Source organism: Robinsoniella peoriensis (genome assembly GCF_000797495.1).
GTDB lineage: Bacteria > Bacillota > Clostridia > Lachnospirales > Lachnospiraceae > Robinsoniella > Robinsoniella peoriensis.
Window position 1 is genome coordinate 1 of record NZ_JTGN01000017.1, and the last position, 115,343, is coordinate 115,343.

The window sequence follows — 115,343 nt, forward strand, 5'->3', positions numbered from 1 at the left end:
AGTAACTGGATGTAAGTACTATAACCATAAATATACTGTATTAGAATGAAGAATCTCACTACAGTGATAAGATGAAGCTGCTTTACGCCAATAGCGTCCAGCATGCCACAACCCCAGGGTCCCACAACGCTGAGAAAACCAGCTTTGTATCAACGAATGCTATCTCGGAAAGAGAAGGGGCGAGCCAGGACATTGATTTGGAAGGCGTATAGCAGAGCTGAGTATTTACTTACCTTCCCAGAGTGCTTTTTGGCGGATACGATTCGACTGTCTCACATCGGATTGTAAGCGGGCAGTGAGCTGCGAAATGCATCAGGATTTCGGAGTGAATGCCCGCGTGCCGCCAAAAAGGGCTCTGGGAAGGTTAGAAAATACCAGTTCTGCGGTAAGCCTTCCAAATCAATGTCCTGGCTCGCTCCTTCTCTTTCCGTACACTACCTATCATATACAAAGCGTCTTTCCTCAGCTACACCCAAATATAACTGCTCGCTGTAATACTAAAAACAAGGTTTTGACATTTTATGTAAAAGACGGTAGTATAGTATGCGAAAGCATTAAGATACAAGCACATCTGAAAAAGTTAAAATCATCAAAATGGAGGAAACACATGGCAAATTATTTAGAAACAAAAGATCCATCATTCAAAATACGGTTTGCAGAGAAAGAAGATGCACCTTTAATTCTAAATTTCATTAAGGCTTTGGCTGTATATGAAAAAATGGAGGACGAGGTGGTTGCTACAGAGGAGATTCTCTATGATTCCATATTTGTAAAAAATCAGGCAGAGGTTGTCTTTGGTGAACAAAACGGGCAGGCAGTAGCTTTTGCGGTATATTTTCACAGTTTCTCTACTTTCCAGGGGAAAGCCTGTATGTATCTGGAGGATGTATTTGTTCTGCCGGAAGCAAGAGGCAATGGATATGGCAAGCTGATGCTGGCATGCATTGCGAAAATCGCCACAGACCGTGGCTGCGGCCGTATGGACTGGTGCTGTCTGGATTGGAATACTTCATCAATTGCGTTCTATAAACGCATGGGCGCAATACCTATGGATGAGTGGACAATTTACCGTCTTACAGGTGATGCTTTACCGGCATTAGCAGGGGAACTGGCATAGAAAAATGCCAGCACCCGCTATCCGCGCCAGCTGCACGTCTGTGAATCTAGTCGTAGCCCGCTACGCCGTCGATTCACAGACGCACACCTGACACAGATATCAGGCACTATATATCGACGTATTTACGCCGGGAGGCACTAGTATTTAAAGACTCCGTCTAAAGAAATTGTATGGATTGAACATACCGGACACAGCCCCCGGGTCAATGAGGGAGAGCGGTTTGTGGAGGAACTTGTGAAAATAAAGGAAAAACAGTGAACACCCATGTTGGTGGAAAGTAAACTTAAATTTAAACAGTATTGGCGGATTTGAAATTATCAATAAATTTCAAATCCGTCTTTTTTAATATCTGTTTTTGTGTCATATGTATAATATTGACACATTATGAACAAAAAAACGGGTATAATGCCAGACTGCAAACAGATATAATGTACCTTGTAATCACAAAGAAAAGGAGGTTATCGTAAATGAAAAAGAAATGGATTTACAGTGGATTGGCAGTTTGTGTGGTGGGCGCCTGGCTTTCGGGATGTTCTTCTAAGGAAAGCGGCGGACAGACGGCTGCGTCGGACAAGGAAGTCCAGAAGGAAGGTGTAACGGAAATTACGTTTCAGACCTGGAATCCAGGGGAAGGAGAGGCAATTGAAACGCTGATTGCAGATTTTGAATCGAAGAATCCCGACATTAAAGTAAACTATGTTTATATGCCATATTCGGATCACGTGGAAAAGATGAAGATTGATATGGCGAGCGGTCAGGGACCGGATGTATTTGGAATGCAGACCGGAACAACGATTAAAGAATTTCAGGATTTTGAAATGAACCTGACAGAATTTGCTGAGATAGCCTGGGGAAAGGATTGGGAATCCGGGTTTCTGGACTATTGCAAAGACTTGCTGAAGGACAAACAGGACGGCAATTATTACGGGCTCCCGCTGGGGCTCACCTATGCAGGCTATGCCTGGGCAGATGTGAACATGCTAAAAGACTACAACCTGGATGTACCAAAATCATTGGATGACCTGAAAAACAATGCAGAAGTCCTGCGGGAAAAGGGGCAGTATCCACTGGCAATCGGTGCAAAAGACGCCTGGATTAATATTGACACCTGGATGAGTATAGCTAATGACATCAACTCTGAGAAGCTGTATGCAGCGATAGAGGGAGAGGTACCATTTACAGATGATGAATTGGTGGAATCCTTCGGGATCTGGCAGTCGCTGTTTACCGGGGGCATTTTTCAGGATGGTTCACTGGGTGTAAATATGTACAGTGATACGACAGACCTTTTCGAAAAAGAAGGAAGCATTCCGATGATACTAAACGGCTCATGGACGGGAGCTGCTTATCTGAATACGGCAGATCCCCAGATAAACAAAGTCTTTAACGGGGATGGAGCAGATCATGATATCTTTCTGATTGACTGGAATAATGATGGCAAGGTAAGTCCGGTAACTGCCGGTGTGGACGTGTGCCTGTGTATGAATAAAAATACCAAAAATCCGGAAGCGGCGTGGAAGTTTATTGATTATATGCTGCATGACGGGCAGGATATTCTGGTCAATCAATATTTCCAGTATTGTCCGTCCAGGTCAGACCTGAAGTTAGATGTGGGGAGAATGAGCGAGGATGGGTTGAAAAATATGGATTATATTCAAAAGCAGGCAGAGACCAATGTTGCCGGTTACCGGGAAATGTCTTATGCAGAATTGAAGCAGAGTATAACGGATACATTGATATCGCTGGCATTGAACGAAGTAACTCCGAAAGAGGCGGCAGAGACCATAGAAACTGCTTCAAAAGCCCAGCAAAGATAGTACGGGAGGGGAAAATGTGAAAGAAAAGCGGTTTCACCATGTGAAAGGCAAAAAATTAATCGGATATGTATTTATTCTGCCGCTGACAGCACTTTTTGGTATATTCATCGTGTATCCCATAATTTATAATTTCATAATTAGTTTTTACGATTGGAATGGAATTGATATCCAGAAGACATTTATTGGATTCAAGAATTATGCCACGATACTTACGGACCCTGTTATTCTGAAGATTGGGAAAAATTTTGTGATTTTTGCTCTGTGCACGATTATTTTTCAGGCATTCCTGGGCCTTGTTTTTGCATCGTTTTTTTCCAGAAAGATTCATTTCAGCGGTTTCTACCGGATTATTTTTTACTTACCGGTAGTGGCAACCCCGGCGATTGTGGGGAATATCTTTTCGAAAATCTTTGAAACAAACAGGGGGTTTTTGAATCTGTTTTTAAGAAGTGCAGGTTTGGAGAGCCTTTGTCAGCAATGGCTGGCAGATCCAAAGTGGGCGCTGGCGTGTATTGTGTTCGTTAATATCTGGCAGTGGACGGGATACAGTATGCTGATGTACTATGCCAATATGCTGAATATATCCGGTGATCTGTATGAAGCGGCAACAATTGACGGGGCGAACAAGGTACAGCAGTTTACGAAGATTACTTTCCCGCTGCTAAGAAGTACGCATTATACGTTATTTATCATGGGGATGCTGGGATCACTCAAATGTTTTGATTTGCCGTTTGTGCTGACAAAAGGCGGCCCTAATTATGCCACAGAATTTTTCTCAACATACATTTATAAAAAATCATTTGCACTTTTCAAGCAGGGAGAGGGGTCAGCGGTTGTTGTGATTATGTTTGTGATAGCCCTGGTAATTACATTGATTCAATTAAAAATGTACTACCACAATGATAAAGATAAGGAGTTGGCAGGTTGATGAGAAATTCGAAGATATACAGTTTATTAGGACAGATCGTATGCGTGATATTCACATTTTTGTTCCTATTTCCTTTAATTCTTATGTTAATCAGGTCTTTTGAAGGAAATGGGATCGGGAATTATACAAAAGTATTTGAAGAAGTCAATCTGCTTCCTAATTTTCTGACCAGTTTTATTGTAGTGTTCGGAACATTGCTGATTGTATCGGTGGTATCTGCAATGGGTGCATTTTCCTTTTCAAAATTGGAGTTCCCGGGAAAAAAGGTTTTGTATTACCTTTTATTAACAGGGATGATGATTCCTACTTCAGCGTTGATATTTCCATTATTCCAGATTGTGAAGGGTTTACATATTAATAACACGGCATTTTCCCTGATATTTCCATATGCAACACTGAACAGTTGTTTTAATCTGATGGTTTTAAAGAATTATTTTGACGGATTGCCAAATGAACTAATGGAAGCTGCACGAATTGATGGTGCGGGAGTATTTAAAACTTTTGTCAAGGTGATGATGCCCATCGCGGTACCGGGCATGGCATTTGTGCTGATACAGACTTTTCTTGGAGCCTGGAATGAATTACAGATGGCAATGATTTTTATAAATGATACTTCCGTTCAGCCTATATCCGTAGTTCCTCTGCGCTTTGTACAAACAGCAGGTTCCCAGAATTTCCCCATAGAAGTCATGTATGCATCTCTTGTGATCTGCCTGCTGCCAATCGCAATATTCTATATTTTTGGCTCTAAATTCCTTATTGCGGGGATGACTGCCGGGGCAGTGAAAGGGTGACTGCATCCGGAAAAGGGCAGGGAAATCAAGGGCAACCAAAAGTGCAGAGGAGAGCGGGCAGGCGTTTAAGCACACGTGTTACGGCGGTAAATACATTGATCAGCCTGATTGGATTTGTAATCATGGGTATCGTTTTGGGCGTAGTCAACTACAGGCAGTCGATAGCCGGTGAAGAACAGAAAATGGGTGTGTATCTTGCCAACTCATTGAGTTCTGCGGACAATAAATTAAAGGATATGGCGCGTGTATCCATGATGTGCTATTCTGATGAAAAGACGCAGGACATATTGAAAAATTATGGCATTGATACCTATGGGGAACAGCTGGCATCCGAAAAATACCTGAATGCGCTGTATACCTCCCTGATTACTATTCGGGAGGACATTGACGGCATATATATTTTCAATTCAGATTCTTTAATTATGGCAAATGACACTTTAAATCCTGCCCGGAAACTGGACTATGATATACAAAATTTTATCAGAAAAATGGAAATGTGGGAGGGACAGGAAGAACAGATCAACGGCTGTGTCATGCGTTTGGGAATACAGCCGGAATTCATGCGGTTCTATACGCCGCTGTTAAAAAACCCACTAAAGAATACTTGCCTGTATCTGGTAAGGGAAGTGAAGGGGTTTTCGCCAAACAAGCGGATCGGGCACATTGTTTTAACCGCCCAGGTGGAGGTGATGCAGGAGGTACTGGAGGAATATCTGGATGGTGATTCGGAATTTACCCTGATTACGGAAGAAGGGGATATTGTATGTGACAGTAGTCAGAACTATATTGGAAAAAATATCGATGAAATTCATTCTGACCGGTATCGTGTAAAGGAAACAGGAGTGGTTGCCAGGAATGGCATCTGCAAAAAGGGGCAGTATCTGGTTTCGTACCAGACTTCAGAATATAGCAGTATGACCCTGATTATACGAAAGCCCATGGAAATTATTACCGGAAATGCAATGTTGTTTATAAAGATATTAAGTATATTATTTTTTGCTTTGGTAGCAGTAACGGTTTTCTTTAATTACTTTTTTACAAAAAAGACTTTGCAGCCGCTGTTAACGCTTTCCCATTCCCTGGAAAACTTTGATCCGGACAAGCTAAATCTCAGGTTTGAAGTAGAGGTGGAGGATGAGGTTGGGCAGATGATTGCAGCATTTAATCAGATGATGGATAGAATCAATGAGTTAATCCAATCGGAGTATAAAGGAAAAGTAAGGCTAAAGGAGGCGCAGCTTTTACAGCAGAAAATGTCGCTGCTTTATTTGAAGAATCAGATCAATCCGCATTTTTTGTATAATACCCTGGATACAATCCGGCTGAAATCGGAACTGAACGGGGATATGGAAGTAGCCAATATGATCCTGATGCTGGTAGATTTTTTTCGGCTGAGTGTGAAAGTAGACAGCCAGATCGTCAGCATTGCCCATGAAGTGAAATTAGTACAGGCTTATCTGGGGCTGATGAGCTGCCGGTATCCCAACCTCCGGTGTGCCTATGAAATTGATCAGATGCTGGAACAGGCTGAAATTCCTAATTTTATTTTGCAGCCCATTGTAGAAAACAGTGTGATGCACGGTTTGCGCAATAAAGGGTATACGGGGATGATCAGCCTTTCGGTACAAGCGGACGAGACCCGCAGGGATTACGTCAAGATAACGGTATCCGATAATGGAGTTGGTATGGAAAAAGAAGCATGGGAAATGGTAGAGCAGCTTTTAAGCGAAGGGGATTGCGTTGTTACTGATGAAAGGGAAGACCGGCATATTGGTATCAAAAATGTGCAGAATAGGCTAATGATGTATTATCCCCGGGAGCGGGGACTGATTTATACGGAAAACCCACAAGGTGGGGTTACGGTAACTTTTTATATTAAAAATAGTAAAGGAGATACAGAATGAAATTAAATTTTGAACAGTATAAGGACAAAGTAATGGGATGTTGGGCAGGTAAAAATATCGGAGGAGTGTTAGGCGCACCTTTTGAGGGTTTGCGTCAGATAAATGAAATTGATTTTTATACACAGGATTTATCCATGGGACCGCCTCCCAATGACGATCTGGATCTGCAGATTGTATGGCTTGCTGCAGTGGAACGTTACGGCCGCAGCGTTGACGCATCTATACTGGGGGAATATTGGCTGTCATTCATTATTCCCAACTGGGTAGAGTATGGCATGGGGAAGGCAAATCTGCGTGCAGGACTGCAGCCGCCCCTTTCCGGTCAGGTAGACAATACCTATAAAGACAGCTGTGGATGCTATATACGCTCTGAGATCTGGGCATGTCTGGCGCCAGGACATCCGGAAATAGCGGCGCGTTATGCTTATGAAGATGCTATTGTTGACCATGCGGGTGAAGGCATGTATGGAGAAATCTTTTTTGCGGCACTTCAGAGTGCGGCATTTGTGGAATGCAGCACCAGGAAACTAATTGATATCGGGCTGTCCTATATTCCAGAGGAAAGCATTACCGCAAAAGCAATAAAAAAAGCAATAGCCTGTTACGACAATGGCATGAGCCTGAGGGAAGCAAGAAAAGAAATTCATAATACCGCACCGGGAACTTTTGGAATACAGGGAATGAAATTAAGTGAAATAAACACTCCGGATAATGAAGGGATGGAAGTTGGAGCTCCTGGATTTGATGCACCTGAAAATGTGGCATTTACTATCGCGGGCTGGCTCTATGGAAATGAAGATTTTGGTGACTGTCTGTGTAAGGCGGTTGCATTTGGAGAAGATACGGATTGTACCTGTGCTACGCTTGGGGCAATTCTGGGTATTATAAAAGGTGTTTCCAATCTTCCTGAAAAGTGGATGGATCCTCTGGATGATAAAATAGCAACCTTGTGCATTGACAAAACCAGTCATATGCTGTGGGTTCCACAGACTGCAACGGAACTGTCAAACCGTGTTATGAGGGTTATGCCTTCTTTCCTGGGGCAGGAGATTTGTGATATATTTGCAGAGGGCGGCATGGATATAAATTGCAAAGAGGGAGAGGACTTGTATTGCAGGAAAACAGATGAATACCTTCCTCTTATCAATGGTATTGGAGGCGGGAAAAATGAACTTCTGCCCATACAAAGCCTCTGTGCTCTCTCGCCATATGTGGTTCGCCAGTCCTTTCCGGCTTTTCATGTTATGGTGGACTATCAGGGATCTGTTCATTTTAAGCATGGGGAAAATAGAAGCATCAAAGTTATGGTAACAAATGTAAAGGCGATGTGCCAGCAGCAGTGGGCAAGGATTACCTTATATACCCCTTCCGGAGTGGAGATTCTGGGGGCAAAAAGCGCATTACTGCCCCTTAATAATCTACATGGATCAAATGCCGGTGTAGAATTTACGTTTAATCCGGACCAGTTTGAAGGCAGCAGACTGGAACTGATCGTTGACACCGCACTGGAGGGACGCCACTCCTATGGGGTTGTAAAAGTTACCCTGATGAGAGAAAAATAAATCATTACCAATTGATAATTCGATTAAAATATAATTTAATAAAGATGAAGTGAAAAGATGAAATGAAAAGATTAAATTGTAAGATGAAATTATAAGATGAAATAAGGGAGAAGATATGCGGAAGCTGAAAGTAATGCTTGTAGATGACGAAGTAATCATTTTGGAAGGATTTCGTAAATTATTCGATTGGGGTTTGTATGGCTGTGAGATTGTCTGTGAAGCAACCGATGGCATGATGGCGGTCAACTATGCGAAAACATATAAACCGGATATCGTCGTGATGGATATCAATATTCCAATTATCTCAGGTTTGGAAGCAATCCGCATTATACAGGAGCACAGACCGGATACCGCATACATTGTGGTATCCGGCTATGATGAATTCTCCTACTGCAGGGAAGCGCTGCGGCTGCAGGTGGCGGATTATATTTTAAAGCCGGTTAATTTCGCCGGTTTCGGAAAGGTAATTGAAGACTTAAAAGTAAAGCTTCTGCATGAAAAAATGGAAAAGGAGAAGCAAAAGCTAACGCCGGATTCTGACAACCGGTTCATATACCGAATGACGGAATATTTACAGGATCATCTGTCGGAAGACATCAGCCTTCAAATATTATCGGAAGAATTTTATTTAAATTCTGCTTACATCAGCCGGATTTTCAAAAATGAAACAGGTGTGAATTACCACGCTTATCTGACCAGACTGAGAATGGAGCGGGCTAAGAAATTATTGCTGACAACCGATGAAAGCATTGCGAAAATTGCGCTGCAGGTAGGTTTTCAGGATTACCGTACCTTTACAAAGGTATTTAAGAATGAGGTGGGAGAATTGCCGTCTGTATACCGCAATTCAGATTGCAGGGGGGTTTTGTTATAATAATGCTGATTTCCACACTTTGCTTTATTGTATTACAGGCTGCCATTCATGAAACAATTGAATTACATTTTGTACCAGATTACGGCTGATAAATATTTTACAGCCGTTTTTTAGCTGGATCTGTTTATCTTCAATTTTTTGGATCTTATTCCCCCTGTATTTATATACGTTTCAGGACGAAGAAAGCAACAATGAAAATAAAATAACAAATCAAATAACAAAATCAAACAGTAGATCCCCTGACAATCAGTTCAGTGGCATACTGGGCAAAAATGCAGGGTGCATCCGGATGATCGATTCGCTCAATAATCTGCCTGGCGGCAGCTATGCCGAGATATTCTTTGGGGGTGCTGATGGTGGTAAGCGCCGGGACAATCCGTTCGGAGGCGGGAATATTATCAAAACCCGTAACACTGACATCCCGGGGAACCTTATAACCCAAAAACTGCAGGGCATAAATAAGCTGGATTGCCAGCCAGTCGTTTCCACAGATGAAGACGTCAGGAAGACCGGACATCTGTTGGATTTTTTCAATTACTAACCCAAAATTGCGAAAGTCATCTGTTGTTTCGTGGAGCAGAGAACAGTTCTGGTCCAATTTTAAATTATGTTCTTTCAGACATTCGTTCAGGGCATCATATCTCTCCTGGAATCCCCGCCCTACATTTGATGTGTAAATATCACCAATAAATCCAAATCTCTTTGCTCCTTTTTTCAGGAGCTGTCTTGTAATATTAAAAATGTTTATCTTGTTTTCCATTGTAATAATATCAAATTTTCCAATCAGGTCGTGGTAGTTCTTTGGCATATCCACAGTTACAATGGGAAGGTGGAACTGCAAAAGCGCTTTACATACCGATTCATAACAAATCTCAACAATGATTATGCCTTTTATATTGGGATCGTAGATGGAACCCGGAAATTGAAGGGTTTTTAAATCGGTGTCAGACATAATTCCCAGAACAAGATGGTAGTTTGCCGCAGAGAGAATGGCTTCAATTCCTTTCAGTACGCTGCTCCAAAATTCGGAATCATTTGCATAAGTACGGGTTAAAAAGAGAATGGAACCTTTATTAGCAGGTTTTGCCGCGGATGGAGAAAACTCTGAGTGGTTAGTATAGTGCATTTCTTTTGCTTTTGCATGAACCAGTTCCTGGGTTTTGGGAGAAACTTCGCTGCTTCCTTTTAGGGCTTTCGCCACAGTATTTCTGGATAAATTCAGTTCTTTTGCGATATCTTTAATCGTGCATTTCATAGATACTCCTCCTGTTTAATACCCATTATAGCACAAAAAAATTAAAAATCAATCTAATATGCACGAAATGCACGGTAATAAACAATAAATATATAAATTATACACAAAATGCATAAAAAAATACTAGTAAATTGTAGAGAATATACAAAAAATGGGGCAAAAAGGTTGAAAATAATGAGGCATTATGATAATATTTAGTTACAAACAAAACAAAATGCACCAGTGCATAAATAGATTATGCACGAAAGGAGAGGCGATATGAAAAAGCTGTTTTACCAACCGGAAAATGCTTGGGTAGGTGATTTAATCCCTTATTATGAGAATGGAATTTATTATGGTTATTATCTTCATGATCCTCGTTTGAAAGAGAAAGAGTATGCAGAAGAAACTACCTGGCATCTGGTGACAACCCGGGATTTTGTAAATCTGGAATACAAAGGAGAAGCTATCGCAAGAGGAGGAGATGAGGAACCGAACAAAAATGCATACACCGGATCGGTAATGAAAGACCGGGAGGGGATATACCATGCATTTTATACGGCATATAATGCGGATATCAAAATAAATGGAAAAAGCGTGCAGACGGTAATGCAGGCATTGGGAGAGGATCCGGAACATCTGGTAACAAAAAAGGATTTCCTCTTTGCGGCGGATGGTGAGATATATGAAGAATTTGACTGGCGTGACCCATTTGTTTTCTGGAATGAAGAGGAAAGCTGTTATTACATGCTATTAGCTGCCAGGCTGAAAGACTCCGGAGATTTAAGAGGCGGTTGCATCGGTCTTTCAAAATCTTCAGATCTGGTGAACTGGTCTTATGCAGAACCTTTCTACAGCCCGAAAATGTATATTACAATGGAATGTCCGGAAGTTTTCCGGATGGGTGAGTACTGGTACCTGGTTTTTTCCACGTTTTCCGATCAGTTTACCACCCATTACCGTTATTCAAAAAGTTTGTCAGGACCCTGGCTGATTCCGGAGGATGATGTATTTGACACCAGAGCAAATTATGCTATTAAGACAGCTTCTGACGGGAAGAAACGTTATGCATTCGGCTGGATTGCAAGTAAGTTTGGAGCGGATGATTTTGGGCCCTGGGAATGGGGCGGTACCATGGCATTTCACGAGCTGATCCAGGATCCGGAATCCGGTTTGCTCCGTACTGTGCCTACGAAGGCTCTGAAAGATTTCTATCAAACAGCAGCAGAGCCGGTAAGCCCGGACTGCTATAATTGCAGTCTGTCACCGGAGGGAGATATTTCCAGTGAAACCTTAGGGGCAATTTTGTATGATATACCGGAAGATTGTTTTTCTGTGGAGTTGGAATTTGAGGCTGCGAATGCCCATGAATTCGGTATAGCCTTACATACGGATAAAGGACTGGAAACGGGGTATTTCCTGCGTATGAACAGGAGCCGCAATCAGGTGGCATGGGATATGTGGCCCAGATCCGAAAAGGGATTTTACCAATGGCAGATTAAAGGAGATGTTCCGTATCAGATCGAAACGGCAAGGAAGCTTCCACAGGGAAAACGGTTTAAATTATTTCTGATCCGGGAGGATGATATCTGTGTGGTATATATAAATGATGAGGTAGCGATGTCTACCAGGATGTATCGTTATAAGGGCGGAAAAGCCGGAATCTATGTGATTCAGGGCAGTGTGAAACTAATAAATTACTGTGTGAAAACTAATAAATTGTAAAAGGAATGAAAGGGGTATTCTTATGAAAAAGAAAACATTAGTTGTTTTGATGGCGATGGCAGCTGCAGCGGTACTCACAGTTGGATGTGGAGCCGGGAGTAATAAAGGTACGGAAGTGAAAACGGAAAAGAAGGCAGGAAGTGAGGCAGGAAGTGAGACTGCAGATAAAGCAGCACAGGATAGCGGGGAGGGGGTAACCAGTGTAAAGTGGTTAACTTCCAGGCCGGTAGACGGTGCTATTGACCAGACAATGAGGGAAATTGCAGAGCAGTACAGTAAGGAAAAGGGGGGAAACTGGCAGATTGAAATCGAGACAACAGCAGACCGCCCGTCTTATCTGCAAAAATTAAAGACTTTGATTGCTGGCGGAAATATGCCGGACATTATAGATATTGATGCGGATCCCTACTGTAAGGAACTGGTGGAAGCCGGAATGCTGGTAGATGTGAAGAAATTCCTGGAGGACAATGGAAAATACGATTCTTTTTATCCCACGGCGCTGAAATATCAGGAATTTACAGATGGTACGATGTATACGCTTCCCCTGGAATATCATGTGGAAATGACCTGGTATAACAAGGAGATTTTCCAGAAATACAACCTGCAGGTACCAGAGACTATGGACGAGTGGCTGGATGTATGCAAGACCTTAAAAGATAATGGAGTCACACCCATTTCCGTGGATGGCGTAGACCGTTGGCCTGTGCAGCGTTATCTGGCGATGATGCCTTTTCGGGAAAGCGGAAATGATTTTATTATCGGCCTGCGTGACGGGAAAGAGTCTATGAGCAGTGAAGTGGGAATGAAAGGCGTAAAATTCCTGCAGGATATCGGTCAGTATTTTAACGACGGCTTTGCGGCAACGGATTATGCCACCGCCCAGTCTATGTTCTTAGATGGGAAATCGGCAATGTATTATATCGGTGACTGGGAAATTGGAGCAATGCAGGAAGCATATGATGCGGAAAAAATTGATTATTTTTATCTGCCCGCCACAGAGGGGGCAAAGACCGGAGCAAATGAATTCTGTGTAAACTCCGGAATAGGAATGGCTTTTAACACGGAAACTTTTGATGAAAAAACAAAAGATTTTGTTCTGTATGTAATTGATAATTATGGTGCTCTTTATGCAGGAAGACAGCAGATGTCTCCCATTAAAACAGAATTGCCGGCGGAAGTCAGTTATTCGGACTTATATCTGAGAATACAAAAAGATATGCAGTCTACCGGAGAACATTTCCTAAAGCCCTGGGATACTTATCTGGATGCGGATACCAATACCACGATGCAGGACAACATGCTGTTATTAGCATCGGGAGATATGTCGGCAGAAGATTTCTGCAAACTGGTGGACGATTCTGTAGCGGCAAATGCAGGGAATTAATTTCTGACCCGGCATGAGATCCAGGGGGCGGCGCTCCCTGGACAACTTAATTTAAGGAGGAAGATATGGGAATTATACGCGATAAAAAGGCTTATGCCGTTTTTCTGCTCCCTGCATTATTGTTTTACATATTTGCGGTGTTTTACCCGATTGAGGAATCTATAAGGCTGAGCTTTATGAAGTGGAACGGGATTGGGAATAAAACCTTTGTAATGTTTGATAATTACATAGCCATGTTTAAGGATAAGGTATTTTACACAGCATTTGTAAACAATCTGGTTTACCTGCTGATTGTAGTGGTAATACAGTTATCGATTGGTTTGCTGTTTGCCATATTGCTGACCTATATGACGAAAAGAGTAACGCTGGTAAAGACGCTGTATTATGTTCCGTGTATTGTTACCACCGTGGCGGTAACCCAGCTATTCCGAAGCATTTACTCCACGGAGCCCATGGGACTTTTAAACCAAATACTGAATTCCGTGGGTCTTGGCGGACTTGCGACATCCTGGCTGGCGAATGTCAAAACGGTACTGGCTGCTGTCTCGGTACCGGAGGGCTGGAGGTTTACGGGTATGTACATGGTGATCTTTTATGCAGCCCTGGTATCTCTTGACCCTTCTGTCTACGAAGCAGCCAAGATGGATGGGGCATCAGAACTTCAGATTCTGTTTAAGATCAAAATTCCGCTGATCAAAGATATTCTGCTGCTTACCCTGACAATGTGCCTGACGGGGGCACTCAGAGGATTTGATATCCCGTTCTTACTGACCAGCGGCGGACCCGGAAATACCAGTGAGCTCATGTCGACTTATATGTATAAGAAGGCATTTTCCAGCAACCAATACGGCTATGGAAGTGCGCTTGCAGTGTTTATTATCATTGAAAGTGTATTAGTGGTATTTACACTCCGGAAACTGTTTACCAGCAAAGAGGATCGGGAAATGAAAGCGTTGGAAAAAGAAAGAAGAAAGCGAAGGAGGGCAAAGGGATGAAAAGAAAAGCCGGGAAAATTATTTTTATCATATTCATTCTGGGATTTCTGGTTATTCAGATTTATCCGGTGATCTGGCTATTTATCGCAAGTATTAAGCCTTCTGTGGAGCTTGCCAGCGCACCATTTGCACTGCCCAGTAAAGTTACTTTTGAAAATTTTATAAAGGTACTTTCAGACGGAAAAATCGGGGGTTATATGTGGAACAGTTTAAAAGTTACAGGAATATCCCTGATTTTAATTGTGGCATTAAGTGCGACTGCCGGTTTTGCTATTTCTAAATTTAATATAAGATTTAACCGGGGAGTTTATGCGTTTTTTACTTTTGGTATTATGGTTCCGGTTCAGATTACCCTGATTCCGCTCTTTATATTTTACAGCAAAATGGGGGTGTTAAATACCAGTTTTTCCATGATTCTGCCGCAGGTAGGATTTGCCCTTCCGCTGTCCGTTATGATGTTTGTCAGCTTCTACAGTTTTGTTCCCAACGAACTGATTGAGGCATCCATTGTAGACGGCTGTTCATCATACCGCATCTTTGGACAGATTGTTTTTCCTTTAGCCAGAAATACGGTCATCACCATTGCATCTATGTATAGCATATTAATCTGGAATGATTTTATTTTCGCCAATACTTTTATCAGCGATTCCAAGGCGAAAACCGTGGCTATGGGGTTAAAAGATTATGTAGGTGCGTTTGGAAATGTAGACTGGGGCTCTACCTTTGCGGCTATCGTAATATCAATTCTGCCGCCGCTGGTGATTTATTTCTTGTTAAATAAATGGGTAACATCAGGGATGACTATGGGCGCTACTAAGGGATAAAAATATCTGGAAATCAGGAAGGAAAAACTGATTGATGGGAAAAGACAAACAAGGTATGGAGAATGATGGTTACAGGAACCCATAAAAAAACCTAGAAAGTAAAGAAAGAATATAAGGGGTGATATAGATATGGAGAGATATGGAAGCATGCCGGGAGAATTAAGCGCAATTCCCTTTTTCCGGCGTGGAAAATCTAGGGCTGTGAATGCGGAAAATCCAACAGGGGAAAAGGGAAAGGGCGGTATGTCGGCAAGTCCCCTGGGGCCTTCCAGAAAAGGAAGTCCCTGTCTTAAAAATATTCCATCCGGCGAGACGATTGTTCTTGGAGACATTAAGGGGTGCGGCATCATCAGTCATATCTGGATTACGGTGGATAATAAAACATCACCGGGAGACTGCTTTGTACTTCGGGATCTGATACTGCGCATGTACTGGGACGGGGAAGAATATCCCTCTGTGCAGGTGCCCCTGGGGGATTTCTTCTGCTGTGGCTTTGGGAAGGAATGTATGGTAAATTCACTTCCGGTTGTGGTGGTGCCATTAAGGGGATTTAATTCATATTTTCAGATGCCGTTTCATAAGGGAGCACGCATTACCCTGGAGAACCAGCATGTGAATCCGATACCGGCTTTTTTCTATCAAATAGACTACTGTCTCTATGATTCACTGCCAAGTGAATGCAGCTATTTTCATGCCAGCTGGAGAAGACAGCCGGTTACGGAGACGGGAATGGACTATGTCATAGCAGATGAAATCAAAGGACAGGGACATTATATCGGGACCTATCTTGCACTATCCACTTTACAGCGGTATTGGTGGGGAGAAGGTGAGGTGAAATTCTACATAGACGGTGACAGGGAATATCCCACAATCTGCGGAACAGGGATGGAAGACTACTTTGGAGGGTCCTGGAGTTTTGCTACTCAAGTGAACCAGAAAACAGTAGAAACTACCTATTGTACGCCGTATCTGGGATACCCTTATTACTCCCGGCATGACGATTTGCTTTCCAATCCATATCATAATGATGACTGCCCTCCGATGAGAGGATTTTACCGGTGGCACATTCCTGATCCAGTCTTTTTCGAAGATGACCTGCGGGTGACAGTCCAGCAAATCGGAGTCTCTCACAATGGTTTATTTGAAAGGCAGGATGATCTCTCCAGTGTGGCATATTGGTATCAGTCAGAACCGCACCGGCCTCTTCCTGATTTGCCCTGCAGAGAAAAGCGCTGGCCCCGATAATCCCAATTTTACGTTACAGAATATCTTTGGGATATATTGTAAATCAAAATACCCTGTGATAAAATATAGGTATTAATTTACAAAGGGGATATATTTTGAAGAAAAAAATCACATATATAGGCGCAGCATTCCTTTCAATTTTAATGCTTAATGGCTGCGGAAATAAGGTTACGGTAATTGAACAGCCCCACTTTTCAGGCAGCGGCGAAACGGCTGTAGAATTTTCGGCAAAAGCTAAAGTGATGGAACAGGCAGATAACCGCTCAGCAGATCCAATGGAAAATCAATATAGCTTTACCATTAAATTAGGAAAACAGAAACTGACCTTTCCTATGAGTTATACAGATTTAACCGATCAGGGATTTGAAACAACGGATTCCCTGAGGCAGGAACTAAAACCGCTTGAGATATCAGAGGATAAGTTATTTTTTAAAGATGGAAAAGCAATATATGCCCAGTTTTTTAATGATACGTCAAAAAAACAGAAACTGGTGGATTGCAGCGTGTCAGGCATTATTATTGATACCTCTATGCTGACTGAGGATTCTGCCAGGGTGGTTTTGCCAAAAGGGGTAACGCTTGGAGTCACCAACCAGGCAGAGATTGAGTATTTATACGGCCCCCCCAATAATACATATGAATTGGAAGCAGATACCCAGCTTTCTTATGAATATGATTCTGGACAGAATATTTTATTAAATATAGACAATGGAACTAAGATATTGGACAGTATCGATATGCACTGTTACCGTCCAATTTACCGGGAACTGCAGATGGAAAGTATTACAGTAATGGGGGCATATCGTAAATTAGAAGAGCCTTACCGCTACAAACAGCCCATTGATCTGGGCGATGATATTTACAGTTCTATTGTAGAATATGATTATAAATTGTATGAACTGCCGGTACCGGTGAGAGAATTTTTGGACCATGGATGGACTTTGGAACAACTGGTATCCAATGTGAAGAATGACAATCAGGAAGTAGCTGGTATGTCTGATACCCAGATCATTTTAACGAAAACGGGTCAGTTTTTGCAGACCACGGTAAAGAATTATAGTTCCCGGCCGGAATCTATTGAAAATTGTTATCTTACGAGAGTTTCTGCAGGATCCAAAACTGCAGATGTTGAAATGATGATTCCAACAGGAATTACCAGAGGAATGTCTGGAAAGGAACTTCGGAAATTATTAAAGAAAGTAAAATATAAGAAAGAAGAAACACCAGAATCCACCGTTTATATCGTCCAGAAAGGAGAAGATTCTCCTGCTGTTACAGAAATTATACTTGATTCAGATAAAAATACGGTAGACAGTATCAGCGTAATTGACAGACGGGATACATTGGAGTAGTGATGTTTCAGAATATACGCAAAAGCCTGTACCGGAATGGCTGTTCACCAGAACGTGTTAAAAATTCGCTCTGGGAAGAACAGTCACTGCGGTGCAGGCTTATTTTAACTCTATTTTCGTAATCTCTGGAATATTATTGAAACGCAGCGGAACATTTTTCCCTTTGTAGGTACCAAGCCCTCTGGAAATCACCATGGGGATACCATTCATTACCTGATAGCCGGATACGAAGTTTGGAAGCCATACACCTCCCATGTGAGAAGAGTACAATGCACCGATAAATGGAAGCCGTATCTGTCCACCATGTTCATGTCCGGATAACACCAGATCGATCTGCCATCTTGCATCCTCTTCCTGATCCAAAAAGCTCTCGGGACGGTGGGTGAGCATAAGCTTAAAGATATCCGTCTCTTCGTAATCTTTCAAAAACAGATAACTGCTCTTTTGTCTGTATTGTTCTGAAGTAACTCCCGCATAATTATAAGCATAATCATATAAACCGCCAATGCGGATCTTCTGATTCTTTACCGTGATGTCCAGATAGGTCTGATCCAGGTATAAAGCGCCTGCCTGTTCGATATCCTGTTTGAGGTTAATGTATCTGTGATTATTGAACATACTTATTTCATGATTGCCCGGACTAAAATATACAGGAGCAATCCGCATCAGCTGTCTGATTAATGAAGTGATGTACGTATCCTCTTCGTCATAATAATTAATGGCATCTCCGACAATGCATATAATATCAGGTTTTTGTTTTTCCACTTCCCGGATCAGCCGTTTATTATTTTTCCCAAAGGAATGGCTATGTAAATCAGCTAAAGATATAATTGTAACCGGCTGGTCTATTTTATCTGATTCATAGCTGTATTGTTCCACGGTAATCTTATTTGCTGATAGTAAAAATGAAACACCGGTATAGATCATAACTGTAAGAACAAGGACAAGCAGCATGATTAGCTTCCTGTGTTTCTTCTTTGGTTTGCATTTTGTATTTTTGGTTTTATCCTGCTTTATTTCATTTTCTCTGCTTTTCAAGAAAATTCCTCCGATTTCAATGTGCTGTATAACTGATAGGAAATTAAGTGATTCCTATAATTATTTATTTTATCATAAAATGATATAAAAGAAAATACAATAAAAACCAATCAGTAAATTTCGTTTGTTCGACATCAGAAACATTGATCTTCCTCGAAAAGTGAAATTTCTGGAACGATACAAAAAGCCGGAAGTCCATACCAAAAAAGTGCTATCGAAGTAAATCATGAACTGATACACAGGAATCCTTCCCAAAGGGACAAGCTTTGGGAATCTAACGCAGGACGATATCAGACGGATGATGAATCACATTAGGGGTGGATTTTCCGGTTACAAAAGCGGCATCTGTTTTAAAAAACATGCTTTTCGAGTACAAAAGTGGCATTTCGTTTACAAAAATTCAATTGTTAATTACAAAGATGGCTTTTCACTTTACAAAGTGGCATCTCGTCTTACATGTGAGTAGATTAAGCAGAGTCATAGATGGGCTTATATGTGAGATGTGAGATATTTACAACAAAATGCAATATATAGTTGACATTATGTTTTGTATAGTATATATTATATAATATAAGGAGGGGATCATGAAGAATAAGCGAATGAAAATTGCAAGAATTGAATGTGATATGAACCAGGATGATTTGGCAAAAGCTGTTGGAGTCACCAGGCAAACGATTGGTCTTATTGAAGCAGGAGATTACAACCCTACACTTAACTTATGTATTGCAATATGCAAGGCACTTGGTAAAACATTAAATGATTTATTTTGGGAGGAAATTCTATGAAAAATCAAACACTGAAAGATGAGAGAGTTATAAATGGGAAGAGAAAAATTCAAAGTCATGGGTTTCAAATAGTCTGGCTTGTCCTATTGATTACTGTTTTAATTCAACAATATTTGTATAAAGCTCCGTTTACACAATATGCTGTTGAATTTTTAATAGTTATCGGTATGTCTATTTATGTAGTTATTGCTAATATCATAATTGGCAACGACATATTTAATTCTAAAAAAAGAGGGCAATTAATCATTGTTATTAATAGCTTAGTAACTGGAATATCTGTTTCCGTTATCAGTACTATTATTAACTATATAAACTACAGCGATAAAATCCAACACCCTACCCCTATTCATCTTGCACTGGTTTCAGGAATCACGTTTCTTAGTACTACAGCTCTTGCATTTATTGTTTTAGAGATTTTTTATTTTATAAACAATAAAAAACAAGAAGCTATTGATAAAAAATTAAATGAAGATGATATATCTGAATAAAATGGATATTTTATCAGACGTACAAATAAGCTCCAGTGGTATGCTGATATGACACAGGAGCTTTATCTCCGTTTGATCGTCTATACTTTTACTATTTTCTCTATTCTCTTGTACACATCCGGCTAACATTGCTAATAGCCTGTTTCTAACCAGATTCACCACTTATAGGGTCGTCACTTTGACCTGATGTAGCATCCATATTATGTTTACGCAATTGGATGCCCGAACGAGTATTGAAATAATCATAAAAAGTAATATAATGGTTTATGTAGGTTTGCCCTTGGAGGGGCGTTTTGGATAATGAATTTGAAACTCAAAGGCGTGAATTTATTTCAACATAGTAGCTTGCCAGACCGATTATGATAATTCTGTGTGACGAGATTCGTCAAGAAATACTTTTGACTAATAGAAATGGGTGGTCAAGGTGGAATTTAAGAAGAGAGAAAAGAGGATTTAGTAATGAGTGTTTATGTAATATATTTTAGTCCTACAAAAAGCACTGAAAATATTGTTAAAGAGATTGCAAAGAGTTTTGAAGATTATATAGAAATTGATTTAGCAAATAGAGAACTCAATTCTAATTTTATTTTTAATAAGAATGATATATGTATTATCGGTGTACCATCTTATGGAGGAAGAGTTCCCTCGGTAGCATTGGAAAGAATGAATGAATTTAAAGGAAATGGTGTAAGTGCTATATTAGTGGCTTCTTATGGAAATAGAGCTTATGAAGATACACTTAAAGAATTACAGGAATATTTAACTCAAAGAAATTTTAATTGTATTGCAGGAATTGCAGCCATCGCAGAACATTCTATCATGCATCAATTTGCAACAGGACGACCAGATGATGCAGACAAGAAAGAACTTGGCGATTTTTCAAAACGAATATTAGACAAGATTAATAAATCGTTAAAGTGTGAGCCATTAAAACTACCGGGAAATTATCCATATAGGGAATATAACGGAGTTCCATTAAAGCCAAAGGTCAGAAAAGGCTGCATGAATTGTGGATTATGTGCAAAAATGTGTCCAGTTGGAGCAATATCAATTACAGAACTTAAAAAGACTGACAATGCCTTGTGTATAACATGTATGAGATGCGTGGATCTTTGTCCTGCTAAGGCACGAACAGTTAGTAACTTAAAGCTAAAAATAGCTTCAATGAAGATGAAAAAAGTTTGTTCTCAACATAAGGGAAATCAGCTTTTTATCTAATATAAATGACCCTAATGTACAATGGTCATCATCTAATACGTCAATAGTCACTGTGGATAATCAGGGAAGGGTAAAGGCAATTCAAGAAGGAAGGGCTAATATCTTAGCTATGTCCGAAGGGTGCGCGCAAGGTTACTGTCTGGTAGAAGTGAAGAAGCCAAATGATCATTAAGATTGAGGAGTAGATAAGAAAAATGAAAAGAAAAAAACCAGAAATACAACAAGACCTGGAAGTCATAACAGATGATTTTCAGGATTACATAAAAAAGATACAGGAAGAAGAGGACTGTATCCGTCATAAACAGATACAGAATATAAACTTGGGCGGCGTCGATTTATCCCGTCTGGAATTCGCAGGGGTACTATTTCAAAACTGCCGGTTTCTCAATTGTAATATGGAAACTGCGAGCTTTGTGGACGTCCGCTTTGAAAATTGCGACTTATCTAACAGCCGTATAGAAAACGGATACTTTAGCCGGTGTGAGATGCGTTCCTGTAAGATGATGGGGACGGACTTTCGAAGCAGCACATGGAAGCATACAAAGTTTGCAGATTGTAATATGCGGTTTGTTAACTTGGATCATGCAAAAATGGATGTGGTTGTTATGGAGGATGCAGATGCAGAACATGCCAATATAACGGAATGTAAATTGACGTATATGGAATTGAATAACGTAAAAATGAACCAGGCATCTTTTTTCAGGACTCCATTAAAGGGAATCAATTTTACACAGAGCCAGATAGCAGGAATCACTGTATCTGATTCTTATCAGGAGCTGCAGGGAGCCGTTATTGATGCTTATCAGGCAGCAGATTTGATACGGCTTCTTGGTGTGGTCATAAAAGAATAAAATTAATTAAAATGGAAGCGCTCAATTTTCTGAGTGCTTCCATTTTGTTATTTTAAAATTTCACCTAATACGTGGAACAGGTGGTTGACATCGATTGGCTTCGGTACAAAGTGATTCATTCCGGCGGCATATGCCGCATCCATGTCTTCCTTGAAAGAATTGGCGGTCATGGCTATGATTGGGATATTTTTCCCGTCAGGATGTTCGCTTGCCCGGATTTCTCTGGCGGCATCCAGACCATTTTTAACAGGCATCTGAATATCCATAAGTATGCACTGGTAATATCCCGCTGGATTATTTTCAAACAGGTCTACGGCCTCCTGCCCGTTCTGGGCACGCTGCACAGCAGCACCCTGCATTTCCAAAAGCTCTGAAGCAATTTCAGCATTCAGATCATTGTCTTCTGCCAGAAGAACCCGAAAGGCTGTCAGGTCGGTCTGTGTAAGCGTTTCCGGCTCATCCGTCTGTTGCTGGGGCTTTACTGCACAGACCGGGAGCTCCAGGGTAAAAGAAAATTCAGATCCCTTTCCCGGAGTACTTTCTGCCGTTAAATTACCGCCCATTAATTCCACGATGGTCCGGCTGATGGGAAGACCTAATCCGGTACCGGAACTCTTAGAAACAGAAGTTCCCGCCTGTTCAAATGCTGAAAAAATCCGCTCTATTTCATCTTCCGGAATTCCGATCCCGGTATCCTGTACAGAAAAACGGACGCAGGCATTTGTTTCTGAATGTGACAGCTCCTGGGCATCCAGACGGATGCTGCCGCCCGGCGGGGTAAATTTCAGGGCATTGGACATGAGATTTGTCAGCACCTGTTTCAGACGGATCACATCACCGGTAAACCAATCATGGGCGAGTTGATATTGAAAGCAGCAATTCAGTCCCTTTTGCTCAGCCTGGGACTGAATCATGCTTTCCAGTTCATTCAGCATCATGGATAAAGAAAAATCCTCCGAAGATAGAACCATTTTTCCGTTTTCAATTTTTGACATATCCAGGATGTCATTGATCAGAGCCAGCAGGTAGTGGGACGAGGACTGTATTTTTTGAAGATAATTCGCTATTGCGGGAGTCACTTCATCGGACATACTGGCGAGGTTTGACAAACCGACAATGGCATTCATGGGTGTACGGATCTCATGTGACATTTTGGAGAGAAAACCGCTCTTAGCACGATTTGCTGCTTCCGCCTTCTGCAGTTCATTCCTCATCAGGGTATTTCTGACCCGGGAGCGGACAATAATCATTAAAATGGCTACCAGCAACAGCAGGAATACGGTGATTGTTAAAATAAACGCCAGCGGATTGGAGTATACCAGTGCGGACAATGTAATATTATTATACCCAAGAGAAACCATATTCCGGTTGGTAATTGTCGTTTTATCCTCAGTGGTTATATTGCTGATGGATTTATTCAATATTGTCAGCAATGTAGGTGAAATCGGTTTGGCAAGGGCAAAAGCTGCTTTTGTTTTCGTAGTGTTTGTCGTTAGTATAGTGATGTTTTGAAATCCGCCCGACTGCAGATCTCTTTCCATGCCTGCAGACAAACCGTATATAAAATCGGCATCTCCTTTGTTTACCGCTTTGATTCCCTCCAGCGTTGTAGGATAGATCTTAATCTTATCTGCATTAATGGAGGCGGGAAGCGTTCTCCCGTCTAAAACAGCGGCAGTTAAACCATCCGAGGGATAGCTTGCAAATTTATTCTTGATAATGATATTGCTCATAGAAGAATAGGAAGCAGTGAGTGCTAATCCTTTTTCTGATGCAGTTGAATCAGAATCCAGGAAACATCCAAGCATATCCGCTTTTTTGTCCTGGACCAGACGAATGGAGTCTTCGTAATTATCTGCAAAAACAAATTCAAAAGAGAGACCGGATTCTTCTTCGATTTTCTTGAGAAATTCGGGAACAACACCGTTATGATCGCTCTCATCCTCCAGACAGTATAAGGGATGCCACTGGGAAATAGCGGCAACCCGAATCGGTTCTGCCTGACGGATGTAATCTTCTTCTTCTGGTGTAAAGTTAAGTTTTGTATCAGCAATGCCGGTAAAGTTCGTTTCATAGAGATCCTGGGCAAAATTGGGATTCGCATTCAGAATATAACCCATTGCCTGATTGAGTTCATCCAGAATATCCTGTTTTCCATGGGTGGTAACAATATACATGGGCTGTGCCTGAAAGCTGGTCGCGACCCGGAATGTACCATCCGCTTCCAGATCATTGCCAAGAAGAAGATCTACTTTTCCCTCTGCCAGAAGGTAATGAAGCGAATCATTCTTCATATCTGCATTAGAATAATACCGCAGTTTACAGGTAATGCCATTGAGATCCAGATATCTTTGCAGTCTTTCTATTTTATCCGCTGCTTTCTCAAATACACCGATTGTTTTTCCGTTTAAGGTCTGAATATCATAACTTCGGATGCTGGTATCATCTTTCCTGGCAAAAAGTACGGCATGGTTATAACCAATGTTGTATTCAGGATAATCAAACCAATCCTCATAGCTTTCGTCATAGAACATACCGCCCATCAGATCAAGCTCGCCCGTTGTAATGCGGTTCATCAGATCAGAGCCGTCGCCCTCGACAAATTCATATTCCCAGTTGGTATATTTTGAAATTTCATTTAAGAAATCTGCTACCTGGCCTATACGGTTTCCCTTCACATCCGTTTCAGATAATCCCCTGGTCGTGGGGTATGCGACTTTTAGTACCCGGCGGGGTGCGGGGGCGCTGGAAGTGCTGCCGGCAGACACGTAAAGTGTTGGGGACACGGTGCAAAATAGCAGGATAAGTGCCAGGCTAAAGGCAAAGCATCTGGTATATGGTTTCATAAAGTTTTCCTTCCATACAATATATTTACGAGAATTTTGTCAAATTAGTACTAATGATATTATATTATTAAATAAATGGAATAACAAGCCTGAATATAGAAAAAACAAAATGCTGCGATTCTGGACGAATTTACAGTTTTTCGTACATACATCTCTATTATTATTGGAAAAAATCTTATATGATTAAAATATCAATAAAAAATAAGGAGGTATCGGGGAAATGAAACAATTGACATTTGCGCTGTATTTTGCCAACAGAGGGTTTTTCCCGGAGACATTAATTGCGGGAGCCAGAAAGGAAATGGCAGAGGCTGTTACAAATGCTGGATTTCAGTATCTGATCCCGGATGAAGAGATGACCAGATATGGAGCGGTTGAGACCAGGTCAGAAGGGAAACGCTATGCAGCCTGGCTTAAAAGCCATGAAGGGGAATATGATGGGGTGATTATGTGCCTGCCTAATTTTGGGGATGAAAATGGAGGAGTTGCAGCGATACAGGACGCGGGAGTTCCAATCCTGCTTCATGCATACCCCGATGAAATCGGAAAAATGGATTTTGAGCACAGAAGAGATTCCTATTGCGGGAAGTTCAGTTTTGCAGATGTGTTCCACCAATATGGAATCCCCTTCACCATGCTTGAGCCTCATGTAGTACATCCGCTGTCCAAAACATTTGCTGATAATCTGCGTGATTTTGCAGGAATCTGCCGGATTGTAAATGGCATGAAACGCTTTTCTATTGGTGCCATTGGAGCCAGGACAAGTAAATTTAAAACGGTACGTTTTGATGAGATCACACTTCAGAAATATGGGATAACAGTGGAAACCTTTGATCTGTCTGAACTTATTTTTAAAGTGCAGAATATGGATGAAAGCGACAGCCGGGTGACTGAGAAGGTGGAAAGCCTGGTTGCTTATACGGATTTCAGTTGTGTGCCGGCAGATAAAACCATGGTACTTGCAAAGGTGAGTATTGTAATAGATGAATATATTGCAGACTATGACCTGGACTGCATTGCCCTGCGCTGCTGGGACGAGATGCATGAAATCCTTGGTATTGCACCCTGTGTACTGCTGAGTGAATTAAATGACAGGGGAATTGTGGCATCCTGTGAAATAGATCTCTGCTCTGCGATTAATATGTATGCAATGCAGCTGGCATCCGGGAGGCCTACAACGGTGTTAGACTGGAACAATAATTACACAGACGATCCGGATAAGGTAATTCTGTTCCATTGCGGTCCCGTTGCACAGAGCCTGATGACGGAAAAAGGTACTGTGACCGACCACAAAATGTTTGCTAAAGGTAACCCGGGATGCGGGTGGGGCAGCAACGAAGGACGGATAAAAGCATTTCCGATGACTTATTCCAATTGTAAAACGGAGAACGGAAAACTAACCGTGTATGCCGGAGAAGGGAAGTTTACGGAAGACCCCATAGAAGATGGGTATTTTGGCTGCGGCGGGGTAGCGGTTATTGAAAATTTACAGCCTAAATTAATTCAATTGGGGCAAAATGGATACCGTCACCATACTGCTGTTGGAATGGGACACATGAAGAAGATTCTTAAGGAGGCATTTATCCGCTATCTGGGTTATGACTGGATGGAAATTTAGGATTGGAGGGATCATAATGGCAATTGGAGGGCTGGATATTGGAACAACAGGCTGTAAACTCACGGTTTATGATAATCAGGGAACATACCGGTATAAAGCATACCGGGATTATCCCTCCTCCAGAGGAGGGGAAGTACAGGAGATCCGTGCGGAATACATATGGAAGTCCGTTCGGGAGGTCATCCGGGAAGCAGCAGAACATTGCCCGGATATTCAGGGGGTCGGTGTCACCAGCTTTGGAGAGACCTTTGTGCTGTTAGATGAGAACGATACTCCGCTGGCACCTTGTATGCTTTATACGGATCCCAGGGGAGATACGGAGTGCAGGGAATTGACGGAGAAGCTGGGAGAGAAGTATATAGCGGATATTACCGGGCTGAAACCACATTGTATGTACAGTATTTCAAAACTGATGTGGGTGCGGAAACACCGGGCGGATATTTATAACCGGACTGCCAGGATTCTGCTTATGGAAGATTATATTATCTATATGTTAACAGGGAATCCTCAGATCGATTACTCGATTGCGTCCCGGACCATGGCATTTGATATCCGGAAATTATGCTGGAGCCGGGAAATATTAAAAGCAGCGCAGATTAAGGAAAAGCTGCTTTCTAAAACAGTTCCCACAGGAACCTGTGCAGGTACTGTAAAAACTGCGGTTGCAGGGGATTTGGGGCTTTCTGGGGAAACAATAATTGTGTCTGTCAGCCATGACCAGGTGGCTGCGGCAATCGGATCCCGTGTCTTCGGTGATGCTGCGGCAGTTGACGGGGCAGGCACCGTAGAGTGTATTACCCCTGTGTTTACCGGAATACCAAAAAACGATGTGCTTTATCAGGGAAGCTATGCCATTGTTCCTTATGTGTTTCCGGGAAAATATCTCTGTTATGCATTTTCTTTTACCGGAGGAGCACTGGTGAAATGGTATATTGATAATCTTGCAAAGTATGAAAAGACATTGGCTGACCGGGAAAAATCCTCTGTTTATGAAGTACTGGAAAGCAATATGCAAGATGGACCAACGGGAATTCTGGTACTTCCCCATTTTGCCGGAGCTGCCACCCCCTACATGGATTCCGGATCCAAAGGGGCAATTACAGGGCTGACTGCCGCACACAATGTATCGGACCTGTACCGGGCAATGCTGGAAGGAGTGGTCTATGAAATGAGGCTGAATATGGAGGAACTGGCAAAGGCGGGAATCGTCATAAAGAAACTGAAAGCTGTGGGCGGCGGTGCGAATTCAAGGGTCTGGATGCAGATGAAAGCGGACATTTTAGGAGTTCCTATCGTATCGCTGGGATCCAGCGAGGCAGGAGCAGCCGGAAGCGCAATGCTGACCGGGATTGCCTGCAATATATTTGGGGATCTGGAAGAGGCGGCTGAGGCGATGGTAAAGGAATTAGAGACATATTACCCCAGGCAGGAACAAAGGGAGGCATATGAACAGTATTATGAAAAATACAGACAGCTCTATCCGTCTGTCCGGCATTTAATGGGGCAGTAAAAGTAAGGTAAATATGATATTTCACCGGAACCGGGAAATTGTTATCCGGATGGAATAACATATGCGGTTAGAATATGTAATGAAAGTAAGCAGAACAAGTAGGAGGAATATTGTGTTAGTATCATTAAAGGAAATACTTAGGCTTGCCCAGGCGAGAAAATGTGCCATAGGTTCGTTTAATACACCGAACCTGGAGAGTATCATAGCTGTGATCAGAGGGGCAGAAGAACTGGACGTTCCGGTAATTATCATGCACGCGGAAATCCATGAGGAGATGATGCCTATTTCATTGATTGGACCAATCATGATCAGGTGTGCCACAGAAGCAAAGGTGCCGGTATGTGTACATTTAGACCACGGAACCAGTTTGAGCTATTTATATAAGGCGCTGGATATCGGCTTCACATCCATTATGTACGATGGATCTGCCTTAAGCTATGAGGAAAATGTTGCAAATACCTGTATTGCAGTAGAAATGGCAAAGCGGACAGGAGCCTCTGTTGAAGCAGAAATTGGTGTCCTTGGAAAACGGGAACTGGGTCTGGGACATGAATCCAATCACGATGACCAGGCAGAAGAAGTTTATACAGATCCGGAAGACGCAGGACGGTTTGTGAGGGAGACAAAGATAGATGCACTTGCATGTTCCTTTGGAACTGCTCATGGATTGTATTTGAAAAAGCCGAAGCTGGATATGAATGTACTGGACCGGGTCAGGGCAAGAGTTGATATTCCTCTTGTAATGCACGGCGGGTCCGGTGTCAGCGAAGAGGATTATAAGACGGTAATACAAAAAGGGATTCGGAAAGTGAACTACTATACCTATATGGCAAAAGCCGGAGGGGAGGAAGTAGAGGGACAATTTGGATTTAAAAAGATGCCCTTTGTAAATGGGGGTGTAAAATATAATCTCTATTATGCAACTGTGGAAGAAGGCCGGGAAAAGCCGGTGTATTACCATGAAATTGTGCAATGGGGAATCGATGCAATGAAGGGTAATGTGAAGTCAGCCTTGGAGGTTTTTAGCGGTAAAAAAAATTAGGTATTATCAATTGTGTACCGGAATGAATTTTCTCTGCAGTTTAATTCTTGCAGTTCTCTTGTTTATTTGGTACTATGAAATTAAGATTTTAAGGAAATAACCGATTACGTGAACGGATAACCCAGTGCGGGCCAGTAAATATGATCAAACAGAGGACAAGCCGATGAATCTTAATCTAGACAATAAAAAATTAAAAGAATTAATGAAAGATTTCTATACCTTAACCGAAATCAAAATGGTTCTGTTTGACAGTGATTACCATGAGATACTTTCCTATCCAAACGGGCATTGTGAGTTCTGTGCAATTATGCATGGAAATCCGGTAACCCGGAAGCATTGCATCGAATGTAATCAGAATTCTTTTGATTACTGCAGGCGTAACAGCGAGCTTATGGTGTATGAATGTCATGCCGGATTGATTGAGGCAGCGGCACCGCTAAAGGATAACGGTATTATCATCGGATACGTTATGTTCGGGCAGATTAGCGATATTAGCAGCAGAGAGGAACTTTTTACTAACCTACGTAATGTCTGTGAAAAATATCAGATTTATCAGCCCGGTTACGAAGAGGCATTTTCAAAAATAAAGTATAAGAGCCACGAACAGATTCTGGCAGCGGCTAAGATTCTGGAAGCTTGTACGTTTTATGTTTTATTGAAAGAAATGGTCTTTATGGAAAAGGAACAGTTCTTACATAAATTAAATCTCTATATAATGGGACATATTTCGGAAGATATCTCCGTAAGAGATTTGTGTAATGTGTTTAAAGTCAGCCGCAGCCGGTTGTATGAAGCTGCAAAGCAATATCTGGGAGTGGGAATTGCGGAGTACATTAAGCAGAAAAGGATTGAGGCGGCTAAAGATTATTTGAAGAACTCCGGCGATCCCATCACCGAGATATCTGAAAAAGCGGGATTCTCCGACTATAATTATTTTTGCAGGGTTTTTAAAAAGACGGTGGGTATGCCTGCAAAGAAATATCGAAAAATATATCAGCAGGATGTAACGGATTAAGCGAAAAAGGATCTTTCCATGGAGTCATGGAGAGATCCTTTTTTCGGGTGCGCGCCTGGCGGCACACGTTTATAATGGGGGATTTGTAAATGGCCTCAGAAATAGGGGGATATATCTAAGTTATCAGAGGGAAAGAGAAATTGAGAAAAGAGTTAGCAGATGAACACAGATGACAAAGAGATGAAGACGGCATTTATGTTAATAGCAAAACAAGTGACTTTTGATATACCAAAGCTGGAGATACTCAAACAGACATTAGATTTTTCAGAGCAATTTGAAAAAAAGAAGATTTGGCTATATGACAAAAAGTTTATCTACACCAAAAGAAAGGCTTACTCAAAAGTTGCTTTGATTATTGTGCTCATTGCTGCATTGGGTGCGACAAGTGTTACGGCCTATGCTGTTTATCAGATTTTCTTAAAAACAGTAAATGAGCAAGACACGGATCTAAACGCAGTGATGAAAGATTCGGATAAGGATACCATTGAAGAAATATATGTTATTAATGAAATACCGGCAAATTATAAACTGGTTGAACAGTCTATTAATGAAGACTCTGTATTTACTGTTTATTCAGAGGGTGGAAATTATCTGTACTTTAATCAGCAATTGATAGGTAGCTTAAATTCAAATGATAATGAAGAAACGACTGAAGAAGATGTAACTGTAAATGGAACAACGGCCATTTATCATTTAAAGCATGGACAGGCGACACTTACATTCTATTATGATGGTTATATATTTAAGATAAGTGCGTCTGATGGATTGTCAAAGGAAAAAATGATTGGAATGGCCGAAAATATTGTAGTGAAAAAATAGGAGAATGGACATATGAAGAAGAGATTAGCAATGATTTTAGTAGTTGTTTTAGTAACCATAGCATTTGTTATCCCGATTGAAGCCAGGGCGATGACATCCTTGGAAACGGTATCGGGAGAGCGGATGGTGATAGAGCCGAGAAATACAAATGTACATACAAGCAGTTTATCTTTAAGTTTTAGTGGGATGACGGCAAATTGCAGTGCGACATTGATTGCATATACGTCAAATACCACCTATGTTAAAGTAAAAATGACATTGGCAAAGTATACAAATGGGGGCTGGTCAACGGTTCAAAGCTGGAGTAATTCAGCAGACGGTGCATATGTATATCTTAGTAAATCGACAGTAGTTTCCAGAGGGAAGTATAGACTGACTTGTGTATATACGGCAAATAGTGAGGTAATTACAAAATCAGTTGAGAAGACGTTGTGATTTTGTTAGGTGGAGATAATGGAGAATACGGTTATATCATTAAGGACTACTAATTTCAGGCGATCTGAATAACAGGCAGGCCAAAGGTTAAGGTGATAGTTTTACAAAACGGGACAGAGAGGGGGAGGCTTATGTTTAGTAGGCGGATAAATAACATTGCTGTTGCTGTATATATTAATTGAGTACTGTTAGAATAATGGAGCTGTCCCACCAACTCTTTGGGAATAAATAGCTCCGGCAGCTGGATTTTGTGGAGGCAGTCGGCACATACGCTCACTGGCCCTAACACACAATAGTTTTCCAAAATAGGAACACTGACATAGGTAAGCAGGTTGTTAACTGTATATAACTTTGGATATTCCGATAATCCACAAAACGCAAGTGCTATTTCTCTGGAATCGGCAAAGTTGTCATGCAGATTGCCATGGACTGTATAAATATCCAAAAGATTTGCGTTTTTATCAAGAATTCTAACGTTGGTGTGTAATAACCCTGATAAATAGGTATATAAAACAGATTCGTTCATTATGATTCTCCTCTCTACAAGCAATTGTTCATTATCATACTCAGTGTAACATTAACAAAATGTTTAAACAATAACTTTTAAAAAAAGCTTGAATTATGCTATATTGGTTTGTTTTTTTATATAATTAGATGGAGACAAGAAATAGAATAAATATGAAAATACGAAAAATGCAATGAAATCGCAGAGAGGTGGTAATTATGAACAAAACAAGAAAAATTGCATCTGAAGAACCTGGTTCATTTCCAAGAGGAAAACAGGTATTCTGGGCACTGAGGTCACTTTCTACAATGATGTGTGCCATGGTAATAGGATATGTGTCATATTATGGGACGAATTTACTAGGAATTCCAGCCGGGACGATCGGTCTATTGATTTTGGCCAGCAAAATTATAGATGCAGTTTCAGATTTGGCAGGTGGCTATATTGTCGACAGAACAAAAACAAAGCTGGGTAAAGCGAGACCTTATGAGCTTTCGGTTATTGGCTTATGGTTGAGTACAGTGCTGATGTTTGCATGTCCGGAGCTTGGTATGACAGGGAAGTGCATTTGGATTTTTGCATGGTATACGATAGTAAATGATGTTTTCTTTACCTTACTAAATGCAGCAGAGCCAGTTTATATGATACGTGCTATCCCAAACCGTCAGGATATGGAAAAAACTGCTTCTCTAAATGGTATTACGAATATATTGGGAGCAATGATTGTCAGTGTGGTATATCCGATGTTGATGGGAGCCTTGGCGCAACAAAAGGAGGATGGACGCTAATGGCTTTGATTTTTGCAATACCAATGACACTTATCGGACTGCTTCGCTTTCTGCTGATTCCAGAAGTACGTGATGTACAGGAGGAAAAAAAGGAAAAACTGCCTTTTAAGGATATTAAAAAGGCAATGACCAGCAACAAATATATCTACCTATATGTCGTTATTATTTTAATTGTAAATCTGATGAGCGGACTTACTTCTTCAATGACTTATTATTTTGATTATATTGTTGGGAACGTGCAATTGATGAGTGTGGCAAGTATTCCTGGTATGTTGCTCCCGTTCCTATTGCTGTTTTTCCCATTTCTTTTAAAGAAGCATACTGTCGTTGGTGTTTCAAAGGTTTGCCTGGCTATAGGCATTATCGGAAATATTATTAAACACTTTGCTGGTGCAAATATGACGGTTATTATGCTGGGAACCATTATCTCCGGTATTGGCACCTTGCCCTTATCGGCATTTACGGTAATACTCCTAACTAATACTATAGACTATAATGAGTGGAAAACAAATAAACGCGTGGAAGGCATTTATTCATCTATGGGAAGTTTGGGTGCAAAATTAGGTATTGGTCTTGCTTCTGCGCTGAGCGGATTTCTTTTGCAGATATCAGGCTTCATCAGTGATAGCAGCGCAACACAATCAGACAGTGCGTTAGCGATGATCCGTGCTCAGTTTGGAATTATGCCCGCAATTATCCTGGCAATGCTATTCGTGGTCCTGTTGTTCTTCGATATTGAAAAAAAAATGCCACAGATTCACAAAGAACTGGAAGAAAGAAAAGCTCAAGTATAGAGAACTTTAATGGAGGTTGAGCATAATGAAAATAAAAGGTGTAAATATCGGCAACTGGCTTGTATTGGAAAAATGGATGAAGCCAGAATTGTTTGAAGGGTCAGACGCAGAGGACGAAACATTTTTTTGCAAGGGACTGCTGGATGAAGAAAAAAAGAAACGATACCAGGAACATAGGGACAGTTTTATTACCATACAGGACTTTAAAAATATTGCAGAGGCAGGAATAAATACAGTACGCATACCAGTACCATATTTTTTATTTGATGATATAGGTCCTTTTATCCACTGCTACGAATATCTGGATAAAGCGTTTGATTGGGCGGACAAATACGGTTTAAAAATCCTTGTTGATTTACATACGGTGCCCGGTGGGCAGAATGGAACAGATAATAGCGGCCTTAGTGGTATTTGTACATGGTCAACGAAAAAAGAGTACCTTGACATGACGCTCACTGTTCTTGAAAAAATTGCAAAACGCTATGGAACTAAAGATGCACTTTGGGGAATCGAAGCGATTAATGAACCAATGTGCAGTGATACGCCAATTGGTGCACAAATGAATATTCAGATGCTCATGAATATTTATCCCCCATCGGATGCGACTATGGCAAAAGACAACACCAATTACCCCCTTGATTATCTAAAAGACTTTTACCGCAACGCTTACAAGCGTATACGCAAGTATCTCCCGGAAGATAAAGCAGTTGTATTCTCCGACGCATTTTACCCGGAGGGATGGGAAGAATTCTTCAAAGAGAAACAGTTTAAAAATATAGTGTTAGATACTCACCAATATGTGAATATGGTAGAGTATGGCTTTGGTGAAAACAGGCCAATTGAGACCTATGAAGCTTACTTTGAAAAACTTGCTGTAATGCTGGAGAATACAGCCAGAAAGCTTCCTGTAATTGTCGGCGAATGGAGCCTAAGCAACAACATGACCGGCTATGAAAATATCAGCAAAGAAAAGACGTCTGAAATATTGCAGCGATTTAGCCACGCATACATAAAAGCAATAAGCGTCTGTGACGGATGGTTTTACTGGAGCTACAAAGTCCCAGCCTCTGACCTAGATTTATGGGATTTTAAAAAGTGCACGATAAATAAATGGATTCAGGTGGTATAAAGCAATAAAGATGCGTAAGTACTCAATCAAAATCAAAGGAACTCAGCCGGAATAGAGGCGTGGTAGCGGCAGCTGACGGACATGCAAGATTAGTATCCCGACAGCTGCCGCTGCCTCGGCTCAGATGCATCACCGCAAGCCAGGGTAGAATTAAGAGATATGTTATCTTCATAATTCTATTTGTTCTTGTTTTTCGCTCATAGGCAGTATTTCCACCTCAATTAATAGTCTGGAGAAAGAATAACATTATTTAGTAGAAACATCACTACGGAATCTTTTGATGCGCTTACAGTTGATATGAAGCTCCAGGATGTGATGGTTGTTTATAGAATTCATGTGATTCAGTCATGGACGAAGAATATTTTTGTGGGAAACAGCTAGAGGTAAGAAAGCAGGAATAGAGCATTTCTAGATAAGGAACATAAAGTAACATAAAAAACGGTCATTTCAGTATCGGATTTTTCGATACTTGGATGGCCGTTTTTATGTTTCATCTTGAATGATTTTATTATACTCCACTTCAAAATCATTAAAGAAATCCTGATATTCAAAACCTAAAATAAGCTTCAGAATAATGAAATCATCAAGGTTAATATTTCGATTACCTAATTCTATTTTGGAATAAGTATATACTTCGAAAATGGATATTTCTATATAAAGAATAATCAGGCGACTTTAATCTGGGCAGAGCATGGATATTTATTTGAACTAATGGGATACCCGGCGATAACTATTGAGGAAATGAAGGAACTCGCTGTATCTATAAAACAAGAGAAGAAGGAGTAGCTAAGATGAAGAAAAAAAGTGTAATGGCATGTTTGCTAGGTGGGATGATTGCCTTGTTGGCAGTGCACAGCAGTAATGTAAAGGCGGCAGAGATGCCTGTAACAGAAGAGGTGGGAATAGCTTCTGGTTCTACATATGAGTATTTGAATATCTATGAAGCCAGGCGAGAAATACATATATCAGATCAGCATCGGCCAGCTTATCGATTTCCGGTTCCACTGCTACAAGTACAGGTTCTTGCAGCAAATATGCGGCGGCAAGCGGAGATATAACGATTTATGTGCATCTTCAAAAACAATCAGGAAGTGCATTGACAACCGTTAGTAGTACGAGTGGTACGTATAGCGCAACATCAGGGGCAAAAGCATTAGCGGCTTCCATTAATAAAGGAACATATCGAACAAAGGCATCCTGTTGGGTGAGTGGGGAGAATATAGTTGTTTACAGCTTTTCAAAAAAGTATTAAGGTCCGGGCTTTGGCGGTTATAAAGAATATCGTTATCTTTTTAGCTGGATTTGTTTTAGGGATTGTCTTTCTTTTTTCGGTAGCAGTAATCTGGGGGCTGACAAAAGAGCGGTCACAGTTATCAAAATATAAGTTGGATGCAGCAGAGACGATGAATTTTGAAGCGGTTGAACTTTGCATAGAATGTGCCGATGCCGGAATTCTTTCAATTTATGAAAGTGGGCTTGGGATTATCAACTTGAATACAATTGAAGTGGTGAATTTAGAAAGTGATCAAACAGGAATGACAATGAGAAGGTGGGGAGAGAACGAGTCAAGTTTGTATATGATTAATTATGGGGATAGGGGCATCTGGGAGATTGATATTATGTTGGACAGTGATAGCAAGGTGGATGAACGGAGAATAAAAGAACATTATTGTTCAAAATGCAGTGAGAGGATATTAACAAATGTTTGATTTATTTGTAGTTAATACCAAAAAATGAAAAGAGAGGTGAAGTGTCATGATTATCGGATATATGAATATTTTTGCTTTTGTAGTGATGGCTTCATCTCAGCTATGGCATATTTTCTATGAATGTAATCAACTGTATAGAGTTCTTAAATTCGTAAAGGGGCGGGAGGTATTAGGTGGAGGTAAGAAAAAAATTGCGTGGAATATTATATCAAATATTTTGCTGATCGTAAGGGGTTTCAAATTAATTATTATTTACCTTGTGATTTGCTTTGGTTAAAGTAGTTCACTTTTTTGCTTTACGATAATCAGAAGGTGTCATTCCTGTTTCTTTCTGAAATGATTTATAGAAATAGGAATGATACTGATAGCCCAGAAAAATCATGATTTCATGAATGGACATATCGGTATTCACCAAAAGATTCTTTGCTTTATCCATTTTTAGAGTGTGAACATACTCGACATAGGTTAAGCCGGTATTCTTTTTAATCAGCCGGCTATAGTAATCGCTCTGATAATGGAATTTTTCACAGAGTTTTTCCAAACTTATATCAGCAATATTACTATTGATATATTTAGCAACAGCCTGGAATAATTTAGTTCCCTGTAATTGTTTTGAAAAGGTATAAACATCGGCAGGATCGGACTGCTTGAACATATTCAAAATCCGCAAGGTGTGTATTTGGGAAATTCGTCCATAACCAGGTCTGGTAAATTCCATTTCATAAAAGATTGCGGCAAGATTTTCTTCGATCTGCGTAACTGCTTTGGGGGTGGCATGCAGTTTTAAAAAGCTGACATCATTTTTGACATTACCTTTTACAAGAAAAAAATCACGTATTCTTTTATTTGTCAGGTGGTTTAAAAAATAAGAATCCAGTATTTTATTTGTAATGCAGCAGTAAAAAGCAATTCCCTCACTTCTTGAGCGAATGTCCAGATGAGCACATCTGGTATCAAAAATGCAGATATCATGTTCTTCTAAATAGATTGTCTGATTTTCAATCTGCGTGGTCCGGTTTCCCTTATATACATAGATCATTTCGTAATAATCATGTCTGTGGAAATGCTCATCTTCATTATTGTGTTCTAAAACATAAGTCTTTTGTGATATTGGCAGAGGGCATGGTGAATAGGTTGAAAGGAGATAGGCATCTTTCACGATCGGGTTACAGTATTCTACCGTCATAAAATATTCATAGGGAATCTGCAGAATGTTGTCTATATAGCCTTCTAAATTATAAGGGTGCCAGGTATTGGTTTTTTGGGTAAAATTCAGATGTTCGGTTGCGTAGGTCTTTAAATTTTTTTGGCGTTCACTTGTAAAAACCTGTTCAATATATTCCAAAACTTGTCTCATATGCGTTTCCTCCAATACCAGTAAAATGAAAATGATCATACATATTGTAACAAGTCTAATGGGAAAAAACAATCAAAAGTCGGATTAGAGTCATTATATTTTTACCATGTCGGATTTGGTGAATTGTGGAGGAGTGCAAAAAATTCTAAAATGAACTTACTATTAAAATTCATTTACATGAGAGGATAATTAGGATGAGTAAGCAAAGAACAGGTACATTACCGATGTGGAAGAAAATTGCATATGGACTGGGGAATGCAGGAGGAGGATTTACATGGGGAACAATCACAACATTTTTACTTCTTTACTGCACAAATGTTATTGGTGTTAGTGCCGCGATTATTGGAACCTTGCTAATGGTGGCAAAAGTATTTGATGGGATCACAGATGTTTTTATGGGTCGAATCATTGATCTCACCAAATCTAAAATGGGGAAGAGCAGATTATGGTATTTGATCAGTTGTATTCCGATGGGGATTTGTATGTTCATGCTTTTTAGTGTTCCGGGTTCACTGAGAGACAATGCTAAAAGTACATGGATCTTTATTTTTTATTTGTTGATCAGCGCCGTTTTTTATACGATGAACCAGGTTGCATATAATATGATGCTTGCCCGTGTCACGAAAGATCAGCATGATCATGTAACGATGAGTGGGGCAGCCATGTTAAGCGGCACCATCGGGAGTGTTATAGTGGCCTCCGTCACATCGGGTTTGGTTGAATCATTTGGCGGTGGACAGCCGGGATGGAGAATGGTTGCTTTGATTTATGCAGTTGTTGGAATTGCAATTTTATTGATTCCTTTCTTTTCCCTAAAAGAGTTACCGGAAACCGAATTTGAGGCAGGATCAGAAGCAGGAGCTTTGAGTAAAGAGAAGACTATTTCTTTTGGGCAGACAATTATGGAATTGCTGAAAAATAAATATTTTATCTTGATTCTGTTATTGTATTTTGTCGGATATGCGAATTCAGGCATTATGCAATCCAGTATGGCCTATTACGCAACGTATTCGATGGGGAATGCCGGACTTATGGGAATTTTGGGAATGTGTACGACCATTCCGCTGATCTTAGGCTTGCCGTTTATGCCGAAGCTAATGGATAAGCTGGGGATGCGAAAGGCCTGTGTTCTGGGATCAGCCGTATCAATTGCAGGATGCGCAGTCGCAGTTTTAGGTCAGTTTAGCGGAATGGTCATTCTGATTATCGGTCTGCTGATTAAAGCCTTTGGAACAGTACCGGGAGCGGCGACATATACGCCATTTTTAGTAAAAGCGGATGAGTACCATTATCAGAAAAAGGGACACCGTGTTACCGGATCTTTGTTTTCCTGTGCGACAGTTGGCACGAAGATAGGACAGGGGATTGGTACGGCTATTTGTGGCTGGATCCTCACATGGAGCGGATTTAACGGGGCGGCAGCGGTTCAAACTGGGACAGCTAATCAGGCGATCAACTTTTTATACTTGGGCTTTCCGCTCATTTTTTCAGTTATTACAACATTTATTTATGCAAATATGAAAGTAGAAGAGGAAATCAAATAAAGGAGAATGCTATGCTGGAATTAAAAAATTTAAAATGTATGCATCTGATACGACCGATCGGGATCGATGAAAATCCATACTTCTCATGGGTCCTGGAAAGTGATGAAGAAAATGTGATGCAGATATCTTATCAGCTTTTGGTGACAGATGAAGAAGGAAATGTTGTTTGGGATAGTATGAGATGTGCTTCTGAACAATCATTATATGTAGAGTATGAAGGGGAAGCTTTAAAAAGTAAAACCAAATATAAATGGAAAGTTCATATCGAGGATAATCATGGTAACAGGGCCGAGGCATCATCTGAATTTGAAACTGCATTTGGGAAGCGGGAGACGTGGCAGGCAAGCTGGGTAAAAGCACCGTTTCAGAGCATGGAACGGCAGGCGCATCTGGGTGAACAGCCGCCGGCGGTACTTTTTCGGCAGTGCATCAGGCTGGCGCAGGAAGTGAAGAAAGCAAGGCTCTATGCGACCTGTCATGGTGTTTATCAGCTGACGGTAAATGGGAACCATCCTGATGACCGGGAGTTTGCCCCGGAGTGTACGGTGTATCGAGACTATTTATGTTACCAGACGTATGATATTACGGAGTTTTTAAACAACGGTGAAAATGTCATCGGTATGCATGTAGGAGATGGCTGGTATCATGGTTATATGACAAAAGCCAAGGACGACGATTATGATCCGGCATTTGCGGTCTTAACACAGTTGGAAGTTACTTATTTGGATGGCACTACGGAATGTTTTGGCTCAGATGAAACCGTGAAAGTATGCGAAAGCGCTGTTCGCTGTTCAGACTTGTTTGCAGGAGAACGCTATGATGCAAATTATATTCCAGCTGGCTGGGAAAATCCTGATTTTGATGACAGCAAGTGGTCTGATGTTATCATAGCAGACTTTGGCTATGCGAACTTGCGGGCACAATACGGACAGCCGGTTCGACCGATTAAAGTATTGCCGGTGAACAAAATCCTTATATCACCAAAAGGTGAGCGGATTGTTGATCTTGGTCAGGTGATTGCGGGGCGTGTTCGCATGTATATCGATGTCCCCAAAGGGACGCAGGTGACGATCATTCATACTGAAGGGCTGGACGCGGAAGGGAATTTCTTCGATAATAACCCGACGGCTGATCAGCGGATTGAGTATATCTCAGATGGTATAGCCAGAGTGTATGAACCACATTTTACATTTCAGGGCTTTCGTTATGTGATGATCGACGGTGTGGAAGAGTTAAAGGAGGAGAATCTGTCAGCGGTGGTATTAAGCTCAGAGAAAGAGGATGTTGGTACATTTTCTTGCTCAAATGAGGCGATTAATAGATTGTATAAAAATATCCGCTGGTCACAGCATGCAAATATGCTTTCTATACCGACAGATTGCCCGCAGCGTGAAAAAGCCGGGTGGACAGGAGATATTCAAGTATACGCAAAAACGGCATTATTAAATGAGGACATCACACCATTTTTAACCCGATGGCTTGAGAATCTTGCCTGTGAACAGAAAGAAAATGGCTCAGTACCATTTGTAGTACCGTTAGCAGGAGCGTATCTTGGTCAGTATGAGATGTATGAAGAGCAGTTTCATACACCGGGGGCTGTGGCACCGGCAGGCTGGGGGGATGCTGCTGTATTGATTCCATACTATATGTATCACCTGACCGGAAATACCCGCATCCTGAAGCAGCAATATGAATCGATGAAAAAATGGTGTGAGTTTATCTTAAAGACCGCCAGAGAAAACCGGCCGCAGGAAAGTACGCTTCCGGATGAAGTTGAACAATATTTATGGAATACGGGGCATCATTATGGAGAGCATTTGATCCCCAGTTATTCGAAGGATGGTTATGGTGATAGTACTTTTGAGGCTATTCGGATCTCAACAAAATATGTAGCACCGATTTATGGATACTATTCTGTTGCAAGTATGGCTGAAATGGCCGAAATTCTCAAAAGGAAAGACGATGCCACATATTACGCAGAGATGGCTGAACACATAAAAACAGCAATTCAAAAGGGGGTTATGGATCAGGAGGGAAATATGCCTGCCGATCTGATGGGGGCATATGCAATGCCGCTTTACTATGGCTTAGTGCCAGAGAAACTTAAGCAAAAATTTACCGAAAATTTAGTCCGAAAGATAGAAGAGAATAAAGGGTGCCTGGACGTGGGGTTTTTGGGAATACCAATTCTGCAGGATGCTTTATGCCAGATTGGGCGCCGGGACTTAGCGTATAATTTGTTATTTAATGAAAATGCGCCGTCATGGTTATATGAAGTGAAGCATGGTGCGACTACTATCTGGGAGAGTTGGTTTGCCCTGGCAGAAGATGGTGCTCCCTTTATATCAGAAATTTATGGTATGGTATTTTGTATGAGCTTAAATCATTATGCGTTTGGATGCGTGGATGACTGGATATTCCGTAATGTAAACGGAATCAATTACGAAGAACCCGGATTCAAAAAGATTTTGATTCAGCCGCGGTTAGATGAACGTTTAGAATGGGCGAAACGAACCTTTACATCCGGATATGGTGAGATAGTGTCAGCGTGGGAGAAGAAGGAGGGGACTTTTGAACTTTATGTCGAGATACCATGTAATACAACTGCGGTGATTGTCTTGCCGGATGGACAGCGGCATGAAAAAGGCAGTGGAAAATATCACTTTCAAATGGATATGAACAAAGCTTAAAATGGAGGAAGAATATAATGGTAACAATAACAAATACATTAAAGGAAATCAGTGAACAGGCAGAATTCAGTGATTATGGAAGGGTGATCGTGCCATCAGAGGGGCCGATGTCAGAATTGTCATTGGCGCAGTTTGCCGGGATTTCCTGCTGGAATGCGCAGAGCATGGCCGATGGATACAACCGATTACTGGAAATTGCCGAAAAAAAACGAAAAATCTATTATCCGTTGTGGGATGAAACAATGGCAAGTGAAGATGCGTCTTTAAAAGAGCGTTATCTGGTTCATTTTTCGGTGGATAAGAAAGCACCTGTCGTCATTGTATGTGCTGGAGGGGGCTATCTGGGCTGCGCCTCAATGATAGAGGCATATCCAACATGCGTGCATTTAAATCAACTGGGTTATCATGCGTTTGCTTTGAACTATCGCTGCGGTGAACATGCAAAAGCTCCAAATCCATTAGATGATATGGCCGATGCGATTTCCTTCCTTCGGGAAAATGCTGAAGCATTAGGAATAGATATGTCAAATTATGGAATTGCAGGATTCTCAGCCGGAGGGCATCTTGCGGCTTGTTTTGGAACGGAAGCAGTTGGATGGAAGCATTATGGTTTGCCATGCCCATCGGTGGTGTTTTTAGCATATCCGGTAGTGACAATGGGAGAAAATTCGCATGATTCATCAAGGGAAATGTTTCTGGGAAAAGTAAATGTTAATAATGAACAGATGATCTGCCGGTATTCCGCAGAGAAGCAAATAAGTTCGGCATATCCGCCGGTTTTTGTATGGCAGTGCGAAAGAGATAATGCGGTATCAATTGAAAATACACAGATGCTAGTGAAGGCATTGGCAGAAAAAAATGTTCCGCATATTTATGAAACATTTGATAGCGATGCACATGGTTGGGGAGCAGGTGATAATACTTTGGCAGAGGGATGGGTAAAACGAGCAGTAGCGTTTTGGCAAAAAAAATAAATATAGTGTAGTTGCCTTTTATTGAATCATAGGATAATATATTTTGAAAGATCATTTATTATCACTTGAGGAGAAGATATATGAAAAACACTGGGCCAGACCTCTTTTTGCTGGAAAGACTCTACCGAAACAGCAAACTTCCTGTATATATCTATGAAAAAGGCAAAGAAGGGATTTCCATTCCAGCAATAGATAAGGTAAATCGATTGTATCAAAATGACAAAATGCTTTTGGATGAGCTTATTTCCTGTGCGGATAAAAAAACATTACCATGTATTTATATGGAGGAAATCAAAATATTCCATGGTGTTTTTACTGATGGGGACGGCAGATATTATATTTGGGGACCTGCTGCGCTGGAAGAGCTGACAAAAGTACATCTGGCATCCTATAAGCATAGACATAATGTTGGTGATTCACACTTTCAGATTCAGAAAAGCACATATGAGATTCTATCGAATATTATGTCCATTGCTTATCTCTATCTTTGTCAGAAGCAGGTGCAGGAGGAAGATATTCTGATCGATTGGGGAGAAGAAGAGGAAAGGTATGAAGCAAATCCAGGAGAGATGGAACGGTATCAGTTGGATAAATCAGAAATAAACCGTATCCACAACAGCATTGAGTATGAGAACCGATATGTGGCAGCAGTAGAACAAGGGGATGTCACAGTAATGAAAAAGCTGATGCAGATAAACTCACTGGATGTTGAAGGAATCGGTGTAGTCGCAGAAAATGCGCTAAAGCAGATGGAATATCTCTGTGTATCCTCTGTAATGCTGGTTTCGAGAGCAGCCATTCGCGGCGGGCTGAATCCAGAATATGCTCATGATTTATCCGATGTATATCTGCAGAAACTTGAGAAATGTCACATGAGTCATCAAGAGAGATGTTTCTCGGCAAAGAGAACTTTGATAACAAGCAAATGATCCGGCAGTATTCGGCAGAACAACAGGTCACAGCAGCGTATCCGCCAACATTTATATGGCAATGTCAGAGGGATAATGCCGTACCAATCGAAAACACGCAGATGCTGGTAAAATCATTGGAGAAAAACCATATTCCTCATTTGTACAAAACCTTTGACAGTGATGCCCATGGATGGGGAGCCGGTAATGCTACCCCGGCCGCAGACTGGGTGAAGAGAGCTGTTTCATTCTGGCAGGGTTTTATGAATGAACTAGATTGATAAGTACACTCGCTAATGTGAGGCAGGTGGCCGTAGATTGGAGATGATCTCGGCCATCTGTTTTTCTGTTTCGGGGCATCCGTCTTCCAGCCATTGCCGGATGATAGCGAAAAAACCAGCTTTCATAAAATTGAAATAATACGAACCGGTTCGTTCATCGAGGTTGTAATAGACAAAGATATGGCGGACAAAGTTTTTATTCAGAGCAATGATACTGTTCGATAAAACCGGGTTATTCACATCAGTTAACGACAGTATATAAAATCTGCGGTAAGCTTTAAAGTGTTCTAATAAAATCACGACATAATCATATTCTGTTTTAGTGTCTGGAGAAGCGGCGAGAGCGTCATAACGATCCAGCAGGATATGGTTCAACTCATCCCCGATCTGTTCCACAACATCGTAGATATCCTTAAAATGAGCATAAAAAGTGGAACGGTTGATGTTAGTCTCAGAGCAGAGCGTCTGAATCGTAAGCTGACTGAAAGTATGTTCTTTTATAATTCTGTACACATAATCTTTTATTTTCTTATGTGTCTTCTGATAACCGAGATTCTTTTCTTGATTCATGTTATTTCTCCTCGAAATCTTTTTTGTCTGCACTAAAAATCCAACATATGCCGGACTTTGTTCGTTGAAGTTCTATAGTTACTCCTATTATAATTAATTTATAAAAAAGATACAAGTGTCGGATTAATGGAGGAAAATTATGTTAACAGCACCGATTTTTAACAGCCGTATCAGAGCTGCGGATGTAACGGGAAAAGAAAAGGCATTAGGGTACTTTTTAGGACCCATCAGTGTGTCGGTTATGGCAAGCATTTTATCAAATTATTTGAACGTTTATTATACGGATGTAATTGATATTGCCGATATTGGCGGGGGCATGTTTTTAAGTTTATTTCCGTTTGTCTGTAAATTTATCGATGCCATCACTTTTGTCCTAATGGGCCGGATCGTAGACCGGACGATTTCTCCACAGGGGAAAGCAAGGCCATGGATTTTATTTTCGACACCGATCCTGCTGATCAGCATGGTATTGTTGTTTGCAGTTCCGAGGGGGAATAATTTACTGTGCGGAGCAATGATATTTATCAGCTATAACCTCTTCTACTCGGTCGGATATACAGCCTATAGCACGAGTCATACGCTGCTTGTGCCACTGTCAACAACTAAGGAAGAACAGCGCAGCAGTCTGTCGCTGATTAGCAATACATTGAATATGGTGTCCGGATTTTTCATCGCAATCCTGTTTCCGTGCATTCTTGTTCCATTTATGGGAGTGGACAGACGGCTCTGGATTCTTGTGATATCTATTATTGCAGTGATCTGTTGTCCGCTGTTATTGTTTGAATATTATTATACCGTAGAGAGGGTGACAATTGCAGAAAGAAAGCTGCCGGTTACAAGGGAGCATGTATCGCTGGTTACTCAACTCCGGTGCTGCCTGAAAAGCAGGTCGTGGATTGTATTTATGATTTATATGATTATATTGCAACTGTTCAATGCGTTGTCATCGACCAGTATATTCTATTATTGCAACTGGGTGCTGGGAGACTATAATGACGGAATAACCCAGGCTTTGTATTTCGGAATTGGTAATGCACCGATGGGGCTGGGAGCTTTTCTTTGTAAGCCGCTCTGTAAAAGATTTGGACGTAAAAAAGCAATGATGTATGGGTATCTGCTGGCTGTGTTGGGAAGTGGTATCTGCTGTTTCGCTCCATATTCATTACCTGTCGTATTGACCGGTCAGGCAGTCAAGGCTTTCGGGCTGATTCCTTCCTGCTTTATGTCATCAACACTATTGGCCGATGCACTGGATGATGTTGAAATGTGTGCCGGCAAACGCTGTGATGGATTCAGTTCATCCGTTTATAATATTATAACGACTTTTGCAGGTGGAATTGCCATTGGAATATTCAATTTCAGCCTGATAAGGATGGGGTATACTGCACCAATGGCGGGAACTTCTTTACCAGTACAGAATGGAGCAATCCGTGGTTTCTTTATCTTTTCCGCATTGGGCGGGCCAGGCATCTGTTATCTGGTGCTTGCGTTGCTATTACGTTAACAAATAAGCAATCAAAAAGAACCAAAAGCCAGCTGCCTCTGACAAAAGCCAAAGCTGCATTTATAAAGGAGTAATTAATGAGCTCTGTTTTTTTTGGAAACTTAATCGGTATTCGGAAGGTGTCATATGATATTCTGCCTGGAATTGTGCATAGAAATCATTTCGGTTGGAAATGCCGATATCGGCAAGAATATCAATAACGCTTTCATTGCTTATCAGTAAAATATCTGCCACTTGATGCAGTAGATATTTTCGAGAGTATTGCTTGATTGAGATACCATAATATTTTTTGAAAACCCGGTTCATATAATCAGGAGAATAGTTTAGCTCTTTGTTTAATTCTATCCGAGAAATCTTTCCGTTATATTTCTCAATCAGATACTGAATTTTAATACAGAGTGCTTCTTCAGCGGTTCCCTGGACGGTAAATGTGGTGCGGTCATATAATCTGGTATCATCTAAAGTAGAAAACAGTCGGGCAATCAGACCATGCAGTATCATACTGCTGCCTGCTTCCAGCAGAAGACTCTCCGTAGTCATAGCATTTAAAATCGCCATAACTTTGTCTGGAAATGTCCCTCTTTTTACAGATAGAAATTCTATATATTCTTTGACGTGAAAGCGGTTATTATGATTTTGCTCAATCAAAAAGTAAACAGAGTTGCTATTACATCGTGCTAATCCAATCGGGGCGATTCGTATATCAGAGTTAATGATTTTGGCTACCAGTTCATCGGAGACAGCCAGAAAAAGTACTTCAAAGTCTCTGGAAAAAACTTCTGAGTGACAGATATTTGTATTCATGACCACACAGTCGCCTGCTAAATAGACGGTACTTCTGTTTTCGAATAAGTGCTCTACCTCTCCCGATAAAACAAACAATATCTCATAAAAACTATGCCTGTGCAATGGTCTTTTTTCCACTTCGGCCAAATTATCGAAACAAATTTCTTCTTTTCGATATTGTCCCATAACCTGTTCAGTATATGTCAATGTATTGGTGGCAACCGAAAACCTTTCATGGATAAACATAAATGATTCCTGCATTTCAAAATACTCAGAGAGTGAACTACCGGGATTATGAATGACAGCTGAAGAATTTCGGGAGGACATCGATTCAAAAAGTTCCGCAAGCGCTTTATTTGATTTTGTTAAAAGAATAGTCTGATTTTGATACAAAAATCCACGCACCTTTCTGTTCTTGTTATTGTTATAAATGCCTGAAAACAATATATTAGATATAAGATATATATTAATTATAATGCATGGAATTGTTGTTTGCAATCTGGTTTTATGATAACGGAAAGGAGCAGAAGATATGATTAGACAGTCTTTTAACGAAGGATGGACGGTAGAGACAGCACAGCTGATGGAAATGACACCTGCATCTGACAAGAAAGAGGTAACATTGCCGCATGATAAAACGATTGAGCTTAGGAGGCGTGCGTGCCCAGAAGATGTTTCTGCTGATGTGAAGAAACAAGAAGCTCTATCTGGTGGTTGGCCGACAGGAACATATAAGTATCGAAAAGAGTTTGAGGTCCCATTGGAATGGATGGATAAATGGATTTATTTTGAGTTTGAGGGTGCATATCGTGATGCACATGTTCTGGTAGATGATGATTTTGTACTTCATCATAGTAATGGATATACGCCTTTTGTAGTAGAGGCTAAGCCATTTCTTCGTTTTGGAAAAACGAACAATATTTCAGTCATTCTAAAAAATGGAGCGGATTCCAGATGGTATGCAGGTGCCGGAATTTATCGCCCGGTACATATCCTGGTAGGTGAACTCATGCATATATCACCTGAGGGGGTCCGTCTTCATACGCTCAGTACAGATCAAAACAGTGCTGTCGTCGAAGCTGTTTTTAAGGTGAGGAATAAGAGTTATTTACGCAAAACATTAACTGTGGTCACTACGTTATATGATTCCAGAGGAAATGAAGCTGCAGTGAATAAGATGCCGGTTACAGTTTTTCCGGGCGAGGAAGAGCAGTTCGTTCAGAAGTTTCTGGTAGTCAATCCTCAGTTGTGGGATGCGGACCATCCAGTGCGCTATCAGTCAGTCACAATATTAAGTGATGGCGATAACGAAGTTGATCGCTGTGAGGAGTGGTTTGGCATTCGTACTATGCAGTTAGATGCTAAGAAAGGGCTTCGGATAAACGGAAATAATGTTCTGCTCAGGGGCGGCTGTATCCATGCAGATCATGGACCGCTTGGGATGGCGACATTTTATGTCTCGGAAGAAAGAAGAATTAAAAAACTGAAAGAAGCTGGTTTCAATGCAATTCGGATGGCTCACCATCCGGTCAGTCGGGCGTTGATGGAGGCTTGTGACCGGCTGGGAATGTATATTATGGATGAATTGACAGATATGTGGGGGCGGGGAAAAACGCCTGATGATTATGCTAATAGTTTTCAGTCCAGTTGGGAAACGGATGTTATGGCCATGGTTCATGATGCTTACAATCATCCTTCGGTTATCATGTATTCCATAGGAAATGAAATTGCGGATATCGATTATGGTTTTGGCGGACGTATGGGAAGAAAAATAGCTGGTCTCATAAAAGAACTGGATCCATATCGCTACACGACTAATAGTATCAATGGTCTGGTTGGTCTTGCAGCTATGAGTGATGAAATTTCACCGGAACAGGATATGATGCAAAAGCAACCGGCAGACGGAGACGGGCAGGGAAGTGATATCAATAATGCAATGACGGATTTAGTTCAGATGATGGAAACGATTATGCAGATGCCGGTTGTCGGAGACTCAACGGAAGAGAGTTATGCGGCAGTAGATATCGCAGGATATAACTATATGGAAGGCAGATATGATTTGGATGGTCAGCTTTATCCTAATCGGGTTATTGTGGGCAGTGAAACTTATCCACCTAAGATTGATTATAACTGGACTAAAGTAAAGAATTTTCCGTATTTGATTGGTGATTTTACCTGGGCTGCGTGGGATTATCTGGGAGAGGCCGGAATTGCCCACATCACTTATGGCGGACAGTCGGTATATAAGAATTATCCATATCGTGCCGCCAGCACCGGTGATTTGGACATTATCGGGACAAGAAATCCGGTTAGTTACTACCGGGAGATCGCTTTCGGGGTCAAAAGAGGACCATTTATCGCGGTGCAAAAGCCACAGTATTTTGGCGAGGTTCCTAATAAAACACCATGGTGCTGGAGTGATTCAAGAGCATGTTGGACATGGCCGGGTTATGAAGAAAAAAATGTTGTTGTGGAAGTATATGCAGATGCAGCAAAAGTGGTTCTGACTTGTAATGGCAAAGAAATCGGGCAGGGCATTTGTCAGGAAGAACAGAGGTATAAAATGGAGGTTCTGACTTCATATGAACCAGGTGAATTGATGGCGGTTGCTTATGACGAAACAGGTACTGAAATCGGCAGATATTCCCTTTATACGGCAAATGGTATGATGCAGCTTAATATTCAGCCGGAGGTTATGGAAGTTAATACTGGATATGCGAACCTGGTTTATTTCAACATTACGAGAACTGACAGAAATGGAAATTATGCCGATAGTGAAGTAAGGATTCAGGCAGAAGTAGAAGGTCCTGGTCAGCTCATCGGACTATCTAGCGGTGCTCCATTTACAAAGGACGAGTTTTTTGATTCCGAATGTGATACATGGAACAGCACGCTTTTGGCGATTGTACGACCAACTGGTGAAGGGCTGATTCGTTTGCGATTATCTTGTGAAGATGGAACTTATTACAGTGATATGGTAAAGGTTAATTAAGCGAACATGGACCGGAACAATACAGTAACGGCTGAAAGGAGAAAAAATGGAAAAAGTGAACAATATGAAATGGTGGCAGAAGTTAAGCTATGGATTGGGCGATTTTGGAGGTAATATTACTTATTCGTTGGTAACTTCTTTTGTACTAATTTATTGTACCAACGTATTGGGGTTGTCTGCCGGAGTTATTGGTACTATTATTCTAATTTCTAAAATGCTGGACGGTTTATCGGATCTGATTATGGGAATGATTATCGACCGCACCAGGAGTAAGATGGGTAAGGCACGTTTCTGGGTAATTGTCAGTGCGCTGCCGGTGGCAATTGCTACCTTTGCCCTATTTAATATTCCATCTTCTTTTAGTGAAAGTACAAAGTATATATGGTTTTTTATTTTTTATGTATTATTAAGTGCAGTGTTCTATACCATGAGCAATATTGCGTATGCTTCAATGATTGCACTAATCACAAAGGATCCCCAGGAGCAGGTCAGTCTATACTCTTTTCGAATGATTTTTGCGATGGTCGGTGTACTGGTCTTTAGTTTTGCAACCAATGCCGGAGTGGAAGCCTTTGGCGGTGGACAGAGTGGCTGGTTTGCAATGTCTTTAATCTTCAGTGTTATTGGTTTTATTACACTGTTGCTGCCGGCAGTCAATAAGGAACTTCCACAGGCGGCATTTATGGATAACAGAAAGGGAGAGGATTCAAAATTAAGTTACAGGGTTGGTTTTGGAGAGTCGGTGAAACTCCTGTTGACGCATAAGTATTTTATAATCATCTTTCTGATTTATGTATTCAATTATATGATTAGTGGGTTGAGCAGTGGCGGTGCAGTTTATTTTGCCGCCTATATTTTGGAGAATCCTAATATGATGGGGTTTTTATCTATGACAATGACGGTTCCGATTATTATTTTTCTGCCATTTGTCTCAAAATTGGTGGCAAAAATGAGCAGTATGCAGCAGTCGCTGATCATTGGCGGTTTTATTTCTATTGCAGGAAGTGTGGTGATACTGATTGGTGGTTGGATGGGGGTTACAGTTCTGATGATCGGTCTCATCGTACGGACAATTGGTACGTTACCCGGATCTGCAACATTTGGGCCGTTAACGGCAGCAGCGGATGAGAATCTGTATTTATGCTCCGGGCGCAGAGTTACTGGTATGTTCTTCTCCTGTACATCCGTTGGTATCAAGATCGGTTCCGGGCTTGGAAGCGCGCTATATGGGATTTTTCTGGACATGGGGGGGTTTGATGGTATGGCGGTAACGCAGACATCAGGTGCGTTAACTACCATTCGTATGATGTATATCCTGCCGCCGCTCATTGGTTCGGTTATTAATCTGATTTTATACTGTGTTCTGGATGTTGAAAAAGCCAATAAAAAATTGTCCCAGATGAAAGAGGTAGTCAATGCAGATATAGAAACTGAATAAAGTTTTACAAATATATTGCCAAAGGTGGACTTCTGAAAATATAAATTTATCAGATTCATTTAGTGATAGGGCAGATTAAATGAAGAGGAGATGTTTCTGACATCACTAATATGCTACAGATGGTCGTAGATTGAAGATGATATCGGCCATCTGTTTTTCTGTTCTGAGGTATCCGTCTTCCAAAGCAAACGTAAAGTGTGGGAAGAGTATGAAAAAGCATTTTTATGATACACAGGTGAGAAAAAAGTAACATAAGTGATAGAGATAAAACAAACAATCAATATACTGGAAACTAGAAATATAAGATATAAGCTGATGCAGCAGAAAGGAAAGTGAGGCAGTGATATGAAAATGGTTAAAGATAAAGAGATCCTGGTTGGTGCTGACTTTGCGGGATTTCCGCTAAAGGAGGAGATAGTCGCACATTTAAAGACAAAAGGGTGGAAGGTCACTGATATTGGTGTAAAAAGTGCAGATGAAGAAGAGCCGGAAATGTTTCATCGGATAGGTTTAAAGGTGGGGGCGAAAATTGCTGAGAAAGAATATGAACGGGCATTATTATTCTGTGGAACCGGAATGGGGATCCATATTGCAGCCAGTAAGTGTCCGGGAGTGTTTTCAGGAGTTGTGGAAAGTGTGCCGGCAGCATTGCGGGCAATTACAGGAAATGGTGTAAATGTGCTGGCAATGGGAGCCTTTTACGTAGCGCCGCAGATGGGAAAAGACATTGTTGATGCCTATTTATCTAATGATTTGGGATCGGGTTACGAGTGGTGGCCAAACTTTTATGAGTTTCACAAACTGGCTTGCGATGAGCTGAACGAATTTGATTATCAGGAGTTTAAGAAAAATAAGTTTGAGGTAAAGCGACTCGGAGATTACCCGCTTGAGCTAATAACAAAGCCGGAATAATTACTGCGCTTTACAATTAATAAATATAAAAGAAAATAAGTCTGTCTTAGATAATATGGAGGGTAAACAGAATGCAAATATATGATTTTAAAATTGAGTACAGAAAAAATCCGGTTGGAATTGATGCGAAAAAACCGCGATTCTCCTGGAAGATACAGTCATCAAAAGAAAACACCATGCAGGATTCGTATCGGCTTGTGGTGAAAAAGGGCGAGAAAAAAGTATGGGACTCCGGAGTGGTCAAGAATGAAGAATGCATCGGAATCCGATATCAGGGGGAGAAACTGGAGTCACAGTCTGTCTATGCGGTAAGCCTTGAAGTTACTGATAATCATGGCAAAACGGCACGGGCACAAGAATATTTTGAGACTGCGTTTATGACAGCTGCCGAGATCGAGGCAGAATGGATCACACACGGTTTTGAGGAAGAGCTGGAGCCTTGTGCAGTGTTTAAAAAAGAGTTTCAGGTGCGAGGAAAAGTCGTATCCGCCAGATTATACGCGAGTGCTCTGGGTATTTACGAGTTTACATTAAATGAAAAAGCAGTATCCGATGTATGCTTTGCACCGGGATGGACCAGCTATCAGTCCCAGATTCAGTATCAGACTTATGATATCACGGAAGCGGTGGAGCAGAACAATGTTATTGAGTTTACCGTCGGAAATGGCTGGTATAAAGGGATTCTTGGATTTTTCAATCAGGGGAATCATTATGGGAACCGGACGGCTTTGCTGGCGCAGATAGAACTTGTCTATGAGGACGGCATCAGGGATGTCATCATAACCGATGAAGGCTGGACGAGCACGACCGGAGTCCATCGTTACAGTGAATTATACCACGGTGAAGTTATTGACTATACCACTCCAAAACAGGAAGAAAGACCGGTTTCGCTCATGGAGCAGTCCAGAGAGTTATTGCTTGCCCAGCAGAACGAACCGGTGCGGATTACGGAACGGCTGGCGGCAAAGGAATTGCTCATTACACCAAAAGGAGAAGTGGTGATTGATTTTGGGCAGAATATCAACGGCGTAATAGAAGCCTGTATAAAGGCGGACAGAGGTACAAAAGTAGTACTTCGCCATGCCGAGAGCCTGGATGAAAACAATAATTTCTACACGACGAATCTACGTACTGCGAAAGCGACCGATACATTTATCTGCAGCGGAGCGGAAGATACCTTCCGACCTAAATTTACTTCTCATGGTTTTCGGTATATTGCTGTTGAAGGGCTGGGCGAAGATATTGATATCAGCCAATTCACAGCCTGTGTGATTCATACAGATTTAGCGAAAACAGGTGATTTTGAATGCAGTAATCCGTTGGTAAATAGATTGTACCAGAACATTGACTGGTCCTTGCGCGATAATTTTATGGATATTCCGACGGACTGTCCACAACGAGACGAACGACTCGGCTATACGGGAGATGCGCAGATATTTCTGCCGACTGCTGCGTGGTGCAGGAATGTGGAGCTGTTTTTTGAAAAATGGCTGCGGGATTTAACGTATGAGCAGTCACTCGGAGATGGGATTCCGACGACCGTTCCCAATATTCTCGGACCGGGTGGGGGAATCGCTATCTGGCATGATGCCGGAACGATTATCCCGTGGACGCTGTATGAGAATTATGGAGATAAGAGTGTACTGGAGAAACAGTTCGACAGCATGGTTTCCTGTGTGGAGTATTCCAGAGGAATGGCAGGAGAAGAAGGGCTGATCAAATCAGGGCAGCAGTTAGGCGACTGGGTTTCTATAGATGTGCCCCGCGGCCCGATGCTGAAGCGGACGGAAGAGATATGGAATTTAGAGCTGATTGAGAAGATGGGGGCAACAGATCCATATTACATCGCCAATGTCTACTTTCTCCATTCAATTTCACTCGTTGTAAAAGCGGCAAAAGAACTTGGCAGAGAGGTGGAAAGGGAACAATATGAAGCATTGTATGAGGAAGTACTCGGTAAAATTCGTGATGAGTACATAACGAAAAACGGACGTCTGATCAGTGAGACACAAACAGGATGTGCGATGGCATTGCACTTCAATATCGTGGAAGAGAAAGACCGGGAGAAGACACTGGATACTTTAATCAGCAATGTGAAACAGCATAAAAATCATCTCACCACCGGATTTGCCGGAACTCCATTCTTATGCCCGGTATTATCGGAGAATGGTGCTCATGATGTTGCCGGAAGTATCTTTTTAAAGGAAGATTGCCCATCGTGGTTATATAGTGTAAAACTCGGTGGTACGACGATGTGGGAACTGTGGGATGGAGTGAATCCGGATGGAAGCTTTAATAAGTTCGAGATGAATTCACTCAATCATTATAGTTATGGTTCTATTGGCAGTTGGATACTGCATGATTTACTGGGTATAAAAAGTGCGGCGCCGGGCTATAAGAAATCACAGATTTCGCCCCGGCTGATTAAAGGAATTCCTGATATGAAGGGATATATTGAGACTGCCTATGGCAGAATCACCTGTGATATTCGTTGTCTGGATCACAAATACATCATTGATATTGAGATTCCGGCGAATACAACGGCTGTTGTATCACTGCCGGAAAGGGAAGCAGAGGAACTCGGCTCAGGAAGCTATCATTTTGAATATGAGACTGAGAGCAGCTTTATAAAAGAACGTTATAACGTGGATACAAAATTTGGAGAACTTCTTGACCATCCGGTTGGTTATGAATTACTGAACCAGTATGCGAAGGACCTGGTAGGCAATGAGATGTTTCTGATGTTCGCGAAAGAGCAGCCGGTCATGGAGGTGCTGGGCATGCTTCCGGCAGAAGTGGTGCCGCTGATTGATATGGTTATCGCACAGTGTAATGCGAATCCGGCATCAGAAGGAGGAGAATAGATCCTTTCTATAATGGAGAGAAGCCATTGACTGTCACAACACACATTTAACAAGAGTTAAAACAATTCTTAGATTGCGGGCTCGAAGCACCACTTATTTGTGCTTGAAAGTTGTGACCTACACTGATTAGTGTACTGCTTTAAACTTAGGAAAAGTAATCTACGACTCTCCTCACCGTGCTTTGTAGTGTGGCTTCTCTTAAGGTAACTATAACAAAAGTGGTGGAAGACGCACACCCTTTTTCATAACTATTTGTGCCGCCAGCGTCAGCGGCGGAATGGGTGATTAGTGTGAAAAATCAGCTCGATAGCTGATTTTTCACACAGGATTTGTGCCGAAGCGTCACAAATCCTGTGATCGCAGATCAGAATCTGAAATTCTGGTCGCGGTCCTCAGCGATAAATCGCTTCGGAATGGAGAATAAAATGAAAGCGATAATGGTAATGTATGATACCCTGAACAGGCTGATGCTGGAGCCGTATGGATGTGACTGGATAAAAACCTCAAATTTTTGCCGGCTGGCTGAACACGCGGCTACCTTTGATGGCAATTACGTGGGAAGCCTTCCGTGTATGCCGGCGCGCCGGGAATTACATACGGGACGTTACAATTTCGAACACCGCAGTTGGGGACCAATCGAGCCATTTGATGATTCAATGCCGGAGATATTGAAGAATCATGGTATCTACACACATCTGTCGACTGATCACAATCATTACTGGCAGGATGGCGGTGCGACTTACCACACCCGTTATAATTCCTATTCCTTCAGCCGGGGACAGGAAGGGGATGAATGGAAAGTGAATAAGGAACTTCTGCACGCATTTCATGACAATAAGATGCCTGGTCCGGTGAATTATCATGATCTGGCCAATCGTGAATATATCGATTGTGAAGAGAAGATGCCGCAGGCAGTTACCTTTGCAGATGGTCTGGAATTCATTGATAAGCTGCATGATGCAGACAACTGGTTCTTACAGATAGAAACCTTTGATCCGCATGAACCATTCTTTACCCAGGCAGAATATCGGGAACTGTATCCGGATGGATATGAAGGATCATTGACTGACTGGCCGCCGTATTACATGGTCACAGAAGGTGAGGATGCAGTGATCCATATGCGTAATCAATACGCCGCCCTCGTTACAATGTGCGACCGTTATCTTGGCAAGGTGCTGGACCGGATGGACGAGTATAATCTGTGGGAGGACACCATGCTGATTGTCAATACCGATCATGGTTTTTTGCTTGGTGAGCATGGCTGGTGGGCGAAATCCGTGATGCCGCCCTACGAGGAAATCAGTCATACACCGATGTTCCTGTATGACCCGGGAAATAAAATTGCCGGAGAGCGGAGAAGTCAGCTGACACAGACCATTGATATCCCGGCAACTCTGTTAGAATTCTTTGGTGTAGAGATTCCGAAAGATATGCAGGGGAAACCGCTCAGGAAGGTAGTAGAGCAGAATGAGGTGATTCACGAGTACGCATTCTTCGGCTTTCATGAAGGTCATCTCAATGTTACTGATGGAGACTGGGTATATATGAAAGCTCCGGTTTCCAGAGAACCATATTATGAGTATACGTTGATGCCGACACATATGACGAACAGATTCCAGGTAAATGAGCTGCAGGATATAGAGCTGCAGGAACCCTTTTCCTTAACCAAAGGGTGTAAAACGATGAAGATTCAAAGAAAAGAGCATATTGTTAACAATGACCATGCGAATTATGGTACTAAACTATTCTATCTGCCTGATGATCCGAAACAGGAGCATAATCTGGTCGACCCGGAACAGGAGACTATCCTGATCAATGCATTGCTGGATATGATGCATCACGATGACTGCCCGACAGAGCGATATAAGCGCTATGGATTGCCGTCAGAAGGAAATGTGGAAGAGGAATATGCAGCACAGCTGAGAGAGCAGGAAGACAAAGAACGGATTCCGCAGTCGCTTGCTGATTTGTCGTGGAAAAAAGGAGCGGTAAATATATATCATACGATTGCGAAAATCATGCCAGAGGAAGCAATGATGGCAGCAGCTGATATCATTAAGCGAAATTGTGCCGGGAATGAAGTAAGTGTATCGGATATGTTCAAAGTAATTGATGTGATGATACCGGAAGAGAACAGACCGGTGATTCAATATTTTGCAGCACTGGCATCTCGCACATTCTAATGGCTTGCGGCTCCCTGTCAATAAAGTGATTGTACGAAATTCCGTTACAGCTTATAATATGTATAAGAGGAATGTAAGGTCAGGGGGCGGCTATGGAAAAAGAACTATTAAGGAAAATTAACAAAATCTGCGGTGTGCCGATTTCTGTATACATGGAACAGGAATTGTTATTTGAGTATCCGGAGTATACCAAGCTTGCGGTTGGCGGGCAGACAGAGATGTTCCGGTTTCTGGAAAAACATACGTGCGAAAAACGTGTACCAGTTATCATAACGGAAGATGTAAATATCCTGTTTGGTGCTATAAGAGACGATAAGAATCATCTGATTATTTTGGGACCGGTATCCAGAAAACCTGTCACTGAGGCGATGAGACTTGCGTATGCACATAAGCATCGGCTGGGGCGGGAGTTTTCTCTTAAACGCATGGAAATAAATGCTTTGGCAGAGACACTGTCGCTTCTGATGCAAATGGAAACCGGTGAGGAGATATCTACAGAGATGATTCAGATTGCTACTGTAAGTGAATCAATCACGCAGTGGAATACGATTGCAGAGGAGGAGCACTATAAACTGGAACAATCCGAAAGTGAGTGGGACCACAATAGCTTAGAGTATGAGAACCGTCTGACACAAATTGTGCGTGACGGAGATATAGAAGCGATGAATAAACTCATTCATGGTGTGGAGACTTTAGATTTCGAGCATGTCGGAAAGGTTGCAGAAAATGATGTAAAACAGGCGGAGTATCTGGTTGTTACCTTGTTTGTTATGATTTCCAGAGCGGCTGTTGAGGGTGGCATGAATCAGGAGAAGGCTTATGGTTTGGCGGACATTTATCTGCGGAAGTTGGAAAAGGCAAAAAGTGTAACGGATATGTATGCACTTGCATCACGCGCCGAGTATGAGTTCACGGAACTGGTGAAGAAGGCGAAGGAAGAAAAAAGCAATGTGCTCATTGTTGAACGGTGTAAGCAGTATATTGCAAAGAATTTAAGGAAACCAATTCAGGTTGGGGATATTGCACCAGTCATTGGAATCAACCGATGTTATCTTGCCAGAAGATTCTCACAGGTAGAAGGGATTACCATCCAGAAATATATTATGAGAGAACGCTGCGCGCATGCGGCGAATATGTTGAAATTCTCAGATTATACCATTGCTTTGATTGCTGAATATTTCTGCTTCTCATCGCAAAGCCATTTTGGTAAGAATTTTAAAGAGTTCTATGATATGACACCGAATGAGTACCGCAATATGCATAAGAAAAACGTTACATTCTAACCAAATAGTGATTACGTATCTGAAGAATGACGGAACAGGGAGGACGATATGCCAAGAAAAGAAGCAGAACTTAGTGTTAATACAGACGTTACCCGTCGTGCTGCCTTCTTTGTAATTGAACCGGAAACGGTAAGCTATGACGGAGATAATCTGAGGTGTGTGGTCCATGTTAAGAATATGGGGAAGAAATCAGGTAAGGCGGTGATACAAGTCTATATCGGAAAACCCGGTCATAAGTTCAAAAAATCAACAAAAGAGCTGGTAGGACTTGAAGAATCGAAGGAACTGGGAGCTTTGGAAGAACAGGAAATCATATTTTTGATACCAAAAAAGCAATTCGCTTCTTATCAGGAAGAGGATGCGTCTTATTGCCAGGAAAAAGGCAGTTACCAGGTATTTATTGGTGACAGCGAGAAAGCTCCCTACTGTGGGGAATTTACGGTATAAGTAATCAATTGAAGATGGCATACAGGAAAGAGATGATCGGGATTAAAATTCCGGTTCTCTCTTTTTTGATGTAAGCGGAGAAGCTGCGAGCAGACTCTTTATTCAGAAAATCACATAATTTCATCACAAACAAAGTAAAAAGGTAACAATGGTGATATTTTGATTGCGCATAAGCACCTATAATACGACTATCAAGCGATAGAAAATATATGGGATAAGAAAGGAAAAAGATTATGAAAACAAAAGCAAAACGCAAAAACAGAATGTATCCGCTCGCATGGAGTACCAGGGGGTTTTCGCTTGGTGTTAACTCACTGCTGCTGATGCAGGCAACGTTTTATGCGACACAAAGTCTTGGGCTTTCAGCAGGTTTGGTTGGTACGATATTTCTGCTTAGTAAATTGTTTGATGGAGTCACGGATCTGGTGGCGGGCTATATCATTGACAGAACCAATACAAAACTCGGGAAGGCAAGACCATATGAATTGTTCTTGATTCCGACGTGGATATTGTCGGTATTCTTTTTCAGTACACCCGCATCAATGGGCACCACGGGAAAAGTGATATGGATATTTGTATTCTATGTACTGATACAGGCGGTATGTGTCACCTTTCTGAGTGCAGCCGAAACTACATATCTGGCAAGGTCAGCAACGGATGATAATCTTCGGGCAAAAGCACTGACGGTAGCAGGCATTATGGCAATGCTGGTACCTACTGTAGCAAGTATCATACTTCCCCAGTTGATGTCAAAATGGGGCGGAGAGCCGGGCGGCTGGACGAAGATCATTCTCGTATTTGCAGTGCCGCTTACGATTGTTGGCATGTTCCGCTTTATCTTCGTAAAAGAAGTCGTAGAGGATGAGTCGGTTGGAGTACAGAAGAAGGATAAAGTATCATTTAAAGAGGGACTGCAGGCAATGGTAAAAAACAAATATTTGTTTATGTTTGTAGTTGCAACATTTTTCTGTGCCTTATTCAACTCACTGAATTCCGGAATCGGCACCTACTTCTTTGAGTACATAGTAGGTGATGTTGGGCTGATGTCGCTCATTGGAATGTTAGGAGTGGTGACACCGTTTACGCTCGTTATCTTTCCAATTGCAGTACGTAAAGGGCAGGCAATGAATTTCGTAAGACTAGGTCTTGTATTAGCGGCCGTTGGAAATGTTATTAAATTCTTTGCAGGTGCAAATATGGGGCTTGTGCTTCTAGGAAGCATCCTGATGTCGATACCAGGTGCAAGTATGATTCAGATGATCGGCAGTTTGTTTATGATTCAGTGTATGGATTATGGTGAATGGAAGACGGGAGTAAGAGTAGAAGCGATGATGAATTCTGTCAATGGATTCACAAGTAAAGTAGGTCAGGGTGTTGCCAGCGGGCTGGTCGGTGTACTGATGGGGATGGCAGGATTTGTCAGTGGCGCTGAGATACAGAGCGCATCGGCATTGATGGCCATCCGTATGGGATATTCCATTGTTCCGGCACTTCTCTGTGTGATCATGCTTGTTGTTCTACGCAAATATGATTTGGAGAAAAAGCAGGGTGAAATCAGAGCGGAACTTGCAAAAAGATCTGAATCATCAGGAAAAGATACAGAATAATAAGTGAATATTTAGGGGAATGGGCTGAGTATGCTGGGAGCAGACTTAGCCCATTAAATAAAGGAGGTCATTATGTATACAGAAAAAAATACGTTAAGTGAATTATTAGAACATGAAACGGTAATGGAGTTGTTTGAGAAGATTGCCCCCGGTATGAAAGACAGTCCGGCGATGGCGTTTATGAAAGATCTGTCGTTAGAAGTAGTGATGGAGACAGCAGGGGAAAAAGCAAGACCCATGTACTTATTGTTAATTGATGCAGCAAATGGCAAAGAGGTAGACTATACTCCGGTAGACCCGAAGCATTTAAAGCCAGAACTTATGGGTGAGAAAAATGTAGAATATGATATTGACGATATCGACGGTTCTATGTATATGCTGGATCATAAGTTCTCCGGTTGTGTCATGGTGCAATTTTCAAAAACGATGGCAGAAGATGGATATGGCACGGTGACATGTGAAGACGAAGTGCTGCCGGAGGGAACAATCAAAGCGATTGCTGCCGCCGGGGGAATGCAGATGTGCGGCATTCCGGTTCGGGGTAAGTTTCAGAAGTATGACAGGGACTACGAGCTCTTATTAGAGGGTTTCAAAGATACGGACGGCAATATCATGGAACCTGTAACGATCACCGTACATACATTGCCGAAGCCAGAGCCGGACCATACTTATACAGAGCATGACGCAGTTGCATTACAGGCAGCGAGAGAAGGGATTGTGTTGCTGAAAAATGACAGGCAGCTGCTTCCAGTTGCGAAGGACAGTAAACTATGTCTAAGGGGGGCGGAAGAATTTCGTGTCGGTGCAACAGGTGCCGGAAGAATCAATCCGCGCTATAGTATGGGACTGCTTCGGGCGATTGTAGACTACAGTGATTTTACAATCACCGAAAATAGCGAAGTTGTGGTCATTGTAATCAGTCGCCCTTCTGGAGAGAATTTTGACAACACGGTAGAGAAAGGGAAATTCTATTTATCGCTGGAAGAAGAAAATACACTGGAAGAATTAAAAAACAGTGGGAAACAAATAATTGCTGTTATCAATTCCGGTTATCCGATGGATACCTCATGGCTTGAGACATACGATGTTACAGCTGCTCTGTGGTGCGGATTCCCAGGCATGTGCGGTGGCACAGCGGTGGTGGAAGTGCTAGATGGCCGGGTGAATCCATCCGGGAAATTGCCGGATACGTGGAGCATTTGTTACCAGGATATTCCGGCGAGCAGGAATTTTTATATACCAGAAGAGGGTGAGGAACCGCTCGGGGCGGATGATGGTATTTTTATAGATACCTGGTATGAAGAAGGTATCTATGTAGGATATCGTTACTTTGAGACGTTTGATAAGCCGGTAGCATTTCCGTTTGGGTTTGGACTGTCGTATACAAGTTTTGATATAGAAGCGGTCATGCATGATGATGGAGTCGTACAAGTAACAGTGAAGAATACCGGAGCAGTGAAAGGAAAAGAAGTGGTGCAGGTCTATGCTGCCATTCCGGAAGGCAGGCTGGACCAGCCGTCGCTCCGGCTGGTCGGATTTGTGAAGACAGATGACCTGGAGCCGGGGGCTAAGCAGGAACTGGCAATCAATATCGACAAAAAGAATCTCGCATCCTTTTGTGAAGAAATGGCCAGTTGGATCATGGAAGCAGGAATCTATGAGTTTTTTGCCGGAAATTCCATAAAATCACTGACAAGCTGTGGAACTATTGTGGTCAGAACAGAGGAAGTGCTGTATAAATCAGAAAACCTGATGAAACTTCCGGTAGAAATGGATGTCTTTTCAAAGCGGAAGAATAATTTTCCGACGGGATTGTATTCCGGAATTAAAGAGAATGTAATAGAGCTTACCCCTAAATCAGCAAGAAAATCATATAAAGAAGAGAATACCGGATTTGACGATTTTGTTGACCGGTTGTCGATAGAGGAATTAGCCCGTCTCAGCGTCTGTGCTTCCCATGGCTGGGGAATGCACGAAAAAGGAGAGGCAGGCAGGATTTACCGTCTGGAAGGTTATGATATGCCTGACTATGTAGTGGCTGACGGGAATAACGGTGTGAATGTCAAGAAAAAGAATATTGGTATGCCTTGCAGTAATACGGTATGTGCGACATGGAATACGAAGCTTGCTTATGAAGTCGGGGCAGTGATTGCAGAAGAAGCCAAAGAACACGATATTCAGATGATCCTGGCACCAGCCATGAATATTCACCGGAATCCCCTAAATGGCAGACATCCGGAATATTTCAGTGAGGATCCTTATCTGGCTGGTATCATGGCTGGACATCAGAGTAAAGGGTTAGAAGAGAATGGCGTGTCAAGTTGTATCAAGCATGTGATTGGTAATAACTGTGAAGCCAGCCGGAAGCGGAATCAAAGTATGATTCCGGAGCGGGCGCTTCGGGAAATCTATCTGAAAGTATTCGAGATTTCGATATCTGTTCATAATCCCGATTCCCTGATGACTGGCTATAATGCAGTGAATGGCTGCTTCACAGGGGCAGACGAAGAGATGCTGCAGGGAATATTCCGGCGGGAGTTCGGATTTGACGGGTTTGTGATGACGGACTGGAGCGCCTATGATACTTCTGGTGTGGTAGAGCCGGTGCAGGCTGGGAATGCCTGGATGACACCGGGAACAGCAGATGATACATATGTGGCTCCAATAATAGAAGGAGTAAAGAAAGGTGACATTGATTTAGAGCGATTAAGAGCGAACGTAAGGTCGATGCTCAGAGTGGTACAGAAGAGAACCGGAAAAGATATGGGTGTGAAATAAGAATAAAAGACTAAATCTGTCTTCAGAGCAGGTATTATAGATATCATGTATCGTACAAGGGAGGAATGAGAATGCCGGCAATCAGTGTGTTAATGAAACCAGCTTCAGGGATGTGTAATATGACTTGTGCTTACTGCTTCTATTGTGATGAAAGTAGCAAGCGGGATCGGCAGTCTTATGGATTTATGGCAGAGGAGACACTAAAAAATGTCATTCGTAAAACAATGCCAAATGCAACCGGATTGATTTCGTATGCATATCAGGGCGGAGAACCATCGCTGCGGGGGTTGGACTTTTTTGAAAAGGCAGTGTACTACCAGAACAAATATAACCACAATGGTGTGAAGGTATATAATGCATTTCAAACGAATGGATTCGCCATGGATGAAGCGTGGTGCCGATTCTTTAAACAGCATCATTTTCTGGTAGGTCTGTCTGTAGATGGAACAAAGAGCACCCATGATCTATATCGCCATGACAAAGAAGGGAATGGGACCTATGAACGGGTTATAAATGCGGCTAGGCTCATGGATCAGCATGGTCTCGATTATAATATTCTGACAGTTGTTAATAAAAACGTAGCAGCGCATATTACAGAAATCTATCAGGACTATAAAAGACGCGGATGGGGATATCAGCAATATATTGCCTGTCTGGATCCGCTGTATGAGGAGCATGGTAAAAATAAGTACTCTATCCTGCCAGAACATTACGGGAGATTCCTGACTGAGCTTTTTGAACTGTGGTATCAGGACTGGAAGCGGGGAAAAGCACCTTATATCAGACAATTTGATAACTATATCAGCATAATAAAGGGATATATTCCTGAGTCATGTGACCAGAGGGGGACATGCGGCATACAGAATGTAATAGAAGCGGATGGAAGTGTATATCCCTGTGATTTTTATATGCTGGATGAATACTGTGTTGGAAATTTTAATACGAATCGATTTTCAGAAATAGAAGATAATCGAACTAAAATAGGATTTATAGAAGAATCTCGTAAGCTTAATCCGAAGTGCCGGGCATGCAGGCACTACAAGCTCTGCAAGGGCGGCTGCCAGCGGCACAGGGATAGGAGCCCGGATAGTGATTATTATGAGAACTACTTTTGCGAAGGATATCAGCTGTTTTTTGAACAGTGTTATGGGAAACTGACAGAAGTGGTAGGCAGGACTTAGCTATGACTTATATAATAATTGTAATTGAGTGCTTTCTGGCATCGGCAGCAGGCTCTATCTGCGGAATAGGCGGTGGAGTTATTATCAAACTGGTTCTGGATGCAACAGGGACGATGCATGTAACGACGATATCGTTTTTATCAGGCTGTACTGTATTGTCGATGTCAGTGGTTTCTTTATATAAGAACTTAACAACCAGACAGGACTTCCGGTTTGATAAATCCTTTGTTGCAATCATAGCAGCGGGCGGAGTCGCAGCAAACAGGCTTTTGTGCTGATGCTCTTAACCATAGGGACTCTGATTTATACGCTTTTAAAAGACCGGATCACTACGAGAAGGACAGAGCACCGCATGATTATTTTTATCATTGGGGGGTGTCTGGGAATGATGTCAGCGTTTCTTGGAATCGGTGGAGGACCAGTAAATCTGGTCGTATTATATTATTTATTCTCTATGAAAACAAAGGAAGCTGCTGCCTACTCTATTTATGTCATTATGTTTTCGCAGATTTCCAATATACTTAGTACGATAGTTCAGAATCGTGTGCCTGATTTTTCGCCAGTTATGTTATGTTTGATGATCGGCTGTGGGATTCTGGGAGGGTTAGCTGGAAGTAGTTTTAATAAAAAATTAAAAGACAAGACAGTCGAGCAGTTGTTTGTCTGGCTGATGACTGTGATTATATGCATCAATATATTTAACATAATTTATTATATGTGAATCAGAAGGAGGAAGAAGGAATGATTAAAAGACTATGGAACCGTGACTGGATTATGGCAAAGCCGGGTGAGAATCCGATGATGGCAGCCATGATGGGAAGCACAGCAGATGTGGAGAAGCTCACGCTGCCGCATGATGCAATGATTCATGAACAACGGACAGAGGATACTAAAAATAAACATCAGACAGGGTTTTATCCCGGTGGCTGCTATATCTATACGAAGACATTTGAAGTACCCGTTGAGTGGAGTGAGAAAATGATTTCCATTGAGTTTGAAGGAGTGTATGAACATGCGAGCGTGTACATCAATGGCGATTATGCCGGCGGCTGCCCGAATGGGTATCGCGGCTTTACTGTCTGCACCGATGATTTCCTAAACTATGGAACAGACAATGTAATGACTGTGATTGCTAATAATTCGGCGGAAGAAAATAGCAGATGGTATACCGGCAGCGGTATATACCGGGATGTTTATCTGTTGGAAGCTGAACCGCTTCATGTGAAGGCAGACAGTATCCGGATCAGAACGCCGGAAATCGAAGCGGATCTGGCAACGGTTGAAGTGAGCATGGATCTGGTGAATATGGAACGGGTCAGGAAAAAGACGAAGGTTGTGGTTATGCTGGAGAATCAGGACGGCGAAGAATGTGCAGCAGTAACGATACCAGTTACAATATTTGGTCAGGATGAACAGCATATTGCTTCCAGGATTCAATTGGAAAAGCCGGTGTTGTGGAGCACGGAAACGCCTGCCTTATATCATTGTGTGGTAAAGGTCTTAGCAGACGATACCTGTGTGGATGAAACCAGAGAAGTATTTGGTATTCGTAAGATTTCGCTTAGTGCAAACAAGGGATTTCGTTTAAATGGTGAGGAAGTAAACCTTCGCGGTGCCTGTATTCATCATGACAATGGAGTTATCGGAGCAGCAACATTTGAACGTGCCGAGGAAAGAAGAGTACAGCAGCTCAAAGCAGCTGGATTTAATTGTCTGAGAAGCTCTCATCATCCAATGAGCAAAGCGATGCTGCGGGCTTGTGACCGGGAGGGGATGCTGGTCTTAGATGAACTGTCCGATATGTGGACGCGGTCTAAAAACAATAACGATTATGCAAATCAGTTCCCGGATCATTGGGAAGAGGATGTGGAGGCCCTGGTAACAAAGGACTATAATCATCCTTCCGTTATCATGTATATTTCAGGCAATGAAATCCAGGAGGCTGCGACTGCAAAAGGTGCACAGCTAAATCGCTTGATAACCAGGAAGTTTCATACTCTGGATGATAGCCGTTATGTGACGGTTGCGATAAACGGGCTACTATCCTGTATGGATCACATGGGAGAGATCATGTGTGATATTACAGGTATGACAATGGAAGAGATGATGCAGATGCAGGCACAGGCAGCACAGGAGCCGCAGTCGGATGCCGGGGCAGATGCGGCGAATGGCAGTACCGACTTGATGAAAGGACCGATGGCGGATGCTTTTGCGGCGAATCATATCGTGACAGAGCTGTTGGATGAATTTGCTTCGGTCACTGACCTGGTCGGCTATAATTACTTAACGGCGCGGCATGAGATGGAACATGATCTGTTTCCCCATAGAGTGATTCTTGGAACCGAGACATTACCCTCCGATCTGGTCCGGCTGTGGAACATTGTGAAAAATAATTCCCATGTAATAGGGGATATGACATGGACGGGATATGACTATATCGGAGAAGCTGGTTCCAGCTGTTTCTATTATGACGGGCGCCAGGGGTTCATGGCGAACTGGCCGATCAGTCTGTCGGGGATGGGCGATATAGATATCATTGGTAACCGCAGACCGATCAGTTATTTCCGGGAGATTGTGTATGGGCTCAGGAAGGAGCCATATATTGCGGTAGAACGTGTGAATCACTATGGAGAGAAACCAAATCAGAGTGCATGGCCGTGGAAGGATGAGCTGGAGAGCTGGACCTGGAAGGGTTATGAAGGAAAGGGTGCGGTGGTCAATGTTTATTCCGATGCGGATGAGGTAGAGCTGTTCCAGAATGGGGAGTCGCTGGGGCGAAAGAGTGCTGGTGAAGCACATGATTTTCATGTTTCTTTTGAAACTACATATAAATCAGGAATATTAGAGGCAGTGAATTATCGAAATGGTACCGAGGCAGAGCGGACTATGCTAAAGTCAGCAAAAGAACCAACGGAACTCCATGTAGAAGCAGACCGGACGATGCTGAAGGCAGACGGTGCCGACCTGTCTTATCTCATGATTTCATTGAAGGACGAAGCGGGAGTGCAAAATCTGCAGACGGTCAGAGAAGTGACGGTGAGCGTTGAAGGAGCCGGAACATTGCAGGGCATGGGCAGCGCCGATCCGGCAACGGATAACAGTTATGATAATCATACATGGAAGCTATATGATGGTTATGTCCTGGCGGTGGTCAGAGCAGGGGTTGAGCCTGGCGAAATCCGGGTATCCGTCAGGACCGATGGGTGTGTAACGGAGGAAATAAAGTTAATAGCAGAATAAGGGGTTTTTTTCGCAGAGGAGGCTTTTCAATGAAATATATATGTAATCCAATGAATATCGAATATAAATATCAGTTTGTCGAAGCGCGGACAGGGCTGGAGATTCTGCGCGAAGCAGCTGATCCGTCGATGGTTCTTTTTGAGGGGAAGTATTATCTCTTCCCCTCAATGGCAGCAGGATTCTTCACAAGCGACGATCTGGTGTCATGGGAGCATCATCCGCTGTGCGATATTCCGGTCTATGATTATGCTCCGGATGTCCGTGTGGTTGGTGACTATCTGTATTTTTCCGCATCAAACGCGCAGAATGGCTCCTTTTACCGAAGTAAGGACCCGATTCATGGGAATTTTGAGGAAATAAAAGGAACCTTTCCTTTCTGGGATCCGAATCTGTTTGCAGATGATGACGGACGGCTTTATTTCTACTGGGGTTGCTCCAATGTGACACCGATTTATGGAGTGGAACTCAATCCGGAAGGTATGACGCCGATTGGCGGACCAGTTGGGCTGGTCACGGTCAATGATAAAGACCATGGATATGAGAGAAATGGTGAGAATCACATTCCGGTGGAGACAGAAGAAGAAACAGAGGCAAAAATCAGTCACTATCTGGCAAATAATCCAGGCATTCCAGAGGAACATCATGAGGTGGTTCGCCGTTATATGCAGCCGACACCGTTTCTGGAAGGCCCTTGGATGGATAAGTATGAAGGTAAATATTATCTGCAGTATGCTATCCCGAATACAGAATACAATGTGTACGGCGACGGGGTATATGTATCAGATAATCCATTGGGACCTTTTGAACCGGCCAAAAACAACCCATACTCTTACAAACCGGGAGGATTTGTCACCGGTGCAGGACATGGCTCTACGATGAAAGACCGTAACGGCAATATCTGGCATATCGCATCGGCACGTGTTAGCGTAAACAGTAATTTTGAGCGGCGCTTAGGGCTGTGGCCGGCCGGCTTTGATGAAGCGGGAGAATTGTTTTGTAATCAGAGATACGGTGACTGGCCGGTGAAAGCCCCAGATGCGGCGCTGGACCCGTGGGCAGAGCCGGAGTGGATGTTGCTATCCTATGGTAAGCCTGCTTCTGCATCCAGTTGCGTGGACGGAAAAGAGCCTTCAAAGGCTGTCGATGAGAATATGCAGACATGGTGGCGGGCAGCCCGTCCGGACCGCGGGGGATGGCTGGAAGTTGATCTGGAGGGAATATACGATGTGAGTGCGATCCAGATTAACTTTGCAGATGATAAGCCGGATGCGCAGGTTCCAGAAGGAACTGTGATGCAGGGAGAACCGGACCGTCGTTATATCGATACGAGGAAGCATTATACGAGATGGCTTCTGGAAGGTTCGGAAGATGGAAAAGTGTACTTTGTGATAGCGGATAAATCAGAAGCAGAGACAGATTTATCGCATGATCTGGTGGTAGTAGAGAATGCGGTGAAAGCCAGATATATCAGATGTACCGTGAAGGAACTACCGTTTGATCAGACGCCGTGTATTTCCGGTCTGCGTATATTCGGCAGAGGTATCGGAGAAAAGCCATCTATGGCAGCAGATGTACAGACAGATTTTGCTACAGAACTGGATCTGCATGTGAAATGGACTGGCAGACGAGCAACAGGTCACGTCGTACTCTGGGGATATGCACCCGATAAACTGTATCACAGTTATATGGTGTATGGCCAAAATGAAGTTACAATAGGAGCATTGATAAAAGGACAGCCGTTATATATCCGGGTGGATTCTTTTAATGAGAATGGTATTACCGAGGGACAGGTGATCCCGGTAAGGATCTTTGGGGAGGAAACAGTATGAACGTAGAAGTGAAAAAACAGTTAGAAAAGCTCGCGATAGAAGAGAAAATCAAACTCTGCTCCGGAGCTGATTTCTGGCATACAGAAGCAGTAGAAAAACTGGGACTGCCCAGAATCATGATGTGTGACGGACCGCATGGTCTGAGAAAACAAGAGGGAGAGGGTGATCATCTAGGGATCGATGAGAGTATTAAGACGGTATGTTATCCAACGGCTTCGGCGCTGGCATCCAGCTTTGATACAGAGGTGCTGGAGTCATTGGGCGAAGCATTGGGCGAAGAGTGTCAGGCGGAACAGGTTGGTATGCTTCTGGGTCCCGGACTCAACATAAAACGAAGCCCGTTGTGTGGCAGGAACTTTGAGTATTTCAGTGAGGATCCATATCTGACAGGAATGCTGGCAGCAGCATATATAAATACTCTTCAGAAAAAAGGTGTTGCGGCCTGTGTTAAGCATTTTGCAGTGAATAACCAGGAAACACTCAGGATGAGTGGCTCCTCGAATCTCGATGAACGTACTCTCCATGAGATATATCTGCCGGCATTTGAGATGGCAGTAAAGGACGGGAAGACAAGAAGTGTCATGTGTGCATACAATGCAGTAAATGGTGATTATTGTGCAGAGAATAAAATGCTGCTAACCGATATTCTCAGAGACAAATGGGGCTTTGAAGGGTTTGTAGTTACTGACTGGGGTGCAGCCAAGGATGCAGCAAAAGGTGTTAAGGCAGGTCTGGATCTGGTTATGCCTGGAGGTTATGGGGCGCATGAAGCGGCGCTCGGAAAAGCATTGCAGGATGGTGAGTTGACAGAAGAAGAACTTAATCAGGCAGCTGGCAATGTATTAACCTTTATCTATGATGCGGCTGATAAAATTAGTGAAGATACAGAAATCAATCGTTTGCAGTACTCTGAATTGAGCGCGGATATTTCAGCGCAGTGTGCAGTGCTGCTTAAAAATGAAGCATTACTCCCTCTTGATAAGAATGCAAAGGCAGCGTTTATTGGTGCTTTTGCTGAGCAACCCAGATATCAGGGCAGCGGCAGCAGTTATGTCAATGCAATGCGGGTGACAAGTGCGATAGAGGCTGCAGGTGTATATGATGTGACGTATGCAAAAGGATACGAAGCAAATGAAGAGAAGACAGATGAGAATTTGCTCAGAGAAGCAGTGGCGGTGGCAGCAAAGGCAGAGATAGCGGTGGTATTTGCTGGTTTGCCCGATTCTTTTGAATCAGAAGGTTTTGACCGGGAGACACTTGCCATGCCGGAAAATCAGAATGAGCTGATCCGGGAGATTGCGAAAGTTCAGAAGAACATCGTAGTAGTTCTTCATGGCGGCTCCTGCATGCTGCTGCCATGGCTGGATGATGTGAAAGCGGTGTTATGTATGCACCTTGGCGGACAGGAGGTAGGAATGGCGGCAGTCGAGCTGCTATATGGAAATGTTAATCCCAGCGGCAAACTCTCTGAGACATGGCCGCTGAAGCTTTCAGATAATCCTTCCTATCTCAATTTCCCAGGTGTGGATGGTATTGTGGATTATCACGAGGGGATCTATGTAGGATATCGTTATTATGACAAGAAGGAACAGGATGTACTGTTTCCATTTGGCTATGGACTGTCGTATACCACTTATGAATATAGTGATTTAAAGATTGATAAGAGCAGAATAACGGATCAGGATCAGCTGGAAGTATCGCTTAGAGTTAAAAATACCGGCACATGCACAGGTAAAGAGGTGGTGCAGTTATATGTAAGGGATGAGGAGAGTTCGGTGGGAAGACCGATACGAGAACTGAAGGCGTTTAAAAAAATAGAGCTGGAACCGGGAGCAGAGAAAGAAGTGATATTCGTACTGGATAAGCGAAGCTTCGCTTATTATGAACCGAAAATAAGCGACTGGTTTGTGGAATCCGGAACATTTATCATTGAGGCCGGGTCATCCAGCCGGGACATTTGCCTCAGTATTCCGGTATATGTAGAAGGAAGTACAGAGCTGCCATATCAATATACTTTCTTATCACCAATAAGCGCGTTGCGAAAGACTGCCAGAGGAAGGGAAACCTATGACCAGATCATGCAGGCCAGTGCAAAGGGACAGGAAGGTCAGAAAGCGCAGACGGATGCGTTGGGAGAAGGTGCGCAGAAGATGCAGGAAAAAATGTTCGAGGAGATGCCGCTTGGTGCTCTGGCTGGTTTTGGCGGGATGAGTATGGAACAGTTAGAAACGTTGATTCACAGTTTGAATATGTAAGAATATGATATATGAGCAGAATATCTGGTTTATTGGGTTTTCGCTCTTTATATAGTGAATTTGTCGCGCAATGGAGAAATCCTCCTTACTCCCGCTATTGCAGCGACGGGTCTTCTGAAAAGTATATCGATTCATATTAATGGGGATACGGAAGACCAGTAGAGAGTTAAGGAGGAAGATAGGGAGTAAGGCTATATGGTTAAATTAGTAAAATACAGAATTATGTATTAGCAAATACAGCAGTTAACAACTGATGACACTTTAGAGTTGATTTTAATGTTAAATGATCCGGAAGAGCAGGAATCTTTTGAAATGCTGGGGAATTTCTTATTGCAGAAAGAGCAGAAGAAAATAATAGAGGCAAATGAGTTTTAGCAGATTAACAGTTTGGGTCTATTAAAAGTTTTAGGTATCTGATTGAATCAATTATTCATAGGTGTTGATGGAGAAGCGTTTCTTATCGTTTTGCTGATGTCAGCAAGACGTTCAAGGTAGGAGATTATCGAATCTGAAATTGTATAAAAATATTTGTGTAAAATCCGGATATAGATAATATATTTCTTACAGAGCTCATATATATAGGACTTGCAGATAATGTATCTTTATAAAATGTCAAAGCGAATCATGAATAAATAGAAATTTGACAACGAAAATCAATTATACCGAAATATTTGAAAAATTTCGGCAAAACAGTCTGATAAAAAAGCCGGTAATTGTGTGGGTTACAGAGGAAAATGCATAAAAATTTTAGCTTATAAACGTTTCGTAAGAAACGATATTATTGAACTGAAAAAGATGCGTTGCTAATAAGTTAGAAAAAATCAAGATTTTGTGATGCTGCTGGGACCCTTGATTAATGGGGACCTAGCATTTTTGGGGTCTTGTTTAAAAATCCAGTAGGAAATTTCAACGGCAAATACAGGTCTGATAGATACCAGATTGGGAAAAACAACTTTCCAGAGCAGAATCCATCTATTCGAATTAAGATAAAAATAGCTGATATTTTTTACACAAGCTGTAAGTTATATCTATTTTAATATCTGGCATTACTAGATTGTTTATAATTCGATTTACAGAAATGAGACTTGAGAAAAGTGACAATTTATTACATCATATGCAAAACAACTTACAGAAAAACTTTATATTCCCCTTATTAAAGCGGTTAGCAAAAAGCTAGCTGCTTTTTCTTTGTTAGGGCATGGCCCTGTTCTCCATTGAGGAGTTTTTCGTTGATCCGAAAAACGGAACTTTGGAGAACAAATAAACCACCTGCTCTGCGGGTGATTGGAATAGCTTTAGCGTTGTGTAAAAAACCTCCAATGATATAATAAAAATAGGTTCGCCAACCGTTTTATAAATCAAAGGAGGTAGTCCAAATGGACAATAATAGTTTAGCACACACAACGTGGAATTGTAAGTACCATATAGTTTTTGCACCGAAATATAGAAGAAAAATTATATATGGCGAGTTGAAACAGGATATTGCAAATATCTTAAGTATGTTATGCAAGCGCAAAGAAGTGCATATTGTGGAGGCAGAAATCTGTCCAGATCATGTTCATATGTTAGTAGAAATACCGCCAAAGATAAGTGTGTCAGATTTTGTAGGGTATTTAAAGGGAAAAAGTACCTTAATGATATATGAGAGACATGCTAATCTCAAATATAAGTATGGAAATAGACACTTTTGGTGCAGAGGATACTATGTAGATACAGTAGGAAAAAATGCAAAAAAGATAGAGGAGTATATTCGGAATCAACTGAAGGAAGATTTGGAATATGATCAAATGTCTTTGAAGGAGTATATTGACCCGTTTACGGGTGAGCCAGTAAACAAAAGCAAAAAGAAATAAGCCCAAGGGGCTTAGCAGGTAACTGACGTTGCGGCTGGCGAACCTTTCGATGAGTCTTTAGACTCCAGTACCGGAAACGAGCCCTTATAGGGCGGAAAACAAACCACCGGCTAAGCCGGTGGTACTGATTCATTTACACAGATTTAAGACAAAGTTATGCACTTTGTCCACCTGCATGTACTATGTTAGGATAAAATTACCAGATTTCAAAATATCTTTCTATTTTTATTTCCTATAAAGTTCGCTATGATAAGTATATGAATTTAAAAATAAATACAGGCAGGTAATTGTATGAAAACCTATGAAAAACTTCAGTTACTGGCTGAGGAAATGAAACATAGACACCTGAATAGAAACAGTATGCCAGGAAAGCGCAAGAAAGATACCGGGGAGGAAAGAATGGTGCCTTTCTTTTGTAAAGAGTCAGGGGCTGTGTATGTGACAGTTGATTTTTTGAAATCGTTAGGTGAAAAGAGAGATTATTTTTTTGACAATGAAATCAGTGAGCCTTTTGAAAGGAGATGTGCCTGGGCACAGGAGGTGAAGCACCAGCACAAGCATGCTTATATTGAGGCATTTTATCTGATCAGGGGTGAAGCAGTGCAGAATATTGGTACAAAATCATTTCAGGTTAAGGAGGGAGAATTTTGGATTATGAACACTTCAGTTTCTCACTGCATTGTACTTAAGGATAAGAATGCACTGCTTATGAATATACTGATTAGTGAAGAATGCTACCAAAAGATTGTAACCCAGGTGGTGGATGCACACAATCCCCTATACCATTTTTTAATGAATGAGCTTTATGAAAATGAGAAAAGACCTGAATTTCTGCGTTACAAAATTGAAAAAAATGCAATGATTGAAGAAGATTTCTGCAGGATTATTGGAGAAGTGGAGGCAAATAGGCCTTTTATGCAGCAATTGATGGAGAATGTTCTTGCAAATATTTTTTTAGAGGTCTCCAGGCTTGAATTATTTCAGGCAGAGAGTTGTAAAAGGATAAAGAAGTCCCTGGATATTTATCAGGTCATGGATTATATCAGCAGGAACTATAATCAGGTGACGTTGAATGACCTGGCTGAGCAGTTTTACTACACCCCTGCATATATCTCCAGCTTTTTACGCCAGCAGACCGGGATGAATTTCCGGAGTATGGTCTGTAAGCTGAAACTGGAGAAGGCAAGGGAAATGCTGGCTAATACAAATTGGTCTATTGAACAGATAGCGGAGACTATGAACTATAGTAATAGAAAGCATTTTGAAAAGTCTTTCCAGGAATTGTTCTATCTGACACCTTATCAATACCGGAAGAATCTGAATTAGAATCGGAAGAATATGAATTAGAGATGAATGACCCGTATCAGAGGGTATTTTTCCCTATCTCAAAGGGTAGAAGACGAAGGTGCAGTCTTTTACAATATAGGTATGGTTTTAAATAAACCAAAAGAGAAAGGGAGGGCTTTTTGATGCGAAAAATAGTAAAACAAAGCTTTGCGTATGTTTTGGCGGCAGCAGTTGTAACTGGTTCAATGCCGGCAGCAGCTATGGATGTCTTTGCTGCTGAGGCAGAGAATCAGCAAATGGCTGGCATTAGTCTGGAAACGACAAGGATTGTAAATTTAAAAACGGAAGGGAAAGAAAATCCAATAGGTGTAGATGTAAGCAGTCCAGTATTTTCATGGCAAATGACATCGGATGCAGTAGGAGTTTCTCAGGCATCTTATCAGTTAATAGTAACAAAAGCAACTGATAATACAGTGGTGTGGGATACAGGTGAGGTAAATTCGGAAGATTCGGCAGCGGTCAGCTATGAAGGCAGCAGTCTGGAAGCATGCACCGAATACAACTGGTCTGTTATAGTGAAGGACAATTTTGGAAATGAAATTGTGTCTGGTCTGGCACAATTTGAGACATCACTCCTAAGCACGGAGCTGAGTGCCTGGGACGGCGCAGAATGGATAGGGGCGGATGAATTGTCTGTAGACGCTGCAGCTTCCACACTGTTTAATATTACTACAAAGGTTCAGATTCCCAGTGGAAGCACAGGGGCATCGGTTATTTTTGGTGCGGACGATTTCCGCCTGAAAAACAAGTTGTTCAACATAGATATGATGGAAGGGGAAAATTACTTCCGGGTTGAGCTGGACATCTCCCAGGTAAATGAGAATGGCGGTGCGGCGATTAATATTTACCGTGTGGGATATTTTGACGGAGATACAGAGGATCAGCCTTTTATGGTGATAAATAAGGCGAATAACCCGGTTACTAATCTGGATGAACTGATTACAGATGAAAATAAAAATGAGCAGCATACATTGGAGTTTAATGTTGTTACCAGTACATTGACGATCTCTGTTGACGGCCAGGAGATAGCAGTCTCAGAGCCTACAAACGGCGGCGGTACATCCGGAAGTATTGTACTAAGTAAATTAGGAAATTCTAATGCTATGACATTCCCGAATCTGAATTCGATTGGCTTTGCAGCAGATGCCGGACAAAAGGCTGTGTTTACAGATTTTGAGCTTCAGAACCCGGGATTTGGGACAGGCACGTTGTTTGGTGAAAAGACGGGAGCATCTTATAATATATGGAAGGATAAAGAAGGAATTACGTTAGAAGGGAATAAAATAACAGTAGAGGGAACGGACAAAGACGTTGTAGCCTATGGCGATCCTTCTTATGCATCAGAGCCGTATCTTCGCACAGATTTTTCGCTGGACAGCCAGATAGAGTCGGCAAGGCTCTACATGGGGATTCAGGGAATTGGGGATTTTTACATCAACGGAGAAGAAGTAGCCCCGGATGAGTGGTTTAAACAGGGTTCCATGGAATATCGAGAGGAAATCGGTTACAATGTATATGATGTTACAGACTACCTTACACAGGGCGAAAATGCTATGGGGGCAGTACTGGGTGAGGGCTGGTGGACAGGCCATGCATGTACTTTTTCTGACAGTACATACAATTATTATGGTGACCAGGAAGCATTGCTTGTAAAATTGGTTGTGAAATATATGGATGGAACCAGTGAAACAATAGTAACAGATGATGATACATGGCAATATTTCGGAGACGGGCCGGTTCGCCTGGCATCACTGTTTGAAGGAGAGCGTTACGATGCAACAAAGGAGGCCGAAATTGAGGGCTTTACAAAGGCTGATTATAACCCAGAGGCGGCAGGTTGGAGAATGGCAGAGGCTGTTGAGACAAGAAGCCCGTTTGCTGATCAGGATCTGGTAGTTCGCCATGATGACGAAGTTCATGTGATCAATACCCTGAGTGCCGATTTAATTGGAGAAAACAAGTCAGGAAGCGGAAGTTATATTTATGATTTTGGTGAGAATGTAGCCGCGGTTCCCCAGATTACAATTCCTTCTGAATATGCAGAAGAGGGAGAAACAATTACAATCCGGGTAGCTGAGATGCTGTATCCGGAATTGGAGGAGTATGGTGATTTGGCAGGAAACCTGCTTCAGGAAAATTATCGTGCGGCTCTGACGACAGATTTTTATACTATGAAGGACGGAGAGCAGACATATGTACCGGATCTTACGTTCCATGGTTACCGATACATAGAAATAACAGGACTGAGAGAAGCTCTGCCCGCAGAATATGTAAAATCACTGGTGCTTTCTTCTATTGAGAATACAGCTACCTTTGATAGTTCAAACGATCTGGTAAATCGTTTATTTATAAACGGACAAAATTCAGAAGCAAGTAACTATATCACACTGCCTACCGACTGTCCCCAGAGAAATGAACGTATGGGATGGATGGGTGATGCAAACGTTTATGCGCTTGCAGGAAGTTATAATGCAAATACTTATCAGTTTTTACGGCAGTGGTTGAACTGTGTAAGGCAGACACAGGGCGCGGATGGAATGACAGGGCATGTCTCGCCTAACTATCCTGCGTATAATCTGGAGACAGGTGAAGTTAAGGTAGGGGGAATGTCTTTTGGTATAACCTGGAACAGTGCAATTGTATTTATACCGTATTTTTTGTATCAGCAATATGGAGATACGACAATTGTACAGGAAAACATGGACGCAATATACGCTTACATGGAGAATCTGGAGGGCAAACCTTTAAGCTTTGAACTAAATGGGGCGAAGTACACGGAACCGGCGCTTACCTCACAGACAGGTTTTCTGTGTGACCACCTCTCTGTTGTAGACACAGATGGGGCAATGCTTGGTAATGCTATGTATGTCTACTGTCTGGAGTCTACGGCGGCTATGGCGAAAGCTCTCGGGCAGACAGATAAAGCGGAAAAATATACAGCCATGCATGAGGCGGCAAAAGAAGCATGGAATCAAATTTATATTGATTCTGAAACTGGTAAATCTTGTTCTGCAAATGGAAGTATTATTCATACACAGGCATCCTATGCTTCACCAATTAATTACGGCGTAGTAAACGAGGATAATCTGGACCGTTACCTGGAAAACTACATTGATACAATAGAGCACCCTGTTGCAAATGACGGATCATCGCTGATACCATACACGATCACAACTGGGTTTAATGCAACGCCTAATTTATTAAATGCGCTAAGTGATCATGGGAGATCAGATGCAGCGTATAAGATGTTCGAGTGTACAGATTATGCATCCTGGCTTTATCCGGTAACGCAGGGGGCCACAAGCATCTGGGAGAGATGGGATTCCTATACGCAAGAGAATGGTTTTGGTGGTAATAATAGTATGAACTCCTTTAACCACTACTCTCTGGGAGCAGTTACTTCCTGGATGATGGATTCTCAGCTTGGAATCAAATATGATGAAAAAGCACCAGGCTATAAACATTTTATTTTACAGCCAACAGCCGGTGGATCTTTTACTTATGCAAATGGTACTTTTGACTCCGCCTATGGAACAATTTACAGCGGATGGACAGCAGATAGTAAAGAGATGACCGCCTATGAAGCAGTTGTCCCTGCTAATACGACAGCAACCTTATACCTTCCTGTAAATAAAAATCAGTCAGATTGCATGGTACTGCCAGAAGGGGCAGCATTGATTGGGTTTGAGGAGCACAATGGAATGAAGTGTGCGAAGATTGAATTGTTATCCGGGACTTATTCCTTTGATATTCCAACAAAGGAGGATGCAGCGGCAATAATTAGCCAGAAGGCGCAGGAAAAGGCAGAAGCGGCAAAAAAAGAAGCGGAAGAAGCAAGAAAAGAAGCGGAAGCAGCTAAAAAAGAATCAGTAGAGGCGAATAAAAAGGCTGAGGAAGCCCGGAAGGCAGCAGAAGCTGCAAAAAAAGAATCAGGTGAGAATAGCGCTAAGGCAAAAGCAGCGCTGGAAGCAGCACAAAGAGCAGAGAAGATTGCTGAAGAAGCGCGGGTTAAAGTGGAAAGGCTTGAGTTTAAGGCTATAAAACCTTCGGTAAAGACTATAAAAAGTACAAAGAAAAAATATGTAAAGGTGACATGGAAGAAAGTTAGCAGTGCTGATGGATACATAATCCAGTATTCCTTGAAGTCGAATTTTGCCGGTAAAAAAAGTCTGACAATCAAAAAGAGAACAACGTTAACAAAAACAAATAAGAAATTAAAGAGCGGTAAGAAATATTATTTCCGTATTAGAGCCTATAAGACAATCGGCGGAAAAAAAGTTTATACCAGTTATAGTAACAAGAAAAGTGTAAAGGTGAAATAAATAAAGAGTAAAAAAGTTGCTGCCGTCCTGCCGATTAACCGTAGGCGGCAGCAATTTTTTGTGTTATACTAACAGCCAGGAGTATTAATTATTCGTTGTATCAACGTGCGGACAGAGTTACTGATATTATGAAAGAGGTTACTGGATAATGAAGATGAAAAAGAGGATGAAATTACATAGTTCCCTGTATGGTCTTGCAATTAAGCAGGGTTTGAGCCTGGCAATTCCGTTCCTTTTAATAGGGTCGTTTGCTCTTTTATTAAATACTTTTCCCTGGGAGGCATACCAGAACATGATTCAAGGGGTTCTGGATGGAAAACTCGTGGAATTTTTTACGGTAATTTATAATATTACGCTGGGTTCTTTAGCGCTGATTTTGATTTTTACCATAAGTATTTCTATCGGGAAACTATTTGGAAAAGAAGACCTGAATTTTTATCCTGCAATAGCTATCTGTTCTTATCTTGCTTTTATAGGAGGACTTCAGAATCAAAAGGAGCATATTTTCGGTGCAGAATGGGTTTTTACGGCAATGTTTATAACCGTACTCTCCTGTGCCATGTTTCGGCAGGGGATGAACTTTTATAATAAATTTGAAAAACTGCATACGATAGGTGCGGATTATATCTTTAATCAGGCGATGAGAAGTCTGCTTCCGTCTGTGGTTATCATTATTTTGTTTACCGCACTGGGGATAGGGCTGAGAGTATTGATGGGTGATGGAAACATCATGAATTTCGGTTCCTATTTGTTTTTGCAGCTGTTTGAAAAAATAGGAGGAAATATTCTGGGTGTTATTCTGTATATTTTCTTTTCCCATCTTTTGTGGTTTTTTGGAATACATGGAACGAATACTCTGGATGCTGTGGCTAAAAGATTGTTTGAGCGTGGAATTGATGTTAATCAGGCATTAATTGCATCCGGCGGACAGCCAACAGAAATATTTTCCAAAACTTTTCTGGATGTATTTGTTTTTATTGGCGGCTGCGGTACGGCGCTATGTTTAATTATTGCGTTGTTTATTGTTGCAAAAAAGAGCCATAATAAAAGGCTCGCACAGTTTTCCTGTGTACCGGTGCTGTTCAATATCAGTGAGATTGTGGTATTCGGCTTCCCGGTAATATTTAATCCGATTATGATCATCCCGTTTATATTGACACCCATTGTTATGGCCGTCATAAGCAGTATTGTAATGGGTCTGGGATTTGTGCCCCTTGTAACTCATTCGGTAGAATGGACTTCTCCCGTGCTTTTAAGCGGATATACGGCCACCGGTTCCGTTGCGGGAAGTATTTTACAGCTGGTAAATATTGCAGTTGGGGTTTTTATTTACATTCCTTTTGTGAAAAGAAGCGAGAAGAGACAGACGGAAGATTTTACAAATGAAGCATTGATGATACAGAAAGATATGCAGGTGGGGGAGGAGAAGGGAAGGATTCCCGGATTTTTGTCGAATTCGTATGAATATAATTATGCGGCAAAGACATTGGCAGTGGATCTGAATAATGCCATGAAACGCAGCCATTTGAAGTTGTTTTACCAGGTTCAGGTGCAGCGGGATGGAGCGGTCTACGGAGGGGAAGCACTCCTAAGATGGAAGCATCCGGTTGCGGGATACATATCACCTCCGCTCCTGATTTCCCTGGCGGCCCAGTCAGGATTCTTAAGCAGTCTAGGGTATTATATTATTGAAGAGGCATGCAGAAACATCGAGGAGATTCAGAAGGTATATGAGAAACCAATTCATATTTCTGTGAATTTATCCCCGCATCAGTTGGAAGAAGAGGATTTTGTAGAGAAAGTCCGGGAAATTGTTGGAAAGTACACGCTGGGAAATGTAATTCTTGTGTTTGAAATAACGGAGAGGGCTCTTTTTAGCACCACGGCTGTTATGATTAACCGGATTGAGCAGCTGAGAGCAATGGGGATCCAGATCAGCATGGATGATTTTGGAATGGGACACAGTTCTCTTACTTATTTGCAGGAAAATGTATTTGAAGAGGTGAAGCTGGACGGCAGCCTTGTAAAGCAGCTGATGAATAATAAGCGTTCTGAGAATATTGTTCTGGGTATTATTCAGATGGCTAAATCTCTGCATTTTAAAGTTGTGGCGGAGTTTGTGGAGACAGAAGAGCAAAGGGATGTTCTGGCGAGGCTTGGCTGTAATATTTACCAGGGGTATTTGTATGGTAAGGCTGAGCAGCTAGAAGTATTTTTAGAATATTTACAGTCTACAAATGGATGAGAATAGGGTAAATCCCTATTCTCATTCATTTTTTTGTAAAGATTGCAAAACGTGTCGGTCAGCAGCAGGAGAATTGATTTTTTATAGAATTATATCTAAGACAGCGGATACAAAATGAGTGTTTGTTAATGATAAAATATGAAACATATGAAAGGATAATGAAACATATGAAACAATGTTGACGCTGTTATTTTCATAATATATAATAAATTTATCATAAAAACAAAGAAAAAATGTAAAAAATTGTACTATTTATACAATTAACAAAGGAGGGGAGGTGATAAAATGGGGTCAACTATACGAGAAGTAGCTCGTAGGGCTGGACTGTCGCCGGCAACTGTATCAAGGTATTTTCATGGAACAAATGTTGTTTCAGACGATGCATCAAGAAGAATCGAGGAGGCTGTAAAAGAACTGCAGTATATTCCGGTTCATAAACATATGGACCCTGGAGTGATCGCAGTTTTGATACCGGATCTGAAGCTGGCATATTTTAGTGAAGTATTAAAAGAGATACTGGAAGCAGCACCCAGATACCGCTATCGGCTGGTATTTATTCCTACATCATCAGAGGATGAGAGCTATAAATTATTTTTCAGAGAGCTGAATATAACAGGTGTCATTTATCTGGAAGAAAATATGAACTGTAATATGATGAATTACATAGCTGCCAAGAATATCAAAATGGTTATGTTTGGCGGGATCAGCTCAGATGTCCGATGTAAAATGATTCATATAAACGATTTATCTGCAGCATATGAAGGTGCAAAATACCTGTTGGAATTGAGACATGAAAAAATATTGATTCTATCTGATTATCCAAAAAGTATTAGTTCAGGATTTCAGAGAATAACGGGATGTAAGCGGGCTTATGAAGAGTTTGGGGTACCATTTGAAGCTGAGTTTGCAAAATATGGAGAACTGACCTATGAAAATGGATACTGGCTTACGGCACAGGCTTTGCAGAAGGGTTTGGCTTTTAGTGCCGTGTTTGCTTTTAGTGATGAAGCAGCAATGGGAGCAATCAGTGCACTTTATGAAAATGGACTGCGTGTGCCGGAACACATTTCCGTACTTGGTTTTGATGGAATCCGTATGTCAGAGCGTATTACACCGAAACTCACTACTATTGCACAGCCTATCAAAAAAATGGTTGAACTTACACTTAATACCTTTTTAGACCTGGAGAAAGATGAAAATGTGGAAATTACAATTCCATATGAAATTTTAAAAAGGGGAACCTGCAAAGAATACAGTAAGAAGATGGAGGAAGGAAAATGAACAAGAAGAGAGTGTTATGTTTTACGATGGCAGCAGTAATGGCAGGCATGTTGGCAGCCTGCGGCAACACCGGTACAAGCAGCGGTAATAATACCGGAAAAGAGGAAACTTCAAAAACGGAAACAAGCAAATCGGAAACAAGCAAAGAGGAAACGAGCAAAGAGGAAACAAGTAAAGACGAAACAGGCAAGGTAGAATCAGGAAAATCGGAAAATGGGGACAAGGTAAATATATCATTCTCTCTATGGGACGAAGTGCAGAAACCCGTATTTGACGAAATTGCTGCGAAATTTGAGGAGGAGCATCCGGATATTCATGTGGATGTACAGCTGACACCCTGGTCCCAGTATTGGACGAAACTGGATGCGGCTATGGGGGCAGACAGTGCAGCGGATGTCTTCTGGATGAATACCTATCTTCCTAAATATGCAGAAGCAGGGGTTCTGGAACCACTAGACAGCTATATTGAGAAAGACGGAGTTCAGTTGAGCGACTATGCAGAGGTAGTTACCAAGGCTTATAATTATAAGGAAGTGCAGTATTGTATGCCTAAGGGTATGGATACGGTACAGGTATTCTTCAACAGATCAATTTTTGATAAATACGGAGTGGAAGTTCCAAAGGAAGGATGGACCTGGGATGATATGACCGCAGTGGCTGAGCAGCTAAAGGAAAAGATTTCAGAACAGGAGTCTGATGAATATCCCATCCTAATGGAATTAGATCCACAACCTTCGTTCTTTAACTTTATTGTCCAGAACGGCGGATATGTACTAAGTGAAGATAATAAAACAGCCGGATTTGATCAGCCGGAAACAGTTAAGGCATATCAGGATATTGTTGATTTAATGGATAAGCAGCTTATGCCCGGCAGTGAAGTGCTTTCGGATACCAAAGGTACTGATCTCTTCCTGTCTCAGAAAGGAGCGATATTATTTATGGGATCATGGAAAGCAGCTGTACTTGATGAAGCCAGTTTTGCTTCCGATATCGGCACAATTGCCATGCCAGAGAAGGATGAAAATAACCATAGCGTGATTGGGGGATTAGGATTTGCAATGAATGCGGCAAGCAAAGAAAAGGATGCGGCATGGGAATTGATAAAATATCTCTCAGGAGAAGAATCTAATAAAATGCAGGCTGAGGCAAAAATAGATATGCCGGCGCTTGTCAGTGCACAGCAGTACTATACGCCTAATTTTAAGCATGTAGATGCAAATATATTTTATGAAGCTGCAAAAACAGGTGAACTATTTCCTACATCTCCAAGCGTTGCGGATTGGCTTCCGTCCGTAAATGAAATTTCTGCAAAGATATTTGCAAAGGAGCTTACACCGGAGGAAGGATGTCAGCAAATGCAGGAAGTCACCCAGAAAGCATTGGACAGTGAATCATAATAAAATTATCGGGGCGGACCGGCTGGTCCGTACGCCGCCCCAATGACCAGTTGGGGGATATGGTATGAAGACACACAAAAGTACCAAAGGAAAAAGAAAAAGCAAGGAAATGCTGGCAGGATATCTAATGATATTACCGTTAATGGCAGGCGTGGCTGTTTTCTTTATCGGAGCATTTTTTCAAAATATTTATTATAGCTTTACAAACAAATCCAGTTTTGGCATCCCTAAATTTGTTGGATTTCAGAATTACATTCAGTTGTTTCAGGATGCGGATTTTTACAGAGCGTTGGTCAATACACTTCTATATGTGGTAATATGCGTACCTCTGGTTGTTGTTTTAGCGGTATTACTGGCAGTGCTGTTAAATACAAAAGTGAAAGGAATTGGTTTTTACAGAGTTTGCCTTTTTTTGCCTGCAGTTACCTTGCCTGCAGCTATCGGGCTGCTGTGGAAATGGCTGCTGAATTATAAGTTTGGTCTGGTCAATGAAATACTGGGAACTCTGGGAAAAGGGCCAGTTGCATGGCTTTCGGATTCAAAAATCGTGCTGGTTTCTATTTCTTTGGTATTTATATGGGCAAGCGTTGCTTATCAGGTGATTATTCTGCTTGCGGGACTCCAGGGGATACCCGTCTGTTATCATGAAGCAGCGCGTATTGATGGGGCAAATGGAATAAAAAGATTCTTTAAAATTACGCTCCCGCTTCTTTCACCATCTATTTTCTTTGTCTGTGTTACCACGATGATTAATGTATTTCAGATTTTTGATTTCATTTATTTAATGATACCCCAGGGAAGCAGTGGAACAGAAGCGTCCCGGTCTCTGGTGACCTACTTCTTTGAACAGTCATTTGTGAAATTTCATAAAGGATATGGTGCAGCAATTAGTCTGATGTTGTTCCTGCTGATTCTGATTATTACGGCAGTACAGTTGGTCTGCCAGAAGAAAATGGTATTTTACGATGATTGACAGTTTTAGGCCTGCTTGGAATTTCATCCATCTGCACGATACACTGCATTATATGTACTTTTGACAGGAAGGATGAAATAAAGAATGATGGTTTGCAAGAACTATATGGAAAGGGGTAATACGGCATGAAAAGTAGAAAATGGCCGTTACATCTGCTTCTGGTTCTGTGTGTGGTAATCACAGTAGGACCATTTCTGTGGATGATATTGACATCGTTTAAGACATATGAAGAGAGTATTCAGATTCCGCCGACTATCTTTCCCCAGGTGCTCACCTTGGAGAGTTACAAAGAGGTAGTACATAAGTTTCCATTTTTAGATTTTTACCGTAATACCTTTGTAGTACTGTTTTTTACAATTACAATTGAATTGGTGATTTGTTCTATGGCGGCATATGCTTTTGCAAGGCTGGAATTTCCTGGGCGGGATGTTATTTTCATTATTTTACTGGCGCTGCTTATGGTACCAGGACAGATCTTTTTAGTTCCCAATTATGATATTATGGTGAAGCTGGGGCTTGCGGATACCGTAACAGCCTTATGGATTCCAAAAGTTTTCAGTGCATTTGGAACCTTTATGCTGCGTGAATTTTTTAAGGGACTCCCAAGATCTTTGGATGAAGCTGCAAAATTGGATGGCTGCAGTTACTTTCAGATTTACTATAAGATTCTGCTTCCTTTGATTAAGCCGGCATTGTCTTCTCTGGCGATTCTGACTGCAATCTCGACTTTTAAAGATCTGATGTGGCCTCTGATTGTGAACAATGCTATGGAGAAAATGACACTTTCCGCAGGGCTTGCAATGCTGATCGGAGAACACACAACGTATTATCCGCAGGTCATGGCAGGGGGGATCATTGCAGTCTTACCTATGATTCTGATTTTCTTCTTATTCCAGAAACAGTTTGTAGAAGGGATTGCAGCGACAGGTGTGAAACAATAGAACAACCGGCAGTTTAAAATACTGTGAGGGAGGAGAAATATATGATTGATATTCTGGCAGTCTGCGCCCACCCGGATGATTTGGAGGTGTGTGCAGGAGGAATTTTTGCAAAAGCAAAAAAAGAAGGATGGACAACGGGGCTGGTGATTATGACGAGGGGTGAGTCCGGAGGATATGCAGAACAGAGTACCCGGGAAGAGGAGGCAAAGCAGGCAGCATCAATTCTGGGATTAGATTATTTTGAAATGTTAAGCTTTCCAGATGCAGGACTGGAATTTAGGAGAGATGCAGTGGAAGCACTGATTCCTCATTTAAGGGCATGTTCTCCGCGTTATATCTTAACGCTTCATGAGAACGATTACCATCCGGATCATGTGGCTGTTTCAAGAATTACCCGGGATGCATGTTTTACTGCAGGTCTTAAAAAATATTCCACAGATGGAACCGATTGGCATTACGATGCAATTTTTTATTTCAGTGCAGACAGACGGACAAATAAAAGAAGACCGGATGTTTATGTGGATATTACAGACGTTATGAATGTGAAGGAAGATGCATGCAAAGCACACCACTCTCAAAATATACTGCCTTTTGCCCTGGAGATGGCTAGAGAATACGGAGCAAGTGCAAATTGTGCTTACGCGGAAGGCTTGTATCTGGAGCAGAGCATAACGCTGGACAGTATCACAGGATTACTCAGAAAAAAACAGTAGATATTTTAGGAGAAGCGGATGAAACAGCAGCCTTTTGCATACTTACATCTGAATTTACGAAAGAAGGTTTTATTGAATGAAAGAAATTGATCTTAGTACCTGTCTTCAGTTGTTAAAAGAGGAAATAGTTCCGGCATTAGGGTGTACGGAACCGGGGGCAGTAGCTCTTGCAGCAGCCTGTGCAAATGAAGCATTGGGATGTAGCTTTGAACATATGGATATCCAGGTAAGCGGAAATATGCTGAAGAATGTAAAAAGTGTTTCGATTCCAAATACAGGAGGCTTAAAAGGAGTGGCGGCTGCCGCTCTTTGCGGCATAGCCGGAGGGTCTGCCAAAAATAAACTGGAGGTGTTGAGTACCCTGACGGAAGAAGTGGCAGAGAAGGTCCGCAGCATGTTGGCTCAAAAAGAACGCTATACGCTGACACTGTCTGATACGATAGAGCCTCTGTATATCAAAGTGCGCCTGACCAGCGGCAGCGACTGGGCCGAGGCGGAAATACAAAAAAGCCATATTAATATTAACAGGGTTTTGCGTAATGGAAAGGATCTTACCAGGGAATTCAACCAAAGGGAATGTATGGGAGGCAGCAGAAAAACCACAGATGATGTAAAAATGCTGGATATCTATGAATTTTCACAAGCGGTACCATTAGAAGAACTGATCCCCATACTGGAGCCACAGATCCGCTGTAATATGAAAATTGCAGAGGAGGGAATAAAGGAAAAATGTGGAGCAAGTGTAGGCAGGCATCTGCTAAATCTCTGCCATGGGAATCGATATGCCGTACTTGCGGGATATGCAGCGGCGGGAAGCGATGCCAGAATGAGTGGATGCAGTCTGCCTGTGGTAGTGAATTCCGGCAGCGGGAATCAGGGGATTACGGTATCCGTTCCGGTTATAATCTATGCAAAAGAAATCGGATCCTCCGAGGATGCTCTCTACCGGGCGCTGGCATTTGCCAATCTGGTCTCTATCCGTCTGAAATCTGGAATTGGTAAATTATCAGCCTACTGCGGGGCGGTCAGTGCAGGCTGTGCTGCGGCATGTGGAATTGCATATCTGGATTATGCGTCATTTTCGGTAATAGAAGATACCATTACCAATACCCTGGCTGCCGTTTCAGGGGTCATATGTGATGGTGCGAAGCCTTCCTGTGCGGCAAAGATTGCAGCCGGTGTTCAGGCAGGTATGCTGGGATATGAAATGGCTAAAGATGGGTGCCGGTTCCGGGAGGGAGAAGGTATTGTAGGGAAAGACCTTGAGACTACGATTGCTTATGTAAGCCGTGTAGGAAGAGAGGGAATGCGGGATACCGACAAAAAAATACTTGAAATTATGATGACACAATAAGAGAGGAGACACGATGAGACCGGCAGATAATATGCGGATAATCAGTACAAAACAGGGGGGATGGCTATGCAGGAAGGTATAGCGGGATTTGGTATTGCGAATATAGACTTTATCTTTGGCAATTCTCCCAGAATGCCGCGGCTTGGAGAGGAGATTTACAGTGAAAGCTGTTCCAGGCAGCTGGGCGGAGGGCCTGTGGCTACGCTGATCCAGCTATCCAGGCTGGGTGTGCCGGTGGAGCTGGCAACCTATGTTGGAACAGGACCACTGAGCCAGTTTCTCGCCGAAGAACTTGAGAAAAACCAAGTCAAGTATGAAAACATGCTTCAGAGCAGGGAGGCTGATCCGGTTACGCTGAGTTGTATTGTCTCCTGCAAGGAAGACAGGGGCATTATCTCATATAAGCCTCAGGAGGAATCTTTTTCAGTAGATGATGAGGGATTGTATCAGTTTTACAGAAGGAAAAAAATTGCTTACGTTACAATTGAGCAAAGACAGCTATGCCGTCGGTTGAAGACTGCCGGGTGTACGGTTGTTATGGATTCAGCCTGGAGTGATTCCCTCAGTCTGGAATGGTATGATGAAATCTTCCCCTATGTTGATTATTTCATTCCAAATGAAAGCGAGGCGCTGAAAATTACAGGTACAAACCGGCCAGGGGATGCATTGAAAGAACTGTCCAAATTCCTGAAAACAGCAATCATAAAAACAGGTAATCTGGGTTGCCTTTTGATGATTAATGGAAAGGAGATTCGGATACCGGCGTCACCGGCAAAACATGTAGACTCTACCGGCGCCGGAGATGCATTTGCAGCCGGTTTTATGTATGGACTGTATCATAAATGCAATATTATGGAAAGCATTTGCTATGGTAATATTACCGGGGGAAATGCTGTGACAAAGATTGGGTGCCTGGCGGCAGAAATGGATGAAGAAAAACTAAAAGCAGAATTTAGAAATATTTACGGAAAATTAAAAGAGATGTCATTATAAAGAAACGGATGATGGAGGAGTTAGACTTCCATCATCCGTTTCTTCATAATCAGCATGCCAATATATTCTGGGCATCCTTCACATAATTATCAACATCTTCTCTTGTAATACAAGGGTTATGGTTCCAGCGGCTTGGATGGCTGATACCTAATGTCCTGCGCATTTTTCTGTAATATTCCTCTGTCTCTTTACTTTCAAAATTCAATTGTGTCATAGATTCCTTCTCCTTTCCTGATACATACAAATCCCCAATATTTATAGTATTTACGTTAGTTTAAATATAGCACTTCTATCGGAAAATACAAGAGTAAATTTTGCTGTATATTAATATTTAGGGGTAATTTTCTGATAAATCACAAGTGACATAGGAATGTTTTTGATTAATTTATTGCACAAGTCAGAAGGGTGATATATAATAAATATAATATATATGGGGAATGAAAAGTCCGTGAAGGAACGGAAAGAGAGGAAGAGATGGAGAAGAGGTTACGGAATCGTCGAATTCTTGACATTGTATTGATTATTTTAGTAATCGCAGCAGCAGGTATTCTGTTTGCAAAACTCTTTTATAATAGTTCGCAGAAAAAGGTGTTAAGTAATTTGGCGGAAATCTCGAATCAGAGTGCCAAGGTTTTCCAGCGGGAAGCAGAAAAAGGGAAAGATATTATCAGCAATCTGGCAATTTTGCTGGGACAGCACGATACTTGTGATACAGATGAATTGATTCAGGAAATTAAAGCCGTAGATGAGTCGAACGATTTTAAGAGAATGGGTATTATTATGCCAGATGGAACGGCTTATACTACAGACGGCGTAATTATGGATCTGGATGGCAGAGATTACTTTAAAAGGTCTATGGATGGAAGTGTTATTATGTCCGATACTTTGAAAGATGTGGAAGGCGGGGATAAGATAAATGTTTACAGCGCTCCGGTCAGTTTCCGGGATGGATTCCGTTGTGTTCTTTTTGCAACACTGGAGACAGATAATTTTAAAAGCGCTCTGGCTGAAACGATCTATTCAGGAGACGGTTACAGTTATATCATCAGAGGAAACGGTGATTATATTGTAGGAGAAGGGGCAGGCCATAAAGAAAAACAGTTTGCGAACATTTACAATTTTATGGAAGAACGGTCGGGAAAAAACAGCACTGCCGTAAAAGAACTGAAGAGAGGGGTAAGCAAGGGAGAAAATGGATATGTAGTTTTCCAGGATGATATGCAATACTATATGTATTATCAGCCGCTGTCTGTCAACCAGTGGTTTTTGCTGACGGTGGTCCCGGGAAAAGTGATTAAACAGAGTATGGGTGAAATCTTAACCCTGGCATACTTGTTTATTTTTTTCTGTTCTTGCCTTATTATCATTTTGATACTTCAGATCAACCGGATCAGACAGGTCAGCAGAAAAGACCTTGAAAAGATTGCATTTACGGATGAAGCAACCGGGATGACTAACTTTAATAAATTTAAGGTAGAGGCAAAGCAGATTCTGGAAGATAATAATGATCAGGAATATACAGTAGTGTGCTTTAATATTCATAAATTTCAATACATAAATGATTTGTTTGGCTATGCGGAAGGGGACAGGGCACTTACCTATGTGGCAGGGGTTATCCAGGAAAACCTCAGAGATAAGGAGGCGTTTGCCAGAATGCTTGCCGATCATTTTGTGGCACTTCTGCAGCAAAAGGATAAAAAAGAGTTAAAGAGCCGCGTGGAAAATATTATCGCCCAGCTGCAAAGCAAAACGGATTTTGGCGGAAAGCATTATGAGATTAAGGCGACAGCAGGGATATACCAGATTGAACCTGGAGTTGATGAAATTGATACAATGGTCGACAGAGCGAAGATGGCACTGAATCGCCCGGAAGGCGATTTGCTTCAGGTATGTGGTTATTATGATGATAAAATGCGGGACCGGAAGATCCGCACAAAGGATATTGAAGATCATTTTGAAACAGCACTGGAAAAGGGCGAGTTTATTATTTATTATCAACCGAAGTTTGATATTGAGAAGCAATGTTTTGAAGGAGCAGAGGCGCTGGTCAGATGGCATAGACCGGAAAAAGGGCTGATGCCTCCGGGGGAATTTATACCTGTTTTTGAGAATAATGGAACGATTGTCCAATTGGATCAATATATTTTTGAAGAGGTCTGCAGACAGATTATAAAGTGGATGAAAGAGGGATATCAGGTAACGCCGGTTTCTGTAAATGTTTCCAGACTGCACTTATACCGTCAGGATTTTGTTGACACATATCTGGATATTATAAATAAATATAAAGTGCCGGTCCAACTGATTGAACTGGAACTGACGGAGACAGTATTACTGGATAACGAAGAAATTCTGGTTGGTATTCTTGAAAAATTCCATAAGAATGGAATCCGCATTCTGATGGATGACTTTGGTTCCGGATATTCGTCTTTAAATACCCTGAAGAATATTCCGATTGATTTGCTTAAGATGGATAAGACTCTGATAGACGATTATGAAAATAACACCAGGAGCAAAAAAATTATTACCAGTGTAATTGCATTGGCACGGGAACTGGGGATTAAAGTTGTGGCGGAAGGTGTGGAAACAAAAGAACAATACGAGTTTCTGGAGAGTATTTCATGTGATTATATTCAGGGATATTACTGTTCCAGACCAATTGCTCAGATAGATTATGAAAAAATCTTAAAGCAGTAAAAGCGTCTGGTATTGGGATCCCAGGGTATAAGCCCTGAGGATCATGTGAGTAAAAGTGGATAAGCATGTTAGACAGGCACTTCTGATGGAGTGCCTTTTCTAATAGGGATCAGCGTTCGGAGAGAACTACACCTCCCACAATAAGCAGGGCGCCCAAAAATCCGGTAGGTGTGATGTGTTCTTTCAGAATGAAAAATGCAGCAACCATGGTGATGAACGGATTTAAGTAAATATAATTGTTTGTTTTAATAATACCAATTTTTTTGATAGCTACGTTCCAGGTTAAATAGCAGATTGCGCTTCCGAGTATTCCAAGAAACAGCAGGCAGATGACAATTTCTGTATTAATTGCTGCAGGGGGAAGGAGGCGCTTTTCTGATACTACCATCATAATATAGGAACAGGCAAATCCATAAAAAATTACTTTACGTGTCAGGGCGAAGTTATCGTATTTATTAATATATTTTTTCAGAAGAATGGAATAAACAGCCCAGCAAAGGGCTGCCAGAATTGCCATACCGTCACCCAGTGGATTTAATTTCAGGACTACGGCTCCGTTAAAAACGACCATAACTACACCGATGATAGCGATTAAAAAACCAAATATAATATTTTTCTTCAGCTTTTCATCTTTTGTAAAAAAGTGAGCGAGAATCGCTGTAAAAATCGGGGCAAAGGCAACTAAAATACTGACATTGGAAGCCTGAGTAAAAGATAGTGCAGTATTTTCAAAAAAGTAGTATATCGTTACACCTGACATGGAGAGCAGGAAGATTCCCACCTCATCCCTCCAGTTGTGTTTCAGTGTAAATTGCCGGTTCAGAATGCATATCAGCAGAAGTCCGATATAAGAAATAAAAAAGCGGAGTACCATAATCTGTGTAGCGCTGAAATAATCTAACAGAATTTTGGTTGCAATAAAAGTAGTGCCCCATACAATGATGGTAAGCAGTGCCAGAATATGTCCGGCGGTTTTGCGGTCTGGATTAGTCATGAAATTTAGCTCCTTCGTTTATCTTATGTAATATAGAAATAGTCTATCGATAAAAGAAAGGGATGTCAAGAGGAGGAAGGGAGATTGGAAAGGAGATTGCGGAAATCCCTGCTTGACAAATGAATTTATTTATTTTAGAATGACCATATTGAGATATGAGAATACAGCGTTGAAGAGGATTAGTACATTTTGGAAGCTTTTCAGAGAGAGAATCATTTGGTGTGAGATTCTCAAGTGGAGAAGATGGAACCTGCCTTGGAGCTTTGCATGAAAATGCAACGTTGTTCCCGGCGTTAACGGGAATATGAGAGAATGGCCAAAGTTTGGGCTGTTAATTAGGGTGGTACCGCCGAAGTGTTTAAACTATCGGTCCCTTATGTGTCAGGCATAGGAGGATCCGGTAGTTTTTTTGTGCTTTTTTGAAGTTTATAAAGGTAGAAAAATAAGAAAAGCGGATCATCCCATAGAGCAGATTTAAAAATGAAAAGGAGAGTCAGAACAATGGCAAAGGACAAGAAATTAGTAGAAGCCATCACTTCGATGGAAGAAGATTTTGCGAGGTGGTATACAGACGTTGTTAAGAAAGCAGAATTGATTGATTATACAAGTGTAAAAGGATGTATGGTAATTAAACCGGCAGGTTATGCAATCTGGGAGAATATTCAGCATGAACTGGATCGCCGCTTTAAAGAAACAGGGGTAGAAAATGTATATCTTCCTATGTTTATACCAGAAAGCCTGCTTCAGAAAGAAAAAGACCATGTAGAAGGGTTTGCTCCGGAAGTGGCATGGGTTACTCATGGAGGACTGGAACCTTTACAGGAGAGATTGTGCGTACGTCCTACCTCAGAGACATTATTCTGTGATTTTTATGCTAAGGATATCCATTCACACCGTGATCTTCCAAAAGTATATAACCAATGGTGCTCTGTTGTTCGTTGGGAAAAAACAACAAGACCGTTCCTTCGTTCCAGAGAGTTTTTATGGCAGGAAGGACACACTGCTCACGCTACAGCAGAAGAGGCTGAAGAGCGAACAAAGCAGATGTTGAATCTCTATGCTGATTTCTGTGAGGAAACACTGGCAATCCCGGTTGTACGGGGACAGAAAACAGACAAGGAAAAATTTGCAGGAGCAGAAGCGACTTATACGATTGAATCTCTTATGCATGACGGAAAAGCGCTGCAGTCAGGAACCAGCCATAATTTCGGTGACGGATTTGCAAAAGCTTTCGGTATTCAGTTTGCAGATAAGGATAATACTTTGAAATATGTTCATCAGACATCCTGGGGAATGACAACCCGTATGATCGGAGCGATCATCATGGTGCATGGAGACAACAGCGGTCTGGTACTCCCTCCAAGGATTGCGCCTACCCAGGTTATGGTGATTCCGATCCAGCAGAAAAAAGACGGCGTTCTGGATAAAGCGTTCGAAGTGAAAGATACATTGGCGAAAGCAGGACTTCGTGTGAAGGTGGATGATTCTGACAAGAGTCCGGGATGGAAGTTCTCTGAGCAGGAAATGCGTGGAGTTCCAATCCGAATTGAACTGGGACCAAAAGATATCGAAGCAGGTCAGGCTGTTATTGTAAGGCGTGACACCAGAGAGAAGACTGTGGTTGCATTTGATGAGATCGCAGATAAGGCAGCTGAGATCCTGGAAACAATGCAGACAGATATGCTGGAAAGAGCGAGAGAGCATAGGGATACCCACACTTATATTGCTCATAATATAGAAGAGATGAAACAAATCGCGGATGAGAAACCTGGATTTATCAAGGCGATGTGGTGTGGATGCCAGGAATGTGAGGATGCCATGAAAGAAGAAGTAGGAGTGACTTCACGTTGTATTCCGTTTGCTCAGGAAGAGATTTCAGGGGTATGCGTGCATTGCGGTAAACCGGCGAAGCATATGGTATACTGGGGAAAAGCTTACTAGAATGGACAATACACTATTTACAACCAGACCGGATGAAAATGGGCGGCTGGAAAAAGAAATGGCAGTTTATGATGTGCTGGAAAAGTTAAACATCCCATATGTAAGGATGGATCATGAAGTAACACCTTCGATTGAAGCGTGCCATGATGTAGACAAACAGCTGGGTATAGAGATTTGTAAAAATTTATTTTTGTGCAACAGTCAGAAGACAAAGTTCTATTTATTGTTAATGCCGGGCATGAAGAAATTTAAAACTAAGGATTTATCCGGTCAGTTAGAAGTGGCCAGACTGTCTTTTGCCAATGAAACTTATATGGAAGAATTTTTAAATATTACACCGGGATCTGTGAGTATCATGGGACTTATGAATGACAAGGAACAGCGGGTTCGTTTAGTAATTGACCGTGAAGTGGCAGAATCGGAGTATATAGGATGCCATCCATGTATCAATACATCCAGCCTGAAAGTGAAAACGAAAGACATATTGGAAAAATTTCTGCCTTATACAGGACATGATTATACCATCGTTGATCTGTAACGCTCAGCATAACGTGTTATGAAAAAGCAGAGAAAAAATCAGGCACCTGGATTTCCAGGTGCCTTTGCTTACGTTATTTTCGGTATGCATAATTTGGCAGACCGTTTTTCATTGGAATAGCTGAATTGCCCTGAATTAACGGCAATGCATAATTGATGAAATCGGTGCTGATGTCGGTGCCATCATTAATAATCCATTCAAGGGGAACGGTTTTTTCTTTATTGCACACTTCATTTACATCTACAAGCCCACAGGAAATGTCGTAAGGTGTTCCGGCAGAACGGTTAAAAGCAATCATTTTTCCGGTTTCTCCATCCAGGGCTGCCGTGACGGCATAAGAACCGGCTGTAGCAGCTTCTCTTGCATCTGTCAGGGACTGGGTAAAGGTGGAACAGCGCTGGTTTACATTCAGTTCCACAGAGCGGACTTTAACACCCAGATGCTCTTTTACCAGATTCTCCAGGTATTTGCCGCTTCCGGTAAGCATCTTGTGTCCAAAATTATCGGTACCAACTTCACTGGCATATTCGCAGATAAATTTCCCGTCCTTGTCATGTATACCTTCGGAGATGCAAACCACCAGATTATTCTTTTTCTCCAGTGCTTTTTTTATCTGTTCCAGGAAGAGATTCTGATCAAAGGAAACTTCCGGCAGGTAAATAAGCACAGGGTTGTCCTCTTCGAATTTACGTGCCAACACTCCGGCAGCAGTCAGCCAACCGGCGTGACGACCCATAATCTCCACAATTGTAACTGATTTTGTATCATATACAGAGGCATCGATACCTATTTCACAGACGGAAGATGCTACGTATTTTGCAGCACTTCCAAAGCCGGGCGTATGGTCCGTATGTACCAGATCATTATCAATGGTCTTGGGAATTCCCAGGATTCGAATGGTACTCTTATGCTTTGCTGCATAGCGTGATAGTTTGCTTACGGTATCCATAGAGTCATTTCCTCCTATATAAAAGAAATAACCTATCTTCAGTGCCTTGAATTTTTTAAAGAGCTCCGGATATACGGGATCTTCCAGATCCTCCGGAAGTTTATAACGGCAGGATCCCAGGAATGCGCCGGGTGTGATGCGCAGGGACTGCAGGGCCTCTTGACTTACGTCAGTTTCTAAATCCATGTAATGGTCCTTTAAGAATCCTTCAATTCCATTAATCATACCATATACATGATCGATTTTATCCTTGTGTTGTAATCCTTCCTTGATGACTCCAAACAGGCTGCTGTTTATAACGGCTGTCGGGCCGCCGGATTGTCCAACGATTAAATTTTTCATGATAGATACCCCTTTCATTATTTCAGGAGGGCATGTACACTCCCATATACTGCCATCTCCATATATAGTTATTCTACAACAACCAGGTGCATTTTGTATATAGAAAATATTAAGTTTCGGCAAAATAGATATTTTAATTTGATTTTAACGCAGGGATCCCTACACTTACACCCATTTAATCTGAATATTGCTATACTAATGCCATATTCAGGAGAGAAAGAGGTTATTCCGACAAAGGAAGGTGCAGGATTATGAAAAAGTATTTAGCATTGCATGAAACAAATTTATGGGGAGCAGTTGACCGCCATCCATTATTTACGATGATATTTGGACAGATTGCTGTAGCGTTCTTATTAATTTTAACTGTAGGAGGTATTGCTCTGGCGGGAGGTACTCTTATATGGCTGGTGTACAAAGCTCTTGGGATCATGTAAGAGCTGTAATTTTAATGCAATTTTAATGTGATTTTAATGTCAGGCGCCATATCTGTTATGCCTATTTAATATCTGGTCTGTTATAATCGGCAATATCATTAGTGAGTGTATTCAATTTAAACTTTATGTACTTTAAATCTGAGTTCACTTGGTATAAGATGGAATTGCTAAATAGGAATAGATTTTTAAAACAGATGTGCTATACTGTTACCGAGGAAGGTGTGAGCCATGACAGAAGAGTACCGTAAACCAGACGTTCTTTTGAAGAAGCTGGAAGAGGAAGCATCCAGGACAAAAGGAAGATTAAAGATATTTTTTGGATATGCAGCAGGCGTAGGGAAAACCTATGCCATGCTTGCGTCTGCCCATGAGGCAGAGAAAGCCGGTCTGGATGTTGTTGCAGGATATATAGAACCACATGCCAGACCGGATACGGCAGCGCTGGTTCAGGGACTGGAAGTGTTGCCGCAGCTTCAGATCCGGTATCAGAATATCACTCTGAATGAATTTGACCTGGATGGGGCTTTGGCGAGAAAACCCCAGCTGATTCTGGTGGATGAGCTGGCTCACACAAATGGAGAGGGATGCAGGCATAAGAAACGGTATGAAGATATCCAGGAACTGTTAAAAGAAGGCATAGATGTTTACACTACCGTAAATGTGCAGCATCTGGAAAGCCTGATAGATCTTGTGGACGGAATTACCGGGATTGTGGTAAAGGAGCGGATTCCGGACTTTGTGTTTGACCAGGCAAGCCAGGTGGAGCTGGTAGATATTGAGCCGGAGGATCTGCTGGACAGGTTACGAAAAGGTAAAATATATAAAGAGAGCCGGGCAGAGCAGGCACTGAATCATTTCTTTACCACTGACAATCTGGTATCGCTGCGTGAGATTGCCCTGAGGCGTATGGCGGACCGGGTTAATCTGATACAGGAAAAGTCCTTTCAGACCGGAGAAGCAGGGGCGGCAGAGCATATCTTAATTTGTTTGTCTCCGGCACCATCCAACGAAAAGGTAATCCGTCAGGCAGCCAGGATGGCTTCGGCGTTCCGGGGGAAGTTTACGGCCTTTTTTGTGGAGAACTCGGACTTTACCCAGTATACAAAAGAGGACGTGGAGAGACTGCGCATTAATACCAGACTGGCGGAACAGCTGGGGGCAAAGACGGTGACCTCTTATGGGGACGATATTGTAGAACAGATTGCAGAGTATGCCAAAGTAGCAAGGGTAACAAAAATTGTTCTTGGAAGGACAAATACAAAGAGGGCGTGGCTTTCCATGAAGGAAAGTTTTTCTGAAAAGCTTACCAGACTGGCACCCCAGCTGGAGATTTTTGTTATTCCGGATGCATATAAAAAGAAATACCGTAAAAAAAGGTTCCGTGCTGCGATTTCGCCGGAAGCACTGGTAGCTGATGCTCTGATCTCGGTAGGGATATTAGGAATTTCCACTGCCATTGCCTATTTGTTTTCGTTTTGGAAATTCAGCGATGCCAATCTGATTATGGTTTATATTCTGGGGATTCTGACGATTTCCCTTGTAACCAGAACTAAGCTTTGCAGTTTGCTGTCCAGTATATTAAGTGTTATAATATTTAACTTTTGTTTTACTGATCCCAAACAGACATTATCTGTAAATGATCCTTCTTATATAGTAACTTTTGGAATCATGTTTCTCTCTGCGCTGATAGGAGCTACTTTAACACAAAAGGTAAAGGATCAGGCAAAGCAGGCGGTGAAGAAATCTTACCGGACAGAGATTTTGCTGGAAACCAGCCAGAAACTGCAAAAAGCGGTGGATGCAAAGGAGATTTCCTTAAGTACGGCAAGGCAGTTAAGCAAGCTCTTAGAGCGCAATGTGGTATTTTATCTTGGGAATCCCCTGAATGACGCTGAACCGATTGTTTTTAAATCAAGTCATGGCCAGAGTGATTTTTATTACGACCAGAAGGAAGAACGGGCAGTAGCCCAGTGGGTTTTTAAGAATAATAAGCATGCTGGTTTTTCTACAACAACTTTGCCCGGAGTGAAGTGTATGTATCTGGCAGTGAGAAGCAGCGAACGGGTATTTGCTGTAGTGGGGATTGATATGGAAGGAAAAGAACTTCAGGCATTTGAGGCGGGAATTATGAGTGCAATACTAAATGAATGTGCTCTGGCGCTTGAAAAAGATCAGTTAGTTGCAGAGAGAAAAGAAGCTGCAATTAAATTGCAGCAGGAACAGCTGCGTGCCAATTTATTACGTTCCATTTCCCATGATCTTCGGACACCACTCACCAGTATTTCAGGAAATGCCAGTGTACTGATTGGAAATGAAGACAAAATCAGTGAAGAACAGAGGAAGAAATTATATATTGATATTTATGATGATTCTATGTGGCTGATAAATCTGGTGGAAAATCTCCTTTCCGTAACCCGTATTGATAATGGAACCATGCAGCTGAATATGCAGGCAGAGCTAATGGATGAGGCAATTACAGAAGCGCTGAGTCATATCAGCAGAAAAGCGGAGGAGCATCATATAGAGGTGCAGCAGGAGGATGATCTCCTGGTTGCCAGGATGGATATTAAGCTGATTGTCCAGGTGTTTATCAATCTGGTAGATAACGCAATTAAGTATACACCTCCCGGATCACATATCACGATCATTACTAAGCGTCAGCATGGCAGTGTTTTGGTAGAAATTGCGGATAATGGAAATGGAATTCCCGATGAAGATAAGAAACGCCTGTTTGACATGTTTTATACTGCAAATAATTCTGTGGCGGATGGAAGACGAGGTATGGGGCTGGGACTGGCATTATGTAAGTCTATTATTACTGCCCACGCAGGAGATCTCACCATACATGACAACATACCCCATGGAACTATTTTCAGATTTACGCTAAAAGCGGAGGAGGTACACCTAACATGATTAATGGAAAACCACAGATACTGGTAGTTGAGGATGATGCACCAGTCAGAAACCTTATTACAACAACTCTGGAGACTCAGAATTATAAATATCAGACAGCCGTGAACGGCACCCAGGCAATCATGAGCGCCGTATCTGCCAAACCAGACATATTTCTTATGGATCTGGGACTGCCGGATATGGATGGTATCGAAGTGATTAAAAAAATACGTTCCTGGTCTGTGGCGCCTATTATTGTGATCAGCGCCCGAAACGATGATAAAGATAAGATCAAGGCACTGGATGCAGGAGCGGATGATTATCTTACCAAGCCTTTCAGTGTAGAAGAACTGTTGGCCAGACTGCGGTCTACACTGCGAAGGATTCAGTATCTGGAGTCAAAGGGAAATGTAGAAGAAGCGGTTTTCCGAAATGGTGAGCTGGAGATCGATTACTCTTCGGCGACTGTAAAAGTTGGTGACCGGGAGATTCATCTGATGCCAATGGAGTATAACCTGCTTTGCCTGCTGGCTAAAAATGTGGGGAAAGTCCTGACACATCAGTATATACTGGATAAAGTATGGACAAATGCACTGGAGAGTGATCTGTCATCCCTGCGGGTATACATGGCCACCCTGCGTAAAAAAATAGAACCGGATAAGGAACATGCAAAATATATCCAGACCCATATTGGAATCGGATACCGTATGGTTAGAACGGATAATATGGAAGCTTAATCAGTTATTATATAAAGAGGGCAGTGGAAGATTTACCGTAATAAGCAAATCTTTCACTGCCCTTTTTCCAATGAATAAGGTGTTCTCATTCCAAATGCCATTGGGAGTTATTTTTCTTCGTTTTCCTCAGTTTCCGCAATCTGTAGAAAATCAGCATTAGCTTTTTTGCGATGTGGGATAAAACGGCGGGCAAAATTACCTTTGCCACGATTTTTTACATAGAAAAATCCGATAATGGAAAAGACTACAGCTCCAATGAAGTTTACAAACATATCCTTCATAGTGTCCAGCAGACCGATATCCAGATAACCGCCCAGACCAAGGTCCTTACCATTAATAATAACACTGGTAATATTGTCTATGGTGTATGGCGTATTCCCTCCGCTGGGATCCAGCATAACAGAAGAGATACTGTTTACAATGGTATCCTTTTGCATATCAAAGCCCAGGAACAAATCCATACCGCATTCGAAAAATTCCCAAAGTACGCCGATCGTCATGGAAAAGCAAAAGGCAATCAATGCCATAAAAATAGGAGACAGCTCAAATTTAACTTTTTCACTCCGGTTTAGTATATCCACCAGTGAAAAACCGATTGCCGCAGCAAGAAAGCCGTTCATGGTATGGAGAAGGGTGTCCCACATTGGATAGCGGATATAGAATGATTTTATTTCTCCAAGGATCTCGGCTGCAAATATAAAGAGAAGGATAATAATCTCTAAAGCTGTCGGGAGCTCGATCTTAAACTCCATCTGGACAAAACTTGGAATTACGAGAAGCAGCAGGGTAAGTACGCACAGGAATACATTTTCATAGTTTTGGTTAAAGAGCTGCATAATCATCATAATAATTACAAGTGCCCGTAAAACAAAATAGACCAAAAATGAACTCTTGTGTTCTCTCAGCTCCATGCCAAGAGCTTTCCATATGCATTTCAGTTTTTTCTTCATCAGGGGAAGAATCTCCTTTCTGGGGGTGAATATTCTTAAATTTTTGTATTTAAATGAATTATAACATAAAAAGGAAAATAAGATAGTGGAATTAAGAGGTATCACGAAAAAATTCATTATTCCGGGATGTGCGGACGAATTTTGGTACGTTTGTACACCAGAGCGGGACATGCAGATAACAGGGATTTATTTTCATGCATACACGGTAAAATGGGGATTGACAAAGAATTTATAAGGAGGTATTATTATACGCAAAGTCCCTGGATTTTCATGAGGGAGCGTCAACCTGAATGCGTGTTTCGGGAAAGATCAAAAGGAGGAAGGTATTATTATGAAAAAGTTTAGACAGTTTTTGAGTGCAATTGCAATTGCATCTATGGTGGCTGCATCATTGGCAGGCTGCGGCGGCGGTGATACGAAGACAACGGAAGCGGGAACTGCAGGCACAACAGAGGCAGCAGGAAATGAAGCGGCTGCAGATACAGGCGATGCAGAGACATTTTTAATCGGGGGTATCGGACCTCTTACAGGAGCAGCAGCATCTTACGGAACCAGTGTAAAACAGGGTGCTGAAATTGCTATTAAAGAAGTAAATGAAGCCGGCGGAGTAAAAGTTGGTGATAAAACTTATAAATTTGCATTAGAATTCGCAGATGATGAAGCAACAGAAGACAAAGCAACACAGGCATACAATTCCTTAATGGATAAGGGAATCAATGCTGTTATGGGCGGTGTAACCAGCGGAGCTTGTATGGCGATTGTTGATCAGACCTATGCGGATGGTATCCTTCAGATCACACCTTCCGGTTCAGCAGACGGATGTATTGCAAATGACAATGCTTTCCGTATCTGTTTCTCAGACCAGGCACAGGGTGTGGCTATGGCAGACTACGCTGTAGATACACTTGGATTAAAGAAGATTGCAGTTATTTATAATGCAGCGGATGAGTACAGTACAGGACTTCAGGCTGCGTTTGAAGAAGAAGTAAAGGCAAAAGGCGCGGAAATTGTAGCCAGCGAAGCATTCCAGACAAATGATGTTGAATTTAACACTCAGCTGACAAAAATTAAAGGAACAGATGCAGATGCAATCTATGTTCCAGCGTATTATCAGGATGTAACTTATATTACAAAACAGGCAGCTGATATGGGAATTGACGTTCAGTTTATCGGTTCTGACGGATGGGACGGTGTCTTAGACACAGTAACAGATAAATCTACCGTAGAAGGATGTATCTTCTCCAGCCCGTTCTGTGCAACGGTAGATGATGCCAGAGTTCAGAATTTCGTAAAAGCTTATCAGGATGCTTATAAAGCAACTCCTGACCAGTTCGCAGCAGATGCATACGATACAGTATATACATTCAAAGCAGCAATGGAAAAAGCAGGAACCATTGAAAGTGCAGATTTAATTGCAGCTATGCCTGAAATTTCTGTTGATGGACTGACCGGTGAAGGTATGACTTTTGAAGCAGCTGGATCTGCAGTTAAAGCAGTTAAATTCGTGGAAGTAAAAGACGGAGCTTATAAGTATACAGATAACTAAGGAACGCACATTTTGGCATCAGTATCTTTAGAAAATGTGTCCTTCCTTTGGAATGAATCTCCAGCAAAGTGTGACGCACAGTTGTCAGAGAGCAATATAGAATATGCTCTGAGAAAAAAGAAGACAGTGAGGAAAAGCTGTCTTCTTTTTTTAACAGATGAGTGTTTGCTGCAGACAGACATTTGTTCGACGGGAGAAATTCGATGTGATCTGGAGGAAATATCCCTTTACAGGGTAAAAATGCATATTTATTACGACAAATTAATGGTAAATTTCATTTTTTTCTCGATAATTCTTGCAAGCACATCTTAATTATATTACAATAAAAAAAGTTAGTTTAGATAACTAATGAATTGAGAAAGGTGGAGAGAAATGGACCTGATTAACAATATTTTAGAACAATTAATTAATGGTTTGAGAACAGGAAGTATCTATGCCTTAATTGCTCTGGGTTATACGATGGTTTACGGTATTGCGAAAATGATTAACTTTGCCCATGGCGATATTATTATGGTAGGAGCTTACTCTCTGTATGTATTTGTGGCATTGCTGCATCTGAACCCGGTTGCAGCCATTTTATTGACAATAATAGTATGTGCCGTCCTGGGTGTTGTAATTGAAAAAGTGGCATATAAGCCTCTGAGAAATGCACAGCCGCTGGCTGTATTGATTACAGCCATTGGTGTCAGTTATCTGCTGCAGAATCTGGCATTGCTGATCTTTAAGGCAACCCCGATTCCGTTTGGCTCGATTATTAAAGTTCCCTCTGTTAAGATTGGTTCGCTTAACATTTCCGGAATTACAATTGTAACTCTGGTTGTAACTACAGTTTGTATGATTGCCCTGACAACATTTATTAACAAGACAAAGGCCGGCAGGGCGATGCGTGCGGTATCGGAAGATAAAGGTGCTGCAGAACTGATGGGAATCAGCGTAAATAAAACAATTTCTATGACATTTGCAATTGGATCTGCGCTGGCAGCAGTTGCGGGAATTTTATTTATAGCACAATATGAGACACTGCTGCCCACACTGGGAGCTCTTCCGGGAATAAAGGCTTTCGTAGCTGCAGTACTTGGCGGTATAGGAAGTATTCCTGGCGCAATGCTTGGAGGGATTCTCCTGGGCGTGATTGAAAGTCTTTCCAAAGCGTATATTTCCACACAGCTGGCAGATGCAATTGTATTTGGCGTTCTGGTTATCGTACTTCTTGTGAAGCCATCAGGTTTGCTTGGCAAGTTGAAGATTGAGAAAGTGTAGGTGGGATCATGAAAGACAAGAAGAAATTAATTATAAATGCAGTGATTGCAGTTGCAGTTTATGCTGTCGTTATGGTATTGGTTAATGCAGGAGTATTGAGCCGCCAGATGATGTCCCTGATCATCCCGATCTGCACCTATGTCATGCTGGCTGTATCACTTTGCCTGGTAGTTGGGTTTTTAGGTGAATTAAGCCTTGGGCATGCCGGCTTTATGTCGATTGGGGCATATACCGGAGCGCTTGTCATGATAGGCACGAAGAATCTGCCATCTCTGGTAAGCCTAATTCTTGGACTATTGGTAGGCGGTATCTGTGCGGCTCTCTTTGGTTTGTTAATTGGTATTCCGGTTCTCAGACTGAGAGGGGATTATCTGGCAATTGTAACTCTGGGATTTGGTGAGATTATCAAGTCAATTATTAACTCCATGACTGGAATTACAGGTGGTGCAAAAGGTCTTTCCAAGATTCCTTTAAACACTACATACCGAAACTTCACAGTGGTATTTATATTGACGATGATTGTGATTATTGTAGTAGCCCATCTGGTTAATTCCAGACATGGACGTGCTATCTGCGCAGTACGAGATAACTATGTGGCTGCCCAGGCAGTTGGTATTCCGGTCAGTAAATTCAAAATTATGGCATTTGTTGTGGCTGCATTCCTGGCTGGTATGGCCGGTGTTGTATATGCAGGTAATATCGGTATTTTGAAACCGGCTAATTTTGATTATAACACATCTATTGAGATTCTGGTTATGGTAGTACTCGGCGGCATGGGAAATATTAAAGGTTCTATTATTGCAGCCGTGATACTGACAGCACTTCCGGAATTACTCCGCGGCGCTGCAGATTACAGAATGCTGATTTATTCGATTGTACTGATTGCGCTTATGCTGTTTAATAATTCTTCCTTCAAGAAAATGATGATGGAAAAGAGAAACATGCGGCAGTCTGACAAAGTCCGGAAGGAGGGAGTATAAGTATGGCATTATTAGAAGTGAAAAGCCTGGGTATCTCCTTTGGAGGACTTCGGGCGGTAGATAACTTGAATATGAGTATTGAAGAGGGCAGCCTGGTTGGATTGATCGGACCAAACGGTGCAGGAAAGACAACGGCATTCAACCTGCTCACCGGAGTATACCTTCCGACGGATGGAACGATTACCCTGGACGGGAAAAGTCTGGTAGGGCTGAAGCCGGATCAGATCTGCCAGGCAGGTATTGCAAGGACATTTCAGAATATCCGTCTGTTCGCCCAGATGTCGGTGCTTGACAATGTTAAGGCGGCCCTTCATAATGAAATTAAGTATACCCTTGCTGAAAGTATCCTGCATTTGGGATCTTTTGCGAAAAAAGAAAAAGAAATGGATGAACATGCCATGGAGATCCTGAAAGTATTTGAACTGGATCAATATGCTGATGTTCTGGCATCAAATTTACCATACGGAAAACAGAGGAAGCTGGAGATTGCCAGGGCCCTGGCTACAAAACCAAAACTTCTTCTGCTGGATGAACCGGCTGCCGGGATGAACCCAAATGAAACAGCAGAGTTAATGCATACGATAGAGCTGATCCGGAAAAAGTTTCATGTTACAATTCTTTTGATCGAACATGATATGAAGCTGGTTGCGGGAATCTGTGAATATCTGTATGTATTAAATTTTGGTACGGAACTTGCAAATGGAAAACCTGAGGATGTGCTTAATGATTCGAAAGTAATCACAGCATATCTGGGCGAATAGGAGGTGGATTACAATGGCTATGTTAAGTGTTACTGACCTGAAAGTAAATTATGGTGTAATCCAGGCGATTAAAGGTATTTCCTTTGAAGTAAACGAGGGAGAAGTTATTGCACTGATCGGAGCAAACGGTGCCGGTAAAACTACAATACTTCATACGATCACAGGATTGATTCCTTCTAAAGCAGGTAAGATTGAATTTGAAGGCAGGGATATTACGAAGCTGCCCGGACATAAAATTGTAACGCTGGGAATGGCTCATGTGCCGGAAGGCCGCCGTGTTTTTGCAGACCTGAGTGTATATGAGAACCTGATTCTGGGAGCTTATACGAGAAAAGATAAAGAAGAGATAGCATCTACCCTGAATATGGTTTATAAGAGATTCCCCCGTTTGGAAGAGAGAAAGAATCAGTTATCAGGAACCCTTAGCGGTGGAGAGCAGCAGATGCTTGCAATGGGACGCGCTTTGATGTCACATCCCAGGATAATTTTAATGGATGAGCCATCTATGGGGCTGTCACCTATTTTTGTAAATGAGATCTTTGATATTATCAAAGAAGTCAGCGCAGGCGGCACAACCGTACTGCTGGTAGAACAGAATGCAAAAAAGGCATTGTCTATAGCCGACCGGGCATATGTACTGGAAACAGGTAATATTGTAAAAGAAGCAGAAGCATCTGTTTTAATGATGGATGATTCCATTAAGAAAGCGTATCTTGGAGAGTAAAAGGCCGAACTATCGTGCCTGTCCGGGCAGCTTGGCGGGGATTGCCAATGATATTTAAGAGATGGCAAAAAAGGAGGTCCTTATGGAAAATGTAATAGTAACGATTGCAAGGCAGTATGGCAGCGGCGGAAAGACAATTGGTGAGATGTTTGCCAAGAAAAACAGTATCAATTGCTATAACAGGGAGATTTTAAGAATGGCTTCCGATGAAAGCGGTATTGATGAAAAACTGTTTAACCAGGCAGATGAAAAGTTAAAAAGCAGTCCGCTGTTTGGAATCACAAAAAAGGTTTATAAAGGAGAGCTGATTCCGCCGGAAAGTGATGATTTTGTATCCAATGACAATTTATTCAATTACCAGGCAAAGGTAATTAAGGAATTGGCACAGGAAGAATCCTGCGTCATGATCGGACGATGTGCAGACTTTGTTCTTCGGGACAATCCAAATGTTGTCAGTGTGTTCGTACATGCACCGAAGACCTATTGTATGGCGAGAGCTTTGGAGCGGTCCTCCCTTGGATGGAAGGAAATGGAGAAATTTATAGCCAAAACGGACAAATACCGTGGAGACTATTATCGTTATTACACGGGAAGAGAATGGAATGATGCAAGAAATTATGACTTGTGTCTGGACAGCAGTAAACTGGGATTTGATAAGTGTGTCGAGGAGATCGAAGCATATATTAAAATTCGCTTTCGTGAAATGCTAGAGCCTGTTTGAAAATGGCTTATAGCTAATGATCAGGAAGGAATAAAAAACTCCATAACCCATTGAAAAAATGGGCTATGGAGTTTTTTGAATAAATGGCTTTATTATTTAGCAGGATTTGGGCCCTCCAGATAATTCCAGGCATTGTCAATTAGAATCTTCATGATTCGTTCTACTTCCCGGGCGTCTGAATCGGTCAGGTGTTCAGTGAGAATCCGGTTCCATTTTTTTCGAACTTCATAAAGTTTCTGGATTGCGTCCCTGCCATGGGAGGTAATGAAAAGGCGGCTGATCCTTCTGTCATATTTATCCTTTTCACGAACAACATACTTGAGTGTTTCCAGTTTCCGAATGGCTCTGGCAGTTGTTCCTTTGTCAAAGTGTTCGGTTCCGGCCAGATCTAATATACTGATACCTTCATGGTCAGCTATGTGCAGCAGAAAAAATTGCTGGCCGCCGCTGATTCCTATTTCTTCCAGCTCGCGGTCATAATACCGCTGGCTCAAGCGGTACAGAGATGATGCGAGCCGGCTTATAGGATAAATAATATCATCATCGGTATTCATTTTATTTACGCTCACTCATCGGAATGTAATCACCGTCATCCAGAACACTCTTGTATGCGGGACGGATAATTTTCCCCATATTCATCAACTCTTCCAGGCGGTGTGCGCTCCAACCTACAATTCTGGCAATTGCAAATATAGGGGTAAAGAGCTGCTCCGGGATATCCAGCATGCTGTATACAAATCCGCTGTAGAAGTCCACATTGGCGCTGACACCTTTGTAGATTGCCCGTTCTCCGGCGATGATGCGAGGAGCCATGTTCTCGATCATGGAGTATAATTTATAATCTTCTTCCCGATGTTTGTCTTCGGAAAGCTGCTTAACAAAGGATTTTAACACCTGTGCTCTTGGATCGGAAATGGAATAAACAGCATGTCCCATACCATAGATCAAGCCCTTACGGTCAAATGCCTCACCCCGCATTAATTTTTCAAGGTAGTCACGTACCTGATCTTCGTCGGTCCAGTCACTGACGGTTTCTTTTAAGTTCTGAATCATTTCTACAACTTTAATATTTGCACCGCCGTGTTTTGGTCCTTTCAGGGAAGCCAGGGCAGCTGCAACTGCGGAATAGGTATCTGTTCCGGAAGAGGTAACTACGTGAGTGGTAAAGGTGGAGTTATTACCGCCTCCATGTTCCATGTGAAGGATCAGAGCAAGATCCAGGACACGAGCCTCCAGGTCAGAATAGTTTTTATCCGGACGAAGCAGTCTTAAAAGGTTTTCAGCAGTGGAAAGGGTCGGATCCGGCTGATGTATGTACAAACTTTCATCGCACTCATAATGATTGAAAGCATGGTATCCATAGACGGCAAGCATAGGCATGACGCTAATGATCTTCAGAGACTGCTGCAGTACATTTTCCACAGAGATGTCATCCGCTTTCGGATCATAATAGGACAGTGTGAGAATGCTCTTGGCAAGGGAATTCATCATGTCTTTATTTGGAGCCTTCATTACAACGTCACGGACAAAATTTGTTGGAAGTGTACGATAACTTCCGAGTAATTCCTTGAAATCATCCAATTGTTTCTGGTTTGGCAGATTACCGAAAATTAAAAGATAAGCTGTTTCTTCATATCCATAGGTGTTTGTTGAAATAAAGCCCTGAACGAGATCCTGTACATTTACACCACGATACAGAAGTTTCCCTTCACAAGGATAACTCTTTCCGTCTTTTTCAATAGAAGACTGAATATTCGATATTTTGGTGAGACCGGTCAGGACACCCTTGCCGTTAATATCGCGGAGGCCTCTTTTTACGTTGTACTTCTCGTAGAGTTCAAGGTCGATTTTACCATTTTCTTTGCATAGATTGGTTAATTTCTTTAGTTCCTGTTGTTCTTTATCATAGTTCATATAAATCAATCTCCTTTTCTCAAAAATATTTCAGAAATGCCAGAGCACAGGACCTGGTTCTGATAAGCAAGTGCAAATGATTGCGCATGCAACTAAAAAAAGAATACCATAAAATGATTGCACATGCAACTATTTTAGGAAAATTTTATATTTTATTTCACAGTTCCTGCAAGTTGTGAGTAGGAATTCACAAATTCCCATATATTCGCGTGAAAACTCCATTCATTTCAATCATAATATATGATAAGATTTAAAAAAATCACAAGAGCGTATAAAAAATGTATCTGTCACGATATACAGTCCGTTTTCATTAATGATTTTTATACAGGTTCTTAGAGGAAAAGGAGAATAGATATGGGAATTGCAGTAAATGAACAACAGAAGTTATTTACTTTAACTACTGACAGCGCTGCCTATCAGATGAAAGTAAATGCTTGGGGGATACTTCTTCATCAGTATTATGGAGGGAAGACAGATGAGGAAGATATGGGATATCTTGCACAGATGTGGGATGTGTCATTTGCAGGAAATCCTTATGAGACAGGCAGAGACCGGACATTTTCACTGGATGTACAGCCTCAGGAGTATACCAGTAATGGAGTGGGAGATTACCGCATTAACAGTATTGAAGTTGAGAACGCAGACGGTACACGGGGAACTGACCTGCGTTATGTATCTTATCGCATAATACCCGGAAAATATGCGCTCCAGGGACTACCGGCTATGTATGGTGAGAAAGAAGATGCGGACACCCTGGAAATTGTATTAAAGGACACTGCTACTGATCTGGAGGTTACTTTATACTACAGTGTCTGGGAAGAATTTGATATCATTACAAGAGCAGTGAAAATTAAAAACGGGAATCAGGAGCCTGTTCGCTTAGAAAAAGCAGCTTCTGTCTGCCTGGATCTCCCCTATGGTGACTGGGATATGATGCATTTCCATGGGCGCCATGCCATGGAGCGTCAGATGGAGCGGGTTCCTCTTTTTCATGGAATCCAGTCAGTTGGCAGTACAAGAGGAGCATCCAGCCATCATCACAACCCGTTTGTAATTTTGTGTGATAAAGAGGCAACGGAAGATTACGGAAACTGTTATGGAATTTCTTTGGTTTACAGCGGTAATTTTGAAGCGCAGATTGAACTGGACCAGTTGAATCAGGTGAGAGCAGTTATGGGCATCAACAGCCAGAAGTTCGCTTATACATTACAGCCGGGAGATGAATTTATAACCCCGGAGGTTGTGATGGTTTACAGTGGGGAAGGCTTAGGTGCAATGTCGAGAAAACTCCATAAAGCCTACCAGAATCATTTATGCAGGGGAAAATACAAGAAGCAGAGAAGGCCGGTTCTTCTAAATAACTGGGAAGCAACTTATTTTGATTTTAATGAAGAAAAGCTGTTGGAAATTGCAAAAGGTGCTGCAAGTCTGGGGGTTGAAATGCTGGTTATGGATGACGGCTGGTTTGGTATTCGAAATGATGACAATACCGGACTGGGTGACTGGTATGTAAACACACAGAAATTAAAAGGCGGGCTGGAACCACTTGTTAAACAGGTAAATGACCTGGGATTAAAATTTGGAATCTGGCTTGAGCCGGAAATGGTAAGCGAGGACAGTGATTTATACCGGGCACATCCGGACTGGGCATTTACCATGCCAGACAGGAAGCCTAACCGTTCCCGCTTCCAGCTGGTTCTGGATATGACAAGAGAAGATGTAAGGGATTATCTGTTTGAGAAGATCAGTAAAGTTCTGGACAGCGCTAATATAGAATATGTAAAGTGGGATATGAACCGCAGCATTTGTGATTTGTACAGCGCAGACCTTCCAAAAGACCGTCAGGCAGAGATACCACATCGTTATATTCTTGGACTTTATGATCTTCTGGAAAAGTTGACAGGGAAATATCCAGATGTGCTGTTTGAAGGCTGCAGCGGCGGCGGCGGACGTTTTGATCCGGGAATGCTTTATTATTCACCTCAGTATTGGTGCAGTGATGATACGGATGCCATCGAAAGAATTAAGATTCAGTATGGTACATCTTTCGCATATCCTATTTCTTCCGTAGGATCTCATGTTTCGGCAGTTCCCAATCATCAGACGGGAAGGCTGACTCCTTTTGAAACCAGAGGTGTAGTGGCAATGGCTGGAAGCTTTGGCTATGAACTTGATTTGAACAAGCTTTCAGATGAAGAAAAAGGGATGGTAACAGAGCAGATAGAGAGGTTCAAAAAATACTATGATGTGATTCACTATGGTGATTACTATCGTCTTTCCAATCCATTTGAACGGGATGATTATGCAGCCTGGGAATACGTTTCCGGAGATAAATCAGAGGCCCTTCTGCATGGTGTGGTACTTCATGCAAAAGCGAACATGGTGAGAATACATGTGAAGCTAAAAGGTCTGGATCCGGATAAGATTTACCGTGTAAATGGAACCGATGAAATTCATAGCGGTAAAGCCCTTATGCACGGTGGTATATTATTCCCGCGTACAAGTGGTGATTATCAGGCTGTGGAGATTCTGCTTACAGAAGTTTCATAACCCGGTTACGTAAAAAGGGCTCTGGCATGATGTGAAATGCCAGAGCCTTTAATCGTAATTGCTCATTTCTTAGATTTTTGATTCAGGCTGTTTCTATATCTTCCTCTGCAGGAAGATATTTCTTAAAAATCCTATAAAAAAACCAGGAACAAATCAGTGCTAAAAGAGCAAATCCAAAGAAAAACCAACAGAACAAGTATAATGGAGCCAGTTTCAAATCCGTAAATGTCAGGCTTAATGGAATCACCCATAGCAGGGCCATAACTAATGTGGAAGGAATGTGCATGTAAGTGAATAAAAATGCATTCTTCAGCAGGTTTTTTGTGGTGTTTGCAAATGCTCCGATAACCGGGAAAATGTAAAGCAGTTCAAATACGACAATTGCTGATATACCGTAGGAAAGATATTTGAGGATGTTTCCATAGGAGGATTGCTGTGTAACTAAAAACTGTATATTAAAAATCAGCATTACGGCAATTACGACAAATACCAGCCAAACAATAGTCGATTGCTTAAAGTTTTCTTTAAAAGACTTTATAAAATCTTTTCGAGCCACGGTTTCATCTCCTTTTATAATCTTCATACAGGAGTAGTAGAGTGCGGCAGCCGATGCTCCAATGGTGAACAGCGGTATGGAGCAGAGAATAAATAAGATATTCAAAGTAATAATATCACCTACTTTACCGAAAAATCTGTTTAAAAAATTGTCAGGGTTTAAGAATCCCATAAATGGTCCCACCTTTCTGGTATCTCATACAGAATAACTGTATTTTTAATAAGAAATATAGTATAGCAGATGTTACAAATCATTGTCAAAAATTATAAGTACAATTTGGTAAAATAGCAATGGTATATTGTAAACAATCTATGTTGATTTGAAGAAAGATATATTCTTACACATTCTATAATATGTCCCGTTTATAATCAGAAATTGAAATTATGGCAGGTAATATGAGGAAAAACAGTATGATAAAGTATTTTATTTTGGAATCTGGCTAGAATAGTGATCAGGACGTGCGCCGTTTCTGTCAAAATATATTGTTCGATTGTGTAAAATGAAGAAGAATTTCAATAAAAATGCTATGGAAAAATGTCGGATATACATGGAATACAATAAAAAACATGGAAAAATGTGATATATACATGGCACTAGAATATAAAAATGCACAAAAAAATATATAAAAGATAGCAATAATGTGCAAAAAACAAATGCACATTTTTGTGGATTTCAAAGGGAAACCCTTTAAGTGGTCAAAATGCACATAAAAAATAGGTTTAATTATGGATAAATAACATTTTGACATAAAAACACTACGATTAACCATTTAACATTTTACCATATTTGTTATAATAAGGACAAGTTAGAAAACACCGAATGAAAAATGGTGAGAAATTTGGAACTATAGACAATATTTATTTTTATAGGAGGAAATAAGTATGAAATTGAAAAAGGTAGTAACTTTAACTATGGCAGCAGCAATGGCTTTATCCCTTACCGCATGCGGCGGTGGTTCCGGAAGTACGGAAGGAACAAAAGCACCGGAGACACAGGCTGCGGGTGAAACTCAGGCAGCAGGTGACAGTGAAGCAGCATCAGAGAATACTGCTTCCGGAGATACATTATCCGTTATGATCTGGGATGCAAACCAAGAACCGGGTATCAATGAGATTCTTGGCGACTTCACAACAAAGACCGGAATTAAGACAAACCTTCAGGTAGTAACCTGGGACGAGTATTGGACACTGTTAGAAGCAGGTGCCCAGGGCGGAACATTACCGGATGTATTCTGGATGCACTCTAACGAAAGTTCCAGATATATGTCCAACGACATGTTATTAGATTTAACAGATAAGATTTCAGGCAGTGATGTGATCGACCCGGCGAACTATCCGGAAGATATCTGGGGCCTGTATACTTATGACGATAAGTATTATGCAGTGCCAAAGGACGTGGATACCGTAGCATTGGTATATAATAAGAAAATGTTTGATGACGCAGGAGTTGCTTATCCGGATGACAGCTGGACCTGGGATACTTTTGTGGAAACTGCTAAAAAACTCACGAAAGAGGATGGCAGCCAGTATGGTACCGCGATTCGTAATTCCAATAACCAGGATGGTTATTACAATATGATTTATGATATGGGCGGTAAAGTTATCAGCGATGACAAGAAAACTTCCGGCTATGACGATCCAAATACAATCAAAGGTATGCAGATTATCGAACAGATGATTAAAGATGGTTCTATGCCAAGCCAGGAGACAATGTCTGAGACAAATCCGGAAGCATTATTTACTTCAGGTAAAGTTGCAATGATTCCGCAGGGTTCCTGGATGGTAGCGTACTACCGTGACAATGAATATTCAAAAGCTAATGCAAGTTTTGCCGTTATTCCAAGTGCTGCAGACGGAACAAGAAAAACGATCTATAACGGTCTTGGATGGGCAGCTTCAGCAAATGGTTCCCATACAGATGAAGCATGGCAGTTAATCGAATATTTAGGTTCCAAAGAAGCGCAGGAAAAACAGGCTCAGTTAGGTGTAACCATGTCTGCTTATAACGGAACCTCTGATGCATGGGCACAGTCTGTACCGGAATTCAATCTCCAGTCTTTCCTGGATGTTATGAAACCGGAAAACATGGTTATCAGACCATATTCTACAAAGACAGTTACCTGGGAAAATAAAGTAAATGAAGTATTAAAGAGTGCATGGACCAGTGAAAAGAGCATGGAAGATGCTTGTAAAGAAGCAGCATCAGAAATGAATGCAATTCTTGCCGAAGAGTAATTGTTTTTACAAATAATGATATAGCTGAGAGCGTGGTGCTGGCGTAGTGGTAGAGCTGACGCCGGCACGTTTTCTCAGGATGAAATGCAATACATAGAAAGAGGAGTGAGAATATGGCAAAACCAGGAGCTAAAGGAACCGCACGTGCCCGCAATGAGTTTTTATGGGGCTGGGCATTTATATTACCAACAATGATAGGTTTGATTGTTTTGAATATTATCCCGATCATTCAGACAATT

At 41.8% G+C, this 115,343-nt stretch carries 89 protein-coding genes, 1 pseudogene and 1 other annotated feature (1 of these 91 running past the window's edge); of the genes and pseudogenes, 76 read left to right on the forward strand and 14 right to left on the reverse strand.

Going from position 1 to position 115,343, the window contains the following annotated elements:
* Positions 1-607: 607 nt before the first annotated feature.
* The 7 genes from QR40_RS25145 (at position 608) to QR40_RS25175 (ending at position 8,996) form a co-directional block, all read left to right on the forward strand.
* Entirely contained in the window at positions 608-1,117 is a 510-nt protein-coding gene (locus QR40_RS25145; protein ID WP_027291944.1) for a GNAT family N-acetyltransferase, read from the forward strand.
* 467 nt (positions 1,118-1,584) lie between these two features.
* Positions 1,585-2,934, forward strand: coding sequence for an ABC transporter substrate-binding protein (locus tag QR40_RS25150; RefSeq protein WP_044297327.1), 1,350 nt, complete (start codon positions 1,585-1,587; stop codon positions 2,932-2,934).
* A 16-nt stretch (positions 2,935-2,950) separates the two neighbouring features.
* The gene (locus QR40_RS25155) at positions 2,951-3,862 is read left to right on the forward strand and encodes a carbohydrate ABC transporter permease (RefSeq protein ID WP_242849005.1); all 912 of its coding nucleotides are present in this window, start codon (positions 2,951-2,953) and stop codon (positions 3,860-3,862) included.
* A complete protein-coding gene (locus QR40_RS25160) occupies positions 3,862-4,656 on the forward strand; it encodes a carbohydrate ABC transporter permease (protein WP_044297329.1) in 795 nt (264 codons plus the stop codon). The genes QR40_RS25155 and QR40_RS25160 overlap by 1 nt, the downstream gene beginning before the upstream one ends.
* A gap of 41 nt (positions 4,657-4,697) precedes the next feature.
* The gene (locus QR40_RS25165; RefSeq protein WP_152614284.1) at positions 4,698-6,560 is read left to right on the forward strand and encodes a sensor histidine kinase; all 1,863 of its coding nucleotides are present in this window, start codon (positions 4,698-4,700) and stop codon (positions 6,558-6,560) included.
* Positions 6,557-8,122: an ADP-ribosylglycohydrolase family protein gene (locus QR40_RS25170; RefSeq protein ID WP_044297332.1), complete on the forward strand. Its 1,566-nt coding sequence runs from the start codon at positions 6,557-6,559 to the stop codon at positions 8,120-8,122. Before QR40_RS25165 ends, QR40_RS25170 begins: the two co-directional genes overlap by 4 nt.
* Positions 8,123-8,237: 115 nt before the next feature.
* Positions 8,238-8,996, forward strand: a complete 759-nt coding sequence (locus QR40_RS25175) for a response regulator transcription factor (RefSeq protein ID WP_044297333.1) — start codon at positions 8,238-8,240, stop codon at positions 8,994-8,996.
* Positions 8,997-9,219: 223 nt separating this feature from the next.
* Here the strand turns inward: QR40_RS25175 and QR40_RS25180 are convergent, their stop codons facing one another.
* Positions 9,220-10,251, reverse strand: a complete 1,032-nt coding sequence (locus QR40_RS25180) for a LacI family DNA-binding transcriptional regulator (RefSeq protein WP_027291936.1) — start codon at positions 10,249-10,251, stop codon at positions 9,220-9,222.
* 258 nt (positions 10,252-10,509) lie between these two features.
* Between QR40_RS25180 and QR40_RS25185 the strand changes: the two genes are divergently transcribed.
* The 6 genes from QR40_RS25185 (at position 10,510) to QR40_RS25210 (ending at position 17,755) form a co-directional block, all read left to right on the forward strand.
* Positions 10,510-11,955 (forward strand): glycoside hydrolase family protein, encoded by a 1,446-nt coding sequence (locus QR40_RS25185; RefSeq protein ID WP_044297334.1) that lies wholly within the window; start codon positions 10,510-10,512, stop codon positions 11,953-11,955.
* Positions 11,956-11,977: 22 nt separating this feature from the next.
* Positions 11,978-13,339 (forward strand): ABC transporter substrate-binding protein, encoded by a 1,362-nt coding sequence (locus QR40_RS25190; RefSeq protein WP_044297337.1) that lies wholly within the window; start codon positions 11,978-11,980, stop codon positions 13,337-13,339.
* A 65-nt stretch (positions 13,340-13,404) separates the two neighbouring features.
* Positions 13,405-14,334, forward strand: coding sequence for a carbohydrate ABC transporter permease (locus QR40_RS25195; protein WP_027291933.1), 930 nt, complete (start codon positions 13,405-13,407; stop codon positions 14,332-14,334).
* A complete protein-coding gene (locus tag QR40_RS25200; RefSeq protein WP_044297338.1) occupies positions 14,331-15,158 on the forward strand; it encodes a carbohydrate ABC transporter permease in 828 nt (275 codons plus the stop codon). Before QR40_RS25195 ends, QR40_RS25200 begins: the two co-directional genes overlap by 4 nt.
* 129 nt (positions 15,159-15,287) lie before the next feature.
* A complete protein-coding gene (locus tag QR40_RS25205) occupies positions 15,288-16,403 on the forward strand; it encodes a glycoside hydrolase family 172 protein (protein WP_044297339.1) in 1,116 nt (371 codons plus the stop codon).
* Positions 16,404-16,498: 95 nt separating this feature from the next.
* Entirely contained in the window at positions 16,499-17,755 is a 1,257-nt protein-coding gene (locus QR40_RS25210) for a hypothetical protein (protein ID WP_044297340.1), read from the forward strand.
* 99 nt (positions 17,756-17,854) lie between these two features.
* On the opposite strand, the gene QR40_RS25215 is transcribed toward QR40_RS25210, so the two are convergent.
* Positions 17,855-18,793, reverse strand: coding sequence for a metallophosphoesterase (locus QR40_RS25215; RefSeq protein WP_052431052.1), 939 nt, complete (start codon positions 18,791-18,793; stop codon positions 17,855-17,857).
* A gap of 584 nt (positions 18,794-19,377) precedes the next feature.
* Between QR40_RS25215 and QR40_RS25220 the strand changes: the two genes are divergently transcribed.
* From QR40_RS25220 to QR40_RS25235, 5 genes are all read left to right on the forward strand, one after another.
* Positions 19,378-19,578 (forward strand): helix-turn-helix transcriptional regulator, encoded by a 201-nt coding sequence (locus QR40_RS25220; RefSeq protein WP_027291928.1) that lies wholly within the window; start codon positions 19,378-19,380, stop codon positions 19,576-19,578.
* The gene (locus QR40_RS25225; RefSeq protein WP_044297341.1) at positions 19,575-20,066 is read left to right on the forward strand and encodes a DUF6773 family protein; all 492 of its coding nucleotides are present in this window, start codon (positions 19,575-19,577) and stop codon (positions 20,064-20,066) included. Before QR40_RS25220 ends, QR40_RS25225 begins: the two co-directional genes overlap by 4 nt.
* Positions 20,067-20,525: 459 nt before the next feature.
* Complete coding sequence (locus tag QR40_RS25230; RefSeq protein ID WP_044297343.1) at positions 20,526-21,284, forward strand: 4Fe-4S binding protein; 759 nt, start codon at positions 20,526-20,528, stop codon at positions 21,282-21,284.
* A gap of 1 nt (position 21,285) precedes the next feature.
* Complete coding sequence (locus QR40_RS33875; protein ID WP_416389862.1) at positions 21,286-21,456, forward strand: Ig-like domain-containing protein; 171 nt, start codon at positions 21,286-21,288, stop codon at positions 21,454-21,456.
* Positions 21,457-21,478: 22 nt separating this feature from the next.
* Positions 21,479-22,135, forward strand: coding sequence for a pentapeptide repeat-containing protein (locus tag QR40_RS25235; protein WP_044297345.1), 657 nt, complete (start codon positions 21,479-21,481; stop codon positions 22,133-22,135).
* A gap of 47 nt (positions 22,136-22,182) precedes the next feature.
* Here the strand turns inward: QR40_RS25235 and QR40_RS25240 are convergent, their stop codons facing one another.
* Positions 22,183-24,981, reverse strand: a complete 2,799-nt coding sequence (locus tag QR40_RS25240) for an ATP-binding protein (RefSeq protein WP_044297347.1) — start codon at positions 24,979-24,981, stop codon at positions 22,183-22,185.
* A 220-nt stretch (positions 24,982-25,201) separates the two neighbouring features.
* Between QR40_RS25240 and QR40_RS25245 the strand changes: the two genes are divergently transcribed.
* From QR40_RS25245 to QR40_RS25270, 6 genes are all read left to right on the forward strand, one after another.
* A complete protein-coding gene (locus tag QR40_RS25245; protein WP_044297349.1) occupies positions 25,202-26,599 on the forward strand; it encodes an L-fucose/L-arabinose isomerase family protein in 1,398 nt (465 codons plus the stop codon).
* 16 nt (positions 26,600-26,615) lie between these two features.
* The gene (locus QR40_RS25250; protein WP_044297351.1) at positions 26,616-28,109 is read left to right on the forward strand and encodes an FGGY-family carbohydrate kinase; all 1,494 of its coding nucleotides are present in this window, start codon (positions 26,616-26,618) and stop codon (positions 28,107-28,109) included.
* A gap of 112 nt (positions 28,110-28,221) precedes the next feature.
* A complete protein-coding gene (locus tag QR40_RS25255; RefSeq protein WP_027291922.1) occupies positions 28,222-29,151 on the forward strand; it encodes a class II fructose-bisphosphate aldolase in 930 nt (309 codons plus the stop codon).
* A gap of 163 nt (positions 29,152-29,314) precedes the next feature.
* Complete coding sequence (locus QR40_RS25260; protein ID WP_044297353.1) at positions 29,315-30,166, forward strand: PocR ligand-binding domain-containing protein; 852 nt, start codon at positions 29,315-29,317, stop codon at positions 30,164-30,166.
* Between the two features lie 159 nt (positions 30,167-30,325).
* Entirely contained in the window at positions 30,326-30,985 is a 660-nt protein-coding gene (locus tag QR40_RS25265) for a DUF4367 domain-containing protein (protein ID WP_044297354.1), read from the forward strand.
* 12 nt (positions 30,986-30,997) lie between these two features.
* Complete coding sequence (locus QR40_RS25270) at positions 30,998-31,420, forward strand: hypothetical protein (protein ID WP_044297356.1); 423 nt, start codon at positions 30,998-31,000, stop codon at positions 31,418-31,420.
* Positions 31,421-31,475: 55 nt separating this feature from the next.
* Here QR40_RS25270 and QR40_RS25275 read toward each other — a convergent pair whose 3' ends face one another.
* Complete coding sequence (locus tag QR40_RS25275) at positions 31,476-31,946, reverse strand: hypothetical protein (RefSeq protein ID WP_044297358.1); 471 nt, start codon at positions 31,944-31,946, stop codon at positions 31,476-31,478.
* A gap of 299 nt (positions 31,947-32,245) precedes the next feature.
* Here QR40_RS25275 and QR40_RS32370 point away from each other — a divergent pair.
* The 5 genes and pseudogenes from QR40_RS32370 (at position 32,246) to QR40_RS25300 (ending at position 36,345) form a co-directional block, all read left to right on the forward strand.
* Positions 32,246-33,507 (forward strand): annotated as a pseudogene (locus tag QR40_RS32370) (MFS transporter).
* Positions 33,508-33,532: 25 nt separating this feature from the next.
* Positions 33,533-34,636 carry a glycoside hydrolase family 5 protein gene (locus QR40_RS25290; RefSeq protein WP_044297361.1) on the forward strand — a complete coding sequence of 368 codons (1,104 nt, stop codon included), beginning with the start codon at positions 33,533-33,535 and terminating at the stop codon, positions 34,634-34,636.
* Between the two features lie 627 nt (positions 34,637-35,263).
* The gene (locus tag QR40_RS33880) at positions 35,264-35,422 is read left to right on the forward strand and encodes a DUF4367 domain-containing protein (RefSeq protein ID WP_416389863.1); all 159 of its coding nucleotides are present in this window, start codon (positions 35,264-35,266) and stop codon (positions 35,420-35,422) included.
* A 5-nt stretch (positions 35,423-35,427) separates the two neighbouring features.
* Positions 35,428-35,694, forward strand: a complete 267-nt coding sequence (locus QR40_RS25295; protein WP_044297362.1) for a hypothetical protein — start codon at positions 35,428-35,430, stop codon at positions 35,692-35,694.
* Between the two features lie 165 nt (positions 35,695-35,859).
* Positions 35,860-36,345 carry a hypothetical protein gene (locus QR40_RS25300; protein ID WP_044297363.1) on the forward strand — a complete coding sequence of 162 codons (486 nt, stop codon included), beginning with the start codon at positions 35,860-35,862 and terminating at the stop codon, positions 36,343-36,345.
* 283 nt (positions 36,346-36,628) lie between these two features.
* On the opposite strand, the gene QR40_RS30320 is transcribed toward QR40_RS25300, so the two are convergent.
* Entirely contained in the window at positions 36,629-37,702 is a 1,074-nt protein-coding gene (locus QR40_RS30320; protein WP_052431053.1) for an AraC family transcriptional regulator, read from the reverse strand.
* A 194-nt stretch (positions 37,703-37,896) separates the two neighbouring features.
* Here QR40_RS30320 and QR40_RS25315 point away from each other — a divergent pair, with 194 nt between their 5' ends.
* From QR40_RS25315 to QR40_RS25335, 5 genes are all read left to right on the forward strand, one after another.
* Positions 37,897-39,246: an MFS transporter gene (locus QR40_RS25315; RefSeq protein WP_044297365.1), complete on the forward strand. Its 1,350-nt coding sequence runs from the start codon at positions 37,897-37,899 to the stop codon at positions 39,244-39,246.
* Positions 39,247-39,257: 11 nt separating this feature from the next.
* Positions 39,258-41,936, forward strand: a complete 2,679-nt coding sequence (locus QR40_RS25320; protein WP_044297366.1) for a family 78 glycoside hydrolase catalytic domain — start codon at positions 39,258-39,260, stop codon at positions 41,934-41,936.
* 17 nt (positions 41,937-41,953) lie between these two features.
* Positions 41,954-42,910, forward strand: coding sequence for an alpha/beta hydrolase (locus QR40_RS25325; RefSeq protein ID WP_052431054.1), 957 nt, complete (start codon positions 41,954-41,956; stop codon positions 42,908-42,910).
* Positions 42,911-42,990: 80 nt separating this feature from the next.
* Complete coding sequence (locus QR40_RS25330) at positions 42,991-43,839, forward strand: hypothetical protein (RefSeq protein ID WP_044297367.1); 849 nt, start codon at positions 42,991-42,993, stop codon at positions 43,837-43,839.
* Entirely contained in the window at positions 43,836-44,099 is a 264-nt protein-coding gene (locus tag QR40_RS25335) for an alpha/beta hydrolase family protein (protein WP_044297368.1), read from the forward strand. The genes QR40_RS25330 and QR40_RS25335 overlap by 4 nt, the downstream gene beginning before the upstream one ends.
* 12 nt (positions 44,100-44,111) lie before the next feature.
* Here the strand turns inward: QR40_RS25335 and QR40_RS25340 are convergent, their stop codons facing one another.
* On the reverse strand, positions 44,112-44,669 hold the full coding sequence (locus tag QR40_RS25340; protein ID WP_044297369.1) for a TetR/AcrR family transcriptional regulator: 558 nt from the start codon (positions 44,667-44,669) through the stop codon (positions 44,112-44,114).
* A gap of 139 nt (positions 44,670-44,808) precedes the next feature.
* Here QR40_RS25340 and QR40_RS25345 point away from each other — a divergent pair, with 139 nt between their 5' ends.
* Positions 44,809-46,173 (forward strand): MFS transporter, encoded by a 1,365-nt coding sequence (locus QR40_RS25345; protein WP_052431055.1) that lies wholly within the window; start codon positions 44,809-44,811, stop codon positions 46,171-46,173.
* A gap of 60 nt (positions 46,174-46,233) precedes the next feature.
* Here the strand turns inward: QR40_RS25345 and QR40_RS25350 are convergent, their stop codons facing one another.
* Positions 46,234-47,205, reverse strand: a complete 972-nt coding sequence (locus QR40_RS25350) for an AraC family transcriptional regulator (protein ID WP_044297371.1) — start codon at positions 47,203-47,205, stop codon at positions 46,234-46,236.
* Between the two features lie 286 nt (positions 47,206-47,491).
* On the opposite strand from QR40_RS25350, the gene QR40_RS25355 reads away from it, so the two are divergent.
* The 26 genes from QR40_RS25355 to QR40_RS25480 all read left to right on the forward strand — a co-directional run bounded on the left by QR40_RS25355 (position 47,492) and on the right by QR40_RS25480 (position 89,387).
* On the forward strand, positions 47,492-49,951 hold the full coding sequence (locus tag QR40_RS25355; RefSeq protein WP_044297373.1) for a glycoside hydrolase family 2 TIM barrel-domain containing protein: 2,460 nt from the start codon (positions 47,492-47,494) through the stop codon (positions 49,949-49,951).
* Between the two features lie 46 nt (positions 49,952-49,997).
* Positions 49,998-51,389, forward strand: a complete 1,392-nt coding sequence (locus tag QR40_RS25360) for an MFS transporter (RefSeq protein ID WP_044297375.1) — start codon at positions 49,998-50,000, stop codon at positions 51,387-51,389.
* A 345-nt stretch (positions 51,390-51,734) separates the two neighbouring features.
* Entirely contained in the window at positions 51,735-52,301 is a 567-nt protein-coding gene (locus tag QR40_RS25365; RefSeq protein WP_044297376.1) for an RpiB/LacA/LacB family sugar-phosphate isomerase, read from the forward strand.
* Between the two features lie 71 nt (positions 52,302-52,372).
* On the forward strand, positions 52,373-55,165 hold the full coding sequence (locus tag QR40_RS25370) for an alpha-L-rhamnosidase (RefSeq protein WP_044297378.1): 2,793 nt from the start codon (positions 52,373-52,375) through the stop codon (positions 55,163-55,165).
* A 425-nt stretch (positions 55,166-55,590) separates the two neighbouring features.
* Positions 55,591-57,348 carry a sulfatase gene (locus QR40_RS25375; RefSeq protein ID WP_044297380.1) on the forward strand — a complete coding sequence of 586 codons (1,758 nt, stop codon included), beginning with the start codon at positions 55,591-55,593 and terminating at the stop codon, positions 57,346-57,348.
* Between the two features lie 92 nt (positions 57,349-57,440).
* Positions 57,441-58,631: a helix-turn-helix transcriptional regulator gene (locus QR40_RS25380; protein WP_044297381.1), complete on the forward strand. Its 1,191-nt coding sequence runs from the start codon at positions 57,441-57,443 to the stop codon at positions 58,629-58,631.
* Between the two features lie 48 nt (positions 58,632-58,679).
* Positions 58,680-59,078: a fibronectin type III-like domain-contianing protein gene (locus QR40_RS25385; protein WP_044297383.1), complete on the forward strand. Its 399-nt coding sequence runs from the start codon at positions 58,680-58,682 to the stop codon at positions 59,076-59,078.
* 233 nt (positions 59,079-59,311) lie between these two features.
* Complete coding sequence (locus QR40_RS25390) at positions 59,312-60,685, forward strand: MFS transporter (protein ID WP_044297385.1); 1,374 nt, start codon at positions 59,312-59,314, stop codon at positions 60,683-60,685.
* A gap of 72 nt (positions 60,686-60,757) precedes the next feature.
* The gene (locus tag QR40_RS25395; RefSeq protein ID WP_044297387.1) at positions 60,758-63,463 is read left to right on the forward strand and encodes a beta-glucosidase; all 2,706 of its coding nucleotides are present in this window, start codon (positions 60,758-60,760) and stop codon (positions 63,461-63,463) included.
* A gap of 71 nt (positions 63,464-63,534) precedes the next feature.
* Positions 63,535-64,644 (forward strand): anaerobic sulfatase maturase, encoded by a 1,110-nt coding sequence (locus QR40_RS25400; RefSeq protein ID WP_044297388.1) that lies wholly within the window; start codon positions 63,535-63,537, stop codon positions 64,642-64,644.
* Positions 64,645-64,646: 2 nt separating this feature from the next.
* Positions 64,647-64,922, forward strand: a complete 276-nt coding sequence (locus QR40_RS32885; RefSeq protein ID WP_044297389.1) for a hypothetical protein — start codon at positions 64,647-64,649, stop codon at positions 64,920-64,922.
* A complete protein-coding gene (locus tag QR40_RS32890) occupies positions 64,922-65,365 on the forward strand; it encodes a sulfite exporter TauE/SafE family protein (protein ID WP_052431056.1) in 444 nt (147 codons plus the stop codon). The genes QR40_RS32885 and QR40_RS32890 overlap by 1 nt, the downstream gene beginning before the upstream one ends.
* Before the next feature lie 20 nt (positions 65,366-65,385).
* Positions 65,386-67,884: a glycoside hydrolase family 2 protein gene (locus tag QR40_RS25415; RefSeq protein ID WP_044297390.1), complete on the forward strand. Its 2,499-nt coding sequence runs from the start codon at positions 65,386-65,388 to the stop codon at positions 67,882-67,884.
* Between the two features lie 29 nt (positions 67,885-67,913).
* The gene (locus tag QR40_RS25420; RefSeq protein WP_044297391.1) at positions 67,914-69,713 is read left to right on the forward strand and encodes a family 43 glycosylhydrolase; all 1,800 of its coding nucleotides are present in this window, start codon (positions 67,914-67,916) and stop codon (positions 69,711-69,713) included.
* Positions 69,710-71,968, forward strand: a complete 2,259-nt coding sequence (locus tag QR40_RS25425; RefSeq protein ID WP_044297393.1) for a glycoside hydrolase family 3 C-terminal domain-containing protein — start codon at positions 69,710-69,712, stop codon at positions 71,966-71,968. Before QR40_RS25420 ends, QR40_RS25425 begins: the two co-directional genes overlap by 4 nt.
* Before the next feature lie 1,376 nt (positions 71,969-73,344).
* On the forward strand, positions 73,345-73,821 hold the full coding sequence (tnpA, locus tag QR40_RS25430) for an IS200/IS605 family transposase (protein ID WP_044297394.1): 477 nt from the start codon (positions 73,345-73,347) through the stop codon (positions 73,819-73,821).
* Positions 73,822-74,112: 291 nt separating this feature from the next.
* Positions 74,113-75,147, forward strand: coding sequence for an AraC family transcriptional regulator (locus QR40_RS25435; RefSeq protein WP_044297396.1), 1,035 nt, complete (start codon positions 74,113-74,115; stop codon positions 75,145-75,147).
* Positions 75,148-75,290: 143 nt separating this feature from the next.
* Complete coding sequence (locus tag QR40_RS25440) at positions 75,291-79,490, forward strand: family 78 glycoside hydrolase catalytic domain (RefSeq protein WP_044297402.1); 4,200 nt, start codon at positions 75,291-75,293, stop codon at positions 79,488-79,490.
* 148 nt (positions 79,491-79,638) lie between these two features.
* The gene (locus QR40_RS25445) at positions 79,639-81,735 is read left to right on the forward strand and encodes an EAL domain-containing protein (RefSeq protein WP_081999055.1); all 2,097 of its coding nucleotides are present in this window, start codon (positions 79,639-79,641) and stop codon (positions 81,733-81,735) included.
* A 285-nt stretch (positions 81,736-82,020) separates the two neighbouring features.
* Positions 82,021-83,016 carry a LacI family DNA-binding transcriptional regulator gene (locus tag QR40_RS25450; RefSeq protein WP_027295154.1) on the forward strand — a complete coding sequence of 332 codons (996 nt, stop codon included), beginning with the start codon at positions 82,021-82,023 and terminating at the stop codon, positions 83,014-83,016.
* Positions 83,013-84,413, forward strand: a complete 1,401-nt coding sequence (locus tag QR40_RS25455) for an ABC transporter substrate-binding protein (protein ID WP_044297403.1) — start codon at positions 83,013-83,015, stop codon at positions 84,411-84,413. Before QR40_RS25450 ends, QR40_RS25455 begins: the two co-directional genes overlap by 4 nt.
* Positions 84,414-84,477: 64 nt before the next feature.
* Positions 84,478-85,386: a carbohydrate ABC transporter permease gene (locus tag QR40_RS25460; protein ID WP_027295152.1), complete on the forward strand. Its 909-nt coding sequence runs from the start codon at positions 84,478-84,480 to the stop codon at positions 85,384-85,386.
* Between the two features lie 125 nt (positions 85,387-85,511).
* Positions 85,512-86,327 (forward strand): carbohydrate ABC transporter permease, encoded by an 816-nt coding sequence (locus QR40_RS25465; protein WP_027295151.1) that lies wholly within the window; start codon positions 85,512-85,514, stop codon positions 86,325-86,327.
* 41 nt (positions 86,328-86,368) lie between these two features.
* Entirely contained in the window at positions 86,369-87,040 is a 672-nt protein-coding gene (locus QR40_RS25470; protein WP_027295150.1) for a PIG-L deacetylase family protein, read from the forward strand.
* 76 nt (positions 87,041-87,116) lie between these two features.
* Positions 87,117-88,394: an L-cysteine desulfidase family protein gene (locus tag QR40_RS25475; protein WP_044297404.1), complete on the forward strand. Its 1,278-nt coding sequence runs from the start codon at positions 87,117-87,119 to the stop codon at positions 88,392-88,394.
* A gap of 66 nt (positions 88,395-88,460) precedes the next feature.
* Complete coding sequence (locus tag QR40_RS25480; RefSeq protein ID WP_027295148.1) at positions 88,461-89,387, forward strand: carbohydrate kinase family protein; 927 nt, start codon at positions 88,461-88,463, stop codon at positions 89,385-89,387.
* A gap of 49 nt (positions 89,388-89,436) precedes the next feature.
* Here QR40_RS25480 and QR40_RS31955 read toward each other — a convergent pair whose 3' ends face one another.
* Positions 89,437-89,601, reverse strand: a complete 165-nt coding sequence (locus tag QR40_RS31955; RefSeq protein WP_156042970.1) for a hypothetical protein — start codon at positions 89,599-89,601, stop codon at positions 89,437-89,439.
* A gap of 260 nt (positions 89,602-89,861) precedes the next feature.
* Between QR40_RS31955 and QR40_RS25485 the strand changes: the two genes are divergently transcribed.
* Complete coding sequence (locus QR40_RS25485; protein WP_044297405.1) at positions 89,862-92,081, forward strand: bifunctional diguanylate cyclase/phosphodiesterase; 2,220 nt, start codon at positions 89,862-89,864, stop codon at positions 92,079-92,081.
* A 109-nt stretch (positions 92,082-92,190) separates the two neighbouring features.
* Here QR40_RS25485 and QR40_RS25490 read toward each other — a convergent pair whose 3' ends face one another.
* Entirely contained in the window at positions 92,191-93,075 is an 885-nt protein-coding gene (locus QR40_RS25490) for a DMT family transporter (protein ID WP_027295146.1), read from the reverse strand.
* Positions 93,076-93,235: 160 nt separating this feature from the next.
* Positions 93,236-93,453, forward strand: a binding site (T-box leader).
* A gap of 123 nt (positions 93,454-93,576) precedes the next feature.
* Here QR40_RS25490 and proS point away from each other — a divergent pair.
* On the forward strand, positions 93,577-95,016 hold the full coding sequence (gene proS, locus QR40_RS25495) for a proline--tRNA ligase (RefSeq protein ID WP_044297406.1): 1,440 nt from the start codon (positions 93,577-93,579) through the stop codon (positions 95,014-95,016).
* A 1-nt stretch (position 95,017) separates the two neighbouring features.
* The gene (locus QR40_RS25500; protein WP_044297407.1) at positions 95,018-95,554 is read left to right on the forward strand and encodes a prolyl-tRNA synthetase associated domain-containing protein; all 537 of its coding nucleotides are present in this window, start codon (positions 95,018-95,020) and stop codon (positions 95,552-95,554) included.
* 73 nt (positions 95,555-95,627) lie between these two features.
* Here QR40_RS25500 and QR40_RS25505 read toward each other — a convergent pair whose 3' ends face one another.
* On the reverse strand, positions 95,628-96,845 hold the full coding sequence (locus tag QR40_RS25505) for a 6-phosphofructokinase (protein ID WP_027295143.1): 1,218 nt from the start codon (positions 96,843-96,845) through the stop codon (positions 95,628-95,630).
* Between the two features lie 251 nt (positions 96,846-97,096).
* Here QR40_RS25505 and QR40_RS25510 point away from each other — a divergent pair, with 251 nt between their 5' ends.
* The 3 genes from QR40_RS25510 (at position 97,097) to QR40_RS25520 (ending at position 100,908) form a co-directional block, all read left to right on the forward strand.
* The gene (locus tag QR40_RS25510) at positions 97,097-97,279 is read left to right on the forward strand and encodes a hypothetical protein (protein WP_044289531.1); all 183 of its coding nucleotides are present in this window, start codon (positions 97,097-97,099) and stop codon (positions 97,277-97,279) included.
* Positions 97,280-97,507: 228 nt separating this feature from the next.
* Complete coding sequence (locus QR40_RS25515; RefSeq protein WP_027295142.1) at positions 97,508-100,192, forward strand: sensor histidine kinase; 2,685 nt, start codon at positions 97,508-97,510, stop codon at positions 100,190-100,192.
* Positions 100,189-100,908 (forward strand): response regulator, encoded by a 720-nt coding sequence (locus QR40_RS25520; RefSeq protein WP_027295141.1) that lies wholly within the window; start codon positions 100,189-100,191, stop codon positions 100,906-100,908. The genes QR40_RS25515 and QR40_RS25520 overlap by 4 nt, the downstream gene beginning before the upstream one ends.
* A 107-nt stretch (positions 100,909-101,015) precedes the next feature.
* Here the strand turns inward: QR40_RS25520 and QR40_RS25525 are convergent, their stop codons facing one another.
* The gene (locus QR40_RS25525; RefSeq protein ID WP_027295140.1) at positions 101,016-101,858 is read right to left on the reverse strand and encodes a DUF2238 domain-containing protein; all 843 of its coding nucleotides are present in this window, start codon (positions 101,856-101,858) and stop codon (positions 101,016-101,018) included.
* A 331-nt stretch (positions 101,859-102,189) separates the two neighbouring features.
* Here QR40_RS25525 and QR40_RS25530 point away from each other — a divergent pair, with 331 nt between their 5' ends.
* The 6 genes from QR40_RS25530 to QR40_RS25560 all read left to right on the forward strand — a co-directional run bounded on the left by QR40_RS25530 (position 102,190) and on the right by QR40_RS25560 (position 107,850).
* Positions 102,190-103,404 carry an ABC transporter substrate-binding protein gene (locus QR40_RS25530; RefSeq protein WP_044297409.1) on the forward strand — a complete coding sequence of 405 codons (1,215 nt, stop codon included), beginning with the start codon at positions 102,190-102,192 and terminating at the stop codon, positions 103,402-103,404.
* Positions 103,405-103,776: 372 nt separating this feature from the next.
* Positions 103,777-104,664 carry a branched-chain amino acid ABC transporter permease gene (locus tag QR40_RS25540; protein WP_330373895.1) on the forward strand — a complete coding sequence of 296 codons (888 nt, stop codon included), beginning with the start codon at positions 103,777-103,779 and terminating at the stop codon, positions 104,662-104,664.
* A gap of 8 nt (positions 104,665-104,672) precedes the next feature.
* Positions 104,673-105,644 carry a branched-chain amino acid ABC transporter permease gene (locus QR40_RS25545; RefSeq protein WP_027295137.1) on the forward strand — a complete coding sequence of 324 codons (972 nt, stop codon included), beginning with the start codon at positions 104,673-104,675 and terminating at the stop codon, positions 105,642-105,644.
* 2 nt (positions 105,645-105,646) lie between these two features.
* Positions 105,647-106,405 carry an ABC transporter ATP-binding protein gene (locus tag QR40_RS25550; RefSeq protein ID WP_044297413.1) on the forward strand — a complete coding sequence of 253 codons (759 nt, stop codon included), beginning with the start codon at positions 105,647-105,649 and terminating at the stop codon, positions 106,403-106,405.
* Positions 106,406-106,418: 13 nt separating this feature from the next.
* Positions 106,419-107,129, forward strand: a complete 711-nt coding sequence (locus tag QR40_RS25555; protein ID WP_044297415.1) for an ABC transporter ATP-binding protein — start codon at positions 106,419-106,421, stop codon at positions 107,127-107,129.
* Positions 107,130-107,211: 82 nt separating this feature from the next.
* On the forward strand, positions 107,212-107,850 hold the full coding sequence (locus QR40_RS25560; RefSeq protein ID WP_027295134.1) for a cytidylate kinase-like family protein: 639 nt from the start codon (positions 107,212-107,214) through the stop codon (positions 107,848-107,850).
* A gap of 92 nt (positions 107,851-107,942) precedes the next feature.
* Here the strand turns inward: QR40_RS25560 and QR40_RS25565 are convergent, their stop codons facing one another.
* Both QR40_RS25565 and QR40_RS25570 read right to left on the reverse strand, forming a co-directional pair.
* Positions 107,943-108,419, reverse strand: coding sequence for a MarR family winged helix-turn-helix transcriptional regulator (locus QR40_RS25565; RefSeq protein WP_152614285.1), 477 nt, complete (start codon positions 108,417-108,419; stop codon positions 107,943-107,945).
* The gene (locus QR40_RS25570; protein WP_044297417.1) at positions 108,406-109,764 is read right to left on the reverse strand and encodes a citrate/2-methylcitrate synthase; all 1,359 of its coding nucleotides are present in this window, start codon (positions 109,762-109,764) and stop codon (positions 108,406-108,408) included. Before QR40_RS25570 ends, QR40_RS25565 begins: the two co-directional genes overlap by 14 nt.
* Before the next feature lie 354 nt (positions 109,765-110,118).
* Between QR40_RS25570 and QR40_RS25575 the strand changes: the two genes are divergently transcribed.
* On the forward strand, positions 110,119-112,314 hold the full coding sequence (locus QR40_RS25575) for an alpha-galactosidase (protein ID WP_044297418.1): 2,196 nt from the start codon (positions 110,119-110,121) through the stop codon (positions 112,312-112,314).
* 82 nt (positions 112,315-112,396) lie between these two features.
* On the opposite strand, the gene QR40_RS25580 is transcribed toward QR40_RS25575, so the two are convergent.
* Positions 112,397-113,041 (reverse strand): YesL family protein, encoded by a 645-nt coding sequence (locus tag QR40_RS25580; RefSeq protein ID WP_027295130.1) that lies wholly within the window; start codon positions 113,039-113,041, stop codon positions 112,397-112,399.
* Between the two features lie 710 nt (positions 113,042-113,751).
* Here QR40_RS25580 and QR40_RS25585 point away from each other — a divergent pair.
* Positions 113,752-115,104 carry an ABC transporter substrate-binding protein gene (locus QR40_RS25585; RefSeq protein WP_027295129.1) on the forward strand — a complete coding sequence of 451 codons (1,353 nt, stop codon included), beginning with the start codon at positions 113,752-113,754 and terminating at the stop codon, positions 115,102-115,104.
* A gap of 113 nt (positions 115,105-115,217) precedes the next feature.
* A protein-coding gene (locus QR40_RS25590) for a carbohydrate ABC transporter permease (protein WP_027295128.1) crosses the window boundary here: on the forward strand, positions 115,218-115,343 show its 5' portion. Its footprint extends 771 nt past the window's final position; the window shows 126 of its 897 coding nt (coding positions 1-126); the start codon lies at positions 115,218-115,220; its stop codon lies off the right edge, out of view.

Bases quoted from the DNA above. Each gene is read 5' to 3' on its own strand.
- QR40_RS25145 (WP_027291944.1), top strand. From the start codon at position 608: ATGGCAAATTATTTAGAAACAAAAGATCCATCATTCAAAATACGGTTT.
- QR40_RS25150 (WP_044297327.1), top strand. From the start codon at position 1,585: ATGAAAAAGAAATGGATTTACAGTGGATTGGCAGTTTGTGTGGTGGGC.
- QR40_RS25160 (WP_044297329.1), top strand. From the start codon at position 3,862: ATGAGAAATTCGAAGATATACAGTTTATTAGGACAGATCGTATGCGTG.
- QR40_RS25170 (WP_044297332.1), top strand. From the start codon at position 6,557: ATGAAATTAAATTTTGAACAGTATAAGGACAAAGTAATGGGATGTTGG.
- QR40_RS25175 (WP_044297333.1), top strand. From the start codon at position 8,238: ATGCGGAAGCTGAAAGTAATGCTTGTAGATGACGAAGTAATCATTTTG.
- QR40_RS25180 (WP_027291936.1), bottom strand. From the start codon at position 10,251: ATGAAATGCACGATTAAAGATATCGCAAAAGAACTGAATTTATCCAGA.
- QR40_RS25185 (WP_044297334.1), top strand. From the start codon at position 10,510: ATGAAAAAGCTGTTTTACCAACCGGAAAATGCTTGGGTAGGTGATTTA.
- QR40_RS25190 (WP_044297337.1), top strand. From the start codon at position 11,978: ATGAAAAAGAAAACATTAGTTGTTTTGATGGCGATGGCAGCTGCAGCG.
- QR40_RS25195 (WP_027291933.1), top strand. From the start codon at position 13,405: ATGGGAATTATACGCGATAAAAAGGCTTATGCCGTTTTTCTGCTCCCT.
- QR40_RS25200 (WP_044297338.1), top strand. From the start codon at position 14,331: ATGAAAAGAAAAGCCGGGAAAATTATTTTTATCATATTCATTCTGGGA.
- QR40_RS25205 (WP_044297339.1), top strand. From the start codon at position 15,288: ATGGAGAGATATGGAAGCATGCCGGGAGAATTAAGCGCAATTCCCTTT.
- QR40_RS25220 (WP_027291928.1), top strand. From the start codon at position 19,378: ATGAAGAATAAGCGAATGAAAATTGCAAGAATTGAATGTGATATGAAC.
- QR40_RS25225 (WP_044297341.1), top strand. From the start codon at position 19,575: ATGAAAAATCAAACACTGAAAGATGAGAGAGTTATAAATGGGAAGAGA.
- QR40_RS25230 (WP_044297343.1), top strand. From the start codon at position 20,526: ATGAGTGTTTATGTAATATATTTTAGTCCTACAAAAAGCACTGAAAAT.
- QR40_RS25235 (WP_044297345.1), top strand. From the start codon at position 21,479: ATGAAAAGAAAAAAACCAGAAATACAACAAGACCTGGAAGTCATAACA.
- QR40_RS25240 (WP_044297347.1), bottom strand. From the start codon at position 24,981: ATGAAACCATATACCAGATGCTTTGCCTTTAGCCTGGCACTTATCCTG.
- QR40_RS25245 (WP_044297349.1), top strand. From the start codon at position 25,202: ATGAAACAATTGACATTTGCGCTGTATTTTGCCAACAGAGGGTTTTTC.
- QR40_RS25250 (WP_044297351.1), top strand. From the start codon at position 26,616: ATGGCAATTGGAGGGCTGGATATTGGAACAACAGGCTGTAAACTCACG.
- QR40_RS25260 (WP_044297353.1), top strand. From the start codon at position 29,315: ATGAATCTTAATCTAGACAATAAAAAATTAAAAGAATTAATGAAAGAT.
- QR40_RS25265 (WP_044297354.1), top strand. From the start codon at position 30,326: ATGAACACAGATGACAAAGAGATGAAGACGGCATTTATGTTAATAGCA.
- QR40_RS25270 (WP_044297356.1), top strand. From the start codon at position 30,998: ATGAAGAAGAGATTAGCAATGATTTTAGTAGTTGTTTTAGTAACCATA.
- QR40_RS25275 (WP_044297358.1), bottom strand. From the start codon at position 31,946: ATGAACGAATCTGTTTTATATACCTATTTATCAGGGTTATTACACACC.
- QR40_RS25290 (WP_044297361.1), top strand. From the start codon at position 33,533: ATGAAAATAAAAGGTGTAAATATCGGCAACTGGCTTGTATTGGAAAAA.
- QR40_RS25295 (WP_044297362.1), top strand. From the start codon at position 35,428: ATGAAGAAAAAAAGTGTAATGGCATGTTTGCTAGGTGGGATGATTGCC.
- QR40_RS30320 (WP_052431053.1), bottom strand. From the start codon at position 37,702: ATGAGACAAGTTTTGGAATATATTGAACAGGTTTTTACAAGTGAACGC.
- QR40_RS25315 (WP_044297365.1), top strand. From the start codon at position 37,897: ATGAGTAAGCAAAGAACAGGTACATTACCGATGTGGAAGAAAATTGCA.
- QR40_RS25320 (WP_044297366.1), top strand. From the start codon at position 39,258: ATGCTGGAATTAAAAAATTTAAAATGTATGCATCTGATACGACCGATC.
- QR40_RS25325 (WP_052431054.1), top strand. From the start codon at position 41,954: ATGGTAACAATAACAAATACATTAAAGGAAATCAGTGAACAGGCAGAA.
- QR40_RS25330 (WP_044297367.1), top strand. From the start codon at position 42,991: ATGAAAAACACTGGGCCAGACCTCTTTTTGCTGGAAAGACTCTACCGA.
- QR40_RS25335 (WP_044297368.1), top strand. From the start codon at position 43,836: ATGATCCGGCAGTATTCGGCAGAACAACAGGTCACAGCAGCGTATCCG.
- QR40_RS25340 (WP_044297369.1), bottom strand. From the start codon at position 44,669: ATGAATCAAGAAAAGAATCTCGGTTATCAGAAGACACATAAGAAAATA.
- QR40_RS25345 (WP_052431055.1), top strand. From the start codon at position 44,809: ATGTTAACAGCACCGATTTTTAACAGCCGTATCAGAGCTGCGGATGTA.
- QR40_RS25350 (WP_044297371.1), bottom strand. From the start codon at position 47,205: ATGTTTATCCATGAAAGGTTTTCGGTTGCCACCAATACATTGACATAT.
- QR40_RS25355 (WP_044297373.1), top strand. From the start codon at position 47,492: ATGATTAGACAGTCTTTTAACGAAGGATGGACGGTAGAGACAGCACAG.
- QR40_RS25360 (WP_044297375.1), top strand. From the start codon at position 49,998: ATGGAAAAAGTGAACAATATGAAATGGTGGCAGAAGTTAAGCTATGGA.
- QR40_RS25365 (WP_044297376.1), top strand. From the start codon at position 51,735: ATGAAAATGGTTAAAGATAAAGAGATCCTGGTTGGTGCTGACTTTGCG.
- QR40_RS25370 (WP_044297378.1), top strand. From the start codon at position 52,373: ATGCAAATATATGATTTTAAAATTGAGTACAGAAAAAATCCGGTTGGA.
- QR40_RS25375 (WP_044297380.1), top strand. From the start codon at position 55,591: ATGAAAGCGATAATGGTAATGTATGATACCCTGAACAGGCTGATGCTG.
- QR40_RS25380 (WP_044297381.1), top strand. From the start codon at position 57,441: ATGGAAAAAGAACTATTAAGGAAAATTAACAAAATCTGCGGTGTGCCG.
- QR40_RS25385 (WP_044297383.1), top strand. From the start codon at position 58,680: ATGCCAAGAAAAGAAGCAGAACTTAGTGTTAATACAGACGTTACCCGT.
- QR40_RS25390 (WP_044297385.1), top strand. From the start codon at position 59,312: ATGAAAACAAAAGCAAAACGCAAAAACAGAATGTATCCGCTCGCATGG.
- QR40_RS25395 (WP_044297387.1), top strand. From the start codon at position 60,758: ATGTATACAGAAAAAAATACGTTAAGTGAATTATTAGAACATGAAACG.
- QR40_RS25400 (WP_044297388.1), top strand. From the start codon at position 63,535: ATGCCGGCAATCAGTGTGTTAATGAAACCAGCTTCAGGGATGTGTAAT.
- QR40_RS32885 (WP_044297389.1), top strand. From the start codon at position 64,647: ATGACTTATATAATAATTGTAATTGAGTGCTTTCTGGCATCGGCAGCA.
- QR40_RS32890 (WP_052431056.1), top strand. From the start codon at position 64,922: ATGCTCTTAACCATAGGGACTCTGATTTATACGCTTTTAAAAGACCGG.
- QR40_RS25415 (WP_044297390.1), top strand. From the start codon at position 65,386: ATGATTAAAAGACTATGGAACCGTGACTGGATTATGGCAAAGCCGGGT.
- QR40_RS25420 (WP_044297391.1), top strand. From the start codon at position 67,914: ATGAAATATATATGTAATCCAATGAATATCGAATATAAATATCAGTTT.
- QR40_RS25425 (WP_044297393.1), top strand. From the start codon at position 69,710: ATGAACGTAGAAGTGAAAAAACAGTTAGAAAAGCTCGCGATAGAAGAG.
- tnpA (WP_044297394.1), top strand. From the start codon at position 73,345: ATGGACAATAATAGTTTAGCACACACAACGTGGAATTGTAAGTACCAT.
- QR40_RS25435 (WP_044297396.1), top strand. From the start codon at position 74,113: ATGAAAACCTATGAAAAACTTCAGTTACTGGCTGAGGAAATGAAACAT.
- QR40_RS25440 (WP_044297402.1), top strand. From the start codon at position 75,291: ATGCGAAAAATAGTAAAACAAAGCTTTGCGTATGTTTTGGCGGCAGCA.
- QR40_RS25445 (WP_081999055.1), top strand. From the start codon at position 79,639: ATGAAGATGAAAAAGAGGATGAAATTACATAGTTCCCTGTATGGTCTT.
- QR40_RS25450 (WP_027295154.1), top strand. From the start codon at position 82,021: ATGGGGTCAACTATACGAGAAGTAGCTCGTAGGGCTGGACTGTCGCCG.
- QR40_RS25455 (WP_044297403.1), top strand. From the start codon at position 83,013: ATGAACAAGAAGAGAGTGTTATGTTTTACGATGGCAGCAGTAATGGCA.
- QR40_RS25460 (WP_027295152.1), top strand. From the start codon at position 84,478: ATGAAGACACACAAAAGTACCAAAGGAAAAAGAAAAAGCAAGGAAATG.
- QR40_RS25465 (WP_027295151.1), top strand. From the start codon at position 85,512: ATGAAAAGTAGAAAATGGCCGTTACATCTGCTTCTGGTTCTGTGTGTG.
- QR40_RS25470 (WP_027295150.1), top strand. From the start codon at position 86,369: ATGATTGATATTCTGGCAGTCTGCGCCCACCCGGATGATTTGGAGGTG.
- QR40_RS25475 (WP_044297404.1), top strand. From the start codon at position 87,117: ATGAAAGAAATTGATCTTAGTACCTGTCTTCAGTTGTTAAAAGAGGAA.
- QR40_RS25480 (WP_027295148.1), top strand. From the start codon at position 88,461: ATGCAGGAAGGTATAGCGGGATTTGGTATTGCGAATATAGACTTTATC.
- QR40_RS31955 (WP_156042970.1), bottom strand. From the start codon at position 89,601: ATGACACAATTGAATTTTGAAAGTAAAGAGACAGAGGAATATTACAGA.
- QR40_RS25485 (WP_044297405.1), top strand. From the start codon at position 89,862: ATGGAGAAGAGGTTACGGAATCGTCGAATTCTTGACATTGTATTGATT.
- QR40_RS25490 (WP_027295146.1), bottom strand. From the start codon at position 93,075: ATGACTAATCCAGACCGCAAAACCGCCGGACATATTCTGGCACTGCTT.
- proS (WP_044297406.1), top strand. From the start codon at position 93,577: ATGGCAAAGGACAAGAAATTAGTAGAAGCCATCACTTCGATGGAAGAA.
- QR40_RS25500 (WP_044297407.1), top strand. From the start codon at position 95,018: ATGGACAATACACTATTTACAACCAGACCGGATGAAAATGGGCGGCTG.
- QR40_RS25505 (WP_027295143.1), bottom strand. From the start codon at position 96,845: ATGAAAAATTTAATCGTTGGACAATCCGGCGGCCCGACAGCCGTTATA.
- QR40_RS25510 (WP_044289531.1), top strand. From the start codon at position 97,097: ATGAAAAAGTATTTAGCATTGCATGAAACAAATTTATGGGGAGCAGTT.
- QR40_RS25515 (WP_027295142.1), top strand. From the start codon at position 97,508: ATGACAGAAGAGTACCGTAAACCAGACGTTCTTTTGAAGAAGCTGGAA.
- QR40_RS25520 (WP_027295141.1), top strand. From the start codon at position 100,189: ATGATTAATGGAAAACCACAGATACTGGTAGTTGAGGATGATGCACCA.
- QR40_RS25525 (WP_027295140.1), bottom strand. From the start codon at position 101,858: ATGAAGAAAAAACTGAAATGCATATGGAAAGCTCTTGGCATGGAGCTG.
- QR40_RS25530 (WP_044297409.1), top strand. From the start codon at position 102,190: ATGAAAAAGTTTAGACAGTTTTTGAGTGCAATTGCAATTGCATCTATG.
- QR40_RS25540 (WP_330373895.1), top strand. From the start codon at position 103,777: ATGGACCTGATTAACAATATTTTAGAACAATTAATTAATGGTTTGAGA.
- QR40_RS25545 (WP_027295137.1), top strand. From the start codon at position 104,673: ATGAAAGACAAGAAGAAATTAATTATAAATGCAGTGATTGCAGTTGCA.
- QR40_RS25550 (WP_044297413.1), top strand. From the start codon at position 105,647: ATGGCATTATTAGAAGTGAAAAGCCTGGGTATCTCCTTTGGAGGACTT.
- QR40_RS25555 (WP_044297415.1), top strand. From the start codon at position 106,419: ATGGCTATGTTAAGTGTTACTGACCTGAAAGTAAATTATGGTGTAATC.
- QR40_RS25560 (WP_027295134.1), top strand. From the start codon at position 107,212: ATGGAAAATGTAATAGTAACGATTGCAAGGCAGTATGGCAGCGGCGGA.
- QR40_RS25570 (WP_044297417.1), bottom strand. From the start codon at position 109,764: ATGAACTATGATAAAGAACAACAGGAACTAAAGAAATTAACCAATCTA.
- QR40_RS25575 (WP_044297418.1), top strand. From the start codon at position 110,119: ATGGGAATTGCAGTAAATGAACAACAGAAGTTATTTACTTTAACTACT.
- QR40_RS25580 (WP_027295130.1), bottom strand. From the start codon at position 113,041: ATGGGATTCTTAAACCCTGACAATTTTTTAAACAGATTTTTCGGTAAA.
- QR40_RS25585 (WP_027295129.1), top strand. From the start codon at position 113,752: ATGAAATTGAAAAAGGTAGTAACTTTAACTATGGCAGCAGCAATGGCT.